95 protein-coding genes and 5 tRNA genes (1 of these 100 running past the window's edge) are annotated in these 115343 nt (G+C 55.7%); 38 read left to right on the top strand and 62 right to left on the bottom strand.

Translation table 11 applies throughout. The features are described 5' to 3' along the window. On the top strand, window positions 1-481 hold the 3' portion of the coding sequence (gene ompA / locus ACEQFP_RS08990) for a porin OmpA (protein WP_370545905.1). The gene continues 572 nt to the left of window position 1, outside the view; 481 of the gene's 1053 nt are visible here — the last part of the coding sequence; its start codon lies off the left edge, out of view; it ends in the stop codon at window positions 479-481. Between the two features lie 461 nt (window positions 482-942). On the opposite strand, the gene matP is transcribed toward ompA, so the two are convergent. Further along, a complete protein-coding gene (gene matP, locus ACEQFP_RS08985; protein WP_370545906.1) occupies window positions 943-1401 on the bottom strand; it encodes a macrodomain Ter protein MatP in 459 nt (152 codons plus the stop codon). 203 nt (window positions 1402-1604) lie between these two features. On the opposite strand from matP, the gene ACEQFP_RS08980 reads away from it, so the two are divergent. Continuing rightward, on the top strand, window positions 1605-3353 hold the full coding sequence (locus ACEQFP_RS08980; RefSeq protein ID WP_370545908.1) for an AAA family ATPase: 1749 nt from the start codon (window positions 1605-1607) through the stop codon (window positions 3351-3353). Window positions 3354-3421: 68 nt separating this feature from the next. Continuing rightward, window positions 3422-3940 carry a bifunctional 3-hydroxydecanoyl-ACP dehydratase/trans-2-decenoyl-ACP isomerase gene (fabA, locus tag ACEQFP_RS08975; protein ID WP_005284391.1) on the top strand — a complete coding sequence of 173 codons (519 nt, stop codon included), beginning with the start codon at window positions 3422-3424 and terminating at the stop codon, window positions 3938-3940. Window positions 3941-4066: 126 nt separating this feature from the next. On the opposite strand, the gene rmf is transcribed toward fabA, so the two are convergent. The 6 genes from rmf to rlmKL all read right to left on the bottom strand — a co-directional run bounded on the left by rmf (window position 4067) and on the right by rlmKL (window position 12088). Beyond that, a complete protein-coding gene (rmf, locus tag ACEQFP_RS08970) occupies window positions 4067-4240 on the bottom strand; it encodes a ribosome modulation factor (RefSeq protein WP_005292881.1) in 174 nt (57 codons plus the stop codon). Window positions 4241-4503: 263 nt separating this feature from the next. Further along, window positions 4504-5070, bottom strand: a complete 567-nt coding sequence (pqiC, locus tag ACEQFP_RS08965) for a membrane integrity-associated transporter subunit PqiC (RefSeq protein ID WP_370546675.1) — start codon at window positions 5068-5070, stop codon at window positions 4504-4506. Beyond that, window positions 5070-6707 carry an intermembrane transport protein PqiB gene (gene pqiB / locus ACEQFP_RS08960; protein WP_205438404.1) on the bottom strand — a complete coding sequence of 546 codons (1638 nt, stop codon included), beginning with the start codon at window positions 6705-6707 and terminating at the stop codon, window positions 5070-5072. The genes pqiC and pqiB overlap by 1 nt, the downstream gene beginning before the upstream one ends. Before the next feature lie 3 nt (window positions 6708-6710). Then, entirely contained in the window at window positions 6711-7970 is a 1260-nt protein-coding gene (gene pqiA, locus ACEQFP_RS08955) for a membrane integrity-associated transporter subunit PqiA (RefSeq protein WP_205438405.1), read from the bottom strand. 86 nt (window positions 7971-8056) lie between these two features. Further along, window positions 8057-9967, bottom strand: coding sequence for an ABC transporter ATP-binding protein (locus ACEQFP_RS08950; RefSeq protein WP_370545909.1), 1911 nt, complete (start codon window positions 9965-9967; stop codon window positions 8057-8059). A gap of 3 nt (window positions 9968-9970) precedes the next feature. Beyond that, window positions 9971-12088, bottom strand: a complete 2118-nt coding sequence (gene rlmKL / locus ACEQFP_RS08945) for a bifunctional 23S rRNA (guanine(2069)-N(7))-methyltransferase RlmK/23S rRNA (guanine(2445)-N(2))-methyltransferase RlmL (protein WP_396464201.1) — start codon at window positions 12086-12088, stop codon at window positions 9971-9973. A gap of 306 nt (window positions 12089-12394) precedes the next feature. On the opposite strand from rlmKL, the gene ACEQFP_RS08940 reads away from it, so the two are divergent. Beyond that, window positions 12395-13162 carry a potassium channel family protein gene (locus tag ACEQFP_RS08940; RefSeq protein WP_370545912.1) on the top strand — a complete coding sequence of 256 codons (768 nt, stop codon included), beginning with the start codon at window positions 12395-12397 and terminating at the stop codon, window positions 13160-13162. A gap of 144 nt (window positions 13163-13306) precedes the next feature. On the opposite strand, the gene ACEQFP_RS08935 is transcribed toward ACEQFP_RS08940, so the two are convergent. The 6 genes from ACEQFP_RS08935 to pepN all read right to left on the bottom strand — a co-directional run bounded on the left by ACEQFP_RS08935 (window position 13307) and on the right by pepN (window position 19629). Further along, window positions 13307-13636, bottom strand: a complete 330-nt coding sequence (locus ACEQFP_RS08935; protein WP_005284368.1) for a YmgD family protein — start codon at window positions 13634-13636, stop codon at window positions 13307-13309. 17 nt (window positions 13637-13653) lie between these two features. Continuing rightward, the gene (locus ACEQFP_RS08930) at window positions 13654-14031 is read right to left on the bottom strand and encodes a glycine zipper family protein (protein ID WP_005284364.1); all 378 of its coding nucleotides are present in this window, start codon (window positions 14029-14031) and stop codon (window positions 13654-13656) included. 192 nt (window positions 14032-14223) lie between these two features. After that, window positions 14224-14778: a cell division protein ZapC gene (locus ACEQFP_RS08925; RefSeq protein WP_370545913.1), complete on the bottom strand. Its 555-nt coding sequence runs from the start codon at window positions 14776-14778 to the stop codon at window positions 14224-14226. Window positions 14779-14952: 174 nt separating this feature from the next. Then, complete coding sequence (pyrD, locus tag ACEQFP_RS08920) at window positions 14953-15963, bottom strand: quinone-dependent dihydroorotate dehydrogenase (protein WP_205438410.1); 1011 nt, start codon at window positions 15961-15963, stop codon at window positions 14953-14955. Between the two features lie 552 nt (window positions 15964-16515). Beyond that, entirely contained in the window at window positions 16516-16899 is a 384-nt protein-coding gene (locus ACEQFP_RS08915) for a VOC family protein (RefSeq protein WP_109610280.1), read from the bottom strand. A 111-nt stretch (window positions 16900-17010) separates the two neighbouring features. Continuing rightward, window positions 17011-19629 carry an aminopeptidase N gene (gene pepN / locus ACEQFP_RS08910; RefSeq protein ID WP_109610281.1) on the bottom strand — a complete coding sequence of 873 codons (2619 nt, stop codon included), beginning with the start codon at window positions 19627-19629 and terminating at the stop codon, window positions 17011-17013. A gap of 403 nt (window positions 19630-20032) precedes the next feature. Here pepN and pncB point away from each other — a divergent pair, with 403 nt between their 5' ends. The 4 genes from pncB (at window position 20033) to ACEQFP_RS08890 (ending at window position 25741) form a co-directional block, all read left to right on the top strand. Continuing rightward, the gene (gene pncB / locus ACEQFP_RS08905; RefSeq protein ID WP_109579469.1) at window positions 20033-21238 is read left to right on the top strand and encodes a nicotinate phosphoribosyltransferase; all 1206 of its coding nucleotides are present in this window, start codon (window positions 20033-20035) and stop codon (window positions 21236-21238) included. A gap of 208 nt (window positions 21239-21446) precedes the next feature. Next, window positions 21447-22847 carry an asparagine--tRNA ligase gene (gene asnS, locus ACEQFP_RS08900; protein ID WP_005284344.1) on the top strand — a complete coding sequence of 467 codons (1401 nt, stop codon included), beginning with the start codon at window positions 21447-21449 and terminating at the stop codon, window positions 22845-22847. Between the two features lie 322 nt (window positions 22848-23169). Continuing rightward, a complete protein-coding gene (gene ompC / locus ACEQFP_RS08895) occupies window positions 23170-24312 on the top strand; it encodes a porin OmpC (protein ID WP_272494251.1) in 1143 nt (380 codons plus the stop codon). Between the two features lie 235 nt (window positions 24313-24547). Further along, entirely contained in the window at window positions 24548-25741 is a 1194-nt protein-coding gene (locus ACEQFP_RS08890; protein ID WP_005284340.1) for an amino acid aminotransferase, read from the top strand. A gap of 84 nt (window positions 25742-25825) precedes the next feature. On the opposite strand, the gene ACEQFP_RS08885 is transcribed toward ACEQFP_RS08890, so the two are convergent. The 13 genes from ACEQFP_RS08885 to flgB form a co-directional block, all read right to left on the bottom strand. Then, window positions 25826-26674 (bottom strand): cysteine hydrolase family protein, encoded by an 849-nt coding sequence (locus ACEQFP_RS08885; RefSeq protein ID WP_005284336.1) that lies wholly within the window; start codon window positions 26672-26674, stop codon window positions 25826-25828. A gap of 61 nt (window positions 26675-26735) precedes the next feature. Further along, window positions 26736-27323 carry a reactive chlorine resistance membrane protein RclC gene (rclC, locus tag ACEQFP_RS08880; protein ID WP_005284333.1) on the bottom strand — a complete coding sequence of 196 codons (588 nt, stop codon included), beginning with the start codon at window positions 27321-27323 and terminating at the stop codon, window positions 26736-26738. 216 nt (window positions 27324-27539) lie between these two features. After that, the gene (gene flgL / locus ACEQFP_RS08875) at window positions 27540-28505 is read right to left on the bottom strand and encodes a flagellar hook-associated protein FlgL (protein ID WP_370546854.1); all 966 of its coding nucleotides are present in this window, start codon (window positions 28503-28505) and stop codon (window positions 27540-27542) included. A gap of 14 nt (window positions 28506-28519) precedes the next feature. Beyond that, entirely contained in the window at window positions 28520-30160 is a 1641-nt protein-coding gene (gene flgK, locus ACEQFP_RS08870; RefSeq protein ID WP_098143314.1) for a flagellar hook-associated protein FlgK, read from the bottom strand. Between the two features lie 180 nt (window positions 30161-30340). Continuing rightward, the gene (gene flgJ, locus ACEQFP_RS08865; protein WP_035600413.1) at window positions 30341-31303 is read right to left on the bottom strand and encodes a flagellar assembly peptidoglycan hydrolase FlgJ; all 963 of its coding nucleotides are present in this window, start codon (window positions 31301-31303) and stop codon (window positions 30341-30343) included. Further along, window positions 31303-32442: a flagellar basal body P-ring protein FlgI gene (locus ACEQFP_RS08860; protein WP_005292845.1), complete on the bottom strand. Its 1140-nt coding sequence runs from the start codon at window positions 32440-32442 to the stop codon at window positions 31303-31305. Before ACEQFP_RS08860 ends, flgJ begins: the two co-directional genes overlap by 1 nt. 13 nt (window positions 32443-32455) lie before the next feature. Then, complete coding sequence (gene flgH / locus ACEQFP_RS08855) at window positions 32456-33142, bottom strand: flagellar basal body L-ring protein FlgH (RefSeq protein ID WP_005292842.1); 687 nt, start codon at window positions 33140-33142, stop codon at window positions 32456-32458. 90 nt (window positions 33143-33232) lie between these two features. After that, entirely contained in the window at window positions 33233-34015 is a 783-nt protein-coding gene (flgG, locus tag ACEQFP_RS08850; RefSeq protein WP_005284308.1) for a flagellar basal-body rod protein FlgG, read from the bottom strand. Window positions 34016-34031: 16 nt separating this feature from the next. After that, window positions 34032-34787 carry a flagellar basal body rod protein FlgF gene (locus tag ACEQFP_RS08845; RefSeq protein ID WP_005284306.1) on the bottom strand — a complete coding sequence of 252 codons (756 nt, stop codon included), beginning with the start codon at window positions 34785-34787 and terminating at the stop codon, window positions 34032-34034. A gap of 50 nt (window positions 34788-34837) precedes the next feature. Further along, window positions 34838-36073 carry a flagellar hook protein FlgE gene (flgE, locus tag ACEQFP_RS08840; RefSeq protein WP_370555175.1) on the bottom strand — a complete coding sequence of 412 codons (1236 nt, stop codon included), beginning with the start codon at window positions 36071-36073 and terminating at the stop codon, window positions 34838-34840. A 50-nt stretch (window positions 36074-36123) separates the two neighbouring features. Next, on the bottom strand, window positions 36124-36822 hold the full coding sequence (gene flgD / locus ACEQFP_RS08835) for a flagellar hook assembly protein FlgD (protein ID WP_005284301.1): 699 nt from the start codon (window positions 36820-36822) through the stop codon (window positions 36124-36126). Window positions 36823-36833: 11 nt separating this feature from the next. After that, window positions 36834-37238 (bottom strand): flagellar basal body rod protein FlgC, encoded by a 405-nt coding sequence (gene flgC, locus ACEQFP_RS08830; RefSeq protein ID WP_005284298.1) that lies wholly within the window; start codon window positions 37236-37238, stop codon window positions 36834-36836. Window positions 37239-37241: 3 nt separating this feature from the next. Then, window positions 37242-37655, bottom strand: a complete 414-nt coding sequence (gene flgB / locus ACEQFP_RS08825) for a flagellar basal body rod protein FlgB (protein ID WP_005284295.1) — start codon at window positions 37653-37655, stop codon at window positions 37242-37244. A 228-nt stretch (window positions 37656-37883) separates the two neighbouring features. Here flgB and flgA point away from each other — a divergent pair, with 228 nt between their 5' ends. The 3 genes from flgA (at window position 37884) to ACEQFP_RS08810 (ending at window position 39471) form a co-directional block, all read left to right on the top strand. Then, a complete protein-coding gene (gene flgA, locus ACEQFP_RS08820) occupies window positions 37884-38567 on the top strand; it encodes a flagellar basal body P-ring formation chaperone FlgA (protein WP_005284292.1) in 684 nt (227 codons plus the stop codon). A gap of 179 nt (window positions 38568-38746) precedes the next feature. Then, window positions 38747-39043 carry a flagellar biosynthesis anti-sigma factor FlgM gene (flgM, locus tag ACEQFP_RS08815; RefSeq protein ID WP_005284284.1) on the top strand — a complete coding sequence of 99 codons (297 nt, stop codon included), beginning with the start codon at window positions 38747-38749 and terminating at the stop codon, window positions 39041-39043. Window positions 39044-39048: 5 nt separating this feature from the next. After that, window positions 39049-39471, top strand: a complete 423-nt coding sequence (locus tag ACEQFP_RS08810; protein WP_005284281.1) for a flagella synthesis protein FlgN — start codon at window positions 39049-39051, stop codon at window positions 39469-39471. A gap of 408 nt (window positions 39472-39879) precedes the next feature. Here ACEQFP_RS08810 and ACEQFP_RS08805 read toward each other — a convergent pair whose 3' ends face one another. Genes ACEQFP_RS08805 through flhB form a run of 3 tightly spaced genes read right to left on the bottom strand, consistent with a single transcriptional unit; the run spans window position 39880 to window position 43591 of the window. Then, window positions 39880-40287 carry a flagellar protein FlhE gene (locus ACEQFP_RS08805; protein ID WP_068869808.1) on the bottom strand — a complete coding sequence of 136 codons (408 nt, stop codon included), beginning with the start codon at window positions 40285-40287 and terminating at the stop codon, window positions 39880-39882. A gap of 3 nt (window positions 40288-40290) precedes the next feature. Continuing rightward, complete coding sequence (gene flhA, locus ACEQFP_RS08800; protein WP_005284272.1) at window positions 40291-42372, bottom strand: flagellar biosynthesis protein FlhA; 2082 nt, start codon at window positions 42370-42372, stop codon at window positions 40291-40293. Further along, on the bottom strand, window positions 42365-43591 hold the full coding sequence (gene flhB / locus ACEQFP_RS08795) for a flagellar biosynthesis protein FlhB (protein WP_396464191.1): 1227 nt from the start codon (window positions 43589-43591) through the stop codon (window positions 42365-42367). The genes flhA and flhB overlap by 8 nt, the downstream gene beginning before the upstream one ends. Before the next feature lie 460 nt (window positions 43592-44051). On the opposite strand from flhB, the gene ACEQFP_RS08790 reads away from it, so the two are divergent. From ACEQFP_RS08790 to ACEQFP_RS08780, 3 genes are all read left to right on the top strand, one after another. Then, entirely contained in the window at window positions 44052-45677 is a 1626-nt protein-coding gene (locus ACEQFP_RS08790) for a phosphoethanolamine transferase (protein WP_005292828.1), read from the top strand. A 219-nt stretch (window positions 45678-45896) separates the two neighbouring features. Beyond that, a complete protein-coding gene (gene mtfA, locus ACEQFP_RS08785) occupies window positions 45897-46685 on the top strand; it encodes a DgsA anti-repressor MtfA (RefSeq protein WP_035606391.1) in 789 nt (262 codons plus the stop codon). A 97-nt stretch (window positions 46686-46782) separates the two neighbouring features. Further along, window positions 46783-46858 (top strand) — tRNA-Asn (locus ACEQFP_RS08780). A 118-nt stretch (window positions 46859-46976) separates the two neighbouring features. Here the strand turns inward: ACEQFP_RS08780 and ACEQFP_RS08775 are convergent. Further along, window positions 46977-47891 carry a LysR family transcriptional regulator gene (locus ACEQFP_RS08775; protein ID WP_109610285.1) on the bottom strand — a complete coding sequence of 305 codons (915 nt, stop codon included), beginning with the start codon at window positions 47889-47891 and terminating at the stop codon, window positions 46977-46979. Between the two features lie 257 nt (window positions 47892-48148). Between ACEQFP_RS08775 and ACEQFP_RS08770 the strand changes: the two genes are divergently transcribed. From ACEQFP_RS08770 to ACEQFP_RS08745, 6 genes are all read left to right on the top strand, one after another. Then, complete coding sequence (locus ACEQFP_RS08770; protein ID WP_109610286.1) at window positions 48149-49429, top strand: amino acid permease; 1281 nt, start codon at window positions 48149-48151, stop codon at window positions 49427-49429. 11 nt (window positions 49430-49440) lie between these two features. Continuing rightward, window positions 49441-50622, top strand: coding sequence for a cystathionine beta-lyase (gene metC, locus ACEQFP_RS08765; protein ID WP_370546856.1), 1182 nt, complete (start codon window positions 49441-49443; stop codon window positions 50620-50622). Window positions 50623-50876: 254 nt separating this feature from the next. Beyond that, window positions 50877-50952, top strand: a tRNA-Asn gene (locus ACEQFP_RS08760). Window positions 50953-51159: 207 nt separating this feature from the next. Beyond that, a tRNA-Asn gene (locus ACEQFP_RS08755) sits at window positions 51160-51235 on the top strand. A gap of 233 nt (window positions 51236-51468) precedes the next feature. After that, window positions 51469-51544: transfer RNA gene (locus tag ACEQFP_RS08750), tRNA-Asn, on the top strand. Window positions 51545-51773: 229 nt separating this feature from the next. Further along, window positions 51774-51849, top strand: a tRNA-Asn gene (locus ACEQFP_RS08745). Window positions 51850-51974: 125 nt separating this feature from the next. Here the strand turns inward: ACEQFP_RS08745 and ACEQFP_RS08740 are convergent. The 15 genes from ACEQFP_RS08740 to dcd form a co-directional block, all read right to left on the bottom strand. After that, the gene (locus ACEQFP_RS08740) at window positions 51975-52307 is read right to left on the bottom strand and encodes a DUF496 family protein (protein WP_005292779.1); all 333 of its coding nucleotides are present in this window, start codon (window positions 52305-52307) and stop codon (window positions 51975-51977) included. A 248-nt stretch (window positions 52308-52555) separates the two neighbouring features. Further along, window positions 52556-53971 carry an NADP-dependent phosphogluconate dehydrogenase gene (gene gndA / locus ACEQFP_RS08735; protein ID WP_370545932.1) on the bottom strand — a complete coding sequence of 472 codons (1416 nt, stop codon included), beginning with the start codon at window positions 53969-53971 and terminating at the stop codon, window positions 52556-52558. Window positions 53972-54180: 209 nt separating this feature from the next. Further along, window positions 54181-55188 carry an NAD-dependent epimerase gene (locus ACEQFP_RS08730; protein ID WP_005284189.1) on the bottom strand — a complete coding sequence of 336 codons (1008 nt, stop codon included), beginning with the start codon at window positions 55186-55188 and terminating at the stop codon, window positions 54181-54183. A gap of 165 nt (window positions 55189-55353) precedes the next feature. Further along, window positions 55354-56520, bottom strand: a complete 1167-nt coding sequence (gene ugd, locus ACEQFP_RS08725) for a UDP-glucose 6-dehydrogenase (RefSeq protein ID WP_068869818.1) — start codon at window positions 56518-56520, stop codon at window positions 55354-55356. 27 nt (window positions 56521-56547) lie between these two features. Then, on the bottom strand, window positions 56548-57564 hold the full coding sequence (gene galE, locus ACEQFP_RS08720; protein ID WP_370545933.1) for a UDP-glucose 4-epimerase GalE: 1017 nt from the start codon (window positions 57562-57564) through the stop codon (window positions 56548-56550). A 15-nt stretch (window positions 57565-57579) separates the two neighbouring features. Then, the gene (locus tag ACEQFP_RS08715; RefSeq protein ID WP_370545934.1) at window positions 57580-58482 is read right to left on the bottom strand and encodes a sugar phosphate nucleotidyltransferase; all 903 of its coding nucleotides are present in this window, start codon (window positions 58480-58482) and stop codon (window positions 57580-57582) included. 110 nt (window positions 58483-58592) lie between these two features. Beyond that, a complete protein-coding gene (locus ACEQFP_RS08710; RefSeq protein WP_370545935.1) occupies window positions 58593-59705 on the bottom strand; it encodes a glycosyltransferase family 4 protein in 1113 nt (370 codons plus the stop codon). An 84-nt stretch (window positions 59706-59789) separates the two neighbouring features. Then, entirely contained in the window at window positions 59790-60935 is a 1146-nt protein-coding gene (locus ACEQFP_RS08705) for a glycosyltransferase family 4 protein (protein ID WP_370545936.1), read from the bottom strand. A gap of 1 nt (window position 60936) precedes the next feature. Continuing rightward, window positions 60937-61500: an acetyltransferase gene (locus ACEQFP_RS08700; protein ID WP_370545937.1), complete on the bottom strand. Its 564-nt coding sequence runs from the start codon at window positions 61498-61500 to the stop codon at window positions 60937-60939. Window positions 61501-61604: 104 nt separating this feature from the next. Continuing rightward, entirely contained in the window at window positions 61605-62657 is a 1053-nt protein-coding gene (locus ACEQFP_RS08695) for a glycosyltransferase (protein WP_370545938.1), read from the bottom strand. 1199 nt (window positions 62658-63856) lie between these two features. After that, window positions 63857-64768: a glycosyltransferase family 2 protein gene (locus ACEQFP_RS08690; RefSeq protein ID WP_370545940.1), complete on the bottom strand. Its 912-nt coding sequence runs from the start codon at window positions 64766-64768 to the stop codon at window positions 63857-63859. Beyond that, window positions 64765-66204, bottom strand: coding sequence for a lipopolysaccharide biosynthesis protein (locus ACEQFP_RS08685; protein ID WP_370545941.1), 1440 nt, complete (start codon window positions 66202-66204; stop codon window positions 64765-64767). The genes ACEQFP_RS08690 and ACEQFP_RS08685 overlap by 4 nt, the downstream gene beginning before the upstream one ends. A gap of 703 nt (window positions 66205-66907) precedes the next feature. Further along, entirely contained in the window at window positions 66908-68266 is a 1359-nt protein-coding gene (gene dcuC / locus ACEQFP_RS08680) for an anaerobic C4-dicarboxylate transporter DcuC (RefSeq protein WP_205438435.1), read from the bottom strand. Window positions 68267-68538: 272 nt separating this feature from the next. Beyond that, window positions 68539-70341, bottom strand: coding sequence for an outer membrane assembly protein AsmA (asmA, locus tag ACEQFP_RS08675; RefSeq protein WP_396464184.1), 1803 nt, complete (start codon window positions 70339-70341; stop codon window positions 68539-68541). Window positions 70342-70379: 38 nt separating this feature from the next. Next, window positions 70380-70961 (bottom strand): dCTP deaminase, encoded by a 582-nt coding sequence (gene dcd / locus ACEQFP_RS08670; RefSeq protein WP_005284107.1) that lies wholly within the window; start codon window positions 70959-70961, stop codon window positions 70380-70382. Between the two features lie 210 nt (window positions 70962-71171). Between dcd and ACEQFP_RS08665 the strand changes: the two genes are divergently transcribed. Next, entirely contained in the window at window positions 71172-72107 is a 936-nt protein-coding gene (locus ACEQFP_RS08665) for an EamA family transporter (protein ID WP_370545944.1), read from the top strand. A gap of 36 nt (window positions 72108-72143) precedes the next feature. Here ACEQFP_RS08665 and udk read toward each other — a convergent pair whose 3' ends face one another. Both udk and apbC read right to left on the bottom strand, forming a co-directional pair. Then, the gene (gene udk, locus ACEQFP_RS08660) at window positions 72144-72785 is read right to left on the bottom strand and encodes a uridine kinase (protein ID WP_005284102.1); all 642 of its coding nucleotides are present in this window, start codon (window positions 72783-72785) and stop codon (window positions 72144-72146) included. A gap of 183 nt (window positions 72786-72968) precedes the next feature. Then, a complete protein-coding gene (apbC, locus tag ACEQFP_RS08655) occupies window positions 72969-74081 on the bottom strand; it encodes an iron-sulfur cluster carrier protein ApbC (RefSeq protein ID WP_035600496.1) in 1113 nt (370 codons plus the stop codon). Window positions 74082-74302: 221 nt separating this feature from the next. On the opposite strand from apbC, the gene metG reads away from it, so the two are divergent. Together metG and ACEQFP_RS08645 are read left to right on the top strand one after the other, a co-directional pair. Beyond that, complete coding sequence (gene metG, locus ACEQFP_RS08650) at window positions 74303-76351, top strand: methionine--tRNA ligase (RefSeq protein ID WP_396464181.1); 2049 nt, start codon at window positions 74303-74305, stop codon at window positions 76349-76351. A gap of 174 nt (window positions 76352-76525) precedes the next feature. Then, window positions 76526-78523, top strand: a complete 1998-nt coding sequence (locus ACEQFP_RS08645) for an acyltransferase family protein (RefSeq protein WP_396464179.1) — start codon at window positions 76526-76528, stop codon at window positions 78521-78523. Between the two features lie 391 nt (window positions 78524-78914). On the opposite strand, the gene ACEQFP_RS08640 is transcribed toward ACEQFP_RS08645, so the two are convergent. The 3 genes from ACEQFP_RS08640 to ACEQFP_RS08630 all read right to left on the bottom strand — a co-directional run bounded on the left by ACEQFP_RS08640 (window position 78915) and on the right by ACEQFP_RS08630 (window position 82128). After that, window positions 78915-80396: an amino acid permease gene (locus ACEQFP_RS08640; RefSeq protein WP_396464177.1), complete on the bottom strand. Its 1482-nt coding sequence runs from the start codon at window positions 80394-80396 to the stop codon at window positions 78915-78917. Window positions 80397-80606: 210 nt separating this feature from the next. Then, complete coding sequence (gene yieE, locus ACEQFP_RS08635; protein ID WP_005284087.1) at window positions 80607-81473, bottom strand: DNA-binding transcriptional regulator YeiE; 867 nt, start codon at window positions 81471-81473, stop codon at window positions 80607-80609. 214 nt (window positions 81474-81687) lie between these two features. Beyond that, on the bottom strand, window positions 81688-82128 hold the full coding sequence (locus ACEQFP_RS08630) for a universal stress protein (RefSeq protein ID WP_005284082.1): 441 nt from the start codon (window positions 82126-82128) through the stop codon (window positions 81688-81690). 208 nt (window positions 82129-82336) lie between these two features. On the opposite strand from ACEQFP_RS08630, the gene ACEQFP_RS08625 reads away from it, so the two are divergent. The 3 genes from ACEQFP_RS08625 to nfo all read left to right on the top strand — a co-directional run bounded on the left by ACEQFP_RS08625 (window position 82337) and on the right by nfo (window position 84783). Continuing rightward, window positions 82337-82594, top strand: a complete 258-nt coding sequence (locus ACEQFP_RS08625) for a DUF2545 family protein (RefSeq protein ID WP_035599989.1) — start codon at window positions 82337-82339, stop codon at window positions 82592-82594. Between the two features lie 141 nt (window positions 82595-82735). Then, a complete protein-coding gene (locus ACEQFP_RS08620; protein WP_369115006.1) occupies window positions 82736-83806 on the top strand; it encodes a YeiH family putative sulfate export transporter in 1071 nt (356 codons plus the stop codon). Between the two features lie 128 nt (window positions 83807-83934). Continuing rightward, window positions 83935-84783 carry a deoxyribonuclease IV gene (gene nfo / locus ACEQFP_RS08615; RefSeq protein ID WP_068869836.1) on the top strand — a complete coding sequence of 283 codons (849 nt, stop codon included), beginning with the start codon at window positions 83935-83937 and terminating at the stop codon, window positions 84781-84783. Window positions 84784-84912: 129 nt separating this feature from the next. On the opposite strand, the gene ACEQFP_RS08610 is transcribed toward nfo, so the two are convergent. From ACEQFP_RS08610 to ACEQFP_RS08595, 4 genes are all read right to left on the bottom strand, one after another. Then, complete coding sequence (locus ACEQFP_RS08610) at window positions 84913-85344, bottom strand: hypothetical protein (protein ID WP_396464173.1); 432 nt, start codon at window positions 85342-85344, stop codon at window positions 84913-84915. Window positions 85345-85447: 103 nt separating this feature from the next. Then, window positions 85448-85972: a Wzz/FepE/Etk N-terminal domain-containing protein gene (locus tag ACEQFP_RS08605; protein ID WP_396464171.1), complete on the bottom strand. Its 525-nt coding sequence runs from the start codon at window positions 85970-85972 to the stop codon at window positions 85448-85450. Window positions 85973-86317: 345 nt separating this feature from the next. Beyond that, a complete protein-coding gene (gene dinG / locus ACEQFP_RS08600; protein WP_370545953.1) occupies window positions 86318-88489 on the bottom strand; it encodes an ATP-dependent DNA helicase DinG in 2172 nt (723 codons plus the stop codon). Between the two features lie 89 nt (window positions 88490-88578). Beyond that, entirely contained in the window at window positions 88579-89634 is a 1056-nt protein-coding gene (locus ACEQFP_RS08595; RefSeq protein ID WP_205438447.1) for an FUSC family protein, read from the bottom strand. Window positions 89635-89826: 192 nt separating this feature from the next. Here ACEQFP_RS08595 and sbcB point away from each other — a divergent pair, with 192 nt between their 5' ends. The 7 genes from sbcB (at window position 89827) to sanA (ending at window position 97574) form a co-directional block, all read left to right on the top strand. Continuing rightward, a complete protein-coding gene (sbcB, locus tag ACEQFP_RS08590; protein WP_370545954.1) occupies window positions 89827-91248 on the top strand; it encodes an exodeoxyribonuclease I in 1422 nt (473 codons plus the stop codon). 168 nt (window positions 91249-91416) lie between these two features. Next, window positions 91417-92364, top strand: coding sequence for an EamA family transporter RarD (gene rarD, locus ACEQFP_RS08585; RefSeq protein ID WP_370545955.1), 948 nt, complete (start codon window positions 91417-91419; stop codon window positions 92362-92364). A gap of 162 nt (window positions 92365-92526) precedes the next feature. Then, window positions 92527-92943 carry a CidA/LrgA family protein gene (locus ACEQFP_RS08580; protein WP_005284046.1) on the top strand — a complete coding sequence of 139 codons (417 nt, stop codon included), beginning with the start codon at window positions 92527-92529 and terminating at the stop codon, window positions 92941-92943. After that, on the top strand, window positions 92940-93629 hold the full coding sequence (locus ACEQFP_RS08575; protein WP_005284043.1) for a CidB/LrgB family autolysis modulator: 690 nt from the start codon (window positions 92940-92942) through the stop codon (window positions 93627-93629). Before ACEQFP_RS08580 ends, ACEQFP_RS08575 begins: the two co-directional genes overlap by 4 nt. A gap of 196 nt (window positions 93630-93825) precedes the next feature. Beyond that, complete coding sequence (gene cdd / locus ACEQFP_RS08570) at window positions 93826-94713, top strand: cytidine deaminase (RefSeq protein ID WP_370545956.1); 888 nt, start codon at window positions 93826-93828, stop codon at window positions 94711-94713. A gap of 224 nt (window positions 94714-94937) precedes the next feature. Further along, window positions 94938-96635, top strand: a complete 1698-nt coding sequence (locus tag ACEQFP_RS08565) for an NAD-dependent malic enzyme (protein WP_005284036.1) — start codon at window positions 94938-94940, stop codon at window positions 96633-96635. 147 nt (window positions 96636-96782) lie between these two features. Continuing rightward, window positions 96783-97574: an outer membrane permeability protein SanA gene (sanA, locus tag ACEQFP_RS08560; RefSeq protein WP_370545957.1), complete on the top strand. Its 792-nt coding sequence runs from the start codon at window positions 96783-96785 to the stop codon at window positions 97572-97574. 46 nt (window positions 97575-97620) lie between these two features. Here sanA and ACEQFP_RS08555 read toward each other — a convergent pair whose 3' ends face one another. From ACEQFP_RS08555 to folE, 3 genes are all read right to left on the bottom strand, one after another. Then, window positions 97621-99801 (bottom strand): EAL domain-containing protein, encoded by a 2181-nt coding sequence (locus ACEQFP_RS08555; protein ID WP_370546676.1) that lies wholly within the window; start codon window positions 99799-99801, stop codon window positions 97621-97623. Between the two features lie 627 nt (window positions 99802-100428). Next, window positions 100429-101598: a DUF418 domain-containing protein YeiB gene (gene yeiB, locus ACEQFP_RS08550; protein ID WP_396464166.1), complete on the bottom strand. Its 1170-nt coding sequence runs from the start codon at window positions 101596-101598 to the stop codon at window positions 100429-100431. Window positions 101599-101674: 76 nt separating this feature from the next. Further along, on the bottom strand, window positions 101675-102337 hold the full coding sequence (folE, locus tag ACEQFP_RS08545; protein ID WP_205438453.1) for a GTP cyclohydrolase I FolE: 663 nt from the start codon (window positions 102335-102337) through the stop codon (window positions 101675-101677). A gap of 384 nt (window positions 102338-102721) precedes the next feature. Between folE and moeA the strand changes: the two genes are divergently transcribed. Together moeA and moeB are read left to right on the top strand one after the other, a co-directional pair. Beyond that, a complete protein-coding gene (gene moeA, locus ACEQFP_RS08540; protein ID WP_370556891.1) occupies window positions 102722-103960 on the top strand; it encodes a molybdopterin molybdotransferase MoeA in 1239 nt (412 codons plus the stop codon). Between the two features lies 1 nt (window position 103961). Next, entirely contained in the window at window positions 103962-104729 is a 768-nt protein-coding gene (gene moeB / locus ACEQFP_RS08535; RefSeq protein WP_370545959.1) for a molybdopterin-synthase adenylyltransferase MoeB, read from the top strand. 263 nt (window positions 104730-104992) lie between these two features. On the opposite strand, the gene mdoH is transcribed toward moeB, so the two are convergent. The 3 genes from mdoH to ACEQFP_RS08520 all read right to left on the bottom strand — a co-directional run bounded on the left by mdoH (window position 104993) and on the right by ACEQFP_RS08520 (window position 109901). Beyond that, window positions 104993-107548: a glucans biosynthesis glucosyltransferase MdoH gene (gene mdoH, locus ACEQFP_RS08530; RefSeq protein ID WP_370545960.1), complete on the bottom strand. Its 2556-nt coding sequence runs from the start codon at window positions 107546-107548 to the stop codon at window positions 104993-104995. Beyond that, window positions 107541-109037 (bottom strand): glucan biosynthesis protein G, encoded by a 1497-nt coding sequence (locus ACEQFP_RS08525; protein WP_035594830.1) that lies wholly within the window; start codon window positions 109035-109037, stop codon window positions 107541-107543. Before ACEQFP_RS08525 ends, mdoH begins: the two co-directional genes overlap by 8 nt. 522 nt (window positions 109038-109559) lie before the next feature. After that, the gene (locus tag ACEQFP_RS08520) at window positions 109560-109901 is read right to left on the bottom strand and encodes a DsrE family protein (RefSeq protein ID WP_005292722.1); all 342 of its coding nucleotides are present in this window, start codon (window positions 109899-109901) and stop codon (window positions 109560-109562) included. Between the two features lie 277 nt (window positions 109902-110178). Between ACEQFP_RS08520 and ACEQFP_RS08515 the strand changes: the two genes are divergently transcribed. Beyond that, on the top strand, window positions 110179-110544 hold the full coding sequence (locus ACEQFP_RS08515; protein WP_005283987.1) for a MysB family protein: 366 nt from the start codon (window positions 110179-110181) through the stop codon (window positions 110542-110544). A gap of 35 nt (window positions 110545-110579) precedes the next feature. Here ACEQFP_RS08515 and glk read toward each other — a convergent pair whose 3' ends face one another. Then, window positions 110580-111557: a glucokinase gene (glk, locus tag ACEQFP_RS08510; RefSeq protein ID WP_035597240.1), complete on the bottom strand. Its 978-nt coding sequence runs from the start codon at window positions 111555-111557 to the stop codon at window positions 110580-110582. A 405-nt stretch (window positions 111558-111962) separates the two neighbouring features. Here glk and ACEQFP_RS08505 point away from each other — a divergent pair, with 405 nt between their 5' ends. Further along, entirely contained in the window at window positions 111963-112295 is a 333-nt protein-coding gene (locus tag ACEQFP_RS08505; RefSeq protein WP_005292718.1) for a hypothetical protein, read from the top strand. Here ACEQFP_RS08505 and ACEQFP_RS08500 read toward each other — a convergent pair. Next, complete coding sequence (locus ACEQFP_RS08500) at window positions 112292-113530, bottom strand: Nramp family divalent metal transporter (protein ID WP_005283976.1); 1239 nt, start codon at window positions 113528-113530, stop codon at window positions 112292-112294. The two genes, ACEQFP_RS08505 and ACEQFP_RS08500, sit on opposite strands and share 4 nt — an antisense overlap. 403 nt (window positions 113531-113933) lie before the next feature. Between ACEQFP_RS08500 and ACEQFP_RS08495 the strand changes: the two genes are divergently transcribed. Next, the gene (locus ACEQFP_RS08495) at window positions 113934-115118 is read left to right on the top strand and encodes a NupC/NupG family nucleoside CNT transporter (RefSeq protein ID WP_005283970.1); all 1185 of its coding nucleotides are present in this window, start codon (window positions 113934-113936) and stop codon (window positions 115116-115118) included. Window positions 115119-115343: the final 225 nt, after the last annotated feature.

The following is a 115343-nucleotide window of genomic DNA, read 5'->3' as shown; positions in this document are numbered from 1 at the left end:
CTACCGTTTCGGTCAGGATGATGTCGTTGCTCCGGCACCGATCCCGGCTCCGGCTCCGGCTCCGATCGTTGAAACCAAGCGTTTCACCCTGAAGTCTGACGTCCTGTTCAACTTCAACAAATACACCCTGAAGGCCGAAGGCCGTCAGGCGCTGGATCAGCTGTACACTCAGCTGAGCAGCATGGATCCGAAAGACGGCTCTGTCGTCGTTCTGGGTTACACCGACCGCATCGGTTCCGACCAGTACAACCTGAAACTGTCTAAGCAGCGTGCTCAGACCGTGGTTGATTACCTGGTTTCTAAAGGCATCCCGGCTGACAAGATCACTGCCCGTGGTATGGGTAAAGCGGATCCGGTTACCGGCGCTACCTGTGACAACGTGAAACCGCGCGCGGCCCTGATCAACTGCTTGGCCCCGGATCGTCGTGTTGTTATCGAAGTGAAAGGCATCAAAGACGAAGTGACTCAGCCGCAGGCTTAATCACGATAACCTTTGCATAAAAACCCCGCTCTGCGGGGTTTTTTTATCGCGCTCGCCTATCTATCCAGCGCTAAACGAACCATCACCGCTAACGTCCCCATTGGCACCGCCGGATGTGTGATATTTATCCAGCACGCCCCCGCTGACTTTCTTACCCCAATCTCTCTCATCCGCTCGATCTTTAATTCCACGGTGGGGATCACTCTGGGCGAAGACAATAATCAAACGCCGCTACTATCGTCTATTTATTCTTTTTTATATGGAGAGTGTCGTTATTTTTTCTTTTTAGGAATATGCACACGGAATAAAGTCTTCAGTGCCGTAGTCACATACGTTACGTATAGATAATAAAACGATTAATTATAGATAATACTATGCTTTATGGTAATAACGTAACGCTCTCACAAGAGCGTATCCGCTATTCAGCCTGCCACTCGCGTTAGGTAAGGTGGTGCCGTCCATCATTCTTGTCCGCCGCGTAAAAACTCCTGTAAATCCTGTTTTAACGCGCTCATCTGATTGGCGTACTGCTCCTTACGCTCCGCATCCTCGATCAACTGTACGATGGTATCGGATAGCGTACACCCCCGCCGTTGTGCCAACGCCGCCAAACGCTGCCAGACCAAAAACTCCAGATCGATGGATTTCTTACGCGTGTACTGGTTTTCGGCATTAAAGTGGCGCTTACGACGGGCACGGATGGTCTGTTTCATCCGATTGGCCAAGGCCGGATCCATATGCTCGCGGATCCACGTCTGTACCTTTACCGGCTCATGCTCCAAGCGCAACAGTTGCTCCACCGCCTGCTGAGCCTGGCTCAACTCCTGATAACGGGTAATCGACTCCCCCTCCCGCTGCTTTTTCACCAGGTATTTCCACTTCCAGCCGCACTCTAGATTTTCAAGCTGTTGATATTTCATATCGTTTGCTCGTGACACGGTAACTTATGACTAAGGATAACAATTTTTTTCACTTTTGCCGTATCAAAATCCGCAGAAAGCACAAAATTTAACCTGTCGGCGACAAAGCCCACAATCCTCCCGCTCAGCAGACCGAGTTTCCTGTGCAGCCAGGCGGATTCTTGTATAATTGTTTTTTTCTGACTGACGATGATTTGACAACGTTGAGCAACTTCCGACTAGAGTGGCAATCGCTACTGCCCGATACAACTCCTTATACCTCTGTGTTCAGCAGTGCCGCCGCGCTGTCGGCCATCACCTTTGCCGAGTATCAGCCCCGTTTGGAGAATAGCCTGGCTCACTTCTGCCACGCCCATGCCCCCAGCCCCTTTATGCTGGTCAAGGCTGACTGCGATGGTGAGCACCTCACGCGTCTGCAACGCGCCGTCGAGGCACTACTGCCCCCAGGCGAGCTATATGGTAGCCGCTACGATATTACACTGGACCAGATTCGTGTCGCGCCCGCCACACAGCCGAGCGATAACCTGGCGGCCAGCCAGCAAGTGCTCAGCGCCGAATGGTGTGAGGGTGAGCAGCTATTTGGCACCGTGCGCCAGAGTAAGAACGGGCTCCAGCTACAGCCCGGCCTGGTGCATCAAGCCAACGGGGGCGTACTGATCCTATCGCTGCGAACCTTGCTGGCACAACCGCTACTGTGGATGCGCCTCAAACAGTTCGTCACCAGCGGGCGTTTTCAGTGGCTAGCGCCAGACGAAAGTCGCCCATTGCCGCAGTCCATCCCCGAGATGCCGTTGCAGTTAAAGATCTTGCTGGTCAGTGACCGCGAGGGGCTGGCCGACTTCCAAGAGTTGGAACCCGAATTGTGCGCCAGCGCGCTGTATGGCGAGTTCGAAGTCGATATGCCCTTGATGGATGAGGAGGACATGCGGCGCTGGTGCGCCCTGGTCACGACCCTGGCGGCCGAGCAACACCTCCCCTCCATCGAGCAAGACGCCTGGCCACTGCTGGTACGCAGCGCCGTACGCTATAGCGGCGATCAGAATCTATTGCCACTCAATCCCGTCATGCTAGGGCGCCTACTGCGCGAAGCCGCGCTGTATGCCGATCCACACATCAACGCCGAGGCATTGTGTCAGGCGCAAACGGCCCGCCGCTGGCGCGAGAGCTATCTGGCCGAGCGCATGCATGATGAGATCGAAATCGGGCAGCTACTGATCGAGACCGAAGGCGCCGCCATCGGCCAGATCAATGGCCTGTCCGTCTTGGAGTATCCCGGCCATCCCCTGCTCTTCGGCGAACCGTCACGCATCAGCTGTGTGGTCTATCAGGGTGACGGCGAGTTCACCGATGTGGAGCGTAAAGCCGAACTGGGAGGCAATCTGCATGCCAAGGGGATGATGATCATGCAGGCCTTCCTGATCGCCGAGTTGGAGCTGGATCAGCAGTTGCCCTTCTCCGCCTCGCTGGTCTTCGAGCAATCCTACGGTGAGGTCGATGGCGATAGCGCCTCGTTGGCCGAACTGTGCGCGCTGATCAGTGCCCTGGCCATGGTCCCCATCGACCAACAGATCGCCGTGACAGGCTCCGTCGACCAATTCGGCCATGTGCAACCCATCGGGGGCGTTAACGAGAAAATCGAAGGCTTCTTCGAGGCCTGCCAACGCCGTGGCTTGACCGGGAAGCAAGGGGTGATCATCCCTACGACCAATGTCCGCCACCTCTGTCTCAGCGACGAGGTCGTCGAGGCCGTCAAGGCAGGAACCTTCCATCTCTGGGCGGTCGAGAACGCCGAAGATGCCCTGCCGTTACTGACTGGCGTCGCCTACCTCAGCGAGAATGGCCCCAGCTTATTAGGCGCCATCCAGGCGCGTATCGCTGCCGCCAACCCCTTGTTAGATCGGCGTCAACTGCCTTGGCCGCTGCGCTGGTTAAACTGGTTCGGTCGTGGCTGATCGGACTTGTTCAGCGTACACCTGTTAGCTAAGATGGGCGCTTCATTGGATAAAGGCTGACGAGAATTATGGTAGATAAACGCGAGTCCTATACAAAGGCGGATCTGGAAGCATCGGGTCGTGGTGAGCTGTTCGGCGCAGGCGGACCTCCGCTGCCATCAGGCAACATGCTGATGATGGATCGCGTCATCAAGATGACGGAAGATGGCGGTAACCACAATAAGGGTTATGTTGAAGCGGAACTGGATATCAATCCGGATCTGTGGTTCTTCGCCTGTCACTTCGTCGGCGATCCGGTGATGCCAGGCTGCCTCGGCCTGGATGCCATGTGGCAGCTGGTCGGTTTTTACCTCGGTTGGCTGGGTGGCGAAGGCAAAGGCCGCGCACTGGGCGTCGGCGAGGTCAAGTTCACCGGTCAGGTATTACCGACGGCGAAGAAGGTCACCTACCGCATTCACTTCAAACGCGTCATCAACCGTAAGCTGATCATGGGTCTGGCGGATGGCGAGGTGCTCGTCGACGGTAAATTGATCTACACCGCCAGCGACCTCAAGGTCGGCCTGTTCAAAGACACCAGCGCTTTCTAAACGCGCAAGGCGGTCTATGGATTAAAAACGCAGCTATGCTGCGTTTTTTTATTGTCGAGCTATGCGCTTAGATGGCAAGAACCCCCACGAAATGGAGGTTCTGCTTATCGAATCGTGGCGGTCGCGCTAGGCTACCGCAATGAGAGACCTGTCTTCCATGGCCTGCCGCCAGCCTCCCAGCCAGTAGGAACGAGCGTCCAGAGAGTGATAGGGACAAATTTCCTTAGAGCGTCCTGCAATGCCCGCTTGATAACCTCGGGCCTGTGCCCTTTCCAGACGATCGCGTTTCTGTCTCTTCATGCCTTTTTTCCCTCATGATTACACTGGTGGAAAGAAAACAGTGGGCGGCAACCGCCGCCACCCTTAACCAATAGCTATTTTTAGCCGTCGGGTCAATGATGAAAATTTATCCAGCGATCACACTTTCTTCTCTTTGACTGCGCGTTCACGCACGTAGCCCCTCGCCGCGGTAAGTTAATCGATTGAGGGACATAAAAAAAACGCTCGCCACCGAGTCAAGGTGGCGAGCGAGTTAACGCAGAGGATTTACACGCTGTAACGCTTTACCCGGCGCGGGCGATCTGCCCCGCCATCGCGGCGATCTCCTGTTGCCAGGCTTGTCCCAGCGTACGCACCAGCGCATCATAGCCGTCGCCCTGTTGCGGCAACACGATGTGGAACGCCCGCTGAGTCAGTACCCCCTGATGGGTCAATAGCCATTCACCGGCGACCACCACCTTACCATCGTAACGGCCATAGAAGGCGTTGATATTCACCGTCAGGCTATCCTGACTCATGCCTAAGGGTTGGGTCGAAACCAACCAACCCGGCATCGCCGCCCCCAACCCGGCGACCAGCGATTGCGTCAGTTGCTGGCTCAACGGACTGGCCCACAAGTTGTTGCTGGCGGTGACGAACTGCACATCGCTCTGCTGATAGACAACGCCCATCCCACCCAGTAAATCGGCCACATTCACTGGCTGCACCCACAACTGGTGCGACTGCGCCGCCGTTTGCGTCACCGCACGACTCACCGCCGGCTCGACCGGCAGTTGATAGTACTGCTTCGAGCCGGCACCACTACAGGCGCTCAGCACCAGAGCCGCCAGCAGGATCATCCCTCTCTTCATCATTTCGCTCCCTTGGGATGTGGATCGTTCCCCGCCGGTGCCTCAAACACCAGCGCGTTGCTCTTCTCATTCAGGGTGCGCAGCACGGGTTGCAGCTCGCGCAACACCTGATCTAAGTGTTGGAGATCACCCACCATCTGGTTATACGCCGGCGAACCGGGTTGAATCCCCTTGATGGTACGATTGAGCTCAATCAACGACTGCTGCAGATCCGCCGGCAGCGACTGCATCGCCTTGCTGGACAGGATCCCGTTCAATGCATCCAGGGTTTCCTGCGTCTTACGCATAGTATCCTGGCTGGTCTTCAGCGTTGCGGTTGCCGACTTGACCATCGGCTCCAGCGGCAAGGCGTTGAACTTATCCAACACCGCCGTCACCTTCTGCTGCAACTGTGCCAGCCCACCACTAACGGTTGGCATCAGCGGAATGCCATCGATCACATCCGGCCCCTTCCACGGCTTGGTATTAGGATAAAAATCCAGATCGATATAGAGCGCCCCCGTCAGCAGGTTACTCGACTTCAACGCCGCCCGCAGACCGCCATGGCGAATCGCGAGCAGATGCTTACGCAGATCGAAATCCGGTCCCATATTAGTATCGATACGCTCCGGCTCAATATGCACCAACACCGGTATACGATAATCGGCATCGAGGCGTTGATTAAGCCCCTTGACGAAGAAGGGCACCTGGGCGACGGTTCCCAAGCGGATACCACGGAACTCGACCGGCGCCCCAACCTGCAGACCACGGATCGAATCGGCGAAGAACATCAACATATCGAAGTGTTCGGTATAGAGCGAATCCTGAATGCTACTCTGGTTGTCATACAACACGTAGTCGCTCATGTTTGCCACCTCTTTCCCCGGCGTCAGTCCTTGCGGCACATCGAAGCTCACGCCGCCGCTCAGCAGCGTCGCCAAGGATCCCATCTGGACGCGCATCCCCTGCGCCGACACGTCGAAGGAGATGCCGCTGTCCACCCAGAAACGCACATTTTCGGTCACCAGGGTGTCATAAGGGGCGGCGATAAACAGCTGATAGGTGATCTTACGCGCCTTGGTATCGAAGCCACTGGTCTCTACCGAACCGACACGCAACCCACGGAATAGCACCGGATCGCCCGGATTCAGTTGCCCGGCCTTGTCACTGGCCAACATGATGCGAATACCTTTGGCATCCGGCGGCGCCAACGGGGGCTGATCGAGTAGCTTGAACTCGCGCTGCTCGCTATCCGACGATCCCGGCTGCAGTTCGATGTAGGCCCCGGACAGCAAGGTCCCCAGCCCCGAGATCCCCTCGCGGCCAATCTGCGGCTTCACCACCCAGAATGTGCTGTCCTTACGCAGCAGTTTCTCCATGCCACTCTGTAGTCGCGCCTTCACCATCACCTGATCCAGGTTATCGCTGAGGGTGACGCTCTCCACCGTACCGACATCCACGCTACGGCTCTTGATCGCCGTCTTCCCCGCGACGATCCCTTCGGCATTCTGCGTGATCAGCGTTACCTCAGGTCCCTGGTGACTAAAATGGTAAAAAATGATCCAGGCACCGATCAGTGCCGTCAGTATTGGGATGATCCAAACCGGCGACCAGCGTTTAATACGCTCGATTTGCGCCGTTGCGTGTTTATCTACCATCGCTTATTCCTGCTCCCCAGTAGTCAATTTGCCCTCTCGATCCCAAAGCAAACGGGGATCAAACACCATCGCCGAGATCATCGTGATGATGACCACGGCGGCAAACAAAATCGCCCCGACATCGGGGTAAATACTCATCAGACGCCCCATACTCACCAATGAGGAGAGCACGGCGATGACGAACACGTCGATCATCGACCAGCGACCGACAAACTCGACAATCTCATAGATAGTATGCATACGCTCACTGTCCCGACGTACGCCATGGCGGGTCGACCAACACAGCCAGGCGATCGCCAAGATCTTCAACGATGGCACCATGATACTGGCGATGAAGATCACCATCGCCACCGGGTAAGATCCCTCGCCCCATAACAGGATCACCCCGGCCATGATGGTTGATGTCAGCTTACTGCCTAACGCTTGAGTGACCATAATGGGCAATAAGTTGGCGGGGATATACAGCATCAACGCCGTCGCCAACAGGGCTAACGTCCATTGCAGGCTGTTGCGACGCCGAGCATAACCCGTCGTCAGGCATCGCGGACACTGGCGTTGCGTCATCGGTAGAATTGCGGTGCAGCAGGCGCAGGAACGGACTCCCTGGCGTAGCCCACTCTCTCCGCTATGGTAGGGCACGGCACAGGGGGGTTGTGGCGCAATATCATCCCAGAGCAGACGACGATCGACCATCTGAAAGGCACGTACCTGTAACAGGCAAAAGAGGCAGTAAGCCCAAAAACTGCTACCGACCCCCACGTCACCATAGGCCATCAACTTAACAAAACTGACCAATACCCCGGCGAGAAAAATCTCGACCATACACCAGGTGCGGCACTGTAGCAGAATACGCGCTAACCCCACCCGTAGAGGATGAGGTAACGGTACTCGTAGAGAGAGCAGGATGATCACCACCATGCAGAAAGCGGGGATCAGCTGTACGAAAATCATAAACAGCGTCGCGATGCTGATATAGTTCTCCGCCATCAGCATACTCGGGATCTGGATCAGCGTGATGGCGTTGCTCAGCCCAGCCACCGACATGGTGACGAACGAAAATAGATTCGCCACCAGCAGCAGAAACAAGGCGCTGCACGCATACAACGTCGGCTGAAGATGCGGGTGGCGCCAGCGCATCGCCAACGTGGTTCCACAGCGTGGGCAGACGCTCTTCATTCCCCATGCCAGACGCGGCAGCGTGACCAACATGTCACACTGTGGGCAGAGCATGTGAGCGTCGGCTGGATCCTGTGTATTGCACATATCGTTATCCAGTTATAAAAAAGCCTGACATGCCGCGCCCCGCGCGGCCATCAGGCTGATGATGATCCCTGCGACTATAGCCTCAATCAGCTAGCGTTTTTTTGCGTTTCAAGGGATTCCCAGCGCGCATAGGCCTCTTCTAACGCTTGCTCGCTATCGGCTAACGCCTGCAAGACCGGTTGAGTCTCACCGTGCGGCAAGGTAAAGAAGGCCGGATCGGCAACGCGCTGCTGCAGTTCGCTCACCTGCTCCTCCAGCGTCTCAATACGCTGCGGCAGTTGCTCCAGCTCCCTCAACTGATTGTAGCTCAGCTTGGTGTTGCTGCGTCGGCGCTCCACCTTCGTCTCTTCCTTCACCGGCGGCGCGCTGACCGCGACGACTGGCTGACGCAACGCCTGTGAGGCGGACTGCTGTTGATGCGCATCGGCATAACCGCCGGCGTAATGGCCGATGACCCCATCGCCCTCGAAGATCCAGCAGTCGGTCACGCAATTATCGACAAACTGACGATCATGGCTGACCAGTAGCACTGTTCCCGGATAATTGGCGACCAACTCCTCCAACAGTTCTAGGGTTTCGATGTCCAAATCGTTGGTCGGTTCATCGAGCACTAGCAAATTACTCGGTTTTAGGAACAATCTCGCCAACAATAGGCGGTTACGCTCGCCGCCGGACAGCGCCCGTACCGGCGTCATCGCCCGCTTGGGATGGAAGAGGAAGTCTTGCAGATAACCGAGCACGTGACGAGAGCGCCCATTGACCATCACCTCCTGTTTCCCTTCCGCCAAGTTATCCATCACCGTCTTGTCGGGGTCCAGTTCGGCGCGATGCTGGTCGAAATAGGCGATCTCCAGCTTGGTACCGCAGCGTACCCGGCCGCTATCGGGAGCGAGCTGACCGAGCATCAGCTTCAGCAGCGTGGTCTTACCGCAGCCGTTGGCCCCCACCAGCGCGATCTTGTCGCCGCGCTGCACCTGGGCCGAGAAGTCTCGCACCAGAGTCCGCTCGCCGCAACGATAGCTGACATCTTCCAGTTCAAAGACGATCTTACCGGAGCGCAGCGCCTCTTCGGCCTGCATCCGGGCGTTCCCCTGCTGCGCGCGGCGTTGGGCATGCTCCTGACGCATCGATTTCAGGGCGCGAACACGCCCCTCGTTACGGGTACGACGCGCCTTGATCCCTTGACGGATCCACGCCTCCTCCTGCGCCAAACGCCGATCGAACTCGGCATTCTGTAACTCCTCGACCCGTAGCGCCTCCTCCTTACCAACCAGGTAGGCATCGTAGTCTCCCGGCCAGGAGACCAATTTACCCCGGTCGAGATCGACAATACGCGTCGCCATGGCGCGGATAAAGGCACGGTCATGGGAGATGAAGATAATGCTGCCGCAGAACTCCTTGAGGAACCCCTCCAGCCAGGTGATGGTATCGATATCCAGATGGTTCGTCGGCTCATCCAGCAACAATACATCCGGCTCGCACACCAGGGCACGCGCCAACGCCGCCTTACGCAGCCACCCACCAGAGAGCGACGACAGCGCGGCGTCGGCCTCTAACCCCAACTTGGTCAATACATCCCGGATACGGGTATCCATGCGCCAGATCCCCTGGTGCTCCAGGCGCTCCTGCAAGTCGGCCAGTTGACGCAGGTGTTGTTCGCTAGGATCACGCTCGACCTTACGCAGCAACTCGTGGTAATCGCGTAGCTGCTGAGCCTGTTCGGCCACGCCGTCCGCGACGAAGTCGAAGACCGAGCCGGCGACATCGCGCGGCGGATCTTGTTGCAGGCGGGAAACCACCAGATCCTGGGCATACACCACCCGCCCATCATCCAGCGCCAGTTCACGCCCGAGGATCTTCAGCAGGGTCGACTTCCCCGCCCCGTTACGCCCGACCAAGCAGACGCGTTCATTCGGCTCGATATGCAACTCGGCATTATCCAGCAGCGGCGCGTCGCTAAAGGAGAGCCAGGCGCCAGAAAGACTGATCAAAGACATCGCTTATTTTTCCTCGCCGGCATGGGTAATCAGCCAGCAATTGTGGATCTGGCGGTTACGGACAAAATCGGCAGACAGGGTGCGCTCGGTGATCTCCTGCGCCTGTAACCCCAGTCGCGCCATTCCCGCTTGATCCATCTTAAAGCCACGTTTGTTGTTAGAGAACATGATGGCGCCGCCCGGACGCAGGATACGCGCCAGATCCGCCATCAAGTCCAAATGATCGCGCTGCACGTCGAAGGTTCCCTCCATACGCTTCGAGTTGGAGAAGGTCGGCGGATCGATGAAGATCAGATCGAACTTATCCTCGCAGTGACGCAGGTAGGCCAGGCAATCCGCCTGTACCAGACGATGCTGGCGGCCAGTCAAACCATTGAGGCGCAAATTCCGTTCCGCCCACTCCAGATAGGTCCGCGACATATCTACGGTGGTGGTCGAGCGGGCGCCGCCCAGGCCCGCGTAAACGCTGGCACTACCGGTGTAGGCAAACAGGTTGAGGAAATCCTTGCCACGGCTCATCTCACCCAGCATACGGCGGGCGATACGGTGGTCGATAAACAGCCCACTGTCCAGGTAGTCGGTCAGGTTAACCCAGAAATGAGCGCCATACTCGCGCACCTCCATGAATTCGCCCTTCTGCGCCAGCTTCTCATACTGGCTCTTACCCTTCTGCCGTTCACGGGTCTTCAGGATCAGGTTGTTTCCGCTGATCCCCATGACCGACTGCGTCACATTGACCACATCGAACAGACGCTGACGCGCCTTCTGCGCATCCACGCTCTTCGGCGGTGCATACTCCTGGATCACCACCTTGTCGGCATAACGATCGACCGCCACATTATACTCCGGCAGATCGGCGTCATAGACGCGGTAGCACTCCAGCCCCTGCTGGCGCGCCCACTTATCAAATTTTTTCAGATTCTTGCGCAGACGGTTGGCGTAATCCTGAGCCACCTCGCCGCCCTCGCCTTGCGGCGTCGCGCTAAGACGGTAGTTCTTCTGCACACACTCCAGCGGGCCGTTCTTGGCCTTGAACTGGCGTTCGGCGCGCAGCTGCAAGCAACTCAACAGCTCCGGCGAGGCACTGAATAGCGACAGTTGCCATCCCGCGAACTCGCGCTTCATGATGCGCCCCAGGGTATTATGCAAGGCGATCAGCGCCGGTTCGCTCTCTAGGCGCTCACCATAGGGCGGGTTGCTCACGACCGTGCCCTGCGGCCCCTCGGGTAACGGGTTATGCAGCTGTGCCACATCGCCCGCATTGAAGGTGATCAGGGACGCAACGCCGGCGCGACGGGCGTTGGCGCGGGCCATCTCCAATACGCGACGATCGAGATCGTAACCGAAGAAGCGCGAAGTGGTCTGCTCTAGGCCAAGACGCGCGCGACGCTGCGCCTCGACACATACCGCCTGCCATAATTCGGCGTCGTGGCCGAGCCAGGCAGTAAAGCCCCAACGGGTACGTTGCAGGCCCGGTGCATGATCGGAGGCCATCATCGCCGCCTCGATCAAGAGGGTACCGGAGCCACACATCGGATCGACCAGCGGTGTGCCCGGCTGCCAACCGGAACGCAGTACCACGGCGGCCGCCAGCGTCTCCTTAAGCGGTGCCTGACCCGTCAAGTCGCGGTAACCACGCTGATGTAGACCCTCACCGCTGAGATCCAGCGACACCACAGCGCGCTCGCGTTGTAAGTTAACGTTGATGCGAATATCGGGATCTTGTTTGGCCACGCTGGGGCGCGCGTCGATACTACGGGTGAAACGATCGACGATGGCGTCCTTCACCTTCAAGGCGCCGTATTGACTGTTACGGATCTCCTCGTTGGTACCGCTAAAATACACCGCAAAGGTCTTATCGACGCCGAATAGCGTCGTCCAATCGATCGCCTGCACCCCCAGGTAGAGGTCCAGATCGCTGTAAACGTTGAACTCGCCCAGCGGCAGCATGATGCGCGAGGCCAAACGACTCCACATCAGACTTTGATAGAGCAAACGCCCATCTCCTCTGAAATGCACGCCACCTTGGACGATCTGGCAGTCATGCGCACCGAGCCCTTCCAATTCATTTTTCAGTAGTTCTTCGAGACCGCGCGCGGTGCTGGCAAAAAGAGATTTCATGTTTTCACTATCGCTATCAGTCAGTTATGGATGATTTCTTTCACGGATGTCGCCGCCAGCTCATCGATACAGCGCCGAAGAGACTGAGCAAAACGATAACGGTGAGAATAAACCCGACATTTTCCACTTTTCCCCGCCACCATGCCATCCCTAGCGCGTTTTTTTACATATTTTCCCCCTCAATCAAGGGAGCGAGCGACGACGGCGGCAATTTTTGTTAACTTCCCCAGCCACGGCTATGCTTAAATGCCCGGCCGCATCGAGGCGTGCTGCCTCTTCATCAGACTCCTGGCAAGGTGGGTTATCATGCACGGGACGAAACCCCAGCGTCACCATATTCCATTGCGCGTCAAAGCCGAGCAGCATCAATTCGGCTGGCTATTTGCCTCGCTCATCGGCGTATTTTTTATCAATCTTATCCCCAACATCGGCGATCTACAGATCAAGTCGCTAATCTGCCTGACACTACAAGGGATCGCCGGTTTTAACGTCGTATTACGCCGTTATCGTAAGTTCGTCACGGTACCGATTATTGTCAATATTGTTATATTTATCTTCTTCCCCCACTCGGTCCCCTTTGTCGTGTTGGGAAAAATGTTATATCTGTATTTCTTCACCCTGGTCACCATCGCCGTGGTACGTAAAGTCATTCTCGCCACCCGCGTCGATATCGAGGTATTGCTGGCCGCCCTCAGCGGTTTTCTGCTAATTGGCTATATCGGCCTGTTTATCTTCTCGAGCATCGAGGTGTTACATCCCGGTTCGTTTAAGGGGATCGGTGGCGATCAGCAGCAGATGTTTAATGATCTGTTCTATTACTCTTTCATCAGTATTCTAACCGTCGGTTATGGCGATATTGTGGCCGTCTCCTGGCCAGCGCGTAACGCGACCATTTTGGTAGTGCTCCTGGGGTATATTTACTCTCTGGTGTTTATCGCCCGTATCGTTAGCGACTTTCCCAAACTGGCGCCGCTATGCGGCAAAGAGGAGGAGGAAGAGAAGGAAGCCAACGCGAATACCGGCGTCCCCCCGCAGAATAAAAGAGCCAGGACGGCACGGAGACGGAAACACTAAACGAGAGCCGCGCGCATGGATTTACCTATCCCGCACGATGGCCCCTCAAACAAAAAGCCAGCGTAAACGCTGGCTTTTTTCATTGGGCATCGCGTCGATCGTCGAGCCCCCACTAACCGCCGCGTCGTCGCGACTCAGTCAGCCTTATTTCTGCGCGATGGCACGCATGGTGTCATCGATCGCCGTAATCAGCAGCATCTGCGGATCGGCCGCACACACCTGATTCAGTTTATCGATGACGGCCTTATCGGTGTCGGCAGTCTTAGCGATCTTCAGCCCACGGCTCTCAACGCTGGCGTTACCCATGATCGCAACAACCTCGGCCACCCCGGCGCTGTCGGTCTTAGCCAACTCGCCGGCATCGGCGCAAGTCATGTACACTTCGGCCGGTAAACCGGATTTAATGTCGTAAGATTGAGCCCATACGGTCGGCGCTGCAGCCAGAGCAGAAACTAAGAACAATACCTTTTTCACATGCAATTCCTTCTGTTTTATTGGATCCGGCCGATGATCGCGCCGCCAGCACCGCCGACGACAGCCCCTTTGATGGCGCCCTCTATGCCGTTGCCGGACAATACGCCGGCGACGGCGCCGACGGTCGCCCCAATGGTTGCCCCTTTACGGGCTTTCTTGCCTTTATGCCCTTTTTCACTGATGGCGCCGACACCGGCACCCAACGCCGCGCCTTTAAGCACACCGTTAACACCATTACCGGACAATAGGCCGGCGGTCGCCCCCAGTAACGCCCCTTTAGTGGTGCGGCTCGGGCCGGCTAACGAAGCCGTTGAAAAAGTCAGCAATGACACCGTGGTCACTGCAATCAGCGTTTTCCTTAGCGCTGACGGGAATTTCCCTGACGCGTCAAACATATCAACCTCCCTTGATGATCGTGACGTTTGCCATGGAGCGCATGATAACACGAACAATCCTAGCCTTGGGGCCTAACACCGGATATTCGTCTAAATAAAGTACGATTTGGCAGGTAATAGCAGGAATTTAGGATTATTACCTAAAGGGATGTGGCCCGAGAAAAGGACAAGTCGTACCCAGAGGAAAGGCGCTTACCCGGCGTAAGCTAACGTATCGCAGGCGGCGGCCTGAGGCGCATGATGCAGCGGCAGCAGGCGATCGTGCATCACCTTAATCGCCTCGCCTAATCGCTGTGTCTTGCCCGCCAACACCAGCTGTGGCTGCGCCAGTAAACATAGGCTAGCGTGCTCACCCGGGTCGACCACCAACAAACGCCCCCAGCCACTCCCATCCTGCAGTTGAACGGCAACCAGTTCACCGAGTGATGGCGCATAGCACCCCGGCTGGCAAGTAAAGTACCAGCTCTTCGGCATCAACGGTTTGAGAAAGCGTTGCGCGACCAGGGCGTTGAGCACCAGTTCGACATGCAGTGAAGCCTCCAGGTCACACGCCTGACAACGTTCAATAAAGTGATAATAACTGGCGACATCATCGAGACAAAAGGTGCTGACATCGAACGCATCCGGCGTCAACATCTTGGCAGGAAAACGGGAGCGAAAAACCATGCCATTCGCCAAATCCAGCATCAGACGATCGTGTTGTTGATCAAAGAACCAACGCCAGCGATCCCCGGGCTTTATATTCATGTGTGACTCCCCCTAGCCATAAACTCCCTGGCAACATAACGATCCTGGCGAATGATGTCACGTTACCGTCAGCCATCGGCTCAACACCTGCATAAATAAACAACGGATTGTTTGAAATATAGACTAGCCCGCGACAGAAATAAAGTCACGGGCTAAATAGGAAGGGATAACGCGTTAAATGTAGTTAACGATCTCTTTAACGAGACCCGGCCCTTTGAAGATAAATCCGGAATAAATCTGCACCAGCGAGGCACCCGCTTGCATTTTTTCCCGCGCGGCAATGACCGAATCAATACCACCAACACCGATAATCGGCAGGCGACCCTGTAATTCGGCGGAGAGCAGGCGAATAATTTCGGTGCTCTTTAATTGCAAGGGACGACCACTCAAGCCCCCGCTTTGAGCACAATGATTGAGACCGGCGACCAGCGAGCGATCCAGCGTCGTGTTGGTCGCGATCACCCCATCGATACCGTGACGTACCAGGCTATCGGCCACCTGCACCAACTCTTCATGACTGAGATCGGGCGCGATTTTTACCGCCAGCGGAACATACTTGGCATGCTTCTGCTGTAATTCTGCCTGCTTATTTTTAATCGCGGCCAGCAAATCATCCAAGGCCTCACCATATTGCAGGGTACGCAACCCCGGCGTATTCGGTGAAGAGATATTGACCGCGATATAACCGGCATAGGAATAAACCTTATCCATACAGATCAGATAATCATCCTTACCCTGCTCTACCGGCGTATCTTTATTCTTACCGATATTGATGCCGAGCACGCCACCGAAATGGGATTTTTTGACGTTCTCGATCAAATTATCGACGCCCAGGTTGTTAAAGCCCATGCGGTTAATTAACCCTTCCGCCTCGACGATACGGAAGAGACGCGGCTTCTCGTTACCCGGTTGCGGACGCGGCGTGACGGTCCCCACCTCGATAGATCCGAATCCCATGGCGCCCAACGCATCGATGCATTCGCCATCCTTGTCCAACCCTGCGGCCAATCCGAGCGGATTCTTGAAGGACAATCCCATGCAGCTGACCGGTTTACTCGGCACGGACTGGCGCACCAGGCCGAGGAGCGGCGTACCACTGATACGATGCAGTTGCTTAAAGGTAAACTCGTGCGCACGTTCCGGATCGAGTTGAAAGAGTGCCTTCCTGATAAAAGGGTAGAACATGAGATCTCCTGATTCCCGTTGCCAAACGGGGCGCTATTATCGGGTAAGTCGCGACGAATTGGAATTGATTAAAGACAAAATAGGCCGACAAAGGCAAACGTTTTACCCCCCGCCCGGTAGGGTTAGCACGCGGCTAATCGCCGCCTCGATCATTATCCTGATTACCATATTAACGGGAACGATATCAGGCGCCCTTACTTCGCGAGACAATCACGCCGAGCGAAGTAACCACGGCCGCCGACCGATCACCAACTTCTGTGTCACACCGTTAGTCATCAATCATGGAGAAGGCGTGGTTACCTGGGCGCTAACCTTAACGCCGCCCCGACTCATGCCGTCACGAGACGACACGCCACAGCGCCCACCGGGCGTGTCACACCCTGGCTCAGCCTGGCCGAATCGTATGATTGGATAGGGGCCAGCGGCGCGCGCAGCGCCGGTGACGCGCTATGTCGGCAAGAATAGAAGGCAAGAATAGAAATAGCACAGAGCCCCCGAGGGGGGCCTGCGGCGCCGAGTCGCGGGCATGATGGCGAAAGTCCGACGTCTCCCTCACACCGTTCGATAGACGCTAATCTCGACCAGATTACCGTCCGGATCGCGCAGATATAGGCTATCGATCGGCCCGCAGGCGCCGGTACGCGGCACCACCCCCAACTCAATCGTCAACCCACGCGCCTCCAGCTCCCGCTTAATCTGCTGAATATCCCCCTGCGCCAACAGGCAAATGTCCAAGCTACCGTAGGTCACCTGACGCGCGGCCGGGGTAAACTCCGCCTTGCGGCGGTGGATATTGATCTTCTGATTACCGAAGGTCAGCGCTAGACGATCGTTGCGCCGATCCAACGTCATGCCTAACCCATCGACATAGAAGGCCAGCGTCTGCTCGACATCCTCCACGGTGATCACCACGTGATCGATTCCTGTAATTACCATTCCTCACCTCCTGATAAAACACGCTAGGCCGGGCCACGCCACCCCGCCCGGGGCGCAGGCAAAAAAATACCGGCCCAGAGAGCCGGTAGAGATAGGGCGGTCATCCCACGATCAGGACTCCAACGCCCGGGTGATCTTCTCATACAGATCGCCAGAGAGGTTATCCAATGCCAACAACGTCTCCAACTGTTTACGCATCAGCGCTTGGCGCCCCTCGTCGTAACGTTTCAAACGGATCAACGGATCCACCATGCGAGCGGCGACCTGTGGGTTACGGCGATTCAAGTCACTCAAGATCGCCGTCAGGAAGGCATAACCGGAGCCGTCGGGAGCGTGGAAGGCACGCGGGTTCAACTGGGCAAAGGCACCGACCAGCGCACGCGTCCGGTTCGGGTTGCTTAAGGTAAAGGCGCGGTGGTGTAACAACTGACGCACACGATCCAGAACGTCATCATCCGGGGCGGTCGCCTGCAGGGTAAACCACTTGTCCATCACCAGCCCATCCTGATGCCAGCGCTGATCGAACTCATCCATCAACGCAGCACGGCACGGCAATTGTGCCGCCATCGCCGCCGACAGCGCGCCGAGCGCATCGGTCATGTTGTCGGCTTGGTGATACTGCGCGCTGACCAAGGCATCCGCCTGCGCCACATCGGGCCCGAAGGCCAAATAACGCAGGCAGACATTGCGCAGCGCGCGCTTGGCGATATCGCCATGCTCGATACGGTAGAGCGGCGTCGCGTTCTGATGGTAGGCCGCCAACCACTCCCCGGCCAACTGTTGCGCCAGCAGACGGGTCATCGCCTGATGGACCTGAGCGATGGCCTCGGGATCGATCAGGCTGAACAGCTCGGCCATCTCCACCTCGGAGGGTAACGTCAGGATCTGGGCGCGTAACGCCGGATCGCGCTGCTCGTCGCGTAACACGTTGCCGAAGGCCGTCACCACATGCTCGGGCAACGACAATGGCTGTCCCTGCTGGCTACGAGAGACATTCAGACGCACATACTTGGCCAACAGCATCTGTGCCGCATCCCAACGCGCAAAGTCGTTGCGGGCATGCTGCATCAGGAACGTCAGCTGCTGATCGCTGTAGGGATATTCCAGACGTACCGGCGCGGAGAACTCACGCAGTAGCGACGGCGTCGGCGCCTGCGGCACATTATCAAAGGCAAAACTCTGCTCCGCCTCGGTCACGCTCAAGACGTTGCCGACCGCCTGCCCATCCATCATCAAGGGGATCACCTGGCCATCGGCATCGTACAGTTCGATGTCCAGCGGGATGTGCAGTGGTTGCTTATCGGCCTGATCGGCCGTCGCCGGTGTGCTCTGGGTGACATACAGGCGATACTGGCGCCGTTCGGCGTCGTATTCGTCGCGTACCGTCAACAGCGGCGTACCGGATTGGCTATACCAACGACGGAACAGCGTCAGATCGATGCCCGAGGCGTCTTCCATCGCCTGGACAAAGTCATCGCAGGTGGCGGCGCTGCCGTCATGACGCGCAAAGTAGAGGCGCATCCCGGCCTGGAACTTCTCTTCGCCCAGCAGGGTATGCAGCATACGGATCACCTCGGCCCCCTTCTCATACACCGTTAGGGTATAGAAGTTGTTCATCTCGATGACCTTCTCCGGCCGGATCGGGTGTGCCATCGGACTGGCGTCCTCGGCGAACTGGGCGCCGCGTAGTACGCGCACGTTGTCGATGCGGTTGACCGCCCGTGAGCCTAAGTCAGAGCTGAACTCCTGGTCGCGGAACACCGTCAGCCCCTCTTTGAGGCTCAGTTGGAACCAGTCACGGCAGGTCACGCGGTTCCCGGTCCAGTTATGGAAGTATTCATGGCCGATCACCGATTCAATATTCAGGTAATCTTTGTCGGTCGCGGTCTGCGCCTTGGCCAGCACGAACTTGGCGTTGAAGATGTTCAACCCCTTGTTCTCCATCGCCCCCATATTAAAGAAATCCACCGCCACGACCATGTAGATATCCAGATCGTACTCCAGGCCGAAGCGCTGTTCGTCCCAACGCATGGCGTTCTTCAGCGAGGTCATCGCCCACTCGGCACGATCGAGGTTACCGCGATCGACATACAGCTCCAGCGCGACGCTGCGCCCGCTACGGGTAATAAAGGTATCGCTCAGCCGATCGAAGTCACCGGCCACCAGCGCGAACAGATAACAGGGTTTGGGGAACGGATCTTCCCACTGTACCCAATGGCGGCCATCCGCCAGCTCGCCCTGCTCGATCCGGTTACCGTTAGAGAGTAGATAAGGATAGCGCGCCTTATCCGCCACGATGCGGGTACGGAAACGGGCCAGGACATCGGGACGATCCAAATAGTAGGTAATGTGGCGGAACCCCTCGGCCTCGCACTGGGTGCATAGCGCCTCGCCGGACTGGTAGAGCCCCTCTAGGGCGCTGTTCTGCGCCGGGTAGATCTCGTTGACGATGGTCAGGGTAAACTGGGATGGTACCCCTTGAATGATCAGCTGATTACCCTCAATCCGGTAGTCGCTCCACGGCAAACCATCCACGGCCAGCGAGCGCAGGGTCAGCGCCTCGCCATCCAGCACCAGCGGTGCACCCGGGCTACCCAGCAGTCGAACCTGGCTGATCGCCGTCACCGTGGTGAGGTCGGCGTCGAGGACAAAGTCTAAATCCAGATCGGTGATGGTGTAATCCGGCGCTTGATAATCGCGGCGATACTTCGCCTGTGGTTGTTGAGTCATAGCTACCCTTGTTGGCTCTCTTTGGCTGGGCGGCAGTGGGCGGGTGGGTGCGCGACCCGTCGAGACGGGATGCCTCCCCGCCACCTACGCGATCTGTGCGGACACCGTGCTACGCGGCGCCACACCCCTTATTGTCGCAGCATATCTTGTGCGATGGGATTGTTCCATACTATATAGCCGCACGCGGCGGGATAACACGCTCAGAGTGCTATGGTGCGTACGCGCCTCGCCCGTAACGGCAGAGAGAGGCCTGGATTTTTCCCGGCTCGCGGCGTCGGACCGGCGCCCAATCCGCGACCTATCGGCCACCGTTTGCGTAGATTATCGGTTCATTCTGCGCATAAACTAGGTATACTCCTTCGACTTTTGTCAATAATCCCTGACGAGGATGCAGTAACGCGCCATGACTCAAGATGTCTCCCCGATTATCACTTCGCTGCTGGACACCGACGCCTATAAACTGCATATGCAACAGGCGGTGTTCCACCGTTACCGCAATGTCAGCGTGGCGGCGGAGTTTCGCTGCCGTGGCGACGAACTGCTGGGGGAATATGCCGACGAGATAGCCAGCCAGGTCAAACTGATGGGGCAGTTGACCCTGAGCCAGGATGAGTATGACTATCTGGCGGCCCTGCCCTTCTTCCAGCGTGACTACCTCGATTGGCTGCGTACCCTGCGACTCGACCCGACACAGGTCGTCATCCGTAACGAGGGCGGTCGGTTAACGATCCGCATCAGTGGCCCCTGGCGCGAGGTGATCCTGTGGGAGGTGCCGCTACTGGCGGTGATCAGCGAGGTGGTACATCGCCATCGCTCCCCGCACATCACCCCACAGATCGCCATCGCACAGCTACAGCGCCGTTTAGCGTCGTTCCGTCAGTTGAGCAGCGATGTCGATCTCAGCGGCTTTCGCCTGATGGACTTTGGCACCCGGCGCCGCTTCTCGCGGGCGGTGCATCAGGCCATCCTGACGACCCTACAGCAGGAGTTCCCCTACCTGAGCGGCACCAGCAACTACCTATTTGCCAAACAAATGGGGTTGGCGCCGTTAGGCACCCAGGCGCATGAATGGTTCCAGGCTCACCAACAGATCTGCCCGGTACTGGCCAACAGCCAGCGCGCGGCGCTGCAATCTTGGCTGGATGAGTACCCCGATCAACTAGGGATCGCCCTGACCGACTGCATCACCATGGATGCCTTCCTGCGCGACTTTGGTAGCCAGTTCGCCGGCCACTACCAGGGGCTACGCCACGATTCGGGAGATCCGATCGCCTGGGGCGAGAAGGCCATCGCCCATTATGAGACGTTGGGTATCGATCCGCGCGACAAGGTGCTGGTCTTCTCCGATAGTCTGGATCTGCCGAAGGCTTTGGCGCTCTACCGCCACTTCCATGGCCGTATTCGCCTCAGCTTTGGCATCGGAACTCACCTGACCTGTGATCTGCCCGGAGTACGGCCGCTAAACATCGTCATCAAACTGGTGGAATGCAACGGCAAACCGGTCGCCAAGCTCTCCGATAGTCCGGGTAAGACCATCTGCCAGGATGCCGCCTTCGTCAAGGCGCTGCGCAAAGCCTTCGATCTGCCGCTGGTCAAACGCGCCAGCTGATCCCTTATCCGGTGCGATGCCATGCGGTGTGGCACCGGTTTTCCCCCCACTCACCCCATAATTAGGGGCAATGACACGAAAAAGTTACCTCAACGGGGCTTAATTCCGCTTGTGTCTGTTTGCATGACAAGTAACATAGCATCATGCCCTTGATCGATGAGGGGGCAAGGTTATTTGTCAATCAAGATCATTATAAAGAGAGAAATCTATGAGCGTAGTGCCTGTAGTCGACGTACTGCAAGGCCGCGTGGCGGTAGACACTGAGGTCACCGTTCGTGGCTGGGTACGTACCCGGAGAGATTCTAAAGCTGGTATCTCCTTCCTCGCCGTCTATGACGGCTCCTGCTTTGATCCGTTACAGGCCGTCGTGAATAATTCTCTGCCGAATTATGAAGATGAAGTGCTGCGCCTGACCACCGGCTGCTCGGTGGAAGTCAGCGGTCGCGTCGTGGCCTCGCCGGGCGAGGGGCAGAGTTTCGAGCTGCAAGCGACAGGCATCCGCGTGGTCGGCTGGGTCGAAGATCCGGATACCTACCCGATGGCGGCTAAGCGCCACAGCATCGAATACCTGCGTGAAGTCGCTCACCTGCGTCCGCGCACCAACCTGATCGGAGCCGTCGCCCGCGTGCGCCACACCCTGGCGCAGGCTATCCATCGCTATTTTCATGAGAACGGCTACTTCTGGGTCTCTACCCCGCTGATCACCGCCTCCGATACCGAAGGCGCCGGCGAGATGTTCCGTGTCTCTACCCTGGATATGGAAAACCTGCCACGCGATGCCGCCGGCAAGGTGGACTACAACGAAGACTTCTTCGGCCGCGAGGCTTTCCTGACGGTATCGGGTCAGCTGAACGGGGAAACTTACGCCTGTGCGCTCTCCAAGGTGTATACCTTCGGTCCGACTTTCCGCGCCGAAAACTCCAACACCAGCCGTCACCTGGCCGAGTTCTGGATGGTTGAGCCGGAAGTCGCTTTCGCCGATCTGGACGCCATCGCCGGCGTGGCCGAAGGGATGCTGAAATATGTGTTTAAGGCAGTGCTGGAAGAGCGCGCCGACGACATGGCCTTCTTCGCCCAGCGTGTCGACAAAGATGCGGTCGAGCGCCTACAGCGCTTTATCACCTCCGACTTCGCCCAGGTCGACTACACGGATGCGATTACCATCCTGGAAAGCTGTGGTAAGCAGTTCGAAAACCCGGTGTTCTGGGGCGTCGATCTCTCCTCCGAGCATGAGCGCTACCTGGCCGAGCAGCACTTTAAGGCGCCGGTGGTGGTGAAAAACTATCCGAAAGACATCAAAGCCTTCTATATGCGTCTAAACGAAGACGGTAAGACCGTCGCCGCGATGGACGTGTTGGCGCCGGGGATCGGTGAGATCATCGGGGGCTCCCAGCGTGAAGAGCGTCTGGATATGCTGGACAAGCGTCTGGATGAGATGGGGCTGAAGAAAGAGGATTACTGGTGGTACCGCGATCTGCGCCGCTACGGCACCGTACCACACTCCGGTTTCGGCCTCGGCTTCGAACGTCTGGTCGCCTATGTCACTGGGGTGCAGAACGTACGCGACGTGATCCCGTTCCCACGCACACCACGCAACGCAACATTTTGATCTAACACGCCATCGGCGCGTTACGATTCACTAACAAAAGCGGGGGTCAGCTTAGCTGACCCCCGCTTTTTTAAACTTAGACCTCTGTCACAAAGTTCCCTAATTTTTACATTTTGATACACATTATTTCATTATGTTACTGCTATAAGATATTTGTATCATTTTGCCTATGGATTATCATCGGTGTGGATGGAACACTGCCATCCAGACACAGGAAGACACCATACTCTCTAGCTTAGTTCCGCTGAGGGTTAAAAAAATCCCAACGGGATCAAATTAGGCAGTGGCAGGTGTCAAAAAAATAAAACCAATGAGGGTAACAATGATGAAACGCAATATTCTTGCAGTGGTAATCCCGGCTCTGCTGGTTGCTGGCGCGGCCAACGCGGCCGAGATGTACAACAAAGACGGCAACAAAGTTAGCCTGTACGGTAAAGTCGACGCCCGTCACGTATTCAGCTCTGACAAGTCTGAAGACGGCGATGCTACCTATGCCCGCTTTGGCTTCAAAGGTGAAACCCAGATCAACAGCGAACTGACCGGTTACGGCCAGTGGGAATACAACTTCCAGGCTAACAACTCTGAAAGCAGCAACCCGCTGATCGGCCAGGAAGGCAACAAGACCCGTCTGGGCTTCGCCGGTCTGAAATTTGCTGAGTTCGGCTCCCTGGATTACGGCCGTAACTACGGCGTAGTCTACGACGTCGAAGCTTGGACCGACGTGCTGCCGGTCTTCGGTGGTGACTCCTACACCTACACCGACAACTTCATGAACGGCCGTACCAACGGCGTCCTGACCTACCGTAACAACGGCTTCTTCGGCCTGGTTGACGGCCTGAATGTCGCCCTGCAGTACCAGGGTAAAAACGGCAACACCGACGAGAGCAACAACGGCCGTGACGGCCTGTCCAAGCAGAATGGCGACGGCTTCGGTATGTCTGCCTCCTACGACCTGGGCTGGGGCGTAAGCGCCGCGGCGGCCTTCTCTTCTTCTAACCGTACTCTGGATCAGAAGAAAGGTGTTAATGTAGCTGGTGTGAAACAAGATAACATCGCTGGCGGTGATAAGGCTCAGGCTTGGACCACCGGTCTGAAGTATGACGCTAACAACGTCTACGTAGCCGCCATGTACGCCGAAACCCTGAACATGACCCCGTACGGTAACGGTGGTATCGCTAACAAGACCCAGAACTTCGAAGCCGTGGCTCAGTACCAGTTCGACTTCGGCCTGCGTCCGTCCATCGCCTACCTGCAGTCTAAGGGCAAGCAGCTGGGTACTGCTGCTAACGTAGACAAAGATCTGGTTAAATACCTGGATCTGGGCTCCTACTACTACTTCAACAAGAACATGTCCGCCTACGTTGACTACAAGATCAACCTGCTGGATGGCAACGACGAGTTCTACAAAAAGAACGGTATCAGCACCGACAACATCGTTGGCGTTGGTATGATCTACCAGTTCTAATCTCGACGCAGCCTCAGGCTGTGTAAGAGCGTCAAGAGCAGGGCTTCGGCCCTGCTTTTTTATGGTGACATCTCTGCGAATCTCCGCCGTTGCCAATTGTTTTTACAGCATTAATTCCGCCATCTGCCCCTTACTCGCCACTTTATCGTCTTTTTCAGCCAAACGGTTGGCAAGGATTGTCCATAGCGGTAATCTGTCGCTTCACTGGCTTAACTGGACACATGGAAGCTCTCGCATGTTTGAAAACATCCCTGCTGCACCCGCCGATCCAATCCTGGGGCTGGCCGACCTGTTTCGCGCCGATGCGCGCCCGCACAAAATCAACCTGGGCATCGGCGTCTACAAAGACGAAAGTGGCAATACCCCGGTACTGACCAGCGTGAAAAAGGCTGAGCAATACCTACTGGAACATGAAACCAGCAAAAACTACCTGAGCATCGATGGTATCGCCGCCTTCGGTCAGCGGACGCTGGAGCTGTTGTTAGGTCAGGAGAACCCGATTCTCTTAGCTAACCGGGCGCACGCCGCCCAGACGCCTGGCGGTACCGGCGCGCTACGTGTCGCCGCCGACTTTCTCGCCAAGAAAACGCCAGCCAAGCGTGTCTGGGTCAGCAATCCCAGCTGGCCGAACCATAAGAGTGTCTTCGCCGCCGCCGGACTCGAGGTGTGCGAGTATGCCTATTACGACGCCGCCAACCATTGCCTGGACTTCGCCGCGCTGCAAGAGAGCCTGTCTCAGGCGCAGCCTGGCGATGTGGTCCTGTTCCATGGCTGCTGCCATAATCCCACCGGCATTGATCCGACCGCCGAGCAGTGGGAGATGCTGGCCGAGCAGTCACGCTGCAACGGTTGGTTGCCGCTGTTCGACTTCGCCTACCAAGGTTTCGCTAACGGCCTGGAAGAGGATGCCCTGGGGCTGCGTATCTTTGCGGCACGCCACGATGAGCTGATCGTCTGCAGCTCCTATTCGAAGAACTTCGGCCTGTACAACGAACGTGTCGGGGCCTGTACCCTGATCGCCGCCGACAGCGGCAGCGCCGCCAATGCCTTCAGCCAGATCAAGGCGGTGATCCGGGCCAACTACTCCAACCCTCCGGCACACGGTGGCGCCATCGTTGCCACCATCCTAGGCAACGACGCGCTACGCACCATGTGGGAACAAGAGCTGACCGACATGCGCCAACGCATCCAGCGCATGCGCCAACTGTTCGTGAATACCCTGCAAGAGAAGGGGGCCGAGCAGGACTTTAGCTTTATCACCCAGCAGAATGGCATGTTCTCCTTCAGCGGCTTGAGCAAAGAGCAAGTCGGTCGCCTACGCGAGGAGTTCGCGGTTTACGCCGTCAACTCTGGCCGCGTCAACGTCGCAGGCATGACGCCAGACAACATGGCGCCGCTGTGCGAGGCTATCGTCGCCGTATTGAAGTAAGCGCGGCGATGCCACATACGGCGGGAGCCCATGGGCGGCCCGCCGTTTTTTATTCCGGTGGTTTAACGGCCTCGCCGGGCGTCATTACCCCAGGGCCGCCATACGTTGGAGCGTTTCCGCCGTCGTCCACAGATCGTTGGCGATGAAACGGTAGTTAATCAAGGCTGCCTGATAGCCGTCCCCCTCCGGGGCGCGCGGCCCGGCGGTCGCATCTTTCACCACCACCACCTCGAACCCCTGCTCCACCAACTCACGCAGATGCGATTCGATACACAAGTTAGCCGCCATCCCTGCCAGCAGGATCTGCGAGATCCCGCGCTTGCGTAACTGAAGCACCAGATCGTTACTCTCCGGACCGAAGATCTTGTGCGGCGAGGCGATGATGGTCTCACCATCCAGGATATAGGGCTTAAATTGCGGCATGAAATCGGCCCCCGAGTCGTTGAATCCCTCCAGCGTCAACGGCCCCTTACGGTCGAACATATGAGTATTATGCATAAAGTGCTCGCCCGGCCCGCCAAACAACCACTGATGATCGTAGGGATAGTAGTAGTGGGGGGAGACGGCCACCACGATCCCCTGGCGCTTAGCCTGGCGAAACAGCGCCTCCAGATGCGCGACGGTATTATTCTCCGTCACACTCTCCTGCAACACGGCCCAGCCGACGCCCTGAGGGCTCAGGAAATCGACCTGAGGATCGACGACCACCAGCGCCACCTGGGATTTCTGTAGGTTGACCCCCGGACGCGGCAAGCCATATGCCTTCGGCTCCGCATAGGGATCGGCCTGGCGCTTAGCACCGCTGGCGGCTTGTGCCATCGTCGATCCCACGGCCGCGAGCCCCACTCCGGCGACCGCCAACCTAACCCCTTTCCCCATCGCGGCACGCCGTGTGATAGGCTGTTCCGACTGCGCTGCTGTCTTCTGATTCATACGATTTCCTTGTTGTGATAAGCCATAATGAACTCACTTGCCCCGCCGTTGGGGCGTTACCTCATGCCGAAGCGCGCAGGTGCGCCTGGCGTGTTCGGGAGGATGCGACGATGCAGTGGGCCGAATGCACCATGGCCACAAAGGCCGCAGCCAGCATGATCACATCCTTCAGCACCAGTCGTCCGGCACCAGAGAGATAGGGGAAGCCGGTATGCGCGTCGGCGCCATGCACCCAGGTTTCCGGGGTAAAGATCAAGAACGTCAGGGTGACGAAGGGGGTCAGGAAGGCGAGCGTCGCCCCCCAGAAGCCGATGCGGGGCGAAATGTAGTGCGCCAGGATCAATAGGCTAAACAGTACCTCGATCACCCCCAATCCGCTGGAGTAGCCGTAGGTATTGTTGGCCTGATGCCAGGCACGGTTCGCCTCGATCAGCTCACCTTCGTGATTCATAAACGAGGCATAGTGAGTGGGATCGTTATAGAAGAAGGACATGAACGGGCTATTGGCGACAAAGGGGACGATGCTGTCGGCCTCATAGGGGATAAACTTCAACAGACCGATCCAGAGAAAGACTAAGGCGATAGCCAGACGACAAAGCGTGGCGGCGAGCGCCTGTTGGTGCGCCAGGCGCGAATAGAGTGTCGACATGAGAAGTGCTCCTTAAGGGGATAAATAAACCTCATCCGTTATACCCAAGGCAGCGATGTAACAACATGTGACAACGTCTCAGCCTATTGCGGCCGCGTCTCAGAGAGAGTGTGCTGTGATCGTCCCCGCCCTTTTCCCTCCCCCAAGACGAATCACCGGCAAAAAAAAAAGCGGCCCGAAGGCCGCGTCAAAGAGCAAATTCAGTGATGGAGATGCTTAGCGCGCCATCTGGAACAGCGACATCCCTTGCATATCGGAGAAGACCTTATACGAGGCCTGTAGCGAGACTTGGCGTAACGCATACTCGGTAGCCGCCTGGGTCCAGTCCACATCCTGCACGTTACTGATGCGCGTCTTATAGGTGATCGCGTTTTCATCGCCGATCGCATCCAGTGAGTCCAACTCATTCAACTGGGTACCCAGCTCTGCCCGTACCTGCGAGACGTTATTCAGTGAGTTACGCAAGCCACGGTTGGCGGAATTCAAGTCATCATCCACCTTCTGCTTGGTGGCGTCATCCGCCCCCGCCAGCGGCGTCTTCAGCGCATCGATCGCCTTCTGCAAGGAGGCGAAAATATCGTTCTGCACCGAGCCATCCGGCTCTTTGATCGGATTGCTGGAGGCGCTCAGAAACACTTGTTTACCCGTGTGGCTCACGGTCATGGTACGCGCCGCATCCACCTGCTGGGTCAATGCCTTGTCACCGCCACTGTAGGCCACGCCCCCCGTAGCATTCTTAGCGAAAGGGGGCGTATCGCTCTTATAACCGGCAAAGATATAACGCCCGTTACCGTCGGTGCTGTTTGCCAGGTTAATCAGCTGATCGCGCATGCTCTCCAGCTGTGTGGCGATCGCCGCACGGTCGTCGTCACTCTTGGTACCGGAGGACATCCCATCGACCAACACCGGCGTGGCGTTCTGCATGACGTTAGTCACCTGTTGCAGCACACTCTCTTCCATCGAGGTACTCTGGCGGGCATAACCTCGAGCCATACCATACTGCTCATTCATCGACTTGGCCTGATTCAGCCCAACCAGCTGAGAGGCGGCCAGCGGATCGTCCGACGGGACGATAACCCTTTTACCGCTATCCATCTGTGCACCGATGCGTTGCCACTCGGACTGCGCATCGAGAACGCCATTCATATTCTGTTGATAGATCATGCTAGTACTTAAACGCATGGCGCAGTGCTCCCTTATCGAATACTCAGCAACGCATTAAACATCGTCGTGGCCGTCTGAATCACCTGCGAGTTCGCCATGTAATACTGCTGAAAACGCACCAGATTGCCATACTCCTCGTCCAGGTTCACCCCAGAGACTGACTGCTGCGCCTTGGTCAACTGCTTCACCACGTTCTCCTGCGCCTTGTTGTCAACCTTGGAGCTATTGGTCTGGTTACCGACGGTACCCACCAGACCGGCATAGGCGCCGCTCAGCGTCGCCTTACCACCGACCAGCTTTTTATTTTGCAAATCCAACATCTTTTGCGCGTTGGTATTGTCACCGACCTCATCCGCCTTGGTGCCAGCAGCGATCTTGGCCGGATCGCTAATCTTGACATCGAAGCCGCTGACTACGGTGGAGGTAGTACGCAGCTTGAAGCTGTCGTTCTCTGCCGGCGTATCGTTAATCTTGACCTTCAGCCCATCGAACTTCAGCACCGTGTCGCTGCCATCCTTCTCTGGGGTCACCGTCTGCTGACTACCATCGGCCAGACGGGTGATGTTCCACTTACCATCCTTAAAGTCGACGCGGTAATCGGTGGCCTGCACCTTGTCGATGTCCTCGTAGCTGGCCGACAGTGAAGCCTTAGAGGTGTTATTGCCATTGGCCAGGCTTTCCGGTTGCGCGAAACCGAACAGATCACCGCCCTTCTCGCCGTTGAGATCCACCCCTTCGGCCTGCACCTGATTAAAGGCATGCGCCATGCTCAGCGCAATCTGCCCCAACTGGTTGCGGGTGTTATCTAGCGCCTCGCTGCGGAAACGGTAGACACCCGCCAGGCTGCCGCCACGGATGCGCGCTTCCGGCACTTCGCTCAGACCATTACCCCGATCATAAGCCAGTGTGGTACGAGACGGATCACTGCTGGAAGGCACCGCCTTCACACCATAGGCATCCCCCCCTTGCACCAGAGAGAGACCACCGGCAAAGGAGATGTTCATCGCCCCATCCTGCATGCTGATATCGACATCAATGATCTGATTCAGCTCGCTGGCCATCTGGTCGCGTTGATCCAAGAGATCGTTGGGGGCGGTGCCGCCGCTGGCGCCCGTCAGTTCGGAGATGCGGTTATTCAGACTCGCGATCTGCTTGGCATAATCGTTGATCTGCTCGGCGCTATTACTCACCGTCAGGTTCGTGTTGCTTTCCAGATTACGCAGATAGGCATCGGTGGTCTTAAATTGAGCCGTCAGGCCATTCGCGTTGGATATCACCGTCTGGCGCGCGGCAGAGTCGCTCGGATAACTGACCAGGTTCTGCAGATTTTTAAAGAAATTCTGCATGTTGGCAGACAAACTGTTAGTGCTATCCGCCAACAGATCATCAATCTGTGAGATCTGTTGATGATAGGTCGCCGTCGTCGCCAATGTACTCTGCCCCTGACGCAGCTGATTCACGATAAACTGGTTATATTCGCGGTTAATCCCGCTGACCACCACGCCGTTGCCGATAAAACCGGCCGGGGTGCTGGTGCCATTATTTTCGGCGAAGCTGACGCTCTGGCGATTATAACCGGCAGTGTATACGTGGTTGATGTTATTGCTGGTGACAGCCAGCGCCGTCTGCGCGGCGTTCAATCCGCTCATTGCGTTATTAATTAAGTTGGCCATGCGGTTTCCTATGCGCTAAAAAAGCCTGCCGCCAGGACCGGCGGGCTTTTACTATTATTTTTTGTATCGGCAGGGGGAGAAAAAACTTGAATCTTTTTTGTGGCACTCATCCCGGGTAACCGCCACATTCAGCGCCGGAGACGCGCGCCGCAGCACACGCTCCATGCGGTGAAAAATAAATCAAAACAAGTTGGCCAGATCGTGGGTATAGGCTTGAACGACCCGCTGGCCAGCCTGTTTGATCTGGCCGATCAGCTGAACCAGCTTATTGGCGTAATGCGGATCGGTCGCGTAACCGGCACGCTGCAAGGCATGAGCCGCCTGCTCTGGGGTATCGGCGTTCACCACTGCGGCATAACGTGGATTGTTCGTCAGCAGGCCGATATAGTCGTTGATCGCCTCAAAGTAAGAGCCATACACCCGGAAACGGGCACGGGTCTTCACCGCGACCCCATTCTCATACTCGGTGGTCGTCACCTCGGTCGTCGGCCCTTCCCAATTCTTGCCCGCCTTGATGCCGAACAGGTTATAGCTGCGTCCGCCGTGCGCCATCGGGATCTCACGCTGCCCCCACCCCGACTCCAATGCGGCCTGTGCCATGATCAGCTGATGCGGGATCCCGCTCTGCCGACTGGCCAACTGTGCCGGTAGGCTCAGTTGGGCCATAAACTCACCATTGCTGTTAGGCAATGGCAAGGCCGAGCCAGTCTGCGGAATACGGGGCATGGCGCGGCGCATCACCTGCTCCAATGCCCGTACCGGCATGCTGTTGATCGTTTCCCCATCCAGCGCCATCGGCGCGACGCCCACGCTGTCCGGGATCGCCGACTGGGGATGATGGGCGCCACGCATCTGCTTATACAGCATATCGGCGATCCCCATCCCCTTCCCCGCCGCCATCTCCTGGGCGACCTGCTGGTCGTACAGCGAGGTATAGAGACGACTCTGCTCGCTGTCGAGCAGCCCCTCCTGCGGCGTCGCCTGGCGCATGCTCTTCAGCATCATCTGGAGAAACATGCCCTCCATCTGACGCGCCGTCTCGCGTAGCGCCTTATCGGAACCACTGGCTGCACTGTATTTCAGCGAGTTAAGCGCCTGCGCATCGTAGGCGGCGCTGCTAAACGCCAGGCTATCGTCGGCCATTAGATGATCTCCAACTTGGCGCGCAAGCAGCCTGCGCTCTGCATCGCTTGCAGGATCGACATCAGATCGTTCGGCGTCGCACCCAAGGCGTTCAACGCACGCACCACACTATTTAGGTTGGCGCCTGCCCGAACCTGATGCAGCGAGCCGCCACCCTGATTGACCGAGATCTGCGTATTCGGCGTCACTACTGTCTGACCGCCAGCAAACGGTGTATTCGGTTGACTGACGTTCATCTGGCGATCGACCACCACCGACAGGCTTCCCTGAGCGACGGCGCACGAATCCAGTTCGACGTTGCGGTTCATCACCACCGAGCCGGTACGCGAGTTGATGATCACCTTGGCGTCGAAGGTGCCGACATTAACCTCGATATTCTGGATGTTCGCCAAGACGCGCACCTGATTGCTCCCGCCCTGCGGCACCAGTACCTGCACGGTACGGGCATCCAGCGGCGTGGCAGCCCCCAAGCCGTTGGCGCGGTTAATCGCATCGCTGATACGCTGCGCCAGAGAGAAGTCCTCGTTGTTCAGCTCCAGGTTAATGACGTTACCGTTGCCGAAGGTGGTCGGTACCGCGCGTTCGATAGTGGCACCGCCGCTGATACGTCCCCCCGACAACTGATTCACCTGTACGCTGCTGCCGCCGGCCGAAGCCCCGGCCCCACCGACCAGCACGTTGCCCTGCGCTAAGGCATACACCTGGTTGTCGACCCCTTTCAGCGGGGTCATCAACAGTGTCCCGCCGCGCAGGCTCTTAGCATTACCCATCGAGGAGACCACCACATCGATGGCCTGCCCCGGCTTGGCGAAGGGGGGCAGATTGGCGGTGACCATCACCGCCGCCACGTTCTTCAACTGCATGTTGGTGCCAGCAGGCACGGTGATCCCCAGCTGCGACAACATGTTGTTGAGGCTCTGCGTGGTAAACGGCGTCTGCATGGTCTGGTCGCCGGTACCATCCAGCCCGACCACCAGGCCGTAGCCGATCAGGGCGTTATTACGCACGCCCTGGATGGAGGTGAGATCGCGAATACGCTCAGCCCACGCGCCCTGGCTCACCAGCCCGAGCGCCAGTAACAGGCCGCCGAGCCAAACGCTGGCGCGACGCCAGCGCGGGGATTGTCTAACGTTACCCATAGCCAAATACCTATTAATAGGGGGAGAGATTGAGGAAGAAACGCTGCATCCAGCCCATGTTCTGAGCCTCATTGATATAGCCGCTGCCGACATATTCGATGCGAGCATCGGCCACCTGCGTCGATGGCACCGAGTTGTTGCCACTGATGGTGCGCGGATTGACGACGCCGGAGAAGCGGATATATTCGGTGCCTTGGTTGATGGCGATCTGCTTCTCACCGACCACCTTCAGGTTGCCGTTGGACAGGACATCGGCCACGGTGACGGTGATGGTTCCGCTAAAGGTGTTGTTGGCGTTGGCGCCCCCTTTACCGTTGAACTGGTTCTCGCCGTTGACCTCCATGTTGGCGCGCGCGTTGCCGAATAACCCTTCCAGATAGCGCGGCACGGTGGCGAAGTCGAACTTCGAGCCGCCATTACGGCTGGCATTCGCCGAGGAGCTCTTACTGGCGCTGACATTCTCCTGCAATACGATGGTCAGGATGTCACCGATATTACGCGGGCGGCGATCCTCAAACAGCGGCTGATAGCCGTAGTTCATCGGCTGTACGCCTTGGAAGATGGAGCCATTGGCACGAGGCGGCGTCGCCGGTGCCGGCGTGGCAGTCGTCGGCCCGGTCACCACCTGGTCGTGGGGAATATAGGCGCAGCCCGACAACGCCAGCGCACATAACAGCGCGATTCCCGAATGTCTTTGCATCGTTTTTCTGCCTTTTTCTGCCATTAACGTCGATTTACGCTACCTCTGGCGCTGGCGCACGCCGACCCCACACTCGGGGTCGGCCGCACATTACAGCTGCGTCAGACGCTGAAGCATCTGATCGGAGGTGCTGATCGCCTTACTGTTGATTTCATAGGCGCGTTGAGTCTGGATCATGTTGACCAGCTCTTCGGCCACGTTGACGTTAGAGGTCTCGACATAGCCCTGGTACAGCAAACCCGCGCCATTCAGCCCTGGGGTGCTCTCTGTCGGGGCACCGGAGCTGTCGGTCTCTTGGTAGAGGTTCTCACCCACACTCTCCAGACCGGCATCGTTAATAAAGGTGCTCAGCGTCAGCTGACCGACCTGCTGCGCCGCCGCCTGTCCCTGTACGGTGACGCTGACGATGCCATCGCGACCGATGGTCATGCTGGTAGCGTTGGCCGGAATGGTGATCGCCGGAGAGACCTGAAAACCGCTGGCGGTCACCAGCTGGCCGTTCTGGTCAACCTGGAACGAACCATCGCGGGTATAGGCCTGGCTGCCGTCTGGCAGGGTGACTTGGAAGAAACCCTGCCCCTTGATCGCCACATCCTTACTATTGTTGGTCTGTGACAGGTTCCCCTGGCTGTGCAGGCGCTCGGTGGCGACCGGACGAACACCGGTCCCCAGCTGCAAGCCGGAAGGCAGGGTGGTTTGCTCGGAGGACTGGGCGCCCGGCTGACGCAGGGTCTGATACAGCAGGTCCTCAAACACCGCCCGCTGGCGCTTAAATCCGTTGGTGCTGACGTTGGCCAGGTTGTTGGCGATCACGTCCATGTTGGTTTGCTGGGCTTCCAGCCCGGTCTTGGCGATGTATAGTGATCGGATCATGATAACTCCCGCGCTGTTAGCTCAGTGATAACAGCTGATTGGCTTTCTGTTCGTTGTCATCCACGCTGCGGATGACCTTCATCTGCATCTCAAAACGGCGGGCGTTAGTGATCATGTTCACCATCGCCTCGACCGGTTGGACGTTACTGCCTTCCAACACGCCCGGCATCACCTTCAGCGTCGGATCCAGCGGCAACTGGGCGCCGCGCTGTTGCTCGGCCTCCGGCGTCAGATGAAACAGGCCATCGTCGCCATGCACCACCTCCTGAGCGCTGGCTTTAACCAGCTTCAGACGGCCGATCTGGGTGGTGGCATTCGGCTTATCGCCCGCCCCCAGTGCGGTGATGGTGCCGTCGGCGGCGATGGTCAACTGCGCCCGATCGGGCACGGCGATCGGGCCGTTGTCGCCCATCACCAGGTGCCCCTGCGCAGTCAGCATCCCCTGCGGGTTAATCTGCAGGCTACCGTTACGGGTGTAAGCCTCGGAGCCGTCAGGCATCTGCACGGCGAGCCAGCCGTCTTGCTGCAATGCGACGTCTAATGGGCGCTCGGTATAGTCCAGCTTGCCCATACTCAGATCGTGCATCGGCGTCGAGGCGGTAACCAGGGTACGGGTCTCCAGCGACTCGCCATCGACCGGCACGGCGCGCAACGCCGCCAGCTGGGCACGGAAGCCTGGCGTGGTGGAGTTGGCCATGTTGTTGGCCGCGATGGCCTGCTGATTCAGCGTCTGGCTGGCAGCCCCCATCGCGGTATAAATCGCGTGATCCATTTAACTCGTCTCGTCATGCCGCCCGCGATACGGGCGGTCGTCAAGCGGAATTAACGCAGATTAACCAGCGTCTGCAGGATCTGATCCTGCGTCTTGATGGTCTGGGCGTTAGATTGGTAGTTACGCTGGGCGACGATCATGTCGACCAACTGCTTGCTCAGATCGACGTTCGAGGCCTCGACCGCGCCGCTGGTCAGGTTGCCCAAGCCGCTGGTCCCGGAGGTACCGACGATCGGCTGGCCAGACTTGGCGCTCTCGCTCCAGACGTTATTGCCTTCGGAGACCAGCCCTTCCGGCGCGGCGAAGTTGGCCATCACGATCTGCCCCAGCAGCTGTTTCTGCTGGTTGGTGTAGCTACCGGTGATGGTGCCGTCGTCGTTGATCTGGTAGCCGGTCAATTCACCCGCCTTGTAGCCATCCTGCGTCTTGGAGGTCACGCCATCTTTACCGGTGTTCTGCTGGCGGGTACCGGTAAAGTCGAGGGTGAAGGTCTGTTTCGGCGCGCCGTTGCTGGCGACCATCTGGATCGTTTGCTTGTCACCCTTGATCAGGTTACCGTTGGCGTCGAAGGTCAGCGAGCCGACATCCTGCGGCTTATCGGTAGCCGGTGCCGCGCTATCTACCGCATAGACATGCCATGAAGTCTCCGGTGTAGCCCCAGGGGTGGATTCCCCTTTGACGAAGTAGAGATTCATATTGTGGACGTTGCCCAGCGAATCGTAGGTGGTCATCGAGGTGGCGTAAGTGTACGTGTCGACCTTGTTGGGATCGAACGGTGATGTTTTACTGTCGATCGCCTTATTCGCCGAGTTCAGGTTAAGCACCATGCTGCCCTGAGTCGTGGACTTAGCCGGCATCAGCCCGGTCGGGATCTGGATCGGTACCGGATCGGCACCCTGCTGAATGGTCGGCGGTGTGCCGGAGGCCGGATAACCGGTCAGGTACATCCCCTGGGCGTTGGTCAGGAATCCCTTGGCATCCTTGGAAAATTGACCGTTACGGGTGTAGTAGACGCTACCGTTGGGATCTTGCATACGGAAGAAGCCCTGGCCGCTGATGGCGACATCCAAACCACGGTTGGTGGTGGTGGTGGTACCATCTTTAAAGTCTTGGTTTACGCTGGCGACGGTCACCCCTAAGCCCACCTTGGAGCCGGCAAACATGTCGGCGAAGGTCACGGAGCCTGATTTGAAGCCCACGGTCTGCGAGTTGGCGATGTTGTTGCCGATGACATCCAGTTGGCTAGAGGCGGCGTTCATGCCGCTGATTGCCTGAGAGAATCCCATAGTAAAATCCTGTCTCTAAGTTCAGTAAAGGCCGGCTCGTCCGGCCGCGATTACAAGATCTGGCGGACATCCGCCAGTGTGGCCGTCCCCGCCAGCCCCAGCTCCAGCAATGCGCCTTTGCTGCTTTGGGTGACCCCATTAACCATGGCGAAATGCAACGGCTGCACCACCACCTGCTGCCCCTGATTACTGGCACTGACGCTGAAGTTATAGGCGCCGTCCGGCACCTCAACACCATCCTCGCCCTTGCCATCCCAGGTGTAGCTGAAGACACCGGCGTTGTGGCTCCCCATATCGATCTGCTTGACCACCTTGCCGGTGTTATCGGTAATGGTGACCACCACGCTCTGAGCGCCGCTCTCCAGCTCGAAACCGAAGGGGGTGGTACTGACCTTTCCTTCCCCCTCGCCTTTCCCCGTCAGAATCGTTTTCCCCGGGATCATCACGCCGTGACCAATCAGGCTAGAGGCTTGCAGCGACTGGTTGCTGTTGATCTGGCCGGAGATGCTGCCCAGGGTGGTGTTCAGTTTTTCGATGCCGCTCACCGTACTGATCTGCGCCAACTGGGTAGTCAGCTCGTTGTTCTGCAACGGGTTGGTCGGATCTTGGTTGCGCAGTTGCGCTACCAGTAACGTCAAGAAGTTATTCTGTAGATCCTGACTGTTATCCGCCACCAACCCATTCTTACTGCTGGCGTTGACGGATGAGCCGGTATTAACCGGATCGTTAAGCGATACGGAAATCGCCATAGCGCCTCCTGTTATTGGCCGAGGGTTAATGTCTTCATCATCAATGATTTAGTGGTGTTCAACACCTCGACGTTAGCCTGATAGCTCCGCGAGGCGGCGATGGAGTTCACCATCTCCCCGACCACGTCGACGTTAGGCATCCGCACATACCCCTTGGCATCGGCCAGCGGGTTGCCCGGCTGGTAGACCAGACGATCCGGTGAGGGATCGTCAACCACCTGGCTGACCTGTACGCCACCGATCTCTTCACCCGCGCCCGGCTTCACCTGGAAGACCACCTGCTTAGCGCGATACGGCTCGCCATCGGGACCGGTTACGCTGTCGGCATTCGCCAGGTTACTGGCCGCCACGTTCATGCGTTTGGACTGCGCCGTCAGCGCAGAGCCGGAAATATCAAAAATGGATAAAAGCGACATGGATTACCCCTGTTGCAGCACGGACATCATGCTTTTAATCTGGCCGGTAAGGACGGTGAGATCGGTTTGGTAACGCAGGCTGTTATCGGCAAACTGCGTACGCTCGCGATCCATATCGACGGTATTGCCATCCAATGAGGGCTGATCCGGCACGCGATACAGCAGATCCAGCGTCGGCGGTTGCACTGTCTGCGCCGGGATATGGCGTGCCGAGGTGAGTGAAAGCGCCATGCTGCTGCCGTCAGGACGCCCCTGTTCCAGGATGCGTGACAGCTGTGAGGCAAAATCAATGTCCCGGGCCTGGTAGCCGGGGGTATCCGCGTTGGCGATGTTTGCAGCCAGGATCTCCTGACGCTGCGCGCGCAGATTCAGGGCCTCCTGCTGAAAACGAAACGCGGCATCCAGTTTATCGAGCATACCGTCTCCGCTATCGGTTAGCTGGGATGGCGGAAAGGCTCCCCCACCCTATGTCAATGACAATTTGGAGTGCATAGGATAGGGCCGCTCAGGTAAAGCCGATGGCGAGAATAAGGCGTAAATGGCCTGCTATTTAGCGCCTTTGCTTTTAGCCTGTCCGGGTAAACTAACGCCGCGGGTACAGAAAACGCCCTGTGAGTGATGGGGATTTAACCGGGAGAAAAGAGCATGCTGCGACGACTATCGCGCCTGACGGCGCCGCTCGCCGCCACCTTAGGGTTGGTGGTGCCGCTCTGTGACGCGGCAACGACAAGCGCGCCCTTGCAACAAGCGATACACGCCTACTTTCAGCAACAGTTCCCGGGCGAGACCTACCAGGTACAGGTCCGCATCCTGTCCGAGGCGGAACAGTGGCCCCATTGCCTACAGCCGCAGATTAGCCAACTCGCCTCACCACGCCGTTGGGGGCGTCTCAGCGTATTGGTGCAGTGCCCCGATGAGCGCCGTTATCTCCAAACCGAGGTGCAGGTCACTGGGCGCTATCCCGTTACCGTCAAGGCGTTAAATCGTGGGCAAAACCTCAGCGCGACACAATTTCGTCTGACGCAGGGTCGACTCGACACCCTCCCTCCCGGTACTATTCTCGATCTTACTCGTCTAGAGGGCGCCACCGTCTTACGCAACATCGGCGCCGGGCAACCGATCGCCGCCACCATGGTGCGCCGCACGTGGGTGATCCGCGCAGGGCAACAGGTCCAGATCTTGGCGCAGGGGGACGGCTTCAATGTCAGCAGCGAAGGCCGCGCGATGAACAATGCGGCGCTGGCCGACGTGGTACGCGCACGCACGGCCTCAGGCCAGGTGATCAGCGGCAAAGCCAGCGGTCCAGGGACGCTCTCGGTGACGTTATAATGCTGTTATCCGTGGATTAGGCACAGATGTGTGGTTATTCCGCAGGGATAAAGAGATAAATATCGACACATTTTGGCTAAAGTTATTGATTAATTTGCCGATGGTATAGCTAAAGAAGATAAAGACCGGATAGCCACCCGCCACACTCGGTGGCGTGGTCAACCAGAGAGACCATAACGATGAGCATAGATCGTACTTCCGCGCTGAGTGCCATCAGCCACCTTCAAGCCCGTGAACCCCAGGATGCGGCGCAACAGACCCGCAAGGTCGCCAGCAGCCAGGAAGGCGTTATCGGCACCCAGGTCAAGCTGAGTGACGCCCAGGCTCGCCTGATGCAACCGAATAGCCGCGATATCAACACCACGCGCGTCGAAGCGTTGAAGCAGGCGATCCGCAGCGGGGAACTGAAGATGGATACCGGTAAAATCGCCGACGCCTTGTTGCAGGATACGTTCGCCTATTTAAAGGATAAGTAAGCTTAATGGCAGACACAGTCGTTCACCTGCAACAGATGGTGGAAATCTTGCAGGCCCTCAACGTCACGATGACCCAGGAGCAGCAATTATTGTGCGCCGGTCAAGTCGATGCGGTACGCCTACAGGCCGTGACGTTGGAGAAAGAGAATCAGTTGGCCAATCTGCGCCATCTCGACCAGCGGCGGCGCGATGCCGCTCCCCAGCCACCCTATACCGATCCGCAGCAGGCCGAACTGTGGCAGACCATCCTGACACTGACTCGCCAGCTACATGAGATGAACCAACACAACGGCGAACTGCTCAATCGCCACCTGTCTTACAATCAACAGGCGATGGGTGCGTTACAGAGCCGTCACGGCCAAGCGCTTTATGGACCCGATGGTCAGACCCAGAGTGGCTTGCTCAACGCACGCAAATTACGTATTTAGGCCTTTGCGCCAACACCAGGACTCTCGCCGGAACGCGTGCGCACGGCGCACTCCGCTCTCCGAAGCGACACCCGCTGACTAACCCGGTTAATCGGCGGGTCATCCCACCACTCTGGGGATATCCTCTCCATCGTTCTCCCCGTTTGCTAGGCGATGCTCCGCATCTACATCTACGCCAGCACCAGCACCAGCACCAGCACCAGCACCAGCACCAGCACCAGCACCAGCTTGCCTCGTGACGTGGCCACGGGGAACAGGGCGATGTCGGTCTATCGAGCCGTCGATCATCACACGATTGAGGTCATACGAGAGAAAGGGTTTCCCCGCAGGATGGGGAGAGGGCGTGTTAGCCTGCGGCGAGTCGAGTACCACATGCCCCGCTAAACGCGGGGCTCAGGATGGCTGTACTCAGTGATAATTGACGATGACCTGCTGGCTCACCACGTTAATCGGCGGGTAGATCGTGCCCTTCCCGGCGACCCACATCACCACCCGCAGCGTGCTGTCGGCGGGCTCACCGCGCAATCCCAGCGAGCGTCCCGATAATCCGTCCAACGCCATGCAACGCCGCGTCGTGCACAGTTGCAGCGTCAGCCCCGTCGGCGCGGGGCTCAACAGCGAGATCTGCCACACCACATCGTCAATGCGTGCCCCGGCGGGAACCTGCCCGGCTAAGGGCGCCAAGGGCGGTTGGTTAACGACCACCCCCTGCTGGCTGAGCTGCAAACCGCTGCTATCCGCCGACCAACTGCCACCGGCGGCGGCCCAAGCCGTCGCCAGCCATCCCCAGATGAACAAGGCGATCAACGGGCGCATCGCTTACTCCGCCCCACCGATGGTCGAGGTCATACGGATCTGGCGATTGTCGCTGATCTCCAAGTTAGAGAGCACCGCCAGTTGGGGCAAGGAGCGGTGCAGGAAGCGCGCCAGTAGCGGACGTAGCGCATGGTTGACCAACAGTACCGGCGGCGCACCGAGTAATTCTTGGCGCTGTAACGCTTGACGTGCCTGCTCCAACAGGCGATCCGCCAGGCCGGGCTCCAAACCGCCACCGCCCTGTAGGGCCTGTAACAGCAAACGCTCCAATGGCGTATCCAAGCCGATGACCTGGATCTCACCTTCTCCGGGGAACCACTGCTGGCTAATGGCACGCCCCAACGCCACGCGTACCAGCGCGGTCAGCTCATAGGGATCCTTCTGGATCGGTGCGTGCTCCGCCAACGTCTCGATGATGGTGCGCATGTCGCGAATCGACACCTTCTCGGCCAACAGATTTTGTAGCACCTTATGCAGGATGGTCAGCGTCACCACCCCTGGAATAAAGTCTTCCGTCAGCTTCGGCATCTCGTGCGAGACACGATCCATCAGCTGTTGTGCCTCTTGGCGCCCGAACAGATCGCTGGCGTGCAGGCTGATGATATGGTTGAGGTGCGTCGCCACGACGGTGCTGGCCTCCACCACAGTATAACCCTGAATTTGCGCCTGCTCACGCAACGCGCTATCGATCCAGATGGCGGGTAAACCGAAGGCGGGATCGGTGGTCGCCTGCCCCTCTAAGGTGCCGGCGGCGTTGCCCGGGTTGATCGCCAACCAGCGCCCCGGGTGTGCCTCACCGCGTCCGGCCTCGATCCCCTTGAGTAAGATACGATAGCCAGAGGGCTGCAACTCCAGGTTGTCGCGGATGTGCACGACCGGCGGCAGGAAGCCCATCGTCTGGGCGAACTTCTTCCGGATGCTGCGGATGCGCCCCAACAGCTCGCCATTCTGCTGGAAGTCCACCAGCGGGATCAGACGGTAACCAACCTCCAGACCGAGCGGATCTTCCAGTTGAACATCGTCCCAACTGGCTTCCATCACCGGCTGGCTCTCTGGCAACGGCATCTGCTCCTGCTGCTGTTCGGCCTGGGCCGTACGCTTGCTCATCCACCAGGCGGTCCCCAACAGCGCGACGGTGAACAACAGGAACACCAGGTTCGGCATGCCCGGAACCAGGCCCAACAAGCCGAGCACCGCCCCACTGAGGATCAGCACCCGCGGATTATTGAACAGCTGGGTTACCATCTGTTCGCCGACATCTTGATCGGTGCTAACACGCGTGACGATCACGCCAGCGGCAGTGGAGATCACCAACGCCGGGATCTGCGCCACCAGGCCATCACCGATGGTCAGCAGGGTATAGGTCTCCGCCGCCTGCCCGACCGACATGCCATGCTGAATGACACCGATCAACAGACCGCCGACGACGTTGAGCGCCATGATCATCAAGCCGGCGATGGCATCGCCGCGCACGAACTTACTGGCACCATCCATCGAGCCGTAGAAATCGGCCTCTTGCGTCACCTCGGCGCGGCGTGTCTTCGCCTCTTCCTCGCCGATCAGCCCGGCATTGAGGTCGGCGTCGATAGCCATCTGTTTACCCGGCATCCCATCCAGGACGAAGCGTGCACCAACCTCGGCGATACGCCCGGCACCCTTGGTGATAACCATAAAGTTAATCAGTACCAGGATGATAAACACCACGATACCGATGGCGAAGTTTCCGCCCACCAGGAAGTGACCGAAGGCCTCGATCACCTGCCCCGCCGACGCGCCACCGGTATAACCGTTCATCAGGATCACACGCGTCGAGGCGACGTTAAGCGACAGGCGCAACAGCGTGGAGAACAGCAAAATGGTGGGGAAGGCGGCGAACTCCAGGGTCTTCTGAGTAAACATCGCCACCAACAGCACCATAATCGACAGGGCGATGTTGAAGGTGAATAGCAGATCCAGCACGAAGGGCGGCAACGGCAGCACCATCATGGAGAGGATCAGCAGGATCAGGATCGGCCCGGCCAATACCTGCCATTGAGAGTCTTTCATATTGCCGGGGAGGCGCAATAGCGCGGCCAGATTAGCCATCGGTCGGTGTTCCTTCTACGGAGTCAGTAACGCCAAAATCCAGTGCGGGCGGCACCGGTAAATTTGTCGGTTTCTTCGGAGCCTGCCCCCCTTCACGTCGCCAGCGTTTCAATTGATAAACCCAGGCCAATACCTCGGCTACCGCGGCATACAGGGTCGCGGGGATCGCCTGGCCGATTTCGCTGTGACGGTAGAGCGCACGCGCTAAGGGCGGCGCCTCCAGTTGGGGGATACGGTGCTCCATGCCCAACGCCTTAATACGTTGAGCAATATTGCCTGCGCCCTTGGCCAAGACCTTAGGCGCACTCATCTTGTTCTCTTGGTACTGCAAGGCGACGGCATAGTGCGTCGGGTTGGTCACGATCACGTCGGCCTTCGGTACGTCGCTCATCATACGGCGGCGGGCGGCGGCACGCTGCTGTTGGCGAATGCGCCCCTTAACATGCGGATCGCCCTCCTGCTCCTTAAACTCATCCTTGATCTCCTGCTTGGTCATACGCAGCTTGTTAAGGTTGCTCCATAGCTGATAGAAGACGTCAAACCCCACCATCGGCAGGAGTCCCAACACCACCAATAAGCCACACATCCCCACCAGATGCAGGGCATCGCCCATCGCCTCCAGCGAGGACTCGGTGATCAATCGCAGCATGCGCGGCCAGTAATGCCATAAGAACCACCCCGTCACACAACCGACCAGCGTGGCCTTGAGCACCCCTTTCAACAACTCGGCCAGCACCTGGCTGGAGAACATACGCTTGAAGCCGGTAAGCGGATTCAGACGATTCAGCTCACACTTGATCGAGCCAGGATTGAACAGAAAACCCCCGATCAGCATCGGCGCACACCATCCCACCAGCATCAACCCCAGCAGAACCGGCAAGAGCGCGGCGACGGCTTGGCGCAGCAGCATGCCGAGCTGGATCAGCATCTGTCGGTCATTACTCAGCAGCAGGTGATCGAAGTGCAACCCTTGGGCGATCATCACCGCCAAGGAGCTCGCCAAATAGTCGCCGCCCAGCAGCAGAATCGCCAAGCCGACGGCCAACATCAACATCGAGGTCAGCTCACGCGAACGGGGGATTTGCCCCTTCTCACGCGCTTTCTCTATTCGGTGGGGGGTGGGGGTTACTTCATCAAGAAAGCCCAGCAGTCCTTCAGCTTTCTCTATTCGGTGGGGGGTGGGGTCTTCGGTTTTTTCCAGATCACTCTCTTCTGCCACGGCGTCCCCAACTGCAATACCTAAAATTACGCAGTGCATAGCATGCCAGAGTGAAAATGAAGCGATGGCGGGAATAGACGCCGTGAAGCGGGTTTTATCGGGCGATCGCCGCCACCGCAGGTTTGCAGACGCGCATCGCGGGCGGGAGAAAGGGACTTAGAGCCTATCCCAGTAGGCGTGTATTGTTGCAGCCAGTTTGGACACGGACAGCGCGGAACAACCGGAGCGTACACGCAGTACGTGAGGATTATTCGCTTCGCTCACCCTTCGGGCCGCCCTGAAGGGCGTTCAAAACTTCGCTAAGTTTTGTGTGAGCACTGCCCAGGGCCAAAATGGCAAATAAAAATAGCCTAATGGGATAGGCGCTACTTAAGGCTATTTTAAGTTTCTCTACTTAGGCTTAGACCATTTTTTGCATCTGCCCTCGGGCAGTCTATCGCCTGACAGGCAGGAGTCTTCATTGTCACATAAAGGCCTTTCCGCCAGCTTTCTTACCGTCATGCTGTTGTTGGCCGGCTACTTCACGCTGGTCCTGAACATCCCGATTCTGTTACATTTCTACCGCATCCTGCATGCCTTGGGTGAGTATCGCATCGGCTTTGTCATCTCCATTCCGCTGGTGCTGTTCGCTGCCCTGCTGTTTGTGTTTATGCCCTTTAGTTTCCGCCCGTTGCTGAAACCTTTTTTCGCCCTGTTGCTGGTCATCACCGCGCTGGCGAGTTATGCCCAGTACAAGTATCAGGTGATCTTCGACCGTTCGATGATCGAGAACATCTTCGAAACCAACAGTGCCGAGGCCGGCTCCTACCTCAACCGCTATGTGGTGGGCTGGCTGCTGTTGGCGGGGGTCTTACCCGCCTTGCTGCTGCTGAAGACCCGCATCATCTACGGGCATAACATTCTGCTGCGTCTGGGGATCCGCCTGCTCGTGATGCTGCTCTCCCTGTTGCTGATCGCCCTGGTCGCCTGCTTCTATTACCAAGATTATGCCTCTGTCGGGCGTAACAACCGTACCCTGAATCTGGAAATCCAACCGGCCAGCTATCTGTATAGCACCGCACAGTATATCGACCGCCGCTACCTGACCAAGCCGATGCCCTTCCGTAAGGTGGGCGAAGATGCCAAGCTGGTCGCCCAGCCGGGTGAGAAACCGACGCTGGTGTTTGTCATCCTGGGGGAAACCGCGCGCGCGCAAAACCAGTCACTGGGTGGCTATGATCGGGAGACCAACCCCTATAGCGCCAAACAGCCGGGGCTGATCTATTTCCGCAACGTGACCTCCTGCGGCACCGCGACCGCCATCTCCGTCCCCTGCATGTTCTCCAACCTGACACGGGAGCACTACGACGGTAACGTGGCCCGCAACAGCGACAGCGTTATCGACGTGCTGCACCGTGCCGGCGTCACCACCTTCTGGCGCGACAATGATGAGGGCTGTAAGGGCGCCTGTGATCGGACCCCGAACGAGTTGGTGCCGACCAAGGCCGATAATCCGTTGTGTAACGGCAAGACCTGCTTCGATGAGGTGATGCTGGAGAACCTACAGCAGAAGATCCCGGATGATGGTAAGAGCAAACTGCTGGTCTTCCACTTAATCGGCAGCCACGGCCCCACCTACTACCTACGCTATCCGCCGCGTTTCCGCGTCTTTATGCCGGATTGTGAGCGCAGCGACATCGAAAACTGTAGCCAGCAGCAGTTGGTCAACACCTATGACAATACCCTGGTGTATACCGATTATGTGGTGAATCAGTTTATTGAACGACTGAAAGGGTATGAGAAGCAGTACAACGTCGCCCTGTACTACGTCTCTGACCATGGCGAGTCGCTCGGTGAGAAGGGGCTCTATCTGCACGGAACGCCTTATCAGTTCGCCCCCTCCGAGCAGACCCATGTGCCGATGTCGCTCTGGCTGTCGGATGGCTATGCCAAAGCGAACCGCATCAATCTTCAATGTCTGCAACAGGCCGCACGTGATGGGCACTTCTCACACGATAATCTGTTCCCGACGCTGCTCTCGATGATGCATGTCACCACCAGCGCGGCAAATCCGCAGTTGGATATTCTGCAACGCTGCCGCGATTGATCGCCAACGCCGCCCCCGCCAGTGGGGCGGCGTTGTCTACACAGCGCGATATATATCACAATCCTCTCAGTACAACCTTTTTAATATCAACGCCGCCCGCATAATACGTTAACCTCTAAAACGCCCACGCTATATGACACGGCTGTGCACGCTGGCGTTTACGGTATGACCCGCACGAGCACATCACGCGCCCAGAAAAAGAAGAGGAACGGATCCGTCATGATTAAGTGGCCTTGGCGTACGCAACCCCCGAACGCGCCAGACAACCATCCCTGGAGTGAGGCCTGTACCATCCCGCTGCTAGCGGCGCTGAGCGACGACGAGCAACGACGCCTGATCACGTTGGCACAACAAGTCATCCGCCAGAAACGCCTGGTAGCCCTTCAAGCGCTTCAGGTCACACCGCTGATGGAGGCGCGTATCGCCTTGTTGTTTGCCCTGCCGATCCTGGAATTGGGCATCGACTGGCTCGATGGTTTCCACGAGATCCTGCTCTATCCGCAGCCCTATCTGCTGCATGATGAGTGGGAGGATGACATCGGACTGGTGCACAGCGGTCCGGCGGTGCAGGCCGGCCAGTGCAGCCTGCAGGGACCGGTGCTGCTCAACTGGCTGGATGTGCGCGACTCCTTCGACCGCTCCGGTTACAACCTGATCATCCATGAGACGGCACATAAGCTCGACATGCGTAACGCCGGGATCGCCAACGGTATCCCGCCGATCCCATTACGGGAGGTCGCCGCCTGGGAGCACGATCTGCATGCCGCCATGATGGCGATCCAGGAGGAGGTCGAGCTGTTGGGCGAAGAGGGCGCTAGCCTGGATGCCTATGCGGCCAGTGAGCCGGCGGAGTGCTTCGCCGTCCTCTCCGAATACTTCTTTAGCGCACCGGAGCTACTGGCGGAGCGCTTCCCCGCCGTCTATCGCCACTTTGTGCGCTTCTACCGCCAGGACCCGCTACAACGCCTCTACGATAGTGGCCTATTGCAGCTCTCACCTTCAGCCTAACCGAGGTGGTGAGAAAAACAGCACTCGCGCCCGGGCGCGCGGGTTAGCGGTTGACAGGACCCTGCGTGGCCGTTATGATGCGCCCCGTTGTAACGATTCCTCTGTAGTTCAGTCGGTAGAACGGCGGACTGTTAATCCGTATGTCACTGGTTCGAGTCCAGTCAGAGGAGCCAGATTCCTGAAAAGCCCGCCTTGCGCGGGCTTTTCGTTTTTTTGCTGTTAGCATATGCAACGGCGCGCGTCACACCATTCCCCCCTGCACCATCGCCCCCCATCCTCGCCGGGACTCCCCTATTCTCCAGCACCCTCGTGATAGACCGGTAGCGTCGCCTTAAGATGTGCGATAAAGGAACGGGTTAATGGGTTCACCACCCGGGATGTCTTTTCGATGGCGTACAGATAGTGAAAAATCCCGGCATGGTAATCCGGCAACAGATGCACCAGCTCACCGCGCGCGATGTAAGCCTCTGCCAGATAATCGGGCAGGCAGGAGACGCCATTGTGATTCAGCAAGACCTTGAGCAGAGTCAGGCTAGAGTTGGAGGTCAGACGCGAGTCCACCGCGATCATCTGCTGCCCATCGCGACCGCAGAAGACCCACTTATCATGATAGCTCATCACCGGATTGGTAAGACAACGGTGGTGAGAAAGATCCGCCGGCTGAGTGATCGCCGGCTTGCCCTGCAAGTAGTGTGGGGAACAACAGTAGATCCAATTCACCTTGCCCAACAGAAAGGCGTTTGCGCGCTCCCACTGCCGCTGAGTGATCCTGAGCACCATATCAAAATTTCTTTCCGCCAGATTAATCAACTCATCGTTGAGATCGACATGGATCCTGACGCGCGGGAACTGGCGTTGATAGGCGCTGATCGCATCAGGTAAACAGGTCGAACCATAAGCCACCGAGCAGGAGAGGCGCAGTACCCCCTCTGGCTCCGTCTCGCTATGCAGTTGAGTAAAGAGATCCTGGCAGGCATCGAGCAACATAATCGCCCGGTTAAAGACCGCCGTGCCCTGCTCCGTCAGGAACAGGCGACGCGTACTACGCTTAATTAACAGCACGCCCAATTGCTGCTCTAAGGTTGCCAGGCTTTTGCTCACCGCCGAACGAGATAACCCCAACTCTCGCGCCGCCTTACTCAGGCTCCCCATCTCGATGATACGCACAAAGACACTGAGTTGATGCAGAGTATACGCATTAAGCATTGATGTTCCCTCTTTTATCAAGAGAACGGAATGGAATTGATTAAATTAATACTATATGGGGAAACGAATAAATAACAGGACTACGTTCCACCGGGTAATCCACTAGCACTCGACAATGAATTTATTATATTTCACCAATAGTAAACTTTATTCTCACAGGATCACAATTTATGATTTTACCAGTAGGTGGCAAACAAATAGTGAGGTTATAAGTGGCGAGCTGCCCACTTCTCTCCCACTAATATAATGGTAAAATTATGGATAATAGCCATGATATTTCACAAACTGCGATTAAAGGTAAAATCCCATTCACCAGTTATGATGCGGGCTGGGTCATTCTGTGTATCGGCATGGCCATCGGCGCCGGAATTATTTTTCTACCGATTCAGATTGGATTAAAAGGGATCTGGGTCTTTACCCTATCGGTATTATTCGCCTACCCCGCCCTGTATATGATGCAAGCGCTTTATCTAAAGACGTTATCTCAAAGCCCAGAGTGTAAAGATTACTCCGGGGTGATCACCTACTACCTGGGAAAAAACTGGGGGTTCTTCCTCGGCATTACCTATTTCATCATGTTACTGATCGGCATGCTGACCTACTCACTCTCTGCCACCTTCGACAGCGCCTCCTACCTGCAAACCTTCGGCCTAACCCAGGAGCCCCTGTCGGATCGCTGGTGGTATGGGCTGCTGATCTTAGCCTTCCTGGTCGGCATCGCCGCCCAGGGTGAGCGACTCATCTTCAAGGTGTCTGGGCCGATGGTGTTAATGAAGCTGGGTGTGGTCGTGCTGCTCGGGATGGTGATGATCCCCCACTGGAACTTCAGCTATATCGGCAATATTCCGCCCCTGGGTGAGCTGCTCGTCGGTACGATTCTGACTCTCCCCTTCACCCTATTCTCCATCCTGTTCGTCCAGATCCTCAGTCCAATGAACGTCGCCTTCCGTAAGGTCGAGGCCGATCCGATTATCGCTACCTACCGTGCGCAGCGAGCCAGTCGTATCGCCTATGCCATCCTGGTCTGCGCCGTCCTGTTCTTCGCCTTCTCCTTTACCCTGTCGTTAAGCCATGATCAGGCGGTCGAGGCGGCGCAGCACAATATCTCGGCGATGGCCATCGTCGCCAAGGTCATTCCCGGCAATATCATTAAGATAATGTCGATAGCATTAAATATTTCCGCCATCGCTACCGCCTTCTTTGGTAACTATCTCGGTTTTCAGGAGGCCATGACCGGCATTGTCGTAAATATTCTCTCACGTTTTATCGATGAGCAATCCATCAATGAGAAACTCGTCAGCCGAGGGATCACCCTCTCTATAATTATTTTATTATGGGGTTGGGTACTGACACATTTCCCTATTCTCTTATTATCTCAGATAGCTGCCCCTGTTGCTGGCATTGTCTCCTGTATTATCCCCTGTTATCTGGTGTTTAAAGTCCCAGCATTAAAGAAATACTACTCTTGGCGAGTCGTCTTTATCTCGGCGATAGGTGTACTGCTTTGTCTATCGCCTTTCTTTAAATTCTTCGAGTAAAAGGTAAGGTTATGAAAAACGCTTCAGAGATCAATGAATTTAAACTGGATACACGCCTCTCTCTACTCGGACGCAATCCCGATGAGCAGTGGGGCTTCGTTAATACACCGATATACCGTGGTTCGACGGTGATCTTCAACAGCTGTGAGGATATTCGGCAAGTCAAGGCACGCTTCGCCTATGGCACGTTCGGCACCCCGACCATTGAGAGCCTAGAGAAGGCCTGGTCATCCCTGTGCGGCGCCGCGGGCACGGTGATCTCCCCTTCCGGGATGGGCGCCTTAGCGCTGGCGCTACTCTCGGTCACCCAACGGGGTGACCATATTCTGGTCACCGACTCGGTCTATCGCCCGACTCGTAATTTCTGCGATACCTTCCTGGCCAAGTATGGCGTCAGCGTCAGCTACTATGATCCGCTGATCGGGGAGGAGATTGACGATCTGATCCTGCCCAATACCCGGATGATCATGTTGGAAAGCCCCGGCTCACAGAGCTTCGAAGTACAAGACATCGGTGCGATCGTCGCTGTCGCCAAACGGCGCCACGTGACCACGGTAATCGATAACACCTGGGCAACACCGATTTTCTTCCAGGCTCATGCTCAGGGTATCGATCTCTCGGTCGAGGCGGGCACCAAATACCTGGGCGGTCACTCCGATCTGCTGATGGGGTTGGTTTCGGCCAACGAGAGCCACTGGCCCGCCCTGCGCGCCACCTACGATGCCTTAGCGATGCTCCCCGGCGCCGAAGACTGTTTCCTCGCCTTACGCGGATTGCGCACCCTGCACCTGCGGGTCAAGGCGGCGGAGACGCGTGGACTCGCCCTGGCCGAATGGCTGCAGGCGCAACCGGAGGTCAGCCGTGTCTTGCATCCCGCCTTCGCCGACTGTCCGGGGCACGCTAACTGGCAGAAGTATTTCTGTGGGTCCACCGGCCTGTTCTCCATCGTGCTGGACAGCCGTTTCAACCAAGATAATGTCGATGCGATGCTCGATGGCATGAGGGTGTTTAGCCTGGGCTTCTCCTGGGGGGGCTTCGAGAGCCTCATCGTGCCTTTCGACTGTCGCGACTACCGCAGCGTCACCCCCTGGGCCCCCGGCGGCATGACGCTGCGGCTCCAGGTTGGCCTGGAAGATATCGCCGACCTGCAGGATGATCTGCGCGAGGGATTCCAACGCCTATCACGCGGCTAAGCCACCCTGCCGGGGGATTCGCCTTTCTCCCGGCAGGTTCGCCTTATCGGGTTAACGAGCAACACGCGCCGCTGCCGATAGATCGCACACCACCAAGCCGCGGCTCGGCTTCTCGGCTTCTCGGCGAAAAATACAGCCAATCACCGACTAAAATGCAATCCACTGCTGTCATATTCAGCAACCGGATGATAATAATCGATTTCCCTATTTACACCCCCCAGCAGCTTCGCTATGATGCGCCTCGTTGTCACAATTCCTCTGTAGTTCAGTCGGTAGAACGGCGGACTGTTAATCCGTATGTCACTGGTTCGAGTCCAGTCAGAGGAGCCAAATTTAGAGAAGCCCGCTTAAGGAAACTTAAGCGGGCTTTTTGCTCTGTTCACACTGTCTAGCGCCCCGCCTCTCCCTGACCGATCGCCCAGCGATATGCAGAAATATTACGCCGATTGCTGCCCGATTCAGCAAACACGTTCGCTCACGCATTTCCTACTTTACAGCATGAGCACGCTTCGCTATGATGCGCCCCGTTGTCACAATTCCTCTGTAGTTCAGTCGGTAGAACGGCGGACTGTTAATCCGTATGTCACTGGTTCGAGTCCAGTCAGAGGAGCCAAATTTAGAAGAGCCCGTCTTCGGAAACGTAGACGGGCTTTTTGCTGTTTGGCGATTGAGGCAAGCTCGCTTCGCTGTGCCTCCACCCGCGAGGTATGGCATTAGCCCGACGCTTTACCATTAATGTACTGAAAACCGACGTTTTGTTGTTATTCTAGCCGAACGCGCGCGCCGTACGATTTAGCCCTTTACAGCCGTACGCGCCTTCGCTATCATGCGCCCCGTTGTCACGATTCCTCTGTAGTTCAGTCGGTAGAACGGCGGACTGTTAATCCGTATGTCACTGGTTCGAGTCCAGTCAGAGGAGCCAGATTTAGAGAAGCCCGCTTAAGGAAACTTAAGCGGGCTTTTTGCTGTTCCTCATCGAGACCTCCCCCTTACTCCCAAGGTGGCTCTTTTCCTACGTTCGGTGCAGACTTCTCGAATTAATGGACTGAAAATCATCGAATTGCCGTTATTCTGGGCGAACGATTGCAAGCGATGATTTAACGCTTTACAGCCCCGCGTCCCTTCGCTATGATGCGCCCTGTTGTCACAATTCCTCTGTAGTTCAGTCGGTAGAACGGCGGACTGTTAATCCGTATGTCACTGGTTCGAGTCCAGTCAGAGGAGCCAAATTTAAAGCAACCCGCTTAAGGTCACTTAAGCGGGTTGTTTGCTTTTATCGCCCCTCGATAAACCAAAAGAAAAAGGCGCGATCGTCGATCACGCCTTTTGCTGTTGAGATTCGTGACGGGCGATTACTTCTCGTCTTTGTGCTCGCCTTCGCCCAGCGCCTTCAGCTTCTTAGAGAGCTCGCGACGCTCTTTGGAGAGATCGGCGTTCTTGATGATGTACTCATCGACGCGATCCTCGTAGTTGCCGCGCATGTCGGCGATGATCGCCTGAATCGCTTCAACACTCATGCCCGGCTTGATGTACTCGCTCAGGTTGTCCAACAGCAGCACACGCTTCTGGTTGTCGCGGATTTTCTTTTCGATGTCCGCGATCTCACGCTGGAGCTTGTTCTTGCGGCGGAAGGTACGCACGAATTCCAATACGTTCTGGAACGTCGGCTTGTTTGCATTTTCCATATCAACACCTTTGCTTAAGTTAAAAAACCAAACCTGGCAGCCCATCGGCTGGCATACAGCGCTCTATTGCTGTTTGTACCATCGACAGGGAGACAAGAACAGCCCATTATCACAATAAAACGGTATGACTGCCGAGTTTTTATGCAACAAACTATGGCGTTACTCTGCACGATTGGCGTTCTACAGGATGCATTGAGATAAAAAAATCCGGGCCGAAGCCCGGATTGGTTGAGGCAATGACGGCGAGATTACTCCGCCAGCCATTCGGTATGGAATACCCCTTCCCGATCGGTGCGCTGGTAGGTGTGGGCACCGAAGTAGTCGCGCTGCGCCTGGATCAGGTTAGCTGGCAGCACCGCCGAGCGATAGCTGTCGTAATACGTGATGGCGGCGGAGAGGGTTGGCACCGGTATCCCCTGCTGTACGGCGTAGGAGACGACATCACGCAACGCCTGCTGGTACTCGTCGGCGATCGCCTTGAAGTAGGGCGCCAACAGCAGGTTGGCCAGCGCCGGGTTGGCGGCATAGGCGTCGGTGATCTTCTGCAGGAACTGGGCACGAATGATGCAGCCCGCGCGGAAGATACGCGCGATCTCACCGAAGTTCAGCGACCAATCGTACTCATCGGAAGCGGCCTTCAACTGCTGGAAGCCCTGGGCGTAAGAGACAATCTTACCCAGATAGAGGGCACGGCGGACCTTCTCGGCGAAGGCGGCGCGCTCTGTGGCTGGCAATGTCTGTGCCTGCGGGCCGGTCAACACCTGTGCGGCGGCGACGCGCTGCGTCTTCAGCGAGGAGAGGTAACGGGCGAAGACCGATTCGGTGATCAGGGTCAGCGGGATGCCCAGATCCAACGCGCTCTGGCTGGTCCACTTACCCGTCCCCTTATTCGCGGCCTCGTCCAGGATCACGTCGACCAGATAGTTCCCTTCGTCATCTTTCTTGGCGAAGATGTCGGCGGTAATCTCGATCAGATAGCTGCTCAGCTCGCCACGATTCCACTCGGCGAAGGTCGCCGCCAGCTCGTCGTTGCTCATGCCGACGGCATGCTTCAGCAGGGAGTAAGCCTCGGCGATCAGTTGCATATCGCCATATTCGATACCGTTGTGCACCATCTTCACATAGTGCCCGGCGCCGTCCGGCCCGATGTAGCTCACACAGGCCTCGCCATCTTCGGCGACGGCGGCGATGTTACGCAGGATCGGCGCCACCAGCTCGTAGGCCTCCTTCTGCCCGCCCGGCATGATGGAAGGCCCCTTCAGCGCACCCTCCTCGCCACCGGAGACGCCGGTACCGATAAAGTTAAAGCCCTGCGCCGACAGCTCGCGATTGCGACGAATGGTATCCTGGAAGAAGGTGTTGCCGCCATCGATCAGGATGTCTCCCGGCTCCAGATAGGGGGTCAACGAGGCGATGGTCTTGTCCGTCCCCTCGCCCGCCTTCACCATCAGCAGAATGCGGCGCGGCGTCTCTAGCGAGGCGACAAACTCGGGGAGCGAGTGGTAAGGCACCAGTTTCCGTCCCGGATTCTGCGCCATCACCTCATCGGTTTTCTCGGGTGAACGGTTGAAGATAGAGACGCTATAGCCGCGGCTTTCGATGTTCAGCGCCAGGTTCCGCCCCATGACCGCCATTCCCACTACGCCGATCTGTTGTTTGGACATGACAAACTCCTGTGTAACCAATACCGGCTGTGTCAAATGCACAGCATAAATGTAGGTATTATGTTAACTCATGTTTGCGTTTCAAGGGTATCGATTGCTGCTATCGCTTAGCGCTTAATGGCACGGATTGACTCTGGATGTATGGAGAAGCGCCCAAAAAACAACCCCGGCACGCAGGCCGGGGTTGAGGAAGGCGAAAATCGGGCGAGTTACTGCTGATAGTAGGCGCGATACCAGTCGACGAAGGCCTGCACCCCGGCCTTCACCCCTACCTGAGGGCAGTAACCGGTCGCCGCGAACAGATCTTCGGTATCGGCATAAGTCTGGTAGACATCGCCAGGCTGCATCGGCATAAAGTTCTTCAACGCCTCGATGCCTAGCGCCTCTTCCAAGGCGGTGATGTAATCCATCAGACGCACCGGGCTACCGTGGCCGATGTTGTAGACCCGGTATGGGGCGGAACTGGCCGCCGGCGAATCCTGCTCCACACGCCAGTCAGGGTTCGGCTGCGGCACCACCTCCATGATACGCAGTACCCCCTCGACGATATCGTCGATGTAGGTGAAATCACGCTGCATATCGCCATGGTTATAGATATCGATCGGTTGACCTGCCAGCATGTTCTTGGTGAACTTGAACAGCGCCATATCCGGACGCCCCCACGGCCCATAGACGGTGAAGAAACGCAGACCGGTGGTCGGCAGGCCGTACAGGTGGGAGTAAGAGTGCGCCATCAGTTCGTTAGACTTTTTGGTGGCGGCATACAACGAAACCGGATGGTCGACACGATCGTCCGTCGAGAACGGCACCTTGTTGTTCAACCCATAGACGGAGCTGGAGGAGGCATAGACCAGATGCCCCACCTTGCCGTGGCGGCAGCCTTCCAATACGTTGACGTGCCCCAGCAGATTGCTCTGGGCATAACTCAATGGATTGGTCAGGGAGTAGCGTACCCCAGCCTGCGCCGCCAGATGGACCACACGATCGAAATGACGGGTGCCGAACAACGCCGCCATCGCTTCGCTATCGGCGATATCGATCGGATGATAGGTGAAGTTGGCGTCGGCCTGTAGCGGGGCCAGACGCGCCTGCTTCAGCGACACATCGTAGTAGTCATTCAGGTTGTCGATGCCTTCGACCTGGTGCCCCGCCGCCAACAGACGGCCACACAGATTGGCACCGATAAAGCCGGCGCAGCCGGTCACTAAAATACGCATAAGTTATCCCGTAAAAATTCCATCTAGCCTGAGCAAGATTAGGCGTTTCAAAGACACGCACGCCCTTAGGCGTGCGGAGGAGATGGGTGTCGTTCAGCACACTCTCGATGGCCGCTATGCTAACGTCAACGGCCAGTATTGTCTTACATAAATTGCCGGTAATGGTTAGTCATTGCCGAAAATATCGCGGGTGTAGACCTTGTCGGCGACATCATCCAGCTCCGGCGCCATGCGGTTCGAGATGATCACATCCGACATCGCCTTGAACTGCTCCAGATCGCGGATCACCTCGGAGTGGAAGAAGGTCTCCTCCTTCATCACCGGCTCAAAGATCACCACCTTGATGCCCTTAGCCTTGATGCGCTTCATGATCCCCTGAATCGAGGAGGCACGGAAGTTATCCGAACCGCTCTTCATGATCAGGCGATAGACCCCCACCACCTGCGGATTACGGCTAATGATCGAGTCGGCGATAAAATCTTTACGCGTACGGTTGGCCTCGACGATCGCCTGGATCAGGTTATTCGGCACCGAGGAGTAGTTAGCCAGCAGCTGCTTGGTGTCCTTCGGCAGGCAGTAGCCGCCATAGCCAAAGGAAGGGTTGTTGTAATGATTACCGATGCGCGGATCGAGGCTCACCCCTTCGATGATTTGGCGGCTATTCAGCCCCAAGGACTCGGCGTAGCTGTCCAGCTCGTTGAAGTAGGCCACACGCATCGCCAGGTAGGTGTTGGCGAATAGCTTAATCGCCTCCGCCTCGGTGGAGTCGGTGAACAGGGTCGGGATATTCTGCTTAATCGCTCCCTCTTGCAGCAACGCGGCAAAGCGCTCGGCGCGCGCGGAGCGTTCACCGACCACGATACGTGACGGATGCAGGTTGTCATACAACGCCCGCCCCTCGCGCAGAAACTCCGGCGAGAAGATCAGGTTGTCGATGCCGAGACGCTCACGCAACTGCTGAGTGAAACCGACCGGAATGGTCGACTTGATGATCATCACCGCCGCCGGGTTCACCGCCAAGACATCACGCACCACCGCCTCGACGCTGCTGGTATTGAAGTAGTTACTCTTCGGGTCGTAATCCGTCGGCGTGGCGATGATCACGAAGTCGGCATCACGGTACGCCTCTTCCTTATTCAGGGTGGCGCGGAAGTTCAGGGAATGCGTGGCAAGGTACTCTTGGATCTCCTTGTCCACGATGGGCGACTCACGCCGGTTGAGCATCTCAACCTTCTCCGGCACGATATCCAGCGCCACTACCTCATGATGCTGCGCCAACAAAATCCCGTTGGACAGGCCAACATAGCCCGTACCGCTAATCGCAATTTTCATCACATACCTTTATTTTTAATTGAAAAATCAACCCTTGTATCCATTGGGGTTATGTTGTTGCCAACGCCAGGTATCGGCCATCATCTCTTCCAAGTCGTACTGCGCACGCCAGCCCAACTCTTGAGCCGCCAAGGCGGGATCGGACCAACACTCGGCGATATCGCCGGCGCGACGCGGCACGAAGCGATAGGGGATGGTCACCCCGGCGCTGCGCTCAAACGCCGCCACGATATCCAGCACCGAGTAACCGATACCCGTGCCGAGATTATACACTTTATAGTTATCGCCCTCATCGCGATGGTCCAGCGCCGCCAAATGACCGGCCGCCAGATCCATCACATGGATATAGTCACGTACCCCGGTGCCATCGTGAGTCGGATAGTCGTTGCCGAATACCGATAGACAACTCAGTTTCCCTACAGCCACCTGGGCGACATAGGGGATGAGGTTATTCGGGATGCCGTTAGGATCTTCGCCGATCAGGCCAGAGGGATGGGCGCCGACCGGATTAAAATAACGCAGCGCTGTGATGCGCATCTCTGGCGCCGCCACGGCCAGATCCTGCAGGATCTGCTCGACCATCAACTTGGAGGTGCCATAGGGATTGGTGGTACCGCCGGTGCGACTCGTCTCCCGTAATGGCACCGATTCCGGATCGCCATACACCGTCGCCGAGGAGCTAAAGATAAAACCCTGCACCCCAGCCTGGCGCATCTCGTCCAGTAGCACCAAAGTCCCACTGACGTTGTTATCATAATATGCCAATGGTTTCTCCACCGACTCGCCAACGGCCTTCAGGCCGGCAAAGTGGATCACATCGCTGATGTGATGCTGGGCGAAGATCTGCCGCAGCAGCGCCCGATCGCGCACATCGCCACGATACAGCTGGGGCTGCCGCCCGCAGATCTGTTCGACGCGCGCCAAGGCCTGCGGAGAGGCGTTAACAAAGTTATCCAGCACCACCACCTCATCGCCACGCGCGAGCAGCGCTAATACCGTATGGGAACCAATATAACCCGCTCCGCCGGTCACCAAAATCGCCATTGTCAGTATCCTAAATTAATCGATGCGTTGTTGAAGATCGCGTAGCCAGGCGCGAAAGGCCTCTCCTTGCTGCGGATGAGTCAAACCGCCGGCGACGAAGGCCTCGGCATAGCCCAGCTTCTCGCCGCAGTCATAGGAATGCCCGACCTGACGGTAGGCCTCGACCGGACGGTGTTGCAATAGGGTAGCGATGGCATCGGAGAGCTGAATACGCTCCCAGGCACCGAAACCGGTCGCTGCCAGGATCGGCCAGATGGCGGCGGAGAGCACGTAACGTCCGACCGCAGAGAGATCGGACTGATATTTCTCTGCATCTTCCGGTTTCTCCACTATCGAGGTCATGCGGGCACTCTGCCCCGGCGCTAACACCGCATCGGCACAGTTGATCACCGAGTACTCCGGCAGCACCTCTAGCGGCATCGGATGCACCAAGACCTGGCTACGACCACTCTCCTCGAAACGCTTAACCATTGCCGCCAGGTTCTGGGTAGCGGGATCGAAGGTGCTGGTGTCTAACCAGATATCCGGCAACGCCACAATAAAGGGATGTTCCCCCACCAGAGGGCGGGCACAGAGGATGGCATGCCCCAGCCCTAACGGCTTATGCTGGCGCACGCTGTTGATGGTCACTCCCGGCGGGCAGATAGAGCGTACCTCATCCAGCAGTTGGCGCTTGACGCGCGCCTCGAGCAGCGCCTCCAACTCGAAGGAGGTGTCGAAGTGGTTCTCGATGGCATTCTTAGAGGAGTGCGTCACCAGGATAATCTCTTTTACCCCAGCCTGGACACATTCGTGCACTACCTTCTGAATCAACGGCTTATCGACGATAGGCAACATCTCTTTCGGGATGGCCTTGGTCGCCGGCAACATCTTCATCCCCAGCCCAGCGACGGGGATCACGGCTTTAAGCATGGTCATTAAATAACCTCAAGGTTTAGATGTAAGATAATCTTATGTCTGGTTATTGCTGCTCTAACAGCTAATAAATCAATAAAGGATACGACCACTATTATGCAGTTTACATACTGTTATAAAACACTTTTTATCGCATCTAGGTATTTATTTATAACAATCTGCTCATCAAACTCCCTTTCTATTTTTTTTCTGCTTTCATATCCCATATTCAAGCGCTCTTGATGGCTCAATTGAATCATTTTATCCAACATGACAATCAAGCTTTCTGTCGAGCGAGGCTCACAAAGAAAACCATTAACACCATGCTCCACTGTTTCACGACACCCTACATTGTCAGTAGTAACAATGGGTTTCCCCATTGCACCAGCCTCCAATAAAGATTTAGGAACGCCTTCACGATAAAAAGAGGGAAGCACCATACAATCAACTCTAGCAATTTCCTTCTCAACGCTATCAGAAACACCAAGATAGTTAACAATACCCTCATCAACCCATAATTGCATCTGCTCTTTAGAGACTGCAGATGGATTATTTACATCTAAAAAGCCGAGCAAATTAAACTCTACCTTAGAGCCATATTTAGACCTAAGTACTCGAGCGGCCTCAACATAGTGACCAACACCTTTATCATATAGCATCCTAGCGATTAGAAGAAAACGAATCACATTATCATCCTCCGCTCGCATGACACTAAATCGATTTAAATCAACGCCAGAACCAGGCAATCGCTCTGATATTACAGCAGAGGATATTCTGTGCTTCAAAAACAAGCCCATATCCTCATCATTCTGGAAAAATATTTTATCACAAAACTTCTGACTATATTTATATAGAACCCTTGCAATTTTTGTTTTTATTCCAGAGTGATTGAATAAAAAGCCAAGGCCGGCTATATTATTAATAACTTTAATTCCAAAAATCTTAGCAGCCAAGGTGCTGTAAATATTGTTTTTAGGTGTGAAATTTAAAACAAGATCAATGTGATTAAAAGCGTAGATTTTAATAAAGTAAAAAAATGACACTATGTCATTAATAGGATTGGCTCCACCTTGATCAATTTTCACATTTAAAAAAATGCATCCTAAATCAGAAAGCCTATCTGTATAATCATCTCGAGGCGCGACAACAATTACTTTATATCCATTGTTCAATAAATTAACAATGGTATTTCTCCTAAAATTGAATAAATACCAACTTGTATTTGCAGTTATTGCAATTGTTCTCAAAATGCTCTCCAGACACTTCATATAGAATGAGACAATAAAAAATGATTAAAATTACAGTATGTTAGCAACAATATACATATAATATCATTCCAATAGAATTTCTTCCCAAATCTTAATCCTTTTAGTGTGTAGCAATGAAAAATCATACTGCTCAGATTTCTCTATACTGTATCTGGATAATTTTTCATATTCAGAAGGATGCATTACCTTCTCAATTAGTACAGCTAATGTATGATAATCATGCTTCTTATGGATATATTCTCTATGCAATAGCTCAGGCAATCCGCCAGCATTGCTGCCGACTACAGGTAAACCACAATTCATTGCTTCTATAACAGCTCGAGGAAGTCCCTCTTGTAACGAGGGTTGTATATATATATCTTGCTTTGACAGCCAATCTTGGACTAATTGACTTCCATTAATGACACCAATGAAATTGATGTTATCCTTTACATGGTAACAATTTTTCAACCACTTATTTTTATCGCCCGGTCCAAGAATATTGAGCTGTATTTTATATCCTTTATCCACAAGAAGTCTAATAGCATTAATTGCATCAGATATCCCCTTGTGAGGGGAATCGAGAGATCCAATCAGCCCAACATTTATTAAATTATTTTTTAATGTCTTTCTTATTTTATGATATTCACTATTACAATTAACAATGACATCAGACACGCCATATGACTTATACTCTGTAGGGTATCTACTCTGCAAAAAATTCGATGTTACATATACAACATTCAAACACTTTTGCACTGCTTTTTTATTTCTATAAAAAAATAGTGGTGCATAAACCTTAGCCATAAGGCTACCATAATTCCATAAACCATCCCATGGACAAGCAACAAACTCAATTGCATATTTTACATTCAATAATTTAGCTGCACTCACAGCAAGTAAACCAATCTCACTTGGCAGCCTACATATAATAAAGTCAAAATTCTTTACTATCGAACACATTTCATTAAAATTTTTATTCCAATTGATCAATTCAACTGGCTTGGATAAGTTTTTAAATGGTATAAATGAAATGTTTTCACTATCAACACGACAGTAAGAATTATCTAGCATAGTTTTTTTTATTTTTTTAAATCTAGAAACTATAGTTATGTTCTCTACATGTGCCAAATACACATCAAACATATTTTTATTGACTTTACCCTTTGAATATATACCACCATCCTCATCAATAAAAAATTGATGGTCATGCATAAATGCAACATTCATACTATATCTCTTTTTTTACTTTACCAGGAACACCTGCGACTAAAACATTTGAAGGATAAGCTTTATGAACAACAGAACCAGCAGCAATAACAGTTCTATTAGATATGATTGTCCCAGCTAAAACTCTAACACCGCATCCAATCCATACATCAGAACCAATTTTCACTCCAGGGAAGTCCAAATCATTATATTTTATTGGCTTCAGACTATTATCCCAAGTATGGTTAAAACCGACTAAAGATGAATTATGTGCAATTGATACATTATCACCAATAACTACCCCCCCTTTAGCATCTATATATGAGTTTTCATGTATTGAGAAGTTATCGCCAATACGCAGAGACTGAAAATTCTTTATTGTGACATTAGCCGCTATATATATATTATTACCAGTATTACATAATGATCTAACAACTAATAGTCTAAGGAGGACACCAATATATGTAGGAAAAAAACGCAAGATATCATATAGAATACAACGCCAACTTTTAGGAAAAATCTTTAGAAAAAATATAGAAACTATAATAATTGGATTTAAAAAAACTATAACTTTTCTCCCACGCATAATCCCTCCATAATGAACTCAGATTAACATTATATCCAATGGCACAAAAATAACACTTAATATTTACCTAATACAATATAAGCAAAACTAATATAAATACACTACTACGAACCATCGTATAACTCATTATATATACGAAGCAGTATATTACTATTTTTATCAATACAAAAATCACGTAAGTCACATGATTCCTTTTTCTTATAATCGAAACTAATCAACTCCTCAATCCATGTATTGACATCTAGTTTTAAAAATTTCGTCAAGCCAATATCACACTCTTTTGTTATATTATCAGATACTAATGCTTGAACGCCTAGACTTTGTGACTCTATCACAGTTAATGGTAATCCTTCCCATAAACTTGGTAATATAAGCAGTGAACCATATGTATACAAATAGTCACAGACATTATCTACAGAACCTTTAAATAAAACGTTTTTCAATCCTCTATCATTTGATTTCAACTTGATTTCTTGAAACTTCTCTCCTTCGCCGAGAAAAACAAAAATAAATTCCTCACCTATATTATCAGCTAAATCTAATATAAACTCATGATTTTTTGCCTCATTAAATCTGGCAACATGGAAAATTATCTTTCGCCCTTCATCGACAAAATGACTGATCTCAGGATCATAAATTTTGTGTAGATCATACTTAGGAACTCCACAATAGATCACTTTAGATTCAACATTGGGAAATAATGACATCTTCGCGTATGAACTTACAGCTATGTTCATAGTTGAATACTTTTTTATAAGAAACTGCATTAGAATAGTATAATATTTTCTTTTCAAAGAAACATTTGAGATAAAACGTCTATCTGAATGGCAATGAGTAATAAATTTAACATGAGGTCGCATCTTTTTAACTAAGAATGCATAATATCCCGAAGCAAGATCACAATGTGACTGTACTATATGAATATTTTTCTCATCAATCACATCGATCAATTTCTTACATCTTGCAATAAAACTATCTTGAGGTGCGATACTAACTGATGAGAACCTCTCATTAAATACATCTAATAATTCAAGCCTTGATGTATTAGTTGAATATATATGCAATTGAATGTCTGAACTAGCTACGCTAGCTAAATTCAATAGCCACTTTTCAATTCCACCTGTAGAAAGCCCACCAACAACGTGTAATATATTCATATCATTCACTATATATTTATTAAATTATTCAAGTCAATAGAATAATAAAAGTTAATTAACGATGGCAAATATATGTAATCAATACTTCGCAATAAGGATTCTTTTATAAAAAAGATGCTCCAGGAAAAACTAATAATACCGGAAAAAAGAAAAGCATAAAAAAACAACTTATAAGATTTTTTTAAATTCAAAAAGAAAATTATTGATAGTAGATTTAGCAAGTACATGTATCTAAGCTGAATTATGTCAAATCCTTTTAAGAGGATCACTAGAAAACAAATGAGATATATATAGGAGTTCAGTTTCCTATTTATCACTGCGTTTTTTCTTACCACCAACATTAAAAAGAAGATAACATAATATTGTAATGATAATATAATATCCGTCACGATAAATTGTTTAAATGACTTCATTGCATTATAACCAACGATTTTGTTGGATATAAAATTACTATCTATGTATGCGGAGATATTATGCGGAAGAAAATCAATGCCATAAGTTATAATAAAAAAAGACAATCCTGAGTAAGATATAAATACAGCAACTATCAAGCTCATTTTTAACAAACTCATACTGAAAAATCCAGAAATAAGCTTATTAACAAAAATAAAAACTAACGCTAATAATATATAGCTATGTAAAAAAGAAGAAATCAAAAAATATAAATATGCTTTTTTCTTAGTGCCATAAAAATAATTAACAAGCCCATAAAAAAATAGAGATGTAGCCATCCCATTTCTTAAGCCACTAATTGACGCCAGTAACTGAATGGTAAAAAACAGGCAAACAAATGCCCACCGATACTTATTGTAATTACCGTTATTATAAATAATAGAGAGTGCTGAAAACGCATAGAAATATGCAACAAAAACAGAGATAAACGGTAGAAACTCTTTATTTATATTTAATATTGTTAAGAACTTTATGAAAAAAATAATAGGTATATTATATTTATAATAAGTTGTTATTTCATCTAGTTTTAAACTAGCAACGTTATTATATATGTCATAGTAACGCCTTAAGTCCATACTATCATATGGAGTAAATCTATATGCGAACATAGCTAAGGACAAGCATAATAAAAACTTTAAAAACTTATCCTTATATCCAATAATGGCAAGGGAGTATATTATAGTCAGTATTGGATTTATTATAAATATAATAAAGGATAATATATCATTTCGTCTCAAATTCATTAGTTAGTTACCAGATTTAAACATTAATAAAATATTCTTTAATGTGCATACAATATAATACGAGTAACTTTTAGGAAAAAACACATTCAGCAAAGAATCAATTCTGTAAAAAATATTATTGCTAGCACTTTCAATTCTATTTGAAGATATATTTTTGCTATTGACTTTATCTCTTTTTTTTAAGAGGGATAGTTGTTTTAACTCATCATTTGTATAGTTACCAGATTTCACTATTTTCAACATTAGCTTTTTATATTCATCACTTGGTAACCAATTAGTTATTTGCCCCTCACTAATTCTGTAACTAGTTAAGCTAGCTGGTATAATTTTACACTGACCAAACTCCTTCAGTTTTGCCCACAAATAATAATCTTCAAAAAAACCAGATAAATTATCATCATACAAACCAACATTTATCACAGCCTCTTTCCTAAACATAACACTTGGATGTTGATATATATTACCCTTAGAGAAAAAAATCTTTTCCAAACTTTTAAAATAAATAGGGAAGAGTTTTCCGACTAACTTACTGTTACTGTCAATATAATCGACACCAGTTCCTATCAATACTAATGATGGATTCTTAGCAAATTCCTTTAACTGCATTTCTATTCTATCTTCATGAGCTAAATCATCGCTATCCAACCTAGCTATAAACTCAGATCTGCAATATTTTAATCCCAGGTTCAGTGCAGAGCTAATACCACCATTCTCTTTATATATATATATTAACCTATTATCATTAATACTTTCTATTTCACTTTTCGTATTATCTGTTGACCCATCATCGACGACAACAACCTCAATGTTTCTAACTGTCTGATTCAACGCTGAAAGCAATGTTTCTCTGATTGTATCATCACAATTATACGCAGGAATTAGAAAACTAGCTTCTGGCTTATCTGACGTTATCATACTGTTTTCAATACCTTATTTTTCATAGAATAAAAAAAGCTTCTATCTAAAAAGAAAACCATAACAGGATAAACAAAGAGCATTAATATAGAATAAACAAATAACCTTAGATACTCTCCATTAAATATACTAGCTAGTAAAAATAATGCTATCGATATAGCTGCAGATAAAAGGAAAGTTGGAGATATAGTTTTCACTGCCCTAATACATGTATACTCAGATACTTTTCCAACATAATATAAATTAATAAAAAACTCGATATACGACATCAATGTAAAACATAAACACATTACAACAACACCATAACTATATGATGACAGAATTAATAAGGTAAATATTGCTTTTTTTATTAACTCTAATTTAAGGAATATATCAGATCTTCCCTTAACATTGATAATGTTTAAGTTTAATGCATTGATCGGATACATCATATATCCAAGTGCCAATATTGATAATAGTATTGCTGAGTTAAGCCATTCATCACCCAAAAGTAGTCTAATAATATATTCTGAATTAATAGCCAAACTCATATATAAAGGAAATATAAGCATAGCTGTTTTCCTTAAAAACTCAGTATGTGTTTTTTCAATACCACCTTCATTTTTAATATTCAGCTTACTTAAAGTAGGATATGATACTCTCTGTATAATTAGTGTGATTGATATAGCAGGGACATTTGATAATAACCTAGCTTGGCTATAATATCCTAATTGTACTATTGAGTATATTTTACCAATGATAATCTGAAATGCGTTGTTATATAACGTATCAATTAAAGAAGATATTAATAACTTTGATCCAAACCCGAACAATGAGTTAAACGATATAATATCGAAGCCAATTTTAATTCTCCACTTTGATATAATATTTAAAAAAAGCGAGTTTAAAAATGACGCTAGTAAATTTTGTACGACTAGCGACATAACTCCAAATCCGCGATATGCTAAGAATAATGCAACCCCGCCACTGATAACAGAACTCATTATAGATGACTGTGACTGTTTTTTAAAATCCATCTCTCTTGTTAAGAGAGCACGTTGGACCAAGGAGAATGAACTAAATATTATAGTTAACCCTAAAAACCTTAACAGCCAGACTAACTCTTTCTCGTTATAAAACTCAGCTATAGCAGGGGCAATAGAGAATATTAAAAAATAACATAAGACAGCTATAGCAAGATTAAATGTAAATGTTGTTGACAAATCATTTTCACTTATACTTTCCTTTCTAATTAATGCTGAATAAAAGCCGCCATCAATAAATATCTGAGAGATTGAGATAAAAACGGTAATCATACCAATTAATCCCAATGCCTTAGGCCCTAACAATCTAGCAAGTAAAATCATTATTACGAACTGTAGAACCTGGCTAGATAACTTCTCAATAGCGCTCCACTTTATACCCCTTGAAATTTCATTATTAATCTTATTACTCATAAATTACCATTTAAATAAAATCATTATGCCACAACGAATACAATAATATTTTTTATAAATAGGATCATTTATCACATTAACAAAACACTTTTTAGTAGTAAAATAATGATGATTATAAATAATTTTTATTATAACGACTGCAGAAATTCGTTATTATTTAGCTTTAGATTCACTCACACTACATTAAATATTATAACAACGCTACCGCCCTTGGCTCTACAGCTACCAATGCACTGACCACTTTCCCATCATCCCGCTTACCTGGCTCATACCTGAGTCGCGCCACCTAATAATGTTTGTCAGAACATCATGTTAGTGACTGTTTGCTCCCTCATTATCCAGTAGGGTTAATACAACCACCCACGAACAACCTAGCCAAAAGTACAGTGCCAGATTTTTATCCTTCTCGCCTGTATAGGCAAGACGAAAAGATAAATATTGCTAAATTTTTCCGAAATCGATTGCTTTTTAGCCAAAAAATTCTGCTCAATTAATCTTTACACTCCATAATTTCCCTGATGACTGATCAATAGACAATAGATTAATGACTTAATATATCAGATGAAATATAGAAAAAACTGAATATTTCCTCTTGTCAATGTACTGGTATGAGCGTCCGCCGCCCCTCCTCCTGACGCTCATACCATGAAACAAAAAAGCAGGCCAATTGGCCTGCCTGCTCATAGCGCGATGACGTATGTGCTTAGCGGTGTAGCGGTACCATAAACTCGGTGGCGACGATCACCACCACCAGGCCGACCAACACCGGCACTGAGGTACGCTTCACCACCTCGAAAGGCGAGATCTTCGCCATCCCGGAGACCGCCACCACCACGCCGGAGACCGGCGACAAAGTACGCCCTAAGTTAGAGGCCTGCAACATCGGGATGGTCAGGTAGGCCGGGTTGATGCCCATCTGGCCGGATAGCTTCGGGATCAGCTCGACAAAGGCATAGAACGGCGCGTTGCCGGAGCCGGTAGTCATCGCCGCCAGCATGGTGATCACCACCAGCACCAGCATCATGATAATCCCGCCGGTACCGAAGGATTGCGCCAACTCGATCAGGCTACTGATAAAGCCGACGGTACTTAACCCTTGGGCGAAGACGCCGGCGGCCACCAACAGCATCACCACGCTGGCGAAGGCATCCGCCATGCCGCGGTAAGCGACCTCCAGGCCGGCATACACCTTCTTAGCATCGAAACTGCGCAGGAACTCGATCACCGAGGCCAACATCATGCAAATCACCAACACGCTGATGATATGCAGGTGCGGCGCCCATTTACCGTCGAACACCAATACGCCGATAATCGGGGTGAATGGCAGAATGGCATAAAAGGCGGGCGCCGTGGTCGTGATTTCGCTCACATCCAGCATCTCATGCTGCACCTGCTCCTTGCTATCCAGATAGCGCTGCCAGAAATAGTGGGCGAAGGCCATGCAGACGATGGCGATCAGCGAGATCGGCAGCGTGGTCTTGAAGGCGAAGTCGATCAGCGGCATCTCGGAGGCTTTCGCCGCCAGCACCACGTCACCGGAGGTCGGCGCCAGGATAATCGCCGCCGGCGAGGCGCAGATCGCCGCCGCCGCCCCACGACTGATGCCGACGTTGACCATCACCGGGAACAGCGTCGCCATCAGCAGTACACCTAGCCCGGTGGCGGAGGAGACCGCTAACGACATCAGGCAGGCGACGAAGTAGGCCGCGATCATCAAAAGATAAGGTGAGTTAATGTAGCGTAACGGTCGGGAGGCCAGCTTGACCACCACATCATTGGCGCCGATGTGTGTCATATAGGCGGCAAAGCCACACAGCACCATGATCATCATGCCGAGATCGCCGCCACGGCTCATCAGCAGAACCTTGACATATTCGACGATATCGGTCGCGCGCCAGCCCGTGGATTTCGCGCTCGCCGGCAGGATGTCATGCCCCAACAACGCACTGATGATCAGCAACAGCAGACCGCCGGTCATCAACACGCCAGTGGCGGAATAGCCCTTAATGATATAACGACCGACGCCAACGGCGACCACAATCCCAATCAGTAACTCAAGCATAGTGTTCCTCAATAGGTATACGGAGGCGCAGCGCCTCGCGAACGGGCATTCTTCCTGCCTTTATTGGTTGTCAATTCCCTTTGCTAGCGTTGAAACTCCTGCACTGTGCCCAAACGATAAGATTATTTTACTGATATTGGTCAAGTTTTCCCGAAGTGAAATGCGTGCTAACCAGGAGAGTGTGAGCCAGGATATATTTTTATATCGAATATCTCCCCCGCAGTTTTCGCCACGGGGAGATCAGGTGCGAGGCGCGTAGCCCAGCGGGAACACTAGCGCCTTTTCAACCAATTTTTCAGCGCATCGCGCGCCTCTTGCTCCAGCGAGCCACGCAATGCCTGCTCAACATTGAGCTGATAGTTGAGCTGTTGCCAATCGCCGTAGATATGCAGCGGGATACGCGCCTGTTGCAGCAGCGTCACCAGCTCGTTATGCCCGGACCAACCTTGTAATACTCGTACCCCCAGGTTGATGTCGCAGCGCTGATTCGCCAGATCGACGCTGCCGCTACCGTTCAGATCCAACAGCGGTGACTGGCCGCTCAAGCGGTTCAACGTTAATCTGCCATCGCGGAGCGCCGCCTCGGCGCGCAGAGAATGGAAGGTGGTGAAGGTATCTAGCCGCTCATCGGCCTGTACGCCGCGTTGGCTACGCTTCACCGCCTGCTGCACCAGTTGCGCAATGTTCAACCCCTCCAGGCGAGCGCCATCGATGGCGAGGGTGCCCTCCCCTTGCCAATGGCGCAGTAACGAGGCGGGTGCAATGCCATTACCACGCAGGTTGGCCTCCAGCGACAAGCGGCCATCGATAAACTCCGGTAAGGCAAACGCCTTCAGCACGGGTTGTAGGGCGATCTGCTGTAGACGAGGTTGTAACGTCACGCGCGGCGCCTGGTCGGCCAGGCTCTGCAGCGTACCGCTGATGGCGAAGCTCCCCTTGCCGATACGTCCATTCAGACGCGTCAGTTCCCCTTTCCCCTGCTGGTTGCTGGCCTGTAAGTCGAATCCATGGATCGTCAGGCCATGGTAGATCAACTGATCGGCCTGAATATTCACCGCCGCGCTGAAGTCGCGCAGGAAAGGCAGATTATTATCCGCTATCGGGGCGGAAACCTGGGAGACCACCGGTGAGGGCGGCGGGGAGGTCAGCTCATCGTCTTTGCCTGCCGCCACATCGACGCCCTGCCACCCACTTAGCGCATCCCAATTGAGCTTAGCGGCGCGCAACGTCCCCCGGTAATCGGGATGAGCGCCCAGCGTTGCCGCGATCTCACCTTGGAGTTGACTGTCGTTAGCGCTCAGCGTCAGCCCGCTCAGGGTGACCATCGCCGGCGTCGCCTGATAACTCAGCGAGGTACTCCCCTGCCCGGCAATCCCCGCCGTAGGCAAACCGGCGCCACTATAGCGATAGTCAAAATGACTGATCTGCGCCTGATACTGTTGCGGATAGTGGCGCAGATCGACGCTGGCCTCGAGGTTAACCAGGAGATCACGCTGATCGCGGTTAATGCGGCTCGAGAAGCTCAACGCGACTTGGCGCTGCGCATTCTGATCGAGAGACAGCTGGATGTCGCGCAGGTTGATCGGCTCCCCCTCGGGGGGCTGCCAGATGACAAGGCTATCCTCTACCTTGACTTTCTGGATGTTCAGCCGCCACGCCATGTCGCTGATGGCCTCGCTGCGCGCGACCGGCGAACTGGGCGCACTGGCGACTTGTTGCGGTTCACTATCGGGGCTCAGGCGGATCACCGCCCCCTTCAACATCACCTGACGCACATCCAACTGATGCGAGAGCAGCGGCCAGAGGCGCACATCCAAGCGCATGTTGTCGGCGCTGATCAGCGGCTGTAGCGCCCCATCGGCGCGTAGCGACATATGATCGGTGAGGATGCTTAACTGTGGCCAGACGCGCCAGCGTAAGTCGCCGTCCAACGTCAGCGTATAGCCCGTACGCTGCTGTACCTGCTTCACCATATAGGCGCGAAAATCGTTGGGGTTGATCAGCAACAGCAACGCACTGAGCCCCGCCGTCACCACCACCAGCAGGATCATCAACGTGGTAAGAAGTCGTCTCATACCATCCTCTGTCTGACTCGTCCATTAAGCCCTGTGGCTCAGTCCTTATCGATCCGGCTGGCTACCGCGCCCTGCTGCCCCTTATACTTGGCGTCCTCTCGACGATTATAGGGGCGGGCCGCCGGGCCGGAGAGCGGTTCAAAACTTAAGGCGCCGATCGGCATGCCGGGGCGCAACGCCAGCGGTAACTTGCCGGAGTTGAAGAACTCGAGGACGATGCAGCCCTGCCAGCCGGGATCGATGCGGTGCGCCGTCACATGCACCATCAGCCCCAGACGCGCCAGCGAGGAGCGTCCATCTAACCAGCCGACCAGATCATCCGGTAGCGTCACCGACTCATAGGTCACCGCCAGCGCCAGTTCACCGGGATGCAGGAAGAACGCCTCATCCTCGCCCAGCAGGATCTCATCGCTCATCACCCGCTCTAGCGCCTCGGCCACCTCTTGCTTGGGGCCGCTCAGATCGATATAGGGGGCGGTATGCCCCTGGAAGACGCGGAAGCGGTTTCCCAGACGGACATCGACCGTCGCCCCACTGATGCGCTCACTCGGCGGACGTGGTGTGATACTCAGGCGTCCCTCGTCTAGCCATGCTTCAATATCGCGGTCACACAGTCTCATAATCGTTCTTCTCCGTCTCATCGCTATGCAGCATGGCTGCCCATCGCCTCATCTTACCCGATTACCTATTTTTCCGAAATGATTCAGTGACATTGGCGCTATTTTCCCCAGGGATAATGGGGAGAAGAAAAAACATGCCGCGGGCTTTACTGCCATCAGCATAAACCATTAACATCATGGCGTAACTAACGTGCGTACAGGGAGAACGCCATGGGCAATTTACGGCAAGGAATGGGGTATGTGCTGATCGCCGCCGCCCTCTGGGGGAGTTCGGGGGTCTGTGCGCAATATATTCTGCAAAAGACTGGCTTATCCGCCCAATGGCTGACCATGTTCCGTCTCACCTTCTCCGGCGGAATCCTGTTGGTGGTCTCCTTTCTCAACGGTGACAAGGTATTTGCGCCGCTGGCCCGGCGTCGGGATTTACTCAGCCTGCTGTGGTTTACGCTACTGGGCGCCATCATGGTGCAATTAACCTTCCTGATGACCATCGAACGCTCCAACGCCGCCACGGCGACCGTGCTGCAGTTCCTCTCGCCGACGATCATCGTCGCCTGGTTCGCGCTCGCCCGGCGCCAGCGCCCCAGCCTGGCGGTGACGCTGGCCATCGCCACCTCGCTGGCCGGAACCTTCCTGCTGGTCACCCATGGTGACCCGACCTCGCTGACCATCTCGCGCGCCGCCCTGTTTTGGGGGATCGCCTCGGCCTTCGCCTCCGCCTTCTATACCACCTACCCTGCCGGCCTGATCGCCCGCTTCGGCACACTGCCGATCGTCGGTTGGAGCATGCTATTGGGCGGCCTGATGCTGATGCCCTTCTTCGCCGGCGAAACCGCCCAGGTGCGCATGGATAGCGCCACCCTGCTGGCGGCGTTCTACCTGATCATCATCGGCACGGCGCTCACCTTCAGTCTCTATCTGAAGGGGGCACAGATCATCGGCGGCGCCAAGGCCGGGATCCTGAGTTGTGCCGAGCCGCTGTGTAGTGCGCTACTCTCGCTGCTGTTGCTGGGGATCACCTTCGGCATCATGGACTGGCTGGGATCGCTGCTGATCATCGCCTCGGTGTTGCTGATTTCGCGCGATGCGCGCACGCGGGAGGGAAAACTGGAGTCGCTGAGTTCAACCCAGGACGGCGCACGCTGACGGAACAAAGGCCGCGCGCCACGCCGTCATTCGGTCTTATTCGAAGAACTGGCTGATCTTCGCCTTGAGGATATCGATGGCGATGCGGTTCTTACCGCCGCGCGGCACGATGATGTCCGCATACTGCTTGGAGGGCTCGATAAACTGGAGGAACATCGGGCGTACGGTCTTCTGGTACTGGGCCATCACCGACTCCATGGAGCGCCCGCGCTCGTTGACGTCACGCTTCATGCGGCGCATCAGGCAGATATCCAGCGGGGTGTCGACGAAAATAGAGAAGTTCAGCTCGTTGCGCAGGCGCGCATCGGTCAGTAACAGGATCCCTTCCAGGATGATCACCTTCTTCGGTTCGAGGTGAATGGTCTCTTTGACGCGCGTGTGTTCGACATAGCTATACTGCGGCAACTCGATGGCCTGGCCCGCCTTCAGCATCTGCAGATGCTGAAACAGCAGGTTATGATCCATGGCGCTCGGATGGTCATAGTTCGTCTTGACGCGCTCCTCCATGGTGAGGTGACTCTGGTCTTTATAGTAGCTATCTTCCGGGATGACACCGATATGCGCCTCTCCGACCTGCTCGCGCAGCTCACGGTAGAGGGTACTGGCAATCAGACTTTTGCCTGAGGCGGATGCGCCTGTGATGCCAATAATGACGCACTGGTGGGTGTTGTCAGTCATGTGTATAAGACCTGGTATGTATAAGTTCGACGGGGCAAGGCACGAAAGGATCGGGAGGACCGGTGCCAAGGACGCGGCAATTATAGGGAGTCTGCCCGGCTGACGCCAGCCCAATCGCGACGCACTCCGCGGAAAAAAGAACGGGCCCCCTATGGGCGCCCGTCATCATGCCACGTTTCCGCGTTAGAGTGCGCGGAAGGCGATCTCGGTCGGGATAGCCTCGCCACCCCAGTACAACTGGGCGGCCACGTCGGCGGCCAGGCGACGATAGATGGCGCTAAACTCGCTCTCCGGACGGCTGCTGACCGTCGGCTCGCCACGATCCAGATCCTCACGCAGCGAGATATGCAACGGCAACTGACCGAGCAGGCGGGTATGGTACTTCTCCGCCAGCTTCTGCGCCCCGCCGGTGCCGAAGATCGGCTCATGGAAACCGCACTGGCTACAGATATGCATGCTCATGTTCTCCACGATCCCCAATACCGGGACGTGAACCTTCTCGAACATCACAATCCCTTTCATCGCATCCAGCAGCGCGATGTCTTGTGGCGTCGTGACCACCACCGCGCCGGTCACCGGAATGCTCTGTGCCAACGTCAGCTGAATGTCACCGGTACCCGGCGGCATATCCAGCACCAGGTAATCCAGATCCGGCCACAGGGTATCTTGCAGCAACTGTAGCAGCGCCTTGCTGGCCATCGGACCGCGCCACACCATGGCGTTATCGTCCGTCACCAGATAGCCGATGGAGTTTGTCGCCAGGCCGTGCGCCATGATCGGCGCCATATGTTGGCCGTCCGGTGAGGTTGGGCGTTCATGGGCGGTGCCCAGCATGGTTGGAATGGAGGGACCGTAGACATCGGCATCCAGAATGCCCACCCGCGCCCCTTCTGCGGCCAGCGCCAGCGCCAGGTTAACGGCAGTGCTCGACTTACCGACCCCGCCCTTGCCGGAACTCACGGCGAGGATATTACGTACCCCTTTCACCCCCGGCTGATCGTTGGCCCGCTTCAGCGTGGCGATGTTGTGCGCCAGGCGCCAGGCGACGCTGCGCACCCCTGCCAGTTGCAACAACGCCGGCGTCACGGCGGCCTGCAAGGCGTCGAAACCGCTCTGCCAAGCGAAGGGCATCATCAGCTCAATGTGCAGCGCGCCATCCAACAGGGCACAGTGGTGCAACGCCTTCAGCGCGCTCAACGGGTGATTCAAGGTAGGGTGGGTAAAACCATCGAGGATCGCGCCGACTTGCTGGCTCAGCGCCTCAGGCATGGACTGTTCATGGGATTTATTGCTCATCCCGGCTCCTTTATTCGTTATTATGAACAACATCGCCAGTCTACCAGAACTGGCCGCCGATCGCGCAGGGTACGGCGGTGAATTTTGTCCACATTATTCCTATGGCTATCCTCCTCCCGGCCAGCGCCAGAATCACGGGTGCTGGCCTAGCGGCTCGCGACGCAATCGGGTAACATCAGCGGTTACCTTCTATTGTTTAACCGAGAGATACGAAATCCACTATGGCTTCAGTCACTGATACAACAGGTTCACGCAAGATTCTGGTGACCTGTGCGCTCCCTTACGCTAACGGCTCCATTCACCTCGGCCACATGCTTGAGCACATCCAGGCGGACGTATGGGTGCGTTACCAGCGAATGCGCGGCAACCAGGTGCATTTCATCTGTGCCGATGATGCGCATGGGACGCCGATCATGCTGAAGGCCCAGCAGATGGGGATCGCGCCGGAGCAGATGATCGCCGACGTCAGTCGCGAGCATCAACACGACTTCGCCGATTTCCAGATCAGCTACGACAACTATCACTCGACGCACAGCGAAGAGAACCGCCAACTGGCGAGTCTGATCTATACCCGTCTGAAAGAGAACGGCTTCATTAAGAACCGCACCATCTCTCAGCTCTATGACCCGGAAAAAGGCATGTTCCTGCCGGACCGTTTCGTCAAGGGAACCTGTCCGAAGTGCCAATCAGCCGATCAGTATGGCGATAACTGCGAAGTGTGCGGCGCCACCTATAGCCCGACGGAGCTGATCAACCCGAAATCCGTGGTCTCCGGCGCGACGCCGATCCTGCGCGAGTCTGAGCACTTCTTCTTCGATCTGCCGGCCTTCGGCGCCATGTTGCAGGCCTGGACCCGCTCCGGTGCCCTACAAGAGCAGGTGGCCAACAAGATGCAGGAGTGGTTCGAGTCCGGCCTGCAACAGTGGGACATCACCCGCGACGCCCCCTACTTTGGCTTTGAGATCCCCGATGCGCCGGGTAAATACTTCTATGTCTGGCTGGATGCGCCGATAGGCTACATGGGCTCGTTCAAGAACCTGTGCGACAAGCGCGGTGACCTGAGCTTCGACGCCTACTGGAGTAAAGAGAGCGACGCCGAGCTGTATCACTTTATCGGTAAGGATATCGTCTACTTCCACAGCCTGTTCTGGCCGGCGATGCTCGAAGGCAGCGGCTTCCGTAAACCGAGCAACGTCTTCGTCCACGGCTATGTCACCGTCAACGGCGCCAAGATGTCCAAGTCGCGTGGTACCTTCATTCAGGCCCGCACCTATCTGAACCACCTGGATCCGGATTGTCTGCGTTACTACTACGCCGCCAAACTCTCCGCCCGCATCGACGACATCGATCTCAACCTGGAGGACTTCGTCCAGCGCGTCAATGCCGATATCGTCAACAAGGTGGTGAACCTGGCCTCACGCAACGCCGGCTTTATCACCAAGCGTTTCGCCGGTCAGCTCTCCACTACCCTGGCCGATCCGGCGCTGTATCAGACCTTTGTCGATGCCGCCGCGGAGATCGCCCAAGCCTATGAGGCGCGCGAGTCGGGCAAGGCGATTCGCGAAATCATGGCGCTGGCCGATCTGGCTAACCGCTATGTCGATGAGCAGGCGCCTTGGGTGGTCGCCAAACAGGAGGGGCGTGACGCCGATCTGCAGGCGATTTGCACCATGGGGTTGAACCTGTTCCGCGTCCTGATGACCTATCTCAAGCCGGTATTGCCGGCGTTGAGCACTCGCAGCGAGGCGTTCCTCAATAGCGAACTGCAGTGGGATGCCATCGCCACCCCGCTGCTCGGCCACCAGGTTAACCCGTTCAAGGCCCTGTTTAACCGCATCGAAATGGCGAAGGTTGAGGCCATGATCGAAGAGGGTAAACAGGCCGCCGCCGCCGCGGCTAAACCCGCCCTCAGCGGCCCGCTGGCTGACGATCCGATCCAGGACACCATCACCTTCGACGACTTCGCCAAGGTGGATATGCGCATCGCCCAGATCGTCAGTGCCGATCTGGTAGAAGGCTCCGATAAGCTGCTGAAGCTGCAACTGGATCTCGGCGGCGAGCTGCGCCAAGTCTTCTCAGGTATCCGTAGCGCGTATCCGGATCCGCAGGCGCTGGTCGGCCGTCTGACGGTGATGGTCGCCAACCTGGCGCCGCGTAAGATGCGCTTCGGTATCTCCGAGGGGATGGTGATGGCCGCGGGCCCAGGCGGGAAGGATATCTTCCTGCTCAGCCCGGATTGTGGCGCACAGCCGGGTCAGCAAGTGAAGTGATCCATTGAGCCAAGCACCTCCCTACGCGGAGGGGCTTGGCTTTGCTAGCATGTATAACTTATCTAGTTTTTCCAGGGAAGGCATCAAGCTCATCACAACTTAAGAGAAGCTACGTAGACTAGATCAATAAAACAGCCACGTTCAGGTGGTTATAAAAATTATCGATAAATAATTATGAACTATAGACGTGACATCGATGGACTAAGAGCATTAGCCATTATACTTGTGATGATTTTTCATGGTGGATTAGGCCTATTTCCATCAGGGTTTATTGGCGTTGATATATTTTTTGTGATTTCTGGTTTTTTAATCACCAGCATCATCAAGGGGGATATCGAAAAAGATAGATTCTCCCTCGCTAATTTCTATATTCGAAGGGCTTGGCGGATTCAACCAGCGCTATTAGCCACGGTCATCATCACTTGCCTTGTCGCAATATTTTTCTATCTTCCAGCTGACTTTGAAGAAACGATAAAAAGCGCAAAATACACGCTACTACTCATCTCAAACCAATTTTATTCAAGAATCACAACAAGTTACGCCGCACCCAACAGTGAGACATTGCTATTATTACATACCTGGTCGCTGTCGATTGAATGGCAATGGTATCTCATACTTCCCATCGCACTCTCACTCTCGGCCAAATACCTCAGTCAGAAGAGTATAAAGTTATGCTTAGTCAGTGGCTGCGTATTATTTTTCATCCTGGCAAATATACTTTCATATATCTCTCCCGATAGGAATTATTATTTTTTCAGCAGCCGAGTATTCGAGTTCATGGCGGGTGCGGCGCTGGCCTATATTAGCACAAGCTATATCGATAATAAGAAGACGCTCGCCAACCTATTGGGTATTCTCGCCCTTGCAGCCCTGCTGATAATGAGTACCCGAAGCGATATCCTAGCGGGTTACCCAAACGCTTGGTCATTCGCTATCTGCCTCTCGGCATGTCTCTTAATCTATATTGGGAAGCGTTCACACAATATCGTCAGCCGACTACTTTCCTCGGCCCCGTTGGTCTTCATCGGGAGTATCTCTTACTCGCTATACTTATGGCATTGGCCGGTCTTCTCCTTTGCACACTATGTCGGCTGGTTGCAGGGAGTCCCCTCGCGATTACTCGGCATTGCGCTCAGTTTCGTGCTCGCGCTCTTATCCTACTATCTTATTGAGACACCGCTACGCCGTAAGCGCTATAGCCTGTTAAAGACGCTCACTATCCTCGCCATCATCCCGGCGATCGCGTTCTCCTTGGCCTACTCGCTCACCCAGAAAGCGCAGGGATTCCCCGCGCGCATGGGCCAGCGCTATGTTGACATGGAGCGCGCCTTGACGGCCTATGATCCCAGCGCGCGTCAGGCATGTATCGATATCGGCAACATCGACCAGGCAGAAAAGACATGTCGTATCGGTGATCGGCATGGTACTCGCCGCGCACTGCTGATCGGCGATTCCCACTCCAACCATTTCTGGTACTTCTTCGACAAAATCGGCAAAGATGCCAAGCTCGCCATCACGCCGCTCGCGACATCAAGCTGCCTGACGCTACCCGGAATTTACCAATATAATTGGTGGAAATTTAAGGATCGTGTCTATCAACAGTGCCATGACGACACCGCGAAGTATTACTCGCTGATCAGGCAGAACAAGTATGACTATGTTATTCTCGGCGCAGTGTGGGATGACTATGTCTCAGACAGTATTATCAACCAGGTTGGCGATACCCGCTCTCTACCCCTCGCCAAGGCGCGTATTCGCCACGCCTTAGAGCTGGCGCTCGACACCATCGTTGCGAGCGGTGCCACTCCCGTCATCATCAAAAGTATTTACCCGATGCCGAAAGACTATGCCGCCTGTTTCTATCGTGGCATCAAGCTACACGATAACAACCTGGTGTCACAGTGTAATAATGCCTGGGCAGGCAATGAATCTAACTGGTTTAGTCAGCAAGTTGATCAGCTCAAGGCGCACTACCCAAGCTTAATAATTATCGATCCGAAAGCGGTCCAATGCCGCGATGGGCGCTGCGCACTAGATATTAATGGCGTGCCGATCTATCGCGATGTGGGTCATATTACCGATTATGCATCGGCACACCTCGCCCAACACTACCTCGCCACGCAAGGGAATCCCTTTCTCCAGGTGAACCCGCTCACGCGACGAGACCCCTGATCGTTTTCCTCGCCCTGTTGACCGGTCAGTTTCGTGACTGACCGGTCAACCACGCCCTTGATGTCGCCCTTCTCCCCCCTGCTCACCTACTCACCTACTCACCCTCACTGTGCCTGATGGGACAACCACGCTGGCTCATGAGCGTTCGGCACGCTGGACTCGCGCCTGCACTGAATACGGTGAGGAAGGTGAATGGGGTAAACACAGAAAATGGGGTTAGGGCGGCTAGTGCGGCTAGTGCGGCTAGTGCGGCTAGTGCGGCTAGTGCGGCTAGTGCGGCTAGTGCGGCTAGTGCGGCTAGTGCGGTCAATAATCGGACATAAACCATCATAGCACAACGCCCCGCGCCATCAGGCTCACGGGGCGTTGCTTTACCACACGGCGCGTACGCTTAGTCGATCTTGGTCTTCGGGAAGGTCATCTCGCTGTAGCGCACGAAATGCGTGCCTTGCGTCAGCTTGTAACCGAACCAAATAATCAGGAACAGCGGCAGGCCGATATAGGTTGCCGTTACGCCATACCAGTCGATGCGATCTTCCAGGAACGCCTCATAGTTCTGCCCCAGGGTAATGATCAGGCACAGTACGAAGGCGAAGATCGGCCCGAGCGGGAAGAAACCGGATTTATACGGCAGCGCGTTCAGGTCGAGTCCTGCCATCACGTAGCCGCGACGGAAGCGGTAGTGGCTGATGGCGATCCCCAGCCAGGCGATAAACCCGGTCATCCCCGAGGTGTTCAGCAGCCACAGGTAGACCTCCTGGTTGCCGAACATCGAGGTCAGGAAGCACAGGCCGGCGACTACCGTGGTGGCATACAGCGCATTGCGCGGCACGCCGCCCTTGGACAGACGAGCGAAAATGCGCGGCGCCTTACCCTCTGTCGCCAGGGTGTACAGCATGCGCGTCGAGGCATACATCCCGGAGTTACCCGCCGACAGCACCGCCGTCAGGATCACCGCGTTCATCACCGCCGCCGCAGACAGCAGGCCGGCATTCTTGAACACCAGAGTGAACGGGCTGACGGAGATATCCTTCACGTCATTGCGCAGCAGGCTGGGGTCGGTATAGGGGATCAGCAGGCTGATGATCAGGATGGCGAACACATAGAACAACAGGATACGCCAGAACACCTGACGCACCGCCATCGGAATGTTTTTACCCGGATCTTTCGACTCACCGGCGGCGATGCCGATCAACTCGGTGCCCTGGAAGGAGAAGCCGACGATCATCGCGACCCCGATCATCGAGGCGAAGCCCCCGGCGAAAGGTGCGTCACCGACGACCCAGTTATGGAAGCCGGCATGCTCGCCGCCCTTGAGAATACCGACAATCATCATCAGGCCAACGGCGATGAAGATGATGACCGTGCTAACTTTGATCAGCGAGAACCAATACTCCGCTTCGCCGAAGCCCTTCACCGAGATGTAGTTCAGCAGGAAGATCAGCCCCAGGAACAACGCACTCCAGATCCAACCGGGCAGGTCAGGGAACCAATAGCCCATTACCAATTGCGCGGCCACCAAGTCCACGGCAATGGTCACCGCCCAGTTGTACCAGTAGTTCCAGCCCAGCGCGAAGCCAAAGCCCTCTTCAACGTAGCGAGAGCCATAGGTAGAAAACGAACCGGAAACCGGCATAAACGCCGCCAGCTCACCTAAGCTGGTCATCAGGAAATACACCATCATGCCGATGATGATGTAGGACAACAATGCCCCGCCCGGACCCGCCTGAGAGACCGTCGCGCCCGATGCGACAAACAGCCCAGTACCGATGGACCCGCCGATAGCAATCATCGACAAATGCCGCGCTTTTAACTCCCGGCGCAGCGCCGGTCCTTGTCCCGTGTCAGAGACGGTAGTTTTTGTCTGAGCCATTAGAACCCTATCGTTGTTTCGCGTTAAATCATAAAACCCGGCGCGATTGTAACAAATCCATCTGCGGCGGGAAGTAACAATCTAACGATAATAAGAGAGCTTCATGATGATGGAAGGATTATTAGCGAACGGCACGGCGAACGGACAAGAAAAATACACAAGGATGACAAGGCACTACGACGGCAGCCAAGGCTGCCGTCGCCCCTGATGTCAGGCCTGACAGTAACTCAGAAAACGTGCCAACGCCTTCGAGATATGCTTCTGGCGATGATGGATCAAGTAGAGAGAACGATGCAGGTTGATCCCCGGCAAAGGCACTTCGACCAAGGTCCCATTGCTCAGTTGCTCCTCGATCACCCGCCGCGATAGGCAACTGATACCGATTCCATAACGCACGGCATGCTTGATCGCCTCCGAATTGCCCAACTCCATCACCAAGTCAAAATGTGGCAAGTGCGAGAGCAACAGGTGCTCGACCACCTCGCGGGTACCCGAGCCGGTCTCACGCAAGATCCAGGGCGCCTCGGCCAGGCGCGCCAGCGTTACCGGTTCGCGTAGCAGGGGATGATCCGGGGCGGCGAACACCACCAACTCATCCTCTAACCAGCTCTGGGTGGTCAGCTCCGGCATATGGCATGGCCCCTCGATCAATCCCAGATCGGCGTTGAACTCGGCCACCGCGCTGATCACATCGTGGCTGTTGCCGACATGCAACTCCAGCGGCGTCACCGGGAAGTCCCGTCGGTAGGCGGCCATCATCGGCGGCAGAATATAGTTACCGATGGTACTGCTGGCCGCGATACGCAAGGCACCGCTCTCGCCCTTAAATAGCTGCTCGATCTCGCTAGCCTGCTCCAGCAACGCCATCGCCTTGGGATAAAGCAAGCGACCGTGCTCGTTCACCACTAACCGCTTGCCTACGCGATCGAACAGTCGTACCGACAACTGCGTCTCCAGATCGGAGAGCGCCGCGCTCACCGCCGATTGAGAGAGCGCCAGCACCATCGAGGCCTGCGTCGTCGAACCGCTTTTCAATACTTCGGTAAAAACTTCCAGTTGTCGCAAGGTAATGTGCATAGACAGATCCAAACCGTTTCAATCGACCGCCGCCGTGGCTCAGGAGCACATCGCTCCCCGCACTGACGACGACAAAGCCATGCTCTGCGCCAGAGTCTTCTTACGCTCGGTTAATATAGATAAATCAGGGGTAATTTACTACTTAAAGTGATTTATCGCTGATCCCACACGCCCTTCCCGTTCGAATGACGAGAAGGGCGGGCACGACAGCGAATTAACGCACCACTAACACCGACATACTGGCGTGGCGCACGACTCGGGCAGCGTTCGAGCCGAGTAGGTAGGTCGACATGCTAGGACGACGCGAGCCGATGATGATCAGATCCGCGCCGCATCCCTCCGCCTCTTTCAGGATCTCATCATAGATGGAACCCCAACTCACCTTGACCGCGACGCGATCCGCCGCCAGCGGCAACGAGGCGGCCAATGCCGCCAGGCGATCTTCGGCCTGCTGCAGCGCCGCATCGCGCAACTCGGCGATCTGCTCAGGATACTCACTTAAAAAGGCGGTCGGCATCGCGGGGTGTACATGTAGCAAATACAGCGTGGCGTTGCCCTGATTGGCAAAAAACAGGGCATGGCGCAACGCCTCTTGCGTCAACTGCGGCTCTGCCAAATCGACCGGCACCAAAATCACCCGATAGGCACCATCCATAATGGACCTCCTGCATGGATATTTGGAATAGATACTAGATTCAACACGCCTGCTAGTTATAACACGACTGGGTGAAAAATTAGCCAATCCAGGACACACTTCTCCGCCGTGTGCTTGTGGCAAACACACGTCGTCGACCTCCGCACACCGCCCTCAACATCCCCTAACGCTTGCACTATACTGAATAAACCGGGTCGAGGAGGACATCATGGAAACACTCTATGGCTATCTGATCGCTATCCTGATCGCCGTGGCGATCGCGGCCTTCGCCTGGACACGGCGCGGTTGGCACGCCGGCGTACTCGCCCTCATCTTGCAGGCCGTCCTGGCTGTCCTCTTCTACCAAGGCGCCTGGCTACTCTCTCAGGGGAATGCCGTCACCGCCGCCCTGGCGGCATTACTCTCGCCGATCAGCGTCCTCCTGATCATCATCAACCTCGGCGCCGCCGATACGCCACGGGGCTGATTTTTCAGGCTAAGGCGCCATAATACGAGGCATAACAGATATCTCTATTAATCATACTAATATTATCGATTTAAAATTTACCCGCGACCTCTTTAAGCTTGACCTCCTTTTTTATAAAAACAACGCTAACTCGACGTAACAATGACAACTCATCAATCGCCTTCTCCTGCACCACACTACTCACACGCCCTGCTGCGTCTGCTACCCGGGCTGATCTTAACGGGCGCGATCACCGCCATCGCCATGTGGGCCGGTGCGCTCCCCTGGGTCGAGCAACTCGGTTTCGGGGCGCTGACGCTGGCTATCATCCTCGGGATTATCATCGGTAACACGGCCTATCCGGCACTCAGCATCCCCTGCTCCGTCGGGGTGCATCTGGCTAAACAGAAATTCTTACGCTTGGGGATCATCCTGTATGGCTTCCGACTGACCTTCCAACAGATCGCCGATGTCGGCCTGACCGGCATCGTGACCGATGCGTTGACGCTCACCTCCACCTTCCTGCTGGCGATGTGGTTAGGGCGTAAAGTATTCCGCATGGATAGCCAGACGGTAATGCTGATCGGTGCCGGTAGCAGCATCTGTGGCGCGGCAGCCGTGATGGCGACCGAGCCGGTCGTCAAGGCTGACGCCAGCAAGGTTTCCGTCGCCGTCTCTACCGTGGTTATCTTCGGTACCATCGCCATCTTCCTCTATCCCTGGTTATATCAGCTCAATGCGCATTACCAGTGGATCGCCATGACCCAAGAGACTTTTGGCATCTATATCGGCTCGACGGTCCACGAGGTAGCGCAAGTGGTCGCCGCCGGACGCGCCATCAGCGACGATGCGGGCAACGCCGCCGTGATCACCAAGATGATCCGCGTCATGATGCTGGCGCCGTTCCTATTGGTGCTTTCCAGCGTTCTCAGCCGTGGTCAGCAAGGTAACGGCGGCAAGAGGGCGCCGATCACCATTCCTTGGTTCGCGGTGATCTTCATCCTGGTCGCCGGATTTAACTCCTTCGACCTCCTGCCTGCCGCGCTGGTCCACGCCCTGATCACCCTGGACACCATCCTGTTGGCGATGGCGATGGCCGCACTCGGTCTGACCACCCATATCAGCGCCATCCGTCAGGCGGGGATTCGCCCCATCATCCTAGCCAGTATCCTGTTCGCCTGGCTGATCGCCGGTGGTGCCGCCATCAACCTGATCATCGAACGCTGCCTCTAACAGCGGGCCACACGTTTTCCCCACCCTGTTAACCCACGGTTAGCAGGGTGTTTTTTTATGGCACCTAAAAGGCTACGCGGCACCGATATTCGATGCCATAATAGCGCCCCGTATCAGGAGATAACTGCATGAAATATATCGGAGCCCATGTCAGCGCCGCCGGGGGACTGGATCAAGCCGTCCTGCGCGCCCATGCGCTAGAGGCGACGGCGTTCGCACTGTTCACCAAGAATCAACGTCAATGGAAAGCGGCCCCGCTGACGGCGGAGAGTATCGCCAAGTTTCGCGCGGCTTGCGCCCAGTATGGCTATACCCCGCAGCAAATCTTGCCGCACGACAGCTACCTGATCAATCTGGGACATCCCGTCGCCGAGGCGCTGGAAAAGTCGCGTAACGCCTTTATCGATGAGATGCAGCGCTGTGCCGATCTCGGGCTGACACTACTCAACTTCCATCCGGGTAGCCACCTGTTGCAAATCGATGAACACGACTGCTTGGCCCGTATCGCCGAATCGATCAATCTTGCCCTGAGCCAGACTCAGGGGGTCTGTGCGGTCATCGAAAATACCGCGGGCCAAGGTAGCAATCTGGGATTTCGCTTCGAGCAGCTGGCGGAGATCATCGACCAGGTCGAGGATAAGTCACGCGTTGGCGTCTGTATCGATACCTGCCACGCCTTCGCCGCCGGCTACGATCTCCGCGACGAGGCGGCCTGCGAGGAGACCTTCGCCCAGTTTGAACGCTGCGTCGGCTTCCGCTATCTGCGTGGCATGCACCTCAACGATGCCAAAAGCGACTTCAATAGCCGCGTCGATCGCCACCAGAGTCTCGGCGAAGGCAATATCGGGGCGACGGCCTTCCGTTGGATCATGCGCGACCCCCGCTTCGATGGCATTCCATTGATCCTGGAAACGACCAACCCCGATCGCTGGCTAGATGAGATCGCCTGGTTAAAGGCGCAGCAAGCGACCGCATAATCTGCACCCTGCGACTCACGGCAGCCGCCCCGGCTGAGCCGGGGACTTTCAACCGGTAATAAAAAACGCAGCACTTAGGCTGCGTTTTTTTATCCATCTCCTGCCGCTTACCCGGCGCCAGAGAGGCGATTAATGACCGTCAATCGGCGCCATCGGCACGGCGTGGCGACTCGACAAGGCGTGACGCAGCAAAACAAAGGCGCAAGCGAGTAGGAAACCGGCGATCGCAGCAAGCAGAACGATCAATGCGCCTTTCGGTGACTCCTTATGCAAAGGAATACTAGGCGTCATCAGGTATTTGAATGGCTGGATCTGCAAGTCGGCCACATGCACCTGGCTGAGACGCTCGATATACAACTGACTATTCTTCAACGCAGCATCCAACTCACTCGGATCGGTCTGCGCGCGCTCGATATCCAGCTTCTGACGCAAGGCATCGACCCCGAGTGAAATCGGGAAGTCGCTATCATCTTTGAAGGTCGCCCCATTGCCATACATTGGCTTATTGATCCCTGCCGCCCGCGCCAAGGCGAGCGAGTAATCCAGGCGACGGATCGTCACCTGTTGTTGATTCTTCCAGCGTTCGAGGGTCAGCTGGTACTGTTCTTTCTTCTGCGTCAGGATCTGATCGACCTGATCCTGAATACGATAACGGAGATCGCTCTCAACGCGTTTGGCGACAAAGTCGATATAACCTTGCAGGAAAGTATGCGATTCCAGCGCGCTGCGCGTCGTAGCACCCAGGCGATAATAGGCGAAGGTCCTCCATCCCCTTATCCTTCGGCGTACTCAGGCTGAACGCCTGCTCGGCCAAAGCGCTCAGCACCCGCTCCTTCTCCTGCGCATCCTGCATCGATGCGGTCAGCTGGCGATAGTAATCCGACTGGAGGATGTACTCGCGCCGCGCGATCTGTGAGTCATAAATCTGGACAAAACGCGACATCAACCACGCGGGAGAGGCATCCACCTGGATATCCAACAATGCCAACTGATTGAGCTCCTTATGCATCGAGGAGAGCTCGCGCGCCTGCGCCGGCACCAGCTCGGCATAGCTGGTCCACTTCTGCGGCAATAGCGTCTTGGCCACCAGACCCAATAGCGCACAGGCGACCACGGCCCCGACGATCAGCCACTTCGCCTTGAATAACACCATCAACAGCGCGAGGAGATCAATCTCATCTGACGACATTGATACGGAGGCGGGAGTAGACGATGACAACGCGATACGGGAATGAGTAGATTGATTCGATTGATTAAGTTGATCGGACAACACCTTTCTCTCCCAAATGGGAGGCCTCCCTACATGAGACAATGGTAAACCAAAGAGGATACGCGATGGTTAATGGGTACAGTATCAACGAAATGGCTAGTAATGGAGCTTTTATCGAATATTATTCCTGGCGGAGAATATTTTCCATCTATTAGTTATATGGCTGAATATATACCGCCGAGGAGAATACATAAGATCACTCCAGTAAGCAATGACAAGCATAAGGCTAGTAGAGAATCGCGAAAAATTCAGACTATTAACTATTCACTCGCGCCGACGACGCGTCGTGGCACGATGCGCCTTACGTTTCGGCGCGGCGGGCTGCGGCCAGTCAGGCAGCGCACCGGCGGGTAACGGCGGCTGCAGGATGGGAAACACCGGCAGTGCCGCCAGGAGACGGCTGCCATAGGGCTTACTCAAGAGACGCCGATCATAAATGATGATCTCGCCATGGCAGCCATGGCTACGGATCAGGCGCCCGACCTGCTGGATCAGGGTAAAGGAGGCACCGGGTAGGCTCTGGACCTCGAACGGATAGCGCTTACGCGCCTTCAACCACTCCCCCTCCGTCACGATCACCGGGCTGTCCACCGGTGGAAAGGCCACCTTATGGATATGGACCTGGGTCAACAATTCGCCCTTGAGATCTAGCCCCTCGGCGAAAGATTGTAACCCCACCAGCGCGCTCTGTGTTCCGGCGCGCACCCGTCGGCAATGCTCCTCGACTAAACGGTAGCGCGGCCGATCCCCCTGCACCAATAACCCCAGACGTAAGTCCGGCAGGAAACCGAGGAAGGTCTGCATCGCCCGCTGGCTGGCGAACAGCACCAACATGCCGCGATGCTCCCCTTGCTGCCAGGCATGACGAAAATAGTGCGCCATCTGACGCAGGTGCTCGCCTTCATTCGCCAACGAAGGCTCCAGCGTCAGCTGCGGGATCAACAGTCGCCCCTGGTGGACATGATCGAAGGGCGAGTCCAATACCACGAAGCGATCGCCCGCCTCGGCGTTGAGACCAGAGAGTTCGCTGAGGCGATCGAAGCGGTTTAACGAACGCAGGGTCGCCGAGGTCACCACCGCATGGGGAATACGGCGCCACAGCAGACGATCCAGCTGATCGCTCACCCGCAGCCCGACGCAGTGCAGGTAGCGGTGGTGCACACCCTCCGTCACCTCCTGCGTCAACCACTTGGAGATCGGCGCATTAGAGGCCTGTTCCAACGCCGCCAAACGCCACAGCTTGGTCAATGCCTCCAGGTAACCAAAGGCTCGGCTCATCTGTAACAATGCGCGCTGTACGCGCAGCGCATCGTGTGTCCCGGTCTTCTCCTGCAGGTCGTTCATCATAAACTCGCACAGGCCACGCAAACCATCGCACAACTTGTACAGGCGCTGCGCCAAGCCAGCCAGCGCCTCCGGTAGTTGGCCCAAGACGAAACGATACTGCGCCTCGTCGCCTAACAGCGCCTGAGCGGCGCGATCGAAATCACCGATCAGTTGGCGCAACTCGGCGCAATGCTCTTGTAGACGTGCGCTGTTTAGCAGGCGCGGTGGATTCTTCGGCTGATACTGGCTGTGACACTGCTCGATATGTCGCACGATCATCTCGATCTGCCCTTGGACAAACAGGGCGCTGACCTCTCCCTCCATCTCCAGAGCATCACGCGCCACCTCCGGCAGGTGATGGCCTTCATCCAGCACCAGCAACAAATCCTTCGGCGGCGGTAACACCGACTCACTCTCTAACGCCGCCATCACCAACGCATGGTTCGCCACCACCACATCGGCGCTTTCGATCTCACGCCGCGCCAGAAAGAAGGGACAGTCGCGAAAGTAGGCGCAACTGCGATTGAGGCAACTGGCCCGATCGGTGCTCAGCCTTGCCCACAGCCCCTCCTCCACATTCTCCTGCAGATGATCGCGTAGGCCATCCCAACGCTGACTCGCCAGCGCCTGTTGCAACTGATGACACTGCTCACGCTCGGCCTCACTGCTCGGAGACAGCGTATCGTCAATAAAGAGCAACAGCGCCCCCTGCTCCCCCTGACTCTCCGCCAACGCCGCCAGATTGCGCGGGCAAACATAGCGCCGCCGACCGAAGGCGGCGGTAAAGGTCAGATCGGGAATGATGCGGCGCAACAACGGCAAATCCTGGCTATAGATCTGATCTTGCAGCGCCACGTTGGCGGTACTCACCACCAGTGGCTTTTGTTGATCGCGGCTGATGGCGATCCCGGGCAACAGATAGGAGAGCGTCTTACCAACCCCCGTCGGCGCCTCGATCACCAGATGGCGTCCCTCATCGCCACTGAGGGCGCGCGCCACCTCGGCGATCATCTGCCGTTGCTGCGGTCGCGTCACGAAGTTGGGGATCTGCTGCGCCAGGGACTTATACCACTGGGAGATTTGTGTCTTGAGTGCGCTGGAAAGTGCCATTGATGCTCGCTGTGGAAAGAGGACGCGCTATTGTCGCATAGCGGGCGGCTAAAATCAGCCGCCCGGCAGGGCGCGGAGCGCGGGCCGCCCTAACGGCGTAGTACACTCGCCAGCAGATCGCGCAACTCATCCAGCTGCGTCGCCAGCTGCATGTTCAGCCACAGGTAACCATAGATCGGCGTCTCTTCATCACAGCGTGCCTGCGCCTCTTCGATCAACGCCTTCAACTCGGCCGCCATCGGCACCATCTCTGGCAGACGCTCCAGCTCCTCGACCCGGCCGCTAAGCAGCATCGCCGACAGACCGTTCAGCGCGCTGATGGTCAACTTCTGAAAGGTACGCAGACGCGTCGCGTTGAGCATGATGAAGTGGCTCTCCCGACTGGCCCAATAGGCATCGGTCATCATCTCTAAGGTGGCGACCAGGTTACGGGTGATCACCTGAATGGCGTCGAACACCGCCTTATCTACCTTGGTCTCGCGCGCGCTGGGCGCCAGCAAGCCGCGCAGCGCGCCAAGGTCGGAGAGAATGCGTTGTTGGCGATCCGTCAGCTGCGGCCGCTCAACCATATTGGGTGACACATAAGCGCTATAAATATTGCTCATGCAGTTCAACCCATGGCTCATCTTGAGGCGCCAGTGGGTAAAGGCGCGCTGTGGATAGATGCTGGCGAATAACAGCGCCAGCAGCGAGCCGATGATCACATTGGCGCTGCGCAGCAGTGCAGTATCGATATCGCCAGGGCCCGCGGCACACACCACGCCCAGGGTGATGCCGATCAGTAACCCCATATAAGGGCGCTTCCCTAGGGCGGCGATACCACAGACAAACATGACGATGGCGCACCATGCCAACATCAGCGTCATCGAATAGAGCTCGAGATAGAGCGCGATCAATCCCGATGCCGCACCCAATACGGTCCCCAGACAACGCTGCAACGCCCGTACGGTCACGTTACCCCAAAAAGAGATCGGCCCGATCACCACCACCATGGTGATCAGCGCCCAGGCGCCCTCGGGTACCGCCAACAGTCGGATCAACAGGAAGGTTAATACGAAGGAGATCGCCATGCGCACACCGTGTACGGCGCGATAGTGCCCATAGACGACGGAGTCAAACGGGGTGATACTTTTATTTAAACGCACGGAAACGACCTTGGATCAAACGCTCAACCGAGATGGGTTATCAGTGTAACGGAAATTAACACCATAAATAAATGCCAACCAGGCTCATTATTTCTCCCCGGCACCACGGCGCCTGACGCATTCCAGGATTGGGTTTCCCGTGCGGCACGGTTACACTAAGGCCATGTCTTTTTTTGCCATAGAGATCCTATTTTGAGCAAGGCTGCGCCCTCCTTCTTGTTTCACGATTATGAGACCTTCGGTCAGCATCCGGCGTTGGATCGCCCCGCCCAATTCGCCGGGGTGCGTACCGATGCCGACTTCAACATCATCGAAGAACCCCAGGTGTTTTACTGCCGTCCAGCCGATGACTATCTTCCCCAGCCCGAGGCGGTGATGATCACCGGGATCACCCCACAGACGGCGCTGGCTCAGGGGATCTGTGAAGCGGAGTTTGCCGAACGCATCCACCAGCTCTTTAGCGTGCCGGGCACCTGTGTCGTCGGGTATAACAATATTCGTTTTGACGACGAGGTCAGCCGTAACCTGTTCTATCGTAACTTCTTCGATCCTTATGCCTACAGCTGGCAAAATGGTAATTCGCGCTGGGATCTGCTGGATGTGCTGCGCACCTGCTACGCCCTGCGCCCGCAAGGGATCGTCTGGCCGGAGAACGAACAGGGGCTGCCGAGCTTCAAGTTGGAGCATCTTTCACAAGCCAACGGTATCGAACACAGCAATGCCCACGACGCGATGGCCGACGTCTACGCCACCATCGAGATGGCCAAGCGTGCCAAGCAGGCGCAGCCACGGCTGTTCGATTACCTGTTCCAACTGCGCAACAAGAATCGGGTGGCGCAACTGATCGACATCGCCGAGATGACGCCGCTGGTACATGTCTCAGGCATGTTCGGCGCGCTGCGCGGCAATACCAGCCTGGTGGCCCCCTTAGCCTGGCATCCCGACAACAAGAATGCGGTGATCGTCTGCGATCTGGCGGGCGACATCACGCCGCTACTGACCCTGGATAGCGAGACCCTACGCGAACGCCTCTATACGCCGCGCAGCGAGTTGGGCGACGCGGCGCCGGTGCCGATCAAGCTGGTGCATATCAATAAATGCCCGGTACTGGCACCGGAGAAGACGCTGCTCGCCGAGAATGCCGAACGCCTGGGCCTCGATCGCCAACGCTGCCTGGACAATCTGGCCCAACTCCGTCGCCACCACGCGGTTCGTGACAAGGTCGTCTCTCTGTTCGCCGATGCGCCGCCCTTCCCACGCGCCAGCGATGTGGATAGCCAACTGTACGATGGCTTCTTTAGCGACGCCGATCGCCAGGCGATGCAGATCATCCGCGCGACCCAACCGCAGAATCTCCCCGCCCTGGATCTGCGTTTCAACGATGAACGCATTACGCCGCTGCTGTTCCGCTACCGCGCCCGCAACTATCCGGCCACGCTGGATGAGGCCGAGCGGCAACGCTGGCAACAGCACCGTCGGGAGATGCTGACCGCGGAGCGTGTACAGGAATATCTCCAGACATTGGAAATGTTGTACAACCGCTACGAAGATCAACCCCAACGCCTGACGCTACTACGCGCGCTATTTGATTATGCTCGTGAATTAGTAGGATAATATACTTAAGCCAAAAGGATGCGGCAGGTTACCACGGGGGGCGTCCCCCCGACCGTCATCGTCAATCTCGCCCTCCCCGGCAAACACGCTTCTTCTCCCGCGCCATCCTCGATGGCGCGGACGACAACGACGCCTCGACATATGAGGCCTTCATCAAGGCGAGAGTCTATGTGGCTGACTAATGGGCCGCTGCTGGCGGTACTGTCATTTATTCTGTGGGGGATCACGCCGCTGTATTATAAGCTATTGAACGATGCCAACGCGTTCGAGCTGTTAGCACAGCGTCTATTCTGGTCCGTCCCTCTGCTACTCGTACTACGCCTGCTGTTTAAACAACGTACCACCTGGCGCGCCGTCTGGCAGGATAAACGCTCCCTGTACTGCTGCCTGCTCGGCGGCGCCATCATGAGCGTCTCCTGGACCACCTTCATCTATGCCCTCACCCATAACCTGGTACTGGATGCCAGCTTGGGCTACTTTACTAACCCGCTATTCGCCATCGCATTGGGCGTGATCTTCCTGCACGATCGTCTCACCCCCTTCCAACGTCTCGCCGTGCTACTGGCCATCATCGGCCTCGGCTATCAGATCATCCTGTTGGGGCGGGTACCGGTGCTGGCGCTGGTGATGGGCATCACCTTCGCCTTTTATGGTCTTGTGCGTAAATATATCCGCTACGATATTATGACCTCGTTGACGCTGGAGACCCTCTGGATGCTGCCGCTGGCGATCGGCATCACCTTCTGGCTGCAACTGAATGGAGAGAGCGGCCTGACAGGCGTCAGCTCGACGCACTATCTACTCTATATCCTGACCGCGCCGGTCACCTATGCCCCGCTACTGCTGTTCGCCGCCGCGATTAAGCGTACCTCGCTGACGGTGGTCGGCCTGGCACAGTATGTCGAGCCCTCACTCCAATTCCTGCTGGCGGTGCTGCTCTTTGGCGAGCCGATCAACGTTGCGAAGATGGTCAGTTTCTCTCTGATTTGGCTGGGTCTGGCGCTCTGCATCTACGAGATCTTTATCATCATGCGCCGTCCTGATCCGTCCACATCTCCCGCCAGTTCGCCAGCGAAAGCGGGGGCGCGCCTACCCGTCGGTCATCATAAGCGTTAATCCTCCGCGGCCCGCCCCGACGCGCGGGCCGCCTCTCGCCTTCCATCCGCCTACCCTGCCAAATTGGCATGACTGCCATAGAGCGAATTCATGGTGTGATCAGTAGCACATTTTACCCATTAATTGTATGATAATTGCGTTTTCGTTCTTAGGTACATTACGATGTCAAAACCGCTTTCTGTTTGCTGGCAATACGCACGCGCCTTTGTGTTGATCTACCTGTGTCTGTTCGCCGGTAATGCACTCTCTACCCTGTTACCGATCACCATTCCCGGTAGCATCATCGGCATGTTGATCCTCTTTGCCCTGCTGGCTTCGCAGATCATGCCCGCCAAATGGGTGAAACCCGGCTGTAGCCTGTTTATCCGTTATATGGCATTGCTATTCGTGCCGATCGGCGTCGGGGTGATGCAGTATTACGACGTGTTATGTCGCCAGTTCGGTCCAATCGTCGTCTCCTGTGTGGTCAGTACGCTGATCATCATGGTAGTTGTGGCCTACTGTTCTCATCTGGTACATCGCGAGCGTCCTAACGATGGCAACCAACCCGCCATTCGCCCGCAGGAGAGTAAACAATGATCAATATCTGGTGGTCGTTGCCGTTAACCCTGGCGGTCTTCTTCGGCGCCCGTCGTCTGGCTCAGCGCTTGAACATGCCGTTGCTCAACCCGCTGTTAGTTTCCATGGCGGTGATCATTCCCGTGTTGTTGTTGCTGCATATTCCGTATCACAACTACTTCGCCGGCAGTTCCGTGTTGAACAGCCTGCTGCAACCCGCGGTGGTGGCGCTCGCCTTCCCGCTGTATGAGCAACTGCACCAGATCCGTGCTCGCTGGAAGTCCATCATCACCATCTGCTTCATCGGCAGCGCCACGGCGATGACGACCGGGACCGCGATTGCGCTGTGGCTGGGGGCGACACCGGAAATCGCCGCCTCGGTTCTACCGAAGTCGGTCACGACGCCGATCGCCATGGCGGTCTCCCAGTCGATCCACGGTATCCCGGCCATCAGCGCCGTCTGTGTGATCTTCGTCGGGATCCTCGGGGCGGTCTTTGGCCATACTCTGTTGAATGCGATGAAGATCCGCACCAAGGCATCACGTGGCCTCGCGATGGGGACCGCCTCCCACGCCTTAGGGACCGCGCGCTGTGCCGAGGTGGATTACCAAGAGGGGGCGTTCAGCTCGCTGGCACTGGTGATCTGCGGCATCATCACCTCGCTGCTGGCGCCGTTTCTCTTCCCCATCCTGCTACGCCTTTTCTGAGAGAATTTTCACAGTGGAGTGCGCCATCTGGCGTACTCCATCTGATTATTGTGTGCAAACAAGCGCAAAATGGTGAAATAACTCTCTCATTCACCGCTCGAATTACAGGGATTACACTCAAAAAGTGATAATTGTCACAAATATAACTCTGGCGCTTACCTACAATAGCCTCCCGTAACTCACAAGAGGCCTTCCCATGCACGCACGCTTTGCCGCTGCATTTAGCCAGTTGCCTGGCGAACTTCAAGCGGCGCTCACCCCCATTATGGCGTCGGATGATTTCCACGCCGTAATCACCGCCGCCCAGGTGGATGCCATTTGCCATGCCTGCCAGTTGGATCGTCAGGCGTTGAGTTTTGCACTACTGCCGTTGGCCGCTGCCTGCGCCCTGACGCCGATCTCTCATTTCCAGGTGGGGGCCATCGCCCAGGGGAGCAGCGGTAACCTCTACTTCGGCGCCAATATGGAGTTCGCCGGCGCGCCGATGCAACAGACGATCCACGCCGAGCAGTGTGCGATCAGCCATGCCTGGCTGCGCGGTGAGCGCGCGCTGGCTTCGATCACCGTGAATTGCACCCCGTGTGGCCACTGCCGTCAGTTTATGAATGAATTGAACAGTGGAACGCAACTGCCGATCCACCTACCGGGACGTCAAGCCGCCACCCTGGGGGATTATCTCCCGGACGCCTTTGGCCCGCGTGACTTGCAGATTAAGACCCTGCTGCTCGACCATGTCCATCACGGCCTGACGCTCGCCCACGCTGACGATGATCCGCTGCTGCTGGCGGCCTTAGCCGCGGCTAACGCTAGCCATGCCCCCTATAGCCAGGCTTACAGCGGCGTCGCCCTGGAAACGGCGCACGCCATCTATGCCGGACGCTATGCGGAGAATGCCGCCTTTAACCCGAGTCTGCCTCCCTTGCAGGCGGCCTTGGTCCTGTTGAACATGGCCGGAGAGCCCACCTCGGCGATCCGTCGCGCCGCCCTGGTAGAAAGTCAGAGCGCCGTCCTCTCGCAACAGGCGGCGACGCAGGCGACCTTGCAGGCGCTCGGCTGCACGCACCTGAACTACCAGACGATCTAATCCTCTCCCGGCATAGGTTCCCCTTAGGGCCCTATGCCGCTTGTCCGCTATCCGCTATCCGCTATCCGCTATCCGCTATCCGCTATCCGCTATCCGCTATCCAACCAGATTGTTACAAAACATATAATATGTGAATACTTTTGATAACAAACATTGAACAGAGATTAACTCTCTTTTAGGATCGGTGGGGTAGTCTTCAATCCCGTTAACATAAGAGCGTACTTATGGATCTGGAACACGAGAGTAAACGTCCGCTGTATATCCCCTATGCCGGCCCCATCCTGCTGGAGTTTCCCTTGTTGAATAAGGGCAGCGCCTTTAGTGAAGAAGAACGTAACACCTTTAACTTAAACGGCTTGCTGCCCGAGGCCATCGAAACGATCGAAGAGCAGGTCGAGCGCGCCTATCGCCAGTTCTGTGATATCCAAAGCGACACCGCCAAACATATCTATCTGCGCAACATTCAAGACACCAACGAAACCCTCTTCTATCGCCTGCTACGCGCTCATCTCAGCGAGATGATGCCCATCATCTACACGCCGACGGTCGGCGAGGCCTGCGAGCACTTCTCCGACATCTATCGTCGCGCGCGCGGGCTGTTCATCGCCTACCCTAACCGCGATCGCATCGATGACATGCTACAAAATGCCACCAAACAAAACGTCAAGGTCATCGTGGTTACCGATGGCGAGCGTATTCTCGGTTTGGGCGATCAGGGGATCGGTGGCATGGGGATCCCCATCGGTAAACTGTCGCTGTATACCGCCTGTGGCGGGATCAGCCCGGCCTATACGTTGCCGGTGGTGCTGGATGTCGGAACCAACAACCCTCAGCGCCTTAACGATCCGCTGTATATGGGCTGGCGTCACCCGCGCATCACCGGCGACGAGTACAACGCGTTCGTCGAGGAGTTTATCCAGGCGGTCAAGCGCCGCTGGCCGGAGGTTCTGCTCCAGTTCGAAGACTTCGCGCAGAAGAACGCGATGCCGCTGCTCAGCCGTTATCGCGACCAACTGTGCTGCTTTAATGATGACATCCAAGGTACCGCCGCCGTCACCCTCGGCAGCCTAATCGCCGCCAGCCATGCCGCCGGCAGCCGTCTGCGTGACCAGACCATCACCTTCCTCGGCGCCGGCTCGGCCGGTTGTGGCATCGCCGAGCAGATCATCGCCCAAATGGTGGCGGAGGGCTTAAGCGATGAGGAGGCGCGTGCGCGCATCTTTATGGTCGATCGCTTCGGACTCTTGACGGATCGCCTGCCGAATCTGCTCGACTTCCAGAGCCGCCTCGTACAAAAACAGCAAGCCTTAGCCTCGTGGCAGACGGAAAACGAGGGGATCTCCCTACTGGATGTGGTGCGCAACGCGCATCCCACGGTGTTGATCGGCGTCTCCGGCCAGCCGGGACTCTTCAGCGAGGCGATCATTCGCGAAATGCACAGCCACTGCGCCCGACCGATCGTCATGCCGCTCTCGAACCCGACATCACGCGTCGAAGCGCGCCCGGAAGACATCATCGCCTGGACCGACGGCGCCGCACTGGTCGCCACCGGCAGCCCCTTCGAGGCGGTCAACTATCAGGGGCAAAGCTATCCTATCGCCCAATGCAATAACGCCTATATCTTCCCGGGCATCGGCCTCGGCGTCTTGGCAAGCGGCGCGAAACGAGTCACCGATGGCATGCTGATGGCCGCGAGCCGCGCTCTGGCGGAAAGCTCTCCGCTGGCCCGCGACGGTCATGGACCGCTACTCCCGGATCTGAAGGATATCCAACAGGTCTCGCGCGACATCGCCTTCCAGGTCGCCAAAGCCGCCCAGTTGCACGGCGTGGCCGTGCTCACCTCCGACGAGGCGCTGCTGCAAGCCATCGAGCAAAACTTCTGGTTACCGCAATACCGTAGCTACAAACGCACCTCTTTCTGATGCAGTCGATCGACGCCGGGCCGCAATGGCCCGGCGGTAGCTGTCTGAGCAAATAAGCGTCATCCGTCCACCGGGCGCGCCATATGGCTTGCGTCCCGCCAAGGTGTACAGTAGCCTCGGAAGGGAGTCAATGATAGGAAGCGCGCCATGGGGTGGAAGCGGTGGATATATGGTCTAATCGGCGTCGGCATCGTACTGCTGCTGGCGGCGTTGGCGCTCGACCGCTGGATCAGTTGGAGCACCGCCCCCTATATCTATGACGACGTGCAGGATCTGCCGCGCCGCGAGGTCGGCGTCGTACTCGGCACCGCCAAGTATGTCGCCCCCGGCGTGATCAACCAGTACTACCGTTACCGTATCCAGGGTGCGCTTAACGCCTATAACAGCGGTAAGGTCAGTTACCTGTTACTCAGCGGCGACAACGCCCTACAGAGCTACAACGAGCCGGTAACGATGCGGCGCGACCTGATCGCGGCCGGGGTGCCGAGTAGCGATATCGTGCTGGATTACGCGGGCTTTCGCACCCTCGACTCCATCGTGCGTACCCGCCGCGTCTTTGATACGAATGACTTCACCATCATCACTCAGCGTTTTCACTGCGAGCGGGCACTGTTTATCGCCATGCATCTAGGTATCCAGGCACAGTGCCTGGCGGTACCCTCGCCAAAAGATATGCTGCTGGTGCGTCTACGCGAGATCGGTGCCCGCATCGGCGCGCTGACGGATCTCTATCTGCTGCAACGCCAGCCACGCTTCCTCGGTCCGCAGATCCCCATTCCGGCGGTGCATAAGGTTGCCGCCGACGCGCAGAGCTACCCGGCGGTATTGCCCGAACAGCTGCAAGCCTTAGAGCGGCGAGAGCGTGCCGACGAACGAGAGAAGCGGGAGAAAGAGAAAGAAAAAGCGAAGGCGCAGAGTCAGCCCGCCAAACAACCTTAAGAGCTCAACAAACAAGCTCGGCGCTCATCAACGCCGACGGCGGGCGTTAACTGGCTTGAGCCAACGGGCGCGGCTCACCCAACAGGAAGCCCTGCAGGTACTGCACCCCCAGGCTGCATAACACCTCCATCTGCTCACGCGACTCCACATACTCGGCCACCACCTGCAGCTGTTTTTCTCGCGCAATGTCACAGATTGATTTGATGATCAACCGATCCAGCGAGTTGCTGACGATATCTTTGACGAACATGCCATCGATCTTCACCACATCCGCATGCAAATGCTTCAAGCGTTGATAGTTGGACAGTCCCGTACCGAAGTCATCGATGGCAATCTTAAAGTTATAGGCGCGCAGGGCCCGTACCGTCTCGAGCTCCTGATTCTCATCCAGCAGGTACTGCTGCTCGGTGATCTCGAAGATCACCGCCTCCGCGCGGACCTGATAGCGCTCGAAGAGTGCGATAATCTGCGCCGCTACGCCCTGTTGCATCAGGGTCGATGGCATCAGATTCACCGAAAAACAGGTCGAGGAGCTGTCTAACCTGGCCCGGCGAATATGCCGCAGGACATTCTCGATGATCAGCAGATCGAATTGGGCACAGAGATTGAATGCCGTGATAAAAGGAATGAATTTTCCCGGCAAGACCAACTGCCCACCGTCCTGTAGACGGGCCAGGATCTCGTAATAACATTTACCGCCACGATGCACGATCGGCTGGGCATACAGCAACAGGGTATTCTCCTGTAACGCATGAGTGATCTTTTGTAGCCAAAAAACCTGCTCGTTGACGGCCAGACTCACCGCCTCCTCCTGGCCGAGCAACGGCATGATGCGGTGCTCCCGGCAAGAGCGCTCAGCCAGGTAGCTCAACTGCCCGATGCGGGCATTCAATGCATGGCTGCGCGCATCGAATGCGGCATAAGCCAGACCATACTGTAGCGTCACCGGTTGCTGCTGCCAGCGTAACGGTTGGCGTAACAGTCGCGCATGCAAGGCGTCGATACGGGCTGATTCGGTATCGGGTTGCAGATACAGCAATAGCTCTGCCCCCTGCAACGGATAAACCCGTTCGCCAGGCAGCAGTAGCGGCGTCAGAAAGGTCGCCAACTGGCTCTTGGTCAACGCGTGCATCGTCATGCCATGACAGCGTCCGAGCAACTCCAGGTTGCCTAGATGCAGCAAACACAGCGTACCGCTCGGGCGTCGCTGTAGGTGGAGATTTAACGCACAGAGTGTCGGTAACGCGGGGGGAATCGCGCGGCCCGCCCAACGCTGCTGAAAGCGTCGCATGCGCCGGTTTTTCTTAATCACCAGCAGGGTAAAGAGCAACGAGACACTGAAGGCAATCAATGACGAGGACAAGAAGGCCAACTGATAGTGACGATTACTCTGCCAGATAAAGTGCTGGCTAGTGGCAAAAAGCACCACGACACTCAGCGCCCAGAGCAGCCACAACGCCCGATCGCTGAAATGAAACGCCGCCAAGGTAAACAGGATAAAGAGTAACGGTGTCAGGTAACTCACATTAATGTGGAGTGCGCCGGGAAAGCAGAGTGCGCCCATTAGCGCGAGGTAGAGCGACAGCAACAGCAGGGCGCGAGACCGGCCATGGTGCGTCTGTAGTGCCCGCCGACACTCCTCGACGAAGGCGCGCCGGTAACACGGACTCAGGACGAGACGTAACAGCATATAGCTGGCGGGCGTCAGCACCAGACCGCTCAGCACCATCCCCTCCAGAGAGAGCAAGATGGTAGGCAGTTGAAGTGGCGCGGCAGGCGCCAAGGCGGGCAAGACATCGGCACTCAGCATCAGAGCGCCGCTCACTAAGGGGGCGAACAGCCCGATAGCCAGCAGACGCACGACCATGCCACGAACGGACAGGCGATGCATATCGCAACGCCAACGCTCCCCTTGCCAACGCTGACTCAGCGTCAAGAATACCCACAACGGCAGCAATAACGCCAGGCACTGGATCAGAATCGCGCCCCAGGGAAGCGAAGAGGACAACCAGGAATAGAGTGGTAAGGATAACGCCAACACCAGTAATGCCCGCTGAGCAAACAACAGCGACAAGGCCGCAATCAGGGCTAGCGGGAAGTAGAGCAGATAGCACGGCTCGCCATTAACCTGCGCCAAAGGGGAAAGCCATCCGGCCAACGGCAGTAGCGACAGGCTTAACAAGCCAGGTAGCGCATATTTTCCCCCAGAGAGGGCGATTCTTTTCATCACCTAGACCGACATCCCAAAAAACCGAGCCAAACGGATAATGCCGTACCCGCCGCGGTAATCATCCCGATTTCCCTTGCCTCTCCCTGTCGTACTTTCTATTTTCTTGTGACGACATCTGGCGCCATCATGCTATTTCTGGTGCGGTAGCGTGCATGAACAACGCCGCCGATCCTCACGCTGTCCCACCTGGCGCGATACGACAAAATAATTAGCCCGTGTCGCGAATGCCCGCCATCACGCATCAGTAGCAATAGGATTGCTCTTATAAAAATAACAATAAGGACGGTAGCACCCGGCGATAAAATTATTTTTAATCTTAAAAATCAATTTGATGCGTATAATGATAGTACGCGATGAAGCAACGATGCTGGCAAGCGAGTGAGTCTCATCAGGTCGATAAACGAAACAACTAATTAAAAATTAAAATCGCCAGATAGATCCTACGGATAGATAAAAATAAACCCATCTTTTTTAATAGCGATGCGGGAATAGGTCAAGCGCAATAACGAAATTGATAATTACAGCTTTGAGAATATGCTCGCCAGAATGGCGAGCGACCACCTCATTGACATGCCTAACGAGATGGGTTCCTCACGCCGCTGGCACACGCGAGGCAGCGCGTCATCAGCGGAGAGCCGCGCTCGTCAGGCGCCGCCACAACCACTCCATCGGCCCTTGGCGAAAACGACGCAACCAGAGCCAAGAGAACAGTAGACAACCGCCCCATACTCCTGGCACCCACAACAACAGGGCGGCGCGCCCAGCCTGATTAAATAACCCTAACCGATAGAACAGCGTGGTACAGATCAAGGTCTGCAGCAGATAGTTACTGAGCGCCATACGCCCTACCCGCTCCAAGGCGCGTGTCACGCGCCAGCCCGCCAAGCGTGGCCAATAGGCATAAATCAGCGCGACATACCCTAGCATCATCAGTGGCGCCGCCAGCTCACCCGGCAGCTGCAAGAGATAGCCACACCAGCGATATGCCCACTGCAGATGCCATTGTAACAGGCCCGTCGGTAGCTGAATCGCCACCCCCAGCAAGAGCAGCGACACGCCGACACGACGGTAGTGGGTCGAGGAAAAGCGCCCTCTCAGCCAACCACTGCGCATCAACGCCGCACCCAGCGCCATCAAGCCCGCCAACTGCCAGCCATATTGCACCGCCAACGCCAACAGGTTGTCCGCCAAGAGATCGCCACGGTTACGCCAAGCCGCCCAACCACCGTTCAGCTTCCAATAGGTTTCATACTGGATCTCGGCATAGCTCATATGCCAGAAGGCGTGCGGTTCACTCTTGGCTAGCAGCGCCAGCAACAGCAACATCCCCAAGCCAATGGCATACAGGGTCACGCCACTATTAAATAGCGTGCGCACTGAACCGGCGTCACGGATCATCCGCCAGCTCACCAAGCCGATCAGCCCATAAGCCAGCAGGATATCGCCATCCCACAGCAATAGTGTATGTACCAGGCCGAACAACACCAGCCACCCCAAGCGGGTCTGGATCCAGGTGGCGCCACGCGGCAGCAACATCTCCAAACCGGCACCGAAGAGTAAGGCAAACAGGGCGAGAAACTTCCCTTGCACCAACAGGCTGCTCAGCAACCACGCGACCTGATCCCCTGCCGAGGGCATCCCCTGATAGGCTGGATTGAGGTAGGCCGCCTTCGGCAGGGCAAAGCCCACAATATTCATCAACAAAATGCCCAACAACGCCAGGCCGCGTAAGGCGTCCAAGGTCGCAATACGGGGGGCCGTCGTCCGCACATCGGCATGCATGGTGTCGCTCATGGCGATTCCTCGTACAGTAAAGACAAAAACGCCGGCGAAAGGCCGGCGTCTGCGGTGGCTGCGACGAATCGCCGTATCAGGCGTGGTGGCGTACCGCCCGCAAAAACTCCTGGCGGGTATTCTGACTGGTTTTAAACAGGCCGCCAAGTGAAGTGGTGGTGGTCGCGCTGGTCGCATCACGCACGCCACGCGCCTTGACGCAATAGTGTACGGCATCGATGGAGACGGCGACGTTTTTAGTCCCCAACAGGGTCTGCAAGGCCACCAGGATCTGTTGCGTCAGCCGCTCCTGCACCTGCGGACGTTGCGCAAAGAAGCGGACAATACGGTTGATCTTCGACAGGCCAATCACCCCCTCTTTCGGGATATAGGCGACCGTTGCCTTACCATCGATGGTGACGAAGTGATGTTCGCAAGTGCTTGTCAGCGTAATATCGCGCACCGTCACCATCTCATCCACATGCATCTTGTTCTCGATGATGGTGATTTTGGGAAAGTTGGCATAATCCAACCCGGAAAAAATCTCATCCACATACATCTTGGCGATGCGCTGTGGTGTCTCCGCCAGACTGTCATCCGACAGATCCAGATTCAACAGCTTCATCACCTCGGTCATGTGGGCCTCGATCTGTGTCTTACGCGTATCGCGTGCCAACAGTTCGCCACGCAGCGGCGTCTCTAACCCATGCGCCACTAACGCTTCATGTACCAATGCAGCTTCTTTACTCAGCGATGACATTACTTCTCTCCCCAGTACCCCTTATATCCGCCGTGGATATGATACAGATCACGGCAGTGATTTGTCTCTCACTGTAGTGGAGTGCGGCGGCTTAATCCAGTACCACTCGGCGCCGTGAGATGAGAAAGGCGCCGTACGTAATACCACACCGTTTTTATGCCTATCCGCCAGGCCGCGCCGTGCGGGCGTTGTTCGTCGCCGCTCTCGCCTAAATGTCGCTGCCGCCTATCACAGAAATCTGCCATCTCATCGTCATCCCCTGCTCTGGCGCCTGGCGCCAAACGCGCGCCGCCGCATTCTCCCCCCGGCGATAATCTGCCATAATGAGCCGCACCACTTCCTTCATCACTCGCACCCGCGCGGGTGGTCACTTCGGAGATTACGATGGATTGTTCTACCCCCCCGGATCTGCTTTCCCTGCAACAGGCGCTGGAGCGACTGCTGAGCGCCGCCCAGCCGATCAGTGAGAGCGAAGACGTCGCCTTAGGCGAGGCCGTCGGGCGTATCAGCGCACAGCCGATCGTCTCACCCCTCAACGTGCCCCCCTTCGCCAATTCGGCGATGGATGGTTATGCCGTGCGTCTGGCCGACCTGCACAGCGCTCAGCCACTGCCTATCGCCGGCAAGGCCTTCGCCGGCCAACCGTTCCAGGGGGAGTGGCCAGCGCATAGCGTCATCCGCATCATGACCGGCGCCGCCGTCCCCGCTGGCTGCGAAGCGGTGATCATGCAAGAACAGGCGCAGGTCGATGCCCAGGGGGTTCGCTTCACCCATCCCGTACAGGCGGGGCAGAATATTCGCCTGCCTGGCGAAGATATCCAGCAGGGTGCCGTGGTGCTGGATCGTGGCGTTCGCCTGGGTGGCGCCGAGCTACCGCTGTTAGCCTCCCTCGGGATCGCCCGCGTCCCGGTGATGCGCCGGCTACGCGTCGCCCTGTTTTCTACCGGCGATGAGCTCCAGCCGATCGGCGCCCCGTTGAGCGACGGCCAAATCTATGACACTAACCGCTTCGCCGTCAGCCTGATGCTGGCGCAAATGGGGTGTGAAATCATCGATCTGGGGATCGTACGCGACGATCCTCAGGCCTTGCGTGCCGCCTTCCAACAAGCCGACCAACAGGCCGATCTGGTGATCAGCAGCGGTGGCGTCTCCGTCGGTGAGGCGGACTTCACCAAGCAGATCCTCGACGAGGTCGGTAGCATCAACTTCTGGCGGCTGGCGATGAAACCGGGCAAGCCCTTCGCCTTTGGCCGCCTACGCCAGGCCTGGTTTTGCGGTCTGCCGGGTAACCCCGTCTCCGCCTGCGTCACCTTCTATCAATTGGTGCAGCCGCTGCTCGCGCGCCTCGCCGGTCACACGCATTGGCAGGCGCCCGCACGCCTGAGGGCCCGCACGCTCAGCGATCTGAAGAAGGCGCCGGGACGGCTCGACTTTCAACGCGGTATCGTCAGCCGCAATGCCCAAGGCGAGCTCGAAGTGCGGAGCACCGGCCACCAAGGCTCACACGTCTTCAGCTCTTTCGCCGCCGCTAACGCGTTTATCGTGTTGGAACGCGAACGGGGAGCCGTCGCCGCTGGCGAATGGGTCGAGGTCGAGCTATTCAATTCGCTATTGAGGAGCTGAGATGGAGGCACACACACCACTGCCGCCGTTGAGCGATGAAGAGACCCTGCGCTATAACCGTCAGATTGTCCTGCGTGGTTTCGACTTCGATGGCCAGGAACGCCTCAAGGCCAGCCACGTCTTGATCGTCGGCCTGGGTGGACTAGGTTGCGCCGCCAGCCAATATCTGGCGGCCGCAGGGGTCGGCCAGCTGACGTTGCTCGACTTCGACACGGTCGCACTGTCAAACCTGCAACGGCAAATCCTACATAGCGATGCCCGTATCGGCATGACCAAGGTGGAGTCAGCTCGCCTACGCTTGGCCGAGATCAACTCCCATCTACAACTGAATGCCGTGGCCGCTAACCTCGATGACAGGGCGCTGGCTCAGCAGATCGCCCAGGTGGATGCGGTGCTGGACTGTACCGATAACGTCGAGACGCGCGAACGTCTCAACCGCTTATGCCATGCCGGACTGACCCCTCTGATCTCGGGTGCCGCCATCCGTATGGAGGGGCAGGTATGCGTCTTCACCTACCAGCCCGGTGAGCCCTGCTACCGCTGTCTCAGCCGCCTGTTCGGTGCCAACGCCCTCAGTTGCGTCGAGGCCGGTGTGATGTCGCCCCTGGTGGGGATCATCGGCGCCACTCAGGCGATGGAGTGCATCAAGTTGCTCAGCCGCTTCGGTGAGATCCCCCGTGGGCGACTCATGTTGTACGATGCGATGACCTCACAGTGGCGCACGATGACGCTGGCCGCCAGCCCCGCCTGTGAGATCTGCGCCGGATGAGCCCAAGGCCGGCGGCGCGTTCGATGCGTGCGTCTGGCCGACGGGTGATAGGCGCCTCTCCCCTCGCCAGGCAAGCCGCTGCCGCCGGCGAGGCGCCCCTCAAAGGAGCGGTGCCATTCCCCGCGAATGGCTTAACGCCCACGCCAGCCAAATTAAACAATAAGTTATTAACGCACTCTCCATGGCCGCGCCGATCCGTTGACCATAAAAAAGCCCCGCACCGGGCGGGGCCTTCTCTTACCGTTTTACCGTTACGCCGACATTTAGCGCGGCGCGCGATGCGCGGCCGCTAACGACTGGTAGGCGCTATGCCATTGCTCATAACGCTGTGTGTCAGACCACACCGCCTGGTGCAAGCGCGCCATCACCACCGGATCACTCAGCAGTGACAGGCGAGCGGCCTTGCTCAGGGTACGCGGCGACTCAGCCAAGGCCTCGGCGACTCGACGTTCACGATCACGCTCGATCAGCGGATGGTTGCGATGACGGGCCGTCGCCATGCCACAGGCCAGCGCATTGTAGAGGGGGTCGAGCAAAGCATGCATGAAGCCCTCTTCCAACAGACGCTGATGATTCAACGCCACATAGCGCTCGGTGGCGGCCATCTCGACTGGCGGCTGATACTCTTCCGGGATCAAGAACAGCTTGGCACGCTTACACTGCAACCCTAGGGTACGCCGGCTGGTGATCACCGACACGAACGGGGACAGGATTAGCGATACCACGATCGGTGACAGCCACCACAAAAAGCGCAGATCCAATACCGCCATACCGCCAGCCCAGACCAGACCCAGCAGCATCTGCGAGCCGTGTCGACGAAACGCCTCTCCCCAGGGGGTGGCATCATCATCACGCTGCGGCGATTGCCAGGTGATCGACCAACCGAGGAAGGCACTCACGACGAATACGGTGTGGAAGATCATCCGTACCGGTGCCAACAGCACCGAGAACAGCATCTCCAGCAGCATCGACATTAACAGGCGTAACGGCCCACCGAACTGACGCGAGCCCTTGGCCCAGATCAACACCACACTCAACAACTTCGGCAAGAACAGCAACACCAAGGTCGTCGAGAACAGGGCGATGGCCAACTCCGGCCGCCATTGTGGCCAGACCGGGAACAGCTGACGTGGCTGCAAGAAGTATTGCGGCTCCATCAGGGTATGCACCACCTGTAACGCGGTCGAGAGCATCAAGAACAGGAACCAGAGCGGCGCCGACAGGTAGGACATGACCCCGGTGAGGAACACGGCACGATGAACCGGATGCATCCCCTTAACGAAAAACAGGCGGAAGTTCATCAGGTTGCCTTGGCACCATCGGCGATCGCGTTTCAGCTCATCCAACAGGTTAGGCGGCAGCTCCTCATAGGAGCCTGGCAGATCGTAAGCGATCCATACCCCCCAACCGGCGCGGCGCATCAAGGCGGCCTCGACGAAGTCATGCGAGAGGATCGAACCGGCGAAGGTGCCGTTGCCCGGCAGCGGCGCCAAGGCACAGTGATCGATGAATGGCTTCACGCGAATGATCGCGTTATGCCCCCAGTAGTGGGACTCGCCGAGCTGCCAGAAGTGTAGGCCGGCGGTAAACAGCGGGCCATACACGCGGGTGGCGAACTGCTGAATGCGGGCATACAACGTATCCATACCGGTCGCCTTCGGCGCGGTCTGGATGATGCCAGCGGTTGGGTTAGCCTCCATCAGACGCACCAGACCGGTCAGGCACTCGCCACTCATCACGCTGTCGGCATCCAGGATCACCATGTAGCTGTAGTTCCCGCCCCAGCGACGACAGAAGTCATCGATGTTGCCGGACTTACGCTTCACGCGACGACGACGCCGACGGTAGAAGATCTGCCCAGCACCGTCGACCTCTTGGCACAGCTCCATCCACGCCTTCTGCTCGGCGACACAGATATCGGGATCGCTGCTATCGCTCAGGATAAACACATCGAAGTGTGCCAACTGCCCGGTGGCGGCCACCGACTCATAGGTGGCGCGCAGACCGGCGAAGACGCGCGAAACATCCTCGTTACAGATCGGCATGATCAGTGCGGTACGATGCGCCGCATCGATCGGCTCATCCCCCACGGTACTGGCGGAGATACTGTAGCGATCGCGGCCGATCAATAGCTGCAGGAAGCCCATCAACGCGGTCCAGAAACCGGCGGATACCCAGCAGAACAAGATGGCGAAGAGGATCAGAATCCCGAACTGCAGCACATAGGGCAGCAGCTCCAGGGTGTATTGCATCAACGGCTTGCCGTGGAAGATCGACATCGGATCGACGTAAGCCCAGCCCTGATAAGGCAGGATGGTCTTCATATACCACGTCGCCACCGTCGTCTGCCCCAGCGTCAGCAACAGCAGCGCCCAGCGGCGCAGCGACCCGACGCGGCGCCAGCGTTTATCCGCTTCGGCCTCTTGATGACTCTGAAAGGTGTGTTTCGGTGCCGGGGTGCGCCCTAATAGGCGCTCCCACAGCCGTACAAACGGGTTAGTACGCCAGATCTCCGGGAACATGGAGGTGCGGCGAATGGTCGGCATGGCCTTGATGGCCGTATGCCCGGCCTGATCCTGCACCAGTTCGGCCCGCTTCTTCGCCCCGCCATGCCAGCCGAGATCCAGACGCGCCGCCACGGAGTGTAAGGCGGCATCCTCGCCGCCACAGGCCGTCGCATCCGCTCCTGCCAATGCCAGATGAACCTCCTCCACCGACTGCGGTTGATGAGCGATATGCTGGCGAAGCGCGGCCTGTTGCTCCGCGTCCGGCGCCAACGCCTGGAGATAGGCGTTGGCATTTTCCTGAGATTTATTCATTGGCAGGTAACTGATAACTCCAAGTTTCACTCAGCGGCTTACCGTCTTTAATCAGGTAGGCACGCATCTCCACCGGCTTCTTCGGATCGTTGACCTTGAAGCGCAGCGTCAAACGCCATCCTTTGGTGACGGGATTATAGCGCAGGTTATTTTCCAACAGTTTGGTGTTGTCATCGGTCGTCACCTGCGTCGTGACCGCCGCATCCGCCGGCAGCGCTTTCAGCACCGGCCCAACGAAGTCCACCAGCAACGCCGTGCTCCCATCGGCCTCACGGATCAGGTTGGACTGCTTCACATCCCCCGCAGAGCGCAAGGTGTCCTTCACCCAAGCCAACTCGGGATCATGCAGTTTCGCCTCGTCACGTGTGAAGGTCAGGCGATAGGCGACATCCAGCGGCTTGCCGATCGGCGGCAGGCTATCCGGGATCCAGAAGGCGACGATGTTATCGTTGGTTTCGTCGGCGGTCGGGATCTCCACCAGCTCGACCTTACCCTTACCCCAGTTACCGCGTGGCTCAATCCAGGCACCCGGGCGCAGATCGTAGCGGTCGTCCAGATCCTGATAGGCGCTGAAGTCACGGGTACGCTGCAGCAGGCCAAAACCTTTCAGATCATCGACGCTAAAGGTACTGACGGAGAGGTGTTTCGGATTGTTGAGCGGACGCCAGATCCATTCGCCATTACCAGACTGAATCGAGAGCCCCTCGGAATCGTGCAGTTGCGGGCGGTAGTTAACCGTTGGCGACGGCTGGTTGGAGCCGAACAGATACATACTGGTCAACGGCGCAATCCCCAGCACCCCGACCTTATCACGCAGGAATACTCGCGCCTGAACATCTACCACCGTATCCACGCCTGGGCGCAGGATGAAACGATAGGCACCGGTAGCGCGCGGTGAATCGAGCAGGGCAAAGATCACCAGGTGCTTATCCTGCGGTTTAGGACGTTCGATCCAAAACTCACGGAAGCGCGGGAACTCTTCGCCGGACGGCAACGCGGTATCGATGGCCAAGCCACGGGCAGAAAGGCCATACACCTGACCTTTGCCGATCACGCGGAAGTAGCTGGCGCCGAGCATACTCATGATCTCGTCGTCTTTCCCCGCCTTATTGATCGGGTAGAGCACCTTAAACCCGGCAAACCCCAGATCCTTCACCGCATCCTTATCATGTTTGACGGAGCCGAAGTTGAAATAGTCTGGGTTGTACTTGATCTCCTTCACCGTCGTGGCCGTGACTTCGTTGATCTTGACCGGTGTATCGAAGTACATGCCCTGATGGTAAAAGGCCAAACGGAACGGCGTTTTCTGCCCTGACCAATACAGCTTGTCGTTGTTGAACTGAATCTGCTGATAGTCAGCAAACTTCATATTACGAAACTCAGACGGCAGATTGCTTTTGGGAGCCTTATAGGATTGCTCAGCCAACTTCTGTGCCTGGGCGGCGACATCATCCAATGAAAATGCCCACGCCTGCGCGCTGGCAAACATCATTAACACTGATACAGCCAGCCCGGAAACAGCGCGCGCTGTCGGCCGAGTGGAGATTAAACGTGTAAGCACATACCCCCCTGATGGTGCTCAACCAAACCTAACGACATGGTAATTAAGTTACTTGCTGCGGCTATAGTAATGGATTAGTTACCCCGCCGACAACCGGCGGATAATAGCCAAATGATCATCGCAATGACGACCCGCGTCATAGGCGAAGAGACGCTATCAATTCTACATAAAAAACAATAAATTAAAATAGTCTGATAATCGTTATTCTTCCCGTATTTTAACCATTTAGCGGCTAAACTATTCGTCCTACAGATTTAAAAATGCTCATTGGAATAGCAAGCAGCATAATAAATTTCCAGAAACTGTTTTTTTATCCATACCCTATTTTATGAAAACGTCGTTAATTTGCGACAGCGGATGAAATAAAGCTGTCGTTAATTTGCGACACTGTGAAAGCGGTTCTCATTTTCCCAGGCGGAAAAAGCATCACGCCTGGGAAAGGTCAGCCGATTAGGGCTTAATATACAGATAGCCCTGCTGTTGATGCTCGACCAGCGACAACATACCGGCCGCTACCGTATGCACCCCCATCAGCAACTGATCGGCGGTGATCCCATTGGCACGCATGCTATTTTCACAGCCGAATAGCTCAATACCCTGCATCTGCAAGGTTTCCCAACGCGGCGACTCTTCACTATCCGCCAGCAGCGTGCTGATGGCGGAACCGTTAAACAGAATATGGATCTCCGTGGGTTGCCCATCACGGATCGCCATCAGGTTACGAGCGTTATTATATGCATGCGGGCAATTGGCCGCCTCGGAGACGTGAAAAATTACCTTCATGGTTTGCATTAGCGTTAACCCTATCTCAAGCTGCGCCACGGCGCGCGAACGCGCCGATAGCGTTATTCACTAAAAAATGCGGTGCGCACAGCCTGCCGCCGTACCGCTCCTGTTTGAACATAGCAGCCAATACTAGGTATGTCATTGTTCCGCCATGGGTTCGTGACGCGCTATAGAGTAAATTTTTTTCCACGCCCCTTGCGGCCTGCCCGATTGTGTCAACAATAAAATCAACGGGGCGGCGCGTGCTCCCCCGTACTCTCCCCCCACGCGACAGGAGGCAACCATGGATATGTATCTGACACTGGATGAAGCCATCGATGCGGCGCGCGAGGCGTTCCTTGCCGAGCACGACGAGGACACGCCGGTGGCGCAACTCAATCTGCAGAAATATATCATGCAGGATGGCGATACCATGTGGATGGCCGAGTTCCATGCCGATGAGCGGGACGAAGGCGACGGCGTCGCCCTCTTCTTCGGCCCGGCGGCCCAAGCGGTCTTCGACCAAGACTACGAGGACAGCGAGATCGAGGAGGAATGGCTAGCGGAGAACACCCTCTATCAATGGGATGAAGAGGAGTTCCAGTATCAACCACCGCTCGACAGCGAAGAGGGTGCAAGCGCTGCCAGCGAATGGGATGAACAGAACTGAGGCGCCCCGCCGCACGGATGACGGGGCAACACACGTCATGCCTGCGGCGACAAGCGGTACCCTAACTGCTGACGCAGGTAGGCTCCGGCACCGAGCAGACCGGGATTGTCATGGGTGATTAAGTAGACGGGGATGGCGGCAAGATAGGCTTGAAAGCGCCCCTTCTCCTCGAAGGCCTGGCGGAAAGGCGACGTTCGGAAAAACTCCAGGAAGCGCGGCACGATCCCCCCCGCAATATAGACGCCACCGAAGGTGGCCATATTCAGCGCCAGGTTACCGCCGAAACGCCCCATCATCACGCAGAACAGCGTCAAGGCCCGTCGGCAATCCGCACACTGTTCTGCCAGGGCGCGCTCGCTAATCATCTGCGGTGTCAACGCTTGCGGCTCGCGTCCGGCTGCCTTAACGACGGCGCGATAGAGGTTGACCAGACCCGGGCCCGAGAGCACCCGCTCCGCCGAAACATGGCCCAACTCCGCACGCAACAGCGCCAACAATTCATCTTCCTCTTCGCTGCCCGCGGCGAGATCGACGTGCCCCCCCTCCCCCGGCAAACTGATCCAACGCTCACCGCTCTGGATCAGATGGGCGACGCCCAGACCGGTACCCGCGCCATAGATGGCGATCGGTCGTCCCTGCTGCGCGGCTTGGCCGCCGAGCTGGATCAGGCTTTCCGCCGGAAGGACCGGAATCGCCATGGAGACCGCGGTAAAGTCATTGATCACCGCCAGTCGCGCCAGACCGAGCGCCTGCTGCATGGCGCGGATGGAGAAGGCCCAGCTATGATTGGTCATCGCCACCCAGTCATCGGTGACCGGACAGGCGATAGCGATACAGGCGGAATCGACCTGCACCGCGTGTGTCTGAAGATAGGTCCGGATAACGGATTCCAGGCTCGCGAACTGTTCACCGCGATAACTTTGTACCGCCGACAGGCGGCCACTCTCTAAACAGCATAACGCCAGGCGAGCGTTGGTGCCCCCCACGTCGCCCACTAACGCAAAACGCTTCATTATCCCCTCACTCCCCATCTCTCGCTGCGGATGCATGGCGTGGCGCCTCGGCGGCTGACCACACCGCAACGGCCAAGTATACCGAGAGGCAGTATGTCATGATTAGGCGCAACACAACTCCTCCCCGCCACTCCTCCCCCTCGAGGCCAGCGCCTCGACTCGCTTGACGCGCCGCTCAGCGCGATGAGGTCACATCGTGCGGGGCGTCACGCTAAGCTGACGGAGTAATACCGTCCCGGTACAGATAACTCTCAAAAAGCCGCAGAGACCCCTGAGCTCGCTCCCGCCATCGCGCAGACACGTTACACTACGCCATATTCCTTATCGTCTTTACTCTATTGGTATCGCACCGCGGCCGCTTCACCCCGAGTGCAGCGATACCGTCACGTCAGGAGTCTGAGTAAAATGGCAAAACATGGCTACTATTTCGTGCTGGCGGCATTACTGCTACTCAGCCAACCCTCGCACGCCGATGATGCGGATGTGCGCCTACTCCCCGGCGTCAAACTCTCCATCGATAACCCACTGGAAGATATACTCGAGCCACTCGATGATTGGCCAGAAGAGGCATTAGAGCCATTGGATGATTGGTCGGAGAAGGCGTTAGACCCTCTCGACGATTGGCCGGAGAAGGCGCTCAGCCCAAGAAAATGGCGTCGAGGTGATGGGGACGACGCTATCCGCCGTCCCGCCTGGCATCGTCACCACGATGATGATGACGACGACGATGACGATTAACCGCGCAACATACTGACCAGTAAGTAAAGGTTCAACGCGACTACCAAAAAGACGATCACCCGTCCCAATGCCTGCACCAGGCGTCCGTTAACCATGTCGCCCATCAGCGCACGGTTGCCGGTAAAGGCAAGCAGCGGCAACAATGCCAAGGCGATCCCGAAGCTCAGCAGAACCTGACTCAGCACCAGGATACGCGTGGCATCCAACCCGGCCAGGATAACGATGAAAGAGGGCAACATGGTCACCGCCCGACGTAGCCACAGCGGGATGTGAAAATGGACGAACCCCTGCATCACCACCTGCCCCGCCAGGGTGCCGACGACCGTCGAGGAGAGCCCGGCGGCCACCAGGCTCAAGCCGAAGATGGTCGCGGCCGCTTCGCCAAGCAACGGCTTCAGTGTCAGGTAGGCCTGATCCAGTTCGCTGATGCCGCTATGGCCGTTGAAGTGGAAGGCCGCTGCCGCGGTCGCCATCATCGCCAAGTTCACGAAACCGGCGATCGTCATGGCGACGGCAACGTCTAATTTCGTCGATGCGTAACGCTCCGCCCGCGTCCCTTCATCCCCCTTCTGGGTCAATGAGGAGTGCAGGTAGATCACGTGTGGCATGATGGTCGCCCCCAATACCCCAGCCGCCAGCACCACCGCATCCTGAGTCGGCAGATCCGGTAACAGCATACCCTGAGCCAGACCGGCGACACTCGGACGGGAGAAAATCAGCTCGACGATATACGCCGCGGCGACGAACAGCAGCAGCGCGCCGATGACGCGCTCCAGCGGCTTCTGTCCACGCCGTTGGAGACCCAAGATCAAGAAGGTGGCAATCCCGGTAAGCACCGCCCCTTGTAGCAGACTCACACCGAACAGCAATTTAAAGCCGATCGCCGCCCCGATAAACTCGGCCAGATCCGTCGCCATGGCGATGATCTCAGCCTGAACCCAGTACGCCCACACCACAGGACGCGGGAAGCGATCGCGGATATGCTCGGCCAGGTTTTTTCCCGTTGCGATACCCAGTTTGGCCGACAACAATTGAATCAGCATGGCCATCAAGTTGGCCCATACCACCACCCACAACAGGGTATAGCCATAGGAGGCGCCCGCTTGAATGTTGGTGGCGAAGTTACCCGGATCGATATAGCCGATAGCGGCAATAAAGGCAGGCCCCATCAGCGAGATCTTGATCTTGCGCGCGGGGGAGCGGGTGACGCAGTCTACAGTCCGAGAGTTCAACATAGGATGCCCTTACTACCGTTGCTTCTACTACATCCCAGTATAGTTTAGTGATAATGATTATCAACAGCGTTTTGACGGTAGTTCCTATCCCTACAATAGGTATGGACAATGATAAGACTGAAAATAATTTCACAATTTTGCTCATGACGCGCCTCAGCTGCTATACTGCTCGGCACAGCACAACCCCCATCCTGAGTCTGTTACGGTCGAGCCTCCCGCCGTTGGGCGTGATGATTACGCCTCATATCTCCCCGTTTATGGGTGCATTTTGTTACTTTTCTAACTTTTTTTGTTTATCACGTTAAAACAATTTCAATAAATGCAATCAATGTCTCGTTTTTAGTTTCCGTGTTACATAAAATTAGCCGAGAAATTTAGCCTGCCTCATAATTTGGAGCAATGTATGTCCCCCATTCTGCACTTCTTACTGGCCTTAGTAGTGGTGGCAGTCCTCGCCCTGCTGGTCAGCCATGACCGCAAGCGGATCCGCGTGCGCTTTATTATTCAGCTGCTGGTGGTTGAGATCCTGCTGGCCTACTTCTTCCTGAACTCGGATATCGGTCTGGGCTTTGTGAAAGGATTCTCTGGATTCTTCGAAACGCTGCTCAAGTTCGCCGCAGAGGGGACCAACTTTGTCTTCGGTAACATGAGTGACAAAGGGTTGGCCTTCTTCTTCCTCAACGTGTTGTGTCCGATCGTCTTTATTTCCGCCTTGATCGGTATTCTGCAACACATCCGCGTACTGCCCATCGTCATCCGTGCCATCGGTACCGTACTGTCTAAAATCAACGGTATGGGCAAACTGGAATCCTTCAACGCCGTCAGCTCGCTGATCCTTGGCCAATCAGAAAACTTCATTGCCTATAAAGATGTCCTAGGCAAGATGTCAGAGAAGCGCATGTACACCATGGCGGCGACGGCAATGTCGACGGTCTCCATGTCCATCGTCGGCGCTTACATGACCATGCTGGACCCGAAATATGTGGTGGCGGCGCTGGTACTAAACATGTTCAGCACCTTCATCGTGTTGTCGCTGATCAACCCCTACTCCGTCGAGGGTGAGGCCGATCTGCAACTGAAAAACACCCATGAAGGGCAGAGCTTCTTCGAAATGCTGGGTGAGTACATCCTGGCCGGTTTCAAGGTCGCGATTATCGTCTCCGCCATGTTGATCGGTTTTATCGCCCTGATCGCCGCCGTGAATGCCCTGTTTGACTCCATCTTCGGCATCAGCTTCCAGGGTATCCTCGGCTACGTCTTCTATCCGTTCGCCTGGATCATGGGTATCCCGAGTGGTGAGGCGCTACATGCCGGCAGCATCATGGCCACCAAGCTGGTCTCCAACGAATTCGTCGCAATGATTGATTTGCAGAAAATCGCCGGAGAGCTGTCACCGCGCGGCCTGGGGATCCTGTCCGTGTTCCTGGTCTCTTTCGCCAACTTCTCCTCCATCGGTATCGTCGCCGGTGCCATCAAGGGGTTGAATGAACATCAGGGTAACGTCGTCTCCCGCTTCGGTCTGAAGCTGGTCTACGGCTCTACGCTGGTCAGCATCCTGTCCGCTTCTATCGCCGGCTTGTTCCTGTGATTTAAAGACGACACGATGGGAAAGGCGCCTGATGGCGCCTTTTTTATTGTCACCGCCATCACTTCCCTGACGATGATCGATGCCATTCCTCCGCTTATCGTCATCCCACGACTCCCCTATCGCCGCGTATCCACCCCATAGAATGCATAGAGGCAGAGGCAGAGGCAGAGGCAGAGGCAGAGGCAGAGGCAGAGGCAGAGGCAGAGGCAGAGGCAGAGGCAGAGG

This window comes from Edwardsiella sp. A.80236, assembly GCF_044540725.1.
Taxonomy (GTDB): domain Bacteria; phylum Pseudomonadota; class Gammaproteobacteria; order Enterobacterales; family Enterobacteriaceae; genus Edwardsiella; species Edwardsiella tarda.
This window is presented reverse-complemented; position numbering and strand designations above follow the sequence as displayed.

Coding starts and splice junctions, on each gene's coding strand:
- matP (WP_370545906.1), bottom strand. CDS start 1,401: ATGAAATATCAACAGCTTGAAAATCTAGAGTGCGGCTGGAAGTGGAAA.
- fabA (WP_005284391.1), top strand. CDS start 3,422: ATGGTAGATAAACGCGAGTCCTATACAAAGGCGGATCTGGAAGCATCG.
- rmf (WP_005292881.1), bottom strand. CDS start 4,240: ATGAAGAGACAGAAACGCGATCGTCTGGAAAGGGCACAGGCCCGAGGT.
- pqiC (WP_370546675.1), bottom strand. CDS start 5,070: ATGAAGAGAGGGATGATCCTGCTGGCGGCTCTGGTGCTGAGCGCCTGT.
- pqiB (WP_205438404.1), bottom strand. CDS start 6,707: ATGGTAGATAAACACGCAACGGCGCAAATCGAGCGTATTAAACGCTGG.
- pqiA (WP_205438405.1), bottom strand. CDS start 7,970: ATGTGCAATACACAGGATCCAGCCGACGCTCACATGCTCTGCCCACAG.
- ACEQFP_RS08950 (WP_370545909.1), bottom strand. CDS start 9,967: ATGTCTTTGATCAGTCTTTCTGGCGCCTGGCTCTCCTTTAGCGACGCG.
- rlmKL (WP_396464201.1), bottom strand. CDS start 12,088: ATGAAATCTCTTTTTGCCAGCACCGCGCGCGGTCTCGAAGAACTACTG.
- ACEQFP_RS08940 (WP_370545912.1), top strand. CDS start 12,395: ATGCACGGGACGAAACCCCAGCGTCACCATATTCCATTGCGCGTCAAA.
- ACEQFP_RS08930 (WP_005284364.1), bottom strand. CDS start 14,031: ATGTTTGACGCGTCAGGGAAATTCCCGTCAGCGCTAAGGAAAACGCTG.
- ACEQFP_RS08925 (WP_370545913.1), bottom strand. CDS start 14,778: ATGAATATAAAGCCCGGGGATCGCTGGCGTTGGTTCTTTGATCAACAA.
- pyrD (WP_205438410.1), bottom strand. CDS start 15,963: ATGTTCTACCCTTTTATCAGGAAGGCACTCTTTCAACTCGATCCGGAA.
- ACEQFP_RS08915 (WP_109610280.1), bottom strand. CDS start 16,899: ATGGTAATTACAGGAATCGATCACGTGGTGATCACCGTGGAGGATGTC.
- pepN (WP_109610281.1), bottom strand. CDS start 19,629: ATGACTCAACAACCACAGGCGAAGTATCGCCGCGATTATCAAGCGCCG.
- pncB (WP_109579469.1), top strand. CDS start 20,033: ATGACTCAAGATGTCTCCCCGATTATCACTTCGCTGCTGGACACCGAC.
- asnS (WP_005284344.1), top strand. CDS start 21,447: ATGAGCGTAGTGCCTGTAGTCGACGTACTGCAAGGCCGCGTGGCGGTA.
- ompC (WP_272494251.1), top strand. CDS start 23,170: ATGATGAAACGCAATATTCTTGCAGTGGTAATCCCGGCTCTGCTGGTT.
- ACEQFP_RS08890 (WP_005284340.1), top strand. CDS start 24,548: ATGTTTGAAAACATCCCTGCTGCACCCGCCGATCCAATCCTGGGGCTG.
- ACEQFP_RS08885 (WP_005284336.1), bottom strand. CDS start 26,674: ATGAATCAGAAGACAGCAGCGCAGTCGGAACAGCCTATCACACGGCGT.
- rclC (WP_005284333.1), bottom strand. CDS start 27,323: ATGTCGACACTCTATTCGCGCCTGGCGCACCAACAGGCGCTCGCCGCC.
- flgL (WP_370546854.1), bottom strand. CDS start 28,505: ATGCGTTTAAGTACTAGCATGATCTATCAACAGAATATGAATGGCGTT.
- flgK (WP_098143314.1), bottom strand. CDS start 30,160: ATGGCCAACTTAATTAATAACGCAATGAGCGGATTGAACGCCGCGCAG.
- flgJ (WP_035600413.1), bottom strand. CDS start 31,303: ATGGCCGACGATAGCCTGGCGTTTAGCAGCGCCGCCTACGATGCGCAG.
- ACEQFP_RS08860 (WP_005292845.1), bottom strand. CDS start 32,442: ATGGGTAACGTTAGACAATCCCCGCGCTGGCGTCGCGCCAGCGTTTGG.
- flgH (WP_005292842.1), bottom strand. CDS start 33,142: ATGCAAAGACATTCGGGAATCGCGCTGTTATGTGCGCTGGCGTTGTCG.
- flgG (WP_005284308.1), bottom strand. CDS start 34,015: ATGATCCGATCACTATACATCGCCAAGACCGGGCTGGAAGCCCAGCAA.
- ACEQFP_RS08845 (WP_005284306.1), bottom strand. CDS start 34,787: ATGGATCACGCGATTTATACCGCGATGGGGGCTGCCAGCCAGACGCTG.
- flgE (WP_370555175.1), bottom strand. CDS start 36,073: ATGGGATTCTCTCAGGCAATCAGCGGCATGAACGCCGCCTCTAGCCAA.
- flgD (WP_005284301.1), bottom strand. CDS start 36,822: ATGGCGATTTCCGTATCGCTTAACGATCCGGTTAATACCGGCTCATCC.
- flgC (WP_005284298.1), bottom strand. CDS start 37,238: ATGTCGCTTTTATCCATTTTTGATATTTCCGGCTCTGCGCTGACGGCG.
- flgB (WP_005284295.1), bottom strand. CDS start 37,655: ATGCTCGATAAACTGGATGCCGCGTTTCGTTTTCAGCAGGAGGCCCTG.
- flgA (WP_005284292.1), top strand. CDS start 37,884: ATGCTGCGACGACTATCGCGCCTGACGGCGCCGCTCGCCGCCACCTTA.
- flgM (WP_005284284.1), top strand. CDS start 38,747: ATGAGCATAGATCGTACTTCCGCGCTGAGTGCCATCAGCCACCTTCAA.
- ACEQFP_RS08810 (WP_005284281.1), top strand. CDS start 39,049: ATGGCAGACACAGTCGTTCACCTGCAACAGATGGTGGAAATCTTGCAG.
- ACEQFP_RS08805 (WP_068869808.1), bottom strand. CDS start 40,287: ATGCGCCCGTTGATCGCCTTGTTCATCTGGGGATGGCTGGCGACGGCT.
- flhA (WP_005284272.1), bottom strand. CDS start 42,372: ATGGCTAATCTGGCCGCGCTATTGCGCCTCCCCGGCAATATGAAAGAC.
- mtfA (WP_035606391.1), top strand. CDS start 45,897: ATGATTAAGTGGCCTTGGCGTACGCAACCCCCGAACGCGCCAGACAAC.
- ACEQFP_RS08775 (WP_109610285.1), bottom strand. CDS start 47,891: ATGCTTAATGCGTATACTCTGCATCAACTCAGTGTCTTTGTGCGTATC.
- ACEQFP_RS08770 (WP_109610286.1), top strand. CDS start 48,149: ATGGATAATAGCCATGATATTTCACAAACTGCGATTAAAGGTAAAATC.
- metC (WP_370546856.1), top strand. CDS start 49,441: ATGAAAAACGCTTCAGAGATCAATGAATTTAAACTGGATACACGCCTC.
- ACEQFP_RS08740 (WP_005292779.1), bottom strand. CDS start 52,307: ATGGAAAATGCAAACAAGCCGACGTTCCAGAACGTATTGGAATTCGTG.
- gndA (WP_370545932.1), bottom strand. CDS start 53,971: ATGTCCAAACAACAGATCGGCGTAGTGGGAATGGCGGTCATGGGGCGG.
- ACEQFP_RS08730 (WP_005284189.1), bottom strand. CDS start 55,188: ATGCGTATTTTAGTGACCGGCTGCGCCGGCTTTATCGGTGCCAATCTG.
- ugd (WP_068869818.1), bottom strand. CDS start 56,520: ATGAAAATTGCGATTAGCGGTACGGGCTATGTTGGCCTGTCCAACGGG.
- galE (WP_370545933.1), bottom strand. CDS start 57,564: ATGGCGATTTTGGTGACCGGCGGAGCGGGTTATATTGGTTCCCATACG.
- ACEQFP_RS08715 (WP_370545934.1), bottom strand. CDS start 58,482: ATGACCATGCTTAAAGCCGTGATCCCCGTCGCTGGGCTGGGGATGAAG.
- ACEQFP_RS08705 (WP_370545936.1), bottom strand. CDS start 60,935: ATGAATGTTGCATTTATGCATGACCATCAATTTTTTATTGATGAGGAT.
- ACEQFP_RS08700 (WP_370545937.1), bottom strand. CDS start 61,500: ATGCGTGGGAGAAAAGTTATAGTTTTTTTAAATCCAATTATTATAGTT.
- ACEQFP_RS08695 (WP_370545938.1), bottom strand. CDS start 62,657: ATGAATATATTACACGTTGTTGGTGGGCTTTCTACAGGTGGAATTGAA.
- ACEQFP_RS08690 (WP_370545940.1), bottom strand. CDS start 64,768: ATGATAACGTCAGATAAGCCAGAAGCTAGTTTTCTAATTCCTGCGTAT.
- ACEQFP_RS08685 (WP_370545941.1), bottom strand. CDS start 66,204: ATGAGTAATAAGATTAATAATGAAATTTCAAGGGGTATAAAGTGGAGC.
- dcuC (WP_205438435.1), bottom strand. CDS start 68,266: ATGCTTGAGTTACTGATTGGGATTGTGGTCGCCGTTGGCGTCGGTCGT.
- asmA (WP_396464184.1), bottom strand. CDS start 70,341: ATGAGACGACTTCTTACCACGTTGATGATCCTGCTGGTGGTGGTGACG.
- dcd (WP_005284107.1), bottom strand. CDS start 70,961: ATGAGACTGTGTGACCGCGATATTGAAGCATGGCTAGACGAGGGACGC.
- ACEQFP_RS08665 (WP_370545944.1), top strand. CDS start 71,172: ATGGGCAATTTACGGCAAGGAATGGGGTATGTGCTGATCGCCGCCGCC.
- udk (WP_005284102.1), bottom strand. CDS start 72,785: ATGACTGACAACACCCACCAGTGCGTCATTATTGGCATCACAGGCGCA.
- apbC (WP_035600496.1), bottom strand. CDS start 74,081: ATGAGCAATAAATCCCATGAACAGTCCATGCCTGAGGCGCTGAGCCAG.
- metG (WP_396464181.1), top strand. CDS start 74,303: ATGGCTTCAGTCACTGATACAACAGGTTCACGCAAGATTCTGGTGACC.
- ACEQFP_RS08645 (WP_396464179.1), top strand. CDS start 76,526: ATGAACTATAGACGTGACATCGATGGACTAAGAGCATTAGCCATTATA.
- ACEQFP_RS08640 (WP_396464177.1), bottom strand. CDS start 80,396: ATGGCTCAGACAAAAACTACCGTCTCTGACACGGGACAAGGACCGGCG.
- yieE (WP_005284087.1), bottom strand. CDS start 81,473: ATGCACATTACCTTGCGACAACTGGAAGTTTTTACCGAAGTATTGAAA.
- ACEQFP_RS08630 (WP_005284082.1), bottom strand. CDS start 82,128: ATGGATGGTGCCTATCGGGTGATTTTGGTGCCGGTCGATTTGGCAGAG.
- ACEQFP_RS08625 (WP_035599989.1), top strand. CDS start 82,337: ATGGAAACACTCTATGGCTATCTGATCGCTATCCTGATCGCCGTGGCG.
- ACEQFP_RS08620 (WP_369115006.1), top strand. CDS start 82,736: ATGACAACTCATCAATCGCCTTCTCCTGCACCACACTACTCACACGCC.
- nfo (WP_068869836.1), top strand. CDS start 83,935: ATGAAATATATCGGAGCCCATGTCAGCGCCGCCGGGGGACTGGATCAA.
- ACEQFP_RS08605 (WP_396464171.1), bottom strand. CDS start 85,972: ATGTCGTCAGATGAGATTGATCTCCTCGCGCTGTTGATGGTGTTATTC.
- dinG (WP_370545953.1), bottom strand. CDS start 88,489: ATGGCACTTTCCAGCGCACTCAAGACACAAATCTCCCAGTGGTATAAG.
- rarD (WP_370545955.1), top strand. CDS start 91,417: ATGTGGCTGACTAATGGGCCGCTGCTGGCGGTACTGTCATTTATTCTG.
- ACEQFP_RS08580 (WP_005284046.1), top strand. CDS start 92,527: ATGTCAAAACCGCTTTCTGTTTGCTGGCAATACGCACGCGCCTTTGTG.
- ACEQFP_RS08575 (WP_005284043.1), top strand. CDS start 92,940: ATGATCAATATCTGGTGGTCGTTGCCGTTAACCCTGGCGGTCTTCTTC.
- cdd (WP_370545956.1), top strand. CDS start 93,826: ATGCACGCACGCTTTGCCGCTGCATTTAGCCAGTTGCCTGGCGAACTT.
- ACEQFP_RS08565 (WP_005284036.1), top strand. CDS start 94,938: ATGGATCTGGAACACGAGAGTAAACGTCCGCTGTATATCCCCTATGCC.
- sanA (WP_370545957.1), top strand. CDS start 96,783: ATGGGGTGGAAGCGGTGGATATATGGTCTAATCGGCGTCGGCATCGTA.
- ACEQFP_RS08555 (WP_370546676.1), bottom strand. CDS start 99,801: ATGAAAAGAATCGCCCTCTCTGGGGGAAAATATGCGCTACCTGGCTTG.
- yeiB (WP_396464166.1), bottom strand. CDS start 101,598: ATGAGCGACACCATGCATGCCGATGTGCGGACGACGGCCCCCCGTATT.
- folE (WP_205438453.1), bottom strand. CDS start 102,337: ATGTCATCGCTGAGTAAAGAAGCTGCATTGGTACATGAAGCGTTAGTG.
- moeA (WP_370556891.1), top strand. CDS start 102,722: ATGGATTGTTCTACCCCCCCGGATCTGCTTTCCCTGCAACAGGCGCTG.
- moeB (WP_370545959.1), top strand. CDS start 103,962: ATGGAGGCACACACACCACTGCCGCCGTTGAGCGATGAAGAGACCCTG.
- mdoH (WP_370545960.1), bottom strand. CDS start 107,548: ATGAATAAATCTCAGGAAAATGCCAACGCCTATCTCCAGGCGTTGGCG.
- ACEQFP_RS08525 (WP_035594830.1), bottom strand. CDS start 109,037: ATGTTTGCCAGCGCGCAGGCGTGGGCATTTTCATTGGATGATGTCGCC.
- ACEQFP_RS08520 (WP_005292722.1), bottom strand. CDS start 109,901: ATGCAAACCATGAAGGTAATTTTTCACGTCTCCGAGGCGGCCAATTGC.
- ACEQFP_RS08515 (WP_005283987.1), top strand. CDS start 110,179: ATGGATATGTATCTGACACTGGATGAAGCCATCGATGCGGCGCGCGAG.
- glk (WP_035597240.1), bottom strand. CDS start 111,557: ATGAAGCGTTTTGCGTTAGTGGGCGACGTGGGGGGCACCAACGCTCGC.
- ACEQFP_RS08505 (WP_005292718.1), top strand. CDS start 111,963: ATGGCAAAACATGGCTACTATTTCGTGCTGGCGGCATTACTGCTACTC.
- ACEQFP_RS08500 (WP_005283976.1), bottom strand. CDS start 113,530: ATGTTGAACTCTCGGACTGTAGACTGCGTCACCCGCTCCCCCGCGCGC.
- ACEQFP_RS08495 (WP_005283970.1), top strand. CDS start 113,934: ATGTCCCCCATTCTGCACTTCTTACTGGCCTTAGTAGTGGTGGCAGTC.